General features: G+C 71.6%; 103 protein-coding genes. 55 read left to right on the top strand and 48 right to left on the bottom strand.

What is annotated here, in order from left to right; all coding sequences use genetic code 11:
- Window positions 1-87 precede the first annotated feature (87 nt).
- Window positions 88-717, top strand: coding sequence for a dephospho-CoA kinase (gene coaE / locus ACZ4Z2_RS05520; protein WP_468072629.1), 630 nt, complete (start codon window positions 88-90; stop codon window positions 715-717).
- 49 nt (window positions 718-766) lie between these two features.
- Window positions 767-1,147 (top strand): tetratricopeptide repeat protein, encoded by a 381-nt coding sequence (locus ACZ4Z2_RS05515; RefSeq protein ID WP_055539514.1) that lies wholly within the window; start codon window positions 767-769, stop codon window positions 1,145-1,147.
- Between the two features lie 19 nt (window positions 1,148-1,166).
- Here ACZ4Z2_RS05515 and ACZ4Z2_RS05510 read toward each other — a convergent pair whose 3' ends face one another.
- Entirely contained in the window at window positions 1,167-1,433 is a 267-nt protein-coding gene (locus ACZ4Z2_RS05510) for a DUF6343 family protein (RefSeq protein WP_468072627.1), read from the bottom strand.
- 214 nt (window positions 1,434-1,647) lie between these two features.
- Between ACZ4Z2_RS05510 and ACZ4Z2_RS05505 the strand changes: the two genes are divergently transcribed.
- The 3 genes from ACZ4Z2_RS05505 to ACZ4Z2_RS05495 all read left to right on the top strand — a co-directional run bounded on the left by ACZ4Z2_RS05505 (window position 1,648) and on the right by ACZ4Z2_RS05495 (window position 4,048).
- On the top strand, window positions 1,648-2,664 hold the full coding sequence (locus tag ACZ4Z2_RS05505) for an acyltransferase domain-containing protein (RefSeq protein ID WP_468072888.1): 1,017 nt from the start codon (window positions 1,648-1,650) through the stop codon (window positions 2,662-2,664).
- Between the two features lie 53 nt (window positions 2,665-2,717).
- Window positions 2,718-3,410, top strand: a complete 693-nt coding sequence (locus tag ACZ4Z2_RS05500; RefSeq protein ID WP_468072625.1) for a class I SAM-dependent methyltransferase — start codon at window positions 2,718-2,720, stop codon at window positions 3,408-3,410.
- A gap of 110 nt (window positions 3,411-3,520) precedes the next feature.
- Window positions 3,521-4,048 (top strand): DoxX family protein, encoded by a 528-nt coding sequence (locus tag ACZ4Z2_RS05495; RefSeq protein ID WP_468072623.1) that lies wholly within the window; start codon window positions 3,521-3,523, stop codon window positions 4,046-4,048.
- 53 nt (window positions 4,049-4,101) lie between these two features.
- Here ACZ4Z2_RS05495 and ACZ4Z2_RS05490 read toward each other — a convergent pair whose 3' ends face one another.
- Window positions 4,102-4,608, bottom strand: a complete 507-nt coding sequence (locus tag ACZ4Z2_RS05490) for an RNA-binding S4 domain-containing protein (protein WP_468072621.1) — start codon at window positions 4,606-4,608, stop codon at window positions 4,102-4,104.
- Window positions 4,609-4,668: 60 nt separating this feature from the next.
- Here ACZ4Z2_RS05490 and ACZ4Z2_RS05485 point away from each other — a divergent pair, with 60 nt between their 5' ends.
- Together ACZ4Z2_RS05485 and pip are read left to right on the top strand one after the other, a co-directional pair.
- On the top strand, window positions 4,669-5,457 hold the full coding sequence (locus ACZ4Z2_RS05485; protein ID WP_468072619.1) for a uracil-DNA glycosylase: 789 nt from the start codon (window positions 4,669-4,671) through the stop codon (window positions 5,455-5,457).
- Window positions 5,458-5,551: 94 nt separating this feature from the next.
- Window positions 5,552-6,517, top strand: coding sequence for a prolyl aminopeptidase (gene pip / locus ACZ4Z2_RS05480; RefSeq protein WP_468072617.1), 966 nt, complete (start codon window positions 5,552-5,554; stop codon window positions 6,515-6,517).
- Window positions 6,518-6,566: 49 nt separating this feature from the next.
- Here the strand turns inward: pip and ACZ4Z2_RS05475 are convergent, their stop codons facing one another.
- Complete coding sequence (locus ACZ4Z2_RS05475) at window positions 6,567-7,331, bottom strand: GntR family transcriptional regulator (RefSeq protein WP_468072615.1); 765 nt, start codon at window positions 7,329-7,331, stop codon at window positions 6,567-6,569.
- A gap of 162 nt (window positions 7,332-7,493) precedes the next feature.
- On the opposite strand from ACZ4Z2_RS05475, the gene ACZ4Z2_RS05470 reads away from it, so the two are divergent.
- On the top strand, window positions 7,494-8,978 hold the full coding sequence (locus ACZ4Z2_RS05470) for an NCS1 family nucleobase:cation symporter-1 (protein WP_468072613.1): 1,485 nt from the start codon (window positions 7,494-7,496) through the stop codon (window positions 8,976-8,978).
- A 5-nt stretch (window positions 8,979-8,983) separates the two neighbouring features.
- Window positions 8,984-9,712 carry an aspartate/glutamate racemase family protein gene (locus ACZ4Z2_RS05465; RefSeq protein ID WP_468072611.1) on the top strand — a complete coding sequence of 243 codons (729 nt, stop codon included), beginning with the start codon at window positions 8,984-8,986 and terminating at the stop codon, window positions 9,710-9,712.
- 41 nt (window positions 9,713-9,753) lie between these two features.
- On the opposite strand, the gene ACZ4Z2_RS05460 is transcribed toward ACZ4Z2_RS05465, so the two are convergent.
- Window positions 9,754-10,158: a RidA family protein gene (locus ACZ4Z2_RS05460; RefSeq protein ID WP_468072609.1), complete on the bottom strand. Its 405-nt coding sequence runs from the start codon at window positions 10,156-10,158 to the stop codon at window positions 9,754-9,756.
- A 288-nt stretch (window positions 10,159-10,446) separates the two neighbouring features.
- Here ACZ4Z2_RS05460 and ACZ4Z2_RS05455 point away from each other — a divergent pair, with 288 nt between their 5' ends.
- From ACZ4Z2_RS05455 to ACZ4Z2_RS05440, 4 genes are all read left to right on the top strand, one after another.
- On the top strand, window positions 10,447-10,830 hold the full coding sequence (locus ACZ4Z2_RS05455; RefSeq protein ID WP_468072607.1) for a hypothetical protein: 384 nt from the start codon (window positions 10,447-10,449) through the stop codon (window positions 10,828-10,830).
- Window positions 10,831-10,903: 73 nt separating this feature from the next.
- The gene (locus ACZ4Z2_RS05450) at window positions 10,904-11,635 is read left to right on the top strand and encodes a DUF7873 family protein (RefSeq protein ID WP_468072605.1); all 732 of its coding nucleotides are present in this window, start codon (window positions 10,904-10,906) and stop codon (window positions 11,633-11,635) included.
- 677 nt (window positions 11,636-12,312) lie between these two features.
- The gene (locus ACZ4Z2_RS05445; RefSeq protein ID WP_468072603.1) at window positions 12,313-14,232 is read left to right on the top strand and encodes an FUSC family protein; all 1,920 of its coding nucleotides are present in this window, start codon (window positions 12,313-12,315) and stop codon (window positions 14,230-14,232) included.
- 329 nt (window positions 14,233-14,561) lie between these two features.
- On the top strand, window positions 14,562-14,747 hold the full coding sequence (locus tag ACZ4Z2_RS05440) for a hypothetical protein (RefSeq protein ID WP_468072601.1): 186 nt from the start codon (window positions 14,562-14,564) through the stop codon (window positions 14,745-14,747).
- Between the two features lie 2 nt (window positions 14,748-14,749).
- Here the strand turns inward: ACZ4Z2_RS05440 and ACZ4Z2_RS05435 are convergent, their stop codons facing one another.
- The 3 genes from ACZ4Z2_RS05435 to ACZ4Z2_RS05425 all read right to left on the bottom strand — a co-directional run bounded on the left by ACZ4Z2_RS05435 (window position 14,750) and on the right by ACZ4Z2_RS05425 (window position 18,197).
- On the bottom strand, window positions 14,750-16,708 hold the full coding sequence (locus ACZ4Z2_RS05435; RefSeq protein WP_468072599.1) for an ABC transporter ATP-binding protein: 1,959 nt from the start codon (window positions 16,706-16,708) through the stop codon (window positions 14,750-14,752).
- A 386-nt stretch (window positions 16,709-17,094) separates the two neighbouring features.
- On the bottom strand, window positions 17,095-17,559 hold the full coding sequence (locus ACZ4Z2_RS05430) for a hypothetical protein (RefSeq protein WP_468072597.1): 465 nt from the start codon (window positions 17,557-17,559) through the stop codon (window positions 17,095-17,097).
- Window positions 17,550-18,197 carry an ATP-binding protein gene (locus tag ACZ4Z2_RS05425; protein WP_468072595.1) on the bottom strand — a complete coding sequence of 216 codons (648 nt, stop codon included), beginning with the start codon at window positions 18,195-18,197 and terminating at the stop codon, window positions 17,550-17,552. The genes ACZ4Z2_RS05430 and ACZ4Z2_RS05425 overlap by 10 nt, the downstream gene beginning before the upstream one ends.
- A gap of 271 nt (window positions 18,198-18,468) precedes the next feature.
- Between ACZ4Z2_RS05425 and ACZ4Z2_RS05420 the strand changes: the two genes are divergently transcribed.
- Together ACZ4Z2_RS05420 and ACZ4Z2_RS05415 are read left to right on the top strand one after the other, a co-directional pair.
- On the top strand, window positions 18,469-19,329 hold the full coding sequence (locus ACZ4Z2_RS05420; protein ID WP_468072593.1) for a helix-turn-helix domain-containing protein: 861 nt from the start codon (window positions 18,469-18,471) through the stop codon (window positions 19,327-19,329).
- A gap of 9 nt (window positions 19,330-19,338) precedes the next feature.
- Window positions 19,339-19,617, top strand: a complete 279-nt coding sequence (locus tag ACZ4Z2_RS05415) for a DUF397 domain-containing protein (protein ID WP_468072591.1) — start codon at window positions 19,339-19,341, stop codon at window positions 19,615-19,617.
- A gap of 170 nt (window positions 19,618-19,787) precedes the next feature.
- Here ACZ4Z2_RS05415 and ACZ4Z2_RS05410 read toward each other — a convergent pair whose 3' ends face one another.
- The 4 genes from ACZ4Z2_RS05410 to ACZ4Z2_RS05395 form a co-directional block, all read right to left on the bottom strand.
- Window positions 19,788-20,528: a protein-tyrosine phosphatase family protein gene (locus ACZ4Z2_RS05410; RefSeq protein WP_468072589.1), complete on the bottom strand. Its 741-nt coding sequence runs from the start codon at window positions 20,526-20,528 to the stop codon at window positions 19,788-19,790.
- Between the two features lie 150 nt (window positions 20,529-20,678).
- Window positions 20,679-21,578, bottom strand: a complete 900-nt coding sequence (locus ACZ4Z2_RS05405; protein WP_468072587.1) for a hypothetical protein — start codon at window positions 21,576-21,578, stop codon at window positions 20,679-20,681.
- The gene (locus ACZ4Z2_RS05400) at window positions 21,575-23,980 is read right to left on the bottom strand and encodes a PEP/pyruvate-binding domain-containing protein (protein WP_468072586.1); all 2,406 of its coding nucleotides are present in this window, start codon (window positions 23,978-23,980) and stop codon (window positions 21,575-21,577) included. Before ACZ4Z2_RS05400 ends, ACZ4Z2_RS05405 begins: the two co-directional genes overlap by 4 nt.
- Before the next feature lie 234 nt (window positions 23,981-24,214).
- Window positions 24,215-25,702 (bottom strand): aminotransferase-like domain-containing protein, encoded by a 1,488-nt coding sequence (locus tag ACZ4Z2_RS05395; RefSeq protein WP_468072584.1) that lies wholly within the window; start codon window positions 25,700-25,702, stop codon window positions 24,215-24,217.
- Between the two features lie 41 nt (window positions 25,703-25,743).
- Between ACZ4Z2_RS05395 and ACZ4Z2_RS05390 the strand changes: the two genes are divergently transcribed.
- Window positions 25,744-26,259, top strand: a complete 516-nt coding sequence (locus tag ACZ4Z2_RS05390; RefSeq protein WP_468072582.1) for a carboxymuconolactone decarboxylase family protein — start codon at window positions 25,744-25,746, stop codon at window positions 26,257-26,259.
- A 54-nt stretch (window positions 26,260-26,313) separates the two neighbouring features.
- Here the strand turns inward: ACZ4Z2_RS05390 and ACZ4Z2_RS05385 are convergent, their stop codons facing one another.
- From ACZ4Z2_RS05385 to ACZ4Z2_RS05375, 3 genes are all read right to left on the bottom strand, one after another.
- The gene (locus ACZ4Z2_RS05385; RefSeq protein WP_468072580.1) at window positions 26,314-27,801 is read right to left on the bottom strand and encodes a glutamate synthase subunit beta; all 1,488 of its coding nucleotides are present in this window, start codon (window positions 27,799-27,801) and stop codon (window positions 26,314-26,316) included.
- A gap of 138 nt (window positions 27,802-27,939) precedes the next feature.
- Window positions 27,940-28,419 carry an anthrone oxygenase family protein gene (locus ACZ4Z2_RS05380; RefSeq protein WP_468072578.1) on the bottom strand — a complete coding sequence of 160 codons (480 nt, stop codon included), beginning with the start codon at window positions 28,417-28,419 and terminating at the stop codon, window positions 27,940-27,942.
- 178 nt (window positions 28,420-28,597) lie between these two features.
- A complete protein-coding gene (locus tag ACZ4Z2_RS05375; RefSeq protein ID WP_468072576.1) occupies window positions 28,598-29,281 on the bottom strand; it encodes a DUF2293 domain-containing protein in 684 nt (227 codons plus the stop codon).
- 89 nt (window positions 29,282-29,370) lie between these two features.
- Here ACZ4Z2_RS05375 and ACZ4Z2_RS05370 point away from each other — a divergent pair, with 89 nt between their 5' ends.
- Together ACZ4Z2_RS05370 and ACZ4Z2_RS05365 are read left to right on the top strand one after the other, a co-directional pair.
- Complete coding sequence (locus ACZ4Z2_RS05370; protein ID WP_468072574.1) at window positions 29,371-30,012, top strand: nucleoside/nucleotide kinase family protein; 642 nt, start codon at window positions 29,371-29,373, stop codon at window positions 30,010-30,012.
- A 145-nt stretch (window positions 30,013-30,157) separates the two neighbouring features.
- Window positions 30,158-30,586, top strand: coding sequence for a CBS domain-containing protein (locus ACZ4Z2_RS05365; RefSeq protein ID WP_468072573.1), 429 nt, complete (start codon window positions 30,158-30,160; stop codon window positions 30,584-30,586).
- 45 nt (window positions 30,587-30,631) lie between these two features.
- Here the strand turns inward: ACZ4Z2_RS05365 and ACZ4Z2_RS05360 are convergent, their stop codons facing one another.
- Window positions 30,632-31,759: a magnesium and cobalt transport protein CorA gene (locus ACZ4Z2_RS05360; protein ID WP_468072571.1), complete on the bottom strand. Its 1,128-nt coding sequence runs from the start codon at window positions 31,757-31,759 to the stop codon at window positions 30,632-30,634.
- 251 nt (window positions 31,760-32,010) lie between these two features.
- On the opposite strand from ACZ4Z2_RS05360, the gene ACZ4Z2_RS05355 reads away from it, so the two are divergent.
- Window positions 32,011-32,808 (top strand): methyltransferase domain-containing protein, encoded by a 798-nt coding sequence (locus ACZ4Z2_RS05355; protein WP_468072569.1) that lies wholly within the window; start codon window positions 32,011-32,013, stop codon window positions 32,806-32,808.
- Window positions 32,809-32,922: 114 nt separating this feature from the next.
- Here ACZ4Z2_RS05355 and ACZ4Z2_RS05350 read toward each other — a convergent pair whose 3' ends face one another.
- Together ACZ4Z2_RS05350 and ACZ4Z2_RS05345 are read right to left on the bottom strand one after the other, a co-directional pair.
- Window positions 32,923-33,864, bottom strand: coding sequence for a carbohydrate kinase family protein (locus ACZ4Z2_RS05350; RefSeq protein WP_468072886.1), 942 nt, complete (start codon window positions 33,862-33,864; stop codon window positions 32,923-32,925).
- Window positions 33,865-33,901: 37 nt separating this feature from the next.
- Window positions 33,902-34,807, bottom strand: a complete 906-nt coding sequence (locus ACZ4Z2_RS05345) for a pseudouridine-5'-phosphate glycosidase (RefSeq protein ID WP_468072567.1) — start codon at window positions 34,805-34,807, stop codon at window positions 33,902-33,904.
- A 98-nt stretch (window positions 34,808-34,905) separates the two neighbouring features.
- Between ACZ4Z2_RS05345 and ACZ4Z2_RS05340 the strand changes: the two genes are divergently transcribed.
- Window positions 34,906-35,334 carry a VOC family protein gene (locus ACZ4Z2_RS05340; RefSeq protein ID WP_468072566.1) on the top strand — a complete coding sequence of 143 codons (429 nt, stop codon included), beginning with the start codon at window positions 34,906-34,908 and terminating at the stop codon, window positions 35,332-35,334.
- Between the two features lie 29 nt (window positions 35,335-35,363).
- Here the strand turns inward: ACZ4Z2_RS05340 and ACZ4Z2_RS05335 are convergent, their stop codons facing one another.
- Both ACZ4Z2_RS05335 and ACZ4Z2_RS05330 read right to left on the bottom strand, forming a co-directional pair.
- Window positions 35,364-35,918 (bottom strand): methylated-DNA--[protein]-cysteine S-methyltransferase, encoded by a 555-nt coding sequence (locus ACZ4Z2_RS05335; protein WP_468072564.1) that lies wholly within the window; start codon window positions 35,916-35,918, stop codon window positions 35,364-35,366.
- Window positions 35,919-36,043: 125 nt separating this feature from the next.
- A complete protein-coding gene (locus ACZ4Z2_RS05330; protein WP_468072562.1) occupies window positions 36,044-36,919 on the bottom strand; it encodes a glycerophosphodiester phosphodiesterase in 876 nt (291 codons plus the stop codon).
- Window positions 36,920-37,200: 281 nt separating this feature from the next.
- Between ACZ4Z2_RS05330 and ACZ4Z2_RS05325 the strand changes: the two genes are divergently transcribed.
- The 6 genes from ACZ4Z2_RS05325 to ACZ4Z2_RS05300 all read left to right on the top strand — a co-directional run bounded on the left by ACZ4Z2_RS05325 (window position 37,201) and on the right by ACZ4Z2_RS05300 (window position 45,544).
- A complete protein-coding gene (locus ACZ4Z2_RS05325) occupies window positions 37,201-38,091 on the top strand; it encodes an MHYT domain-containing protein (RefSeq protein WP_468072561.1) in 891 nt (296 codons plus the stop codon).
- Between the two features lie 39 nt (window positions 38,092-38,130).
- Window positions 38,131-40,263, top strand: a complete 2,133-nt coding sequence (gene uvrB / locus ACZ4Z2_RS05320; RefSeq protein ID WP_468072559.1) for an excinuclease ABC subunit UvrB — start codon at window positions 38,131-38,133, stop codon at window positions 40,261-40,263.
- Between the two features lie 170 nt (window positions 40,264-40,433).
- The gene (locus ACZ4Z2_RS05315) at window positions 40,434-41,012 is read left to right on the top strand and encodes a TerD family protein (RefSeq protein WP_468072557.1); all 579 of its coding nucleotides are present in this window, start codon (window positions 40,434-40,436) and stop codon (window positions 41,010-41,012) included.
- A gap of 46 nt (window positions 41,013-41,058) precedes the next feature.
- Window positions 41,059-43,038, top strand: coding sequence for a TerD family protein (locus ACZ4Z2_RS05310; protein ID WP_468072555.1), 1,980 nt, complete (start codon window positions 41,059-41,061; stop codon window positions 43,036-43,038).
- Window positions 43,039-43,329: 291 nt separating this feature from the next.
- Entirely contained in the window at window positions 43,330-44,331 is a 1,002-nt protein-coding gene (locus ACZ4Z2_RS05305) for a TerC family protein (RefSeq protein ID WP_468072553.1), read from the top strand.
- A gap of 112 nt (window positions 44,332-44,443) precedes the next feature.
- Window positions 44,444-45,544 carry a calcium:cation antiporter gene (locus ACZ4Z2_RS05300; RefSeq protein ID WP_468072551.1) on the top strand — a complete coding sequence of 367 codons (1,101 nt, stop codon included), beginning with the start codon at window positions 44,444-44,446 and terminating at the stop codon, window positions 45,542-45,544.
- A gap of 14 nt (window positions 45,545-45,558) precedes the next feature.
- Here ACZ4Z2_RS05300 and ACZ4Z2_RS05295 read toward each other — a convergent pair whose 3' ends face one another.
- Both ACZ4Z2_RS05295 and ACZ4Z2_RS05290 read right to left on the bottom strand, forming a co-directional pair.
- Window positions 45,559-46,836 carry an MFS transporter gene (locus tag ACZ4Z2_RS05295; protein ID WP_468072549.1) on the bottom strand — a complete coding sequence of 426 codons (1,278 nt, stop codon included), beginning with the start codon at window positions 46,834-46,836 and terminating at the stop codon, window positions 45,559-45,561.
- 123 nt (window positions 46,837-46,959) lie between these two features.
- Window positions 46,960-48,027, bottom strand: a complete 1,068-nt coding sequence (locus ACZ4Z2_RS05290; RefSeq protein ID WP_468072884.1) for a S66 family peptidase — start codon at window positions 48,025-48,027, stop codon at window positions 46,960-46,962.
- 106 nt (window positions 48,028-48,133) lie between these two features.
- Between ACZ4Z2_RS05290 and aroQ the strand changes: the two genes are divergently transcribed.
- A complete protein-coding gene (gene aroQ / locus ACZ4Z2_RS05285; RefSeq protein ID WP_468072547.1) occupies window positions 48,134-48,607 on the top strand; it encodes a type II 3-dehydroquinate dehydratase in 474 nt (157 codons plus the stop codon).
- A 68-nt stretch (window positions 48,608-48,675) separates the two neighbouring features.
- Here aroQ and ACZ4Z2_RS05280 read toward each other — a convergent pair whose 3' ends face one another.
- From ACZ4Z2_RS05280 to ACZ4Z2_RS05260, 5 genes are all read right to left on the bottom strand, one after another.
- Window positions 48,676-49,464 (bottom strand): amino acid ABC transporter ATP-binding protein, encoded by a 789-nt coding sequence (locus tag ACZ4Z2_RS05280; protein ID WP_468072545.1) that lies wholly within the window; start codon window positions 49,462-49,464, stop codon window positions 48,676-48,678.
- Window positions 49,461-50,438, bottom strand: a complete 978-nt coding sequence (locus tag ACZ4Z2_RS05275; protein WP_468072543.1) for an amino acid ABC transporter permease — start codon at window positions 50,436-50,438, stop codon at window positions 49,461-49,463. The genes ACZ4Z2_RS05280 and ACZ4Z2_RS05275 overlap by 4 nt, the downstream gene beginning before the upstream one ends.
- Window positions 50,435-51,334: an ABC transporter substrate-binding protein gene (locus tag ACZ4Z2_RS05270; protein WP_468072541.1), complete on the bottom strand. Its 900-nt coding sequence runs from the start codon at window positions 51,332-51,334 to the stop codon at window positions 50,435-50,437. Before ACZ4Z2_RS05270 ends, ACZ4Z2_RS05275 begins: the two co-directional genes overlap by 4 nt.
- A gap of 350 nt (window positions 51,335-51,684) precedes the next feature.
- Window positions 51,685-52,341: an MBL fold metallo-hydrolase gene (locus ACZ4Z2_RS05265; RefSeq protein ID WP_468072539.1), complete on the bottom strand. Its 657-nt coding sequence runs from the start codon at window positions 52,339-52,341 to the stop codon at window positions 51,685-51,687.
- 114 nt (window positions 52,342-52,455) lie between these two features.
- Entirely contained in the window at window positions 52,456-53,172 is a 717-nt protein-coding gene (locus tag ACZ4Z2_RS05260) for a maleylpyruvate isomerase family mycothiol-dependent enzyme (RefSeq protein ID WP_468072537.1), read from the bottom strand.
- 223 nt (window positions 53,173-53,395) lie between these two features.
- Between ACZ4Z2_RS05260 and uvrA the strand changes: the two genes are divergently transcribed.
- On the top strand, window positions 53,396-56,434 hold the full coding sequence (gene uvrA, locus ACZ4Z2_RS05255; protein WP_468072535.1) for an excinuclease ABC subunit UvrA: 3,039 nt from the start codon (window positions 53,396-53,398) through the stop codon (window positions 56,432-56,434).
- A 342-nt stretch (window positions 56,435-56,776) separates the two neighbouring features.
- Here the strand turns inward: uvrA and ACZ4Z2_RS05250 are convergent, their stop codons facing one another.
- Window positions 56,777-57,688: a carbohydrate kinase family protein gene (locus ACZ4Z2_RS05250; protein WP_468072533.1), complete on the bottom strand. Its 912-nt coding sequence runs from the start codon at window positions 57,686-57,688 to the stop codon at window positions 56,777-56,779.
- Window positions 57,689-57,771: 83 nt separating this feature from the next.
- Window positions 57,772-58,740, bottom strand: coding sequence for a hypothetical protein (locus tag ACZ4Z2_RS05245; RefSeq protein WP_468072531.1), 969 nt, complete (start codon window positions 58,738-58,740; stop codon window positions 57,772-57,774).
- A gap of 467 nt (window positions 58,741-59,207) precedes the next feature.
- Here ACZ4Z2_RS05245 and ACZ4Z2_RS05240 point away from each other — a divergent pair, with 467 nt between their 5' ends.
- The 14 genes from ACZ4Z2_RS05240 to pgi all read left to right on the top strand — a co-directional run bounded on the left by ACZ4Z2_RS05240 (window position 59,208) and on the right by pgi (window position 79,717).
- Window positions 59,208-60,596 (top strand): ABC transporter substrate-binding protein, encoded by a 1,389-nt coding sequence (locus ACZ4Z2_RS05240; RefSeq protein ID WP_468072529.1) that lies wholly within the window; start codon window positions 59,208-59,210, stop codon window positions 60,594-60,596.
- A gap of 862 nt (window positions 60,597-61,458) precedes the next feature.
- Complete coding sequence (locus ACZ4Z2_RS05235; RefSeq protein WP_468072882.1) at window positions 61,459-64,146, top strand: PAS domain S-box protein; 2,688 nt, start codon at window positions 61,459-61,461, stop codon at window positions 64,144-64,146.
- Between the two features lie 303 nt (window positions 64,147-64,449).
- A complete protein-coding gene (locus ACZ4Z2_RS05230) occupies window positions 64,450-65,121 on the top strand; it encodes a response regulator transcription factor (protein WP_468072527.1) in 672 nt (223 codons plus the stop codon).
- Between the two features lie 77 nt (window positions 65,122-65,198).
- Window positions 65,199-67,271 carry an excinuclease ABC subunit UvrC gene (uvrC, locus tag ACZ4Z2_RS05225; RefSeq protein WP_468072526.1) on the top strand — a complete coding sequence of 691 codons (2,073 nt, stop codon included), beginning with the start codon at window positions 65,199-65,201 and terminating at the stop codon, window positions 67,269-67,271.
- Entirely contained in the window at window positions 67,268-68,320 is a 1,053-nt protein-coding gene (gene rapZ, locus ACZ4Z2_RS05220) for an RNase adapter RapZ (protein WP_468072524.1), read from the top strand. The genes uvrC and rapZ overlap by 4 nt, the downstream gene beginning before the upstream one ends.
- Complete coding sequence (locus ACZ4Z2_RS05215; protein WP_468072522.1) at window positions 68,317-69,387, top strand: gluconeogenesis factor YvcK family protein; 1,071 nt, start codon at window positions 68,317-68,319, stop codon at window positions 69,385-69,387. Before rapZ ends, ACZ4Z2_RS05215 begins: the two co-directional genes overlap by 4 nt.
- Complete coding sequence (whiA, locus tag ACZ4Z2_RS05210) at window positions 69,378-70,367, top strand: DNA-binding protein WhiA (RefSeq protein WP_055710847.1); 990 nt, start codon at window positions 69,378-69,380, stop codon at window positions 70,365-70,367. Before ACZ4Z2_RS05215 ends, whiA begins: the two co-directional genes overlap by 10 nt.
- A gap of 188 nt (window positions 70,368-70,555) precedes the next feature.
- A complete protein-coding gene (locus ACZ4Z2_RS05205) occupies window positions 70,556-73,513 on the top strand; it encodes a M14 family metallopeptidase (protein WP_468072520.1) in 2,958 nt (985 codons plus the stop codon).
- 269 nt (window positions 73,514-73,782) lie between these two features.
- On the top strand, window positions 73,783-74,787 hold the full coding sequence (gap, locus tag ACZ4Z2_RS05200) for a type I glyceraldehyde-3-phosphate dehydrogenase (protein WP_468072518.1): 1,005 nt from the start codon (window positions 73,783-73,785) through the stop codon (window positions 74,785-74,787).
- Between the two features lie 134 nt (window positions 74,788-74,921).
- Complete coding sequence (locus tag ACZ4Z2_RS05195) at window positions 74,922-76,133, top strand: phosphoglycerate kinase (protein ID WP_468072516.1); 1,212 nt, start codon at window positions 74,922-74,924, stop codon at window positions 76,131-76,133.
- A gap of 39 nt (window positions 76,134-76,172) precedes the next feature.
- The gene (tpiA, locus tag ACZ4Z2_RS05190) at window positions 76,173-76,928 is read left to right on the top strand and encodes a triose-phosphate isomerase (RefSeq protein ID WP_468072880.1); all 756 of its coding nucleotides are present in this window, start codon (window positions 76,173-76,175) and stop codon (window positions 76,926-76,928) included.
- A 102-nt stretch (window positions 76,929-77,030) separates the two neighbouring features.
- Complete coding sequence (gene secG, locus ACZ4Z2_RS05185) at window positions 77,031-77,261, top strand: preprotein translocase subunit SecG (RefSeq protein ID WP_468072878.1); 231 nt, start codon at window positions 77,031-77,033, stop codon at window positions 77,259-77,261.
- A gap of 224 nt (window positions 77,262-77,485) precedes the next feature.
- Window positions 77,486-77,821, top strand: coding sequence for an RNA polymerase-binding protein RbpA (locus ACZ4Z2_RS05180; protein WP_003957010.1), 336 nt, complete (start codon window positions 77,486-77,488; stop codon window positions 77,819-77,821).
- Window positions 77,822-78,061: 240 nt separating this feature from the next.
- The gene (gene pgi / locus ACZ4Z2_RS05175) at window positions 78,062-79,717 is read left to right on the top strand and encodes a glucose-6-phosphate isomerase (RefSeq protein WP_468072514.1); all 1,656 of its coding nucleotides are present in this window, start codon (window positions 78,062-78,064) and stop codon (window positions 79,715-79,717) included.
- A gap of 65 nt (window positions 79,718-79,782) precedes the next feature.
- Here the strand turns inward: pgi and fabG are convergent, their stop codons facing one another.
- The 12 genes from fabG to ACZ4Z2_RS05115 all read right to left on the bottom strand — a co-directional run bounded on the left by fabG (window position 79,783) and on the right by ACZ4Z2_RS05115 (window position 90,465).
- Complete coding sequence (gene fabG / locus ACZ4Z2_RS05170) at window positions 79,783-80,499, bottom strand: 3-oxoacyl-ACP reductase FabG (RefSeq protein WP_468072512.1); 717 nt, start codon at window positions 80,497-80,499, stop codon at window positions 79,783-79,785.
- Complete coding sequence (locus ACZ4Z2_RS05165; protein ID WP_468072510.1) at window positions 80,496-80,984, bottom strand: hypothetical protein; 489 nt, start codon at window positions 80,982-80,984, stop codon at window positions 80,496-80,498. Before ACZ4Z2_RS05165 ends, fabG begins: the two co-directional genes overlap by 4 nt.
- Window positions 80,985-81,070: 86 nt before the next feature.
- On the bottom strand, window positions 81,071-81,991 hold the full coding sequence (locus ACZ4Z2_RS05160) for an NAD-dependent epimerase/dehydratase family protein (protein ID WP_468072508.1): 921 nt from the start codon (window positions 81,989-81,991) through the stop codon (window positions 81,071-81,073).
- A gap of 3 nt (window positions 81,992-81,994) precedes the next feature.
- The gene (locus ACZ4Z2_RS05155; protein ID WP_468072506.1) at window positions 81,995-82,549 is read right to left on the bottom strand and encodes a hypothetical protein; all 555 of its coding nucleotides are present in this window, start codon (window positions 82,547-82,549) and stop codon (window positions 81,995-81,997) included.
- On the bottom strand, window positions 82,546-84,279 hold the full coding sequence (locus tag ACZ4Z2_RS05150; RefSeq protein WP_468072504.1) for a class I adenylate-forming enzyme family protein: 1,734 nt from the start codon (window positions 84,277-84,279) through the stop codon (window positions 82,546-82,548). The genes ACZ4Z2_RS05155 and ACZ4Z2_RS05150 overlap by 4 nt, the downstream gene beginning before the upstream one ends.
- Window positions 84,266-85,090: a hypothetical protein gene (locus ACZ4Z2_RS05145; protein WP_468072502.1), complete on the bottom strand. Its 825-nt coding sequence runs from the start codon at window positions 85,088-85,090 to the stop codon at window positions 84,266-84,268. Before ACZ4Z2_RS05145 ends, ACZ4Z2_RS05150 begins: the two co-directional genes overlap by 14 nt.
- A gap of 22 nt (window positions 85,091-85,112) precedes the next feature.
- Window positions 85,113-86,327 carry a beta-ketoacyl-[acyl-carrier-protein] synthase family protein gene (locus tag ACZ4Z2_RS05140; RefSeq protein ID WP_468072500.1) on the bottom strand — a complete coding sequence of 405 codons (1,215 nt, stop codon included), beginning with the start codon at window positions 86,325-86,327 and terminating at the stop codon, window positions 85,113-85,115.
- Window positions 86,317-86,610 (bottom strand): acyl carrier protein, encoded by a 294-nt coding sequence (locus tag ACZ4Z2_RS05135; RefSeq protein WP_468072498.1) that lies wholly within the window; start codon window positions 86,608-86,610, stop codon window positions 86,317-86,319. The genes ACZ4Z2_RS05140 and ACZ4Z2_RS05135 overlap by 11 nt, the downstream gene beginning before the upstream one ends.
- Window positions 86,607-86,882: an acyl carrier protein gene (locus ACZ4Z2_RS05130; RefSeq protein ID WP_468072496.1), complete on the bottom strand. Its 276-nt coding sequence runs from the start codon at window positions 86,880-86,882 to the stop codon at window positions 86,607-86,609. Before ACZ4Z2_RS05130 ends, ACZ4Z2_RS05135 begins: the two co-directional genes overlap by 4 nt.
- 68 nt (window positions 86,883-86,950) lie before the next feature.
- Entirely contained in the window at window positions 86,951-88,345 is a 1,395-nt protein-coding gene (locus tag ACZ4Z2_RS05125; protein ID WP_468072494.1) for a class I adenylate-forming enzyme family protein, read from the bottom strand.
- A 6-nt stretch (window positions 88,346-88,351) separates the two neighbouring features.
- On the bottom strand, window positions 88,352-89,635 hold the full coding sequence (locus tag ACZ4Z2_RS05120; protein ID WP_468072492.1) for a 3-dehydroquinate synthase II family protein: 1,284 nt from the start codon (window positions 89,633-89,635) through the stop codon (window positions 88,352-88,354).
- The gene (locus tag ACZ4Z2_RS05115; RefSeq protein ID WP_468072876.1) at window positions 89,632-90,465 is read right to left on the bottom strand and encodes a 2-amino-3,7-dideoxy-D-threo-hept-6-ulosonate synthase; all 834 of its coding nucleotides are present in this window, start codon (window positions 90,463-90,465) and stop codon (window positions 89,632-89,634) included. Before ACZ4Z2_RS05115 ends, ACZ4Z2_RS05120 begins: the two co-directional genes overlap by 4 nt.
- 387 nt (window positions 90,466-90,852) lie before the next feature.
- Between ACZ4Z2_RS05115 and ACZ4Z2_RS05110 the strand changes: the two genes are divergently transcribed.
- Window positions 90,853-92,247, top strand: coding sequence for an MFS transporter (locus ACZ4Z2_RS05110; RefSeq protein WP_468072490.1), 1,395 nt, complete (start codon window positions 90,853-90,855; stop codon window positions 92,245-92,247).
- Between the two features lie 98 nt (window positions 92,248-92,345).
- Here ACZ4Z2_RS05110 and pgl read toward each other — a convergent pair whose 3' ends face one another.
- The 5 genes from pgl to tkt are packed head-to-tail and all read right to left on the bottom strand — an operon-like array spanning window position 92,346 to window position 99,047.
- Window positions 92,346-93,128 (bottom strand): 6-phosphogluconolactonase, encoded by a 783-nt coding sequence (gene pgl / locus ACZ4Z2_RS05105; protein WP_468072488.1) that lies wholly within the window; start codon window positions 93,126-93,128, stop codon window positions 92,346-92,348.
- Entirely contained in the window at window positions 93,125-94,282 is a 1,158-nt protein-coding gene (opcA, locus tag ACZ4Z2_RS05100) for a glucose-6-phosphate dehydrogenase assembly protein OpcA (protein WP_468072486.1), read from the bottom strand. Before opcA ends, pgl begins: the two co-directional genes overlap by 4 nt.
- Entirely contained in the window at window positions 94,279-95,811 is a 1,533-nt protein-coding gene (zwf, locus tag ACZ4Z2_RS05095) for a glucose-6-phosphate dehydrogenase (RefSeq protein WP_468072875.1), read from the bottom strand. Before zwf ends, opcA begins: the two co-directional genes overlap by 4 nt.
- Entirely contained in the window at window positions 95,808-96,926 is a 1,119-nt protein-coding gene (gene tal, locus ACZ4Z2_RS05090) for a transaldolase (RefSeq protein WP_468072484.1), read from the bottom strand. The genes zwf and tal overlap by 4 nt, the downstream gene beginning before the upstream one ends.
- 33 nt (window positions 96,927-96,959) lie before the next feature.
- Window positions 96,960-99,047, bottom strand: a complete 2,088-nt coding sequence (gene tkt / locus ACZ4Z2_RS05085) for a transketolase (RefSeq protein WP_468072482.1) — start codon at window positions 99,045-99,047, stop codon at window positions 96,960-96,962.
- A 372-nt stretch (window positions 99,048-99,419) separates the two neighbouring features.
- Here tkt and ACZ4Z2_RS05080 point away from each other — a divergent pair, with 372 nt between their 5' ends.
- The 4 genes from ACZ4Z2_RS05080 (at window position 99,420) to ACZ4Z2_RS05065 (ending at window position 102,811) form a co-directional block, all read left to right on the top strand.
- Window positions 99,420-100,376: a heme o synthase gene (locus ACZ4Z2_RS05080; RefSeq protein WP_468072480.1), complete on the top strand. Its 957-nt coding sequence runs from the start codon at window positions 99,420-99,422 to the stop codon at window positions 100,374-100,376.
- Between the two features lie 76 nt (window positions 100,377-100,452).
- Window positions 100,453-100,815, top strand: a complete 363-nt coding sequence (locus ACZ4Z2_RS05075) for a hypothetical protein (protein WP_468072478.1) — start codon at window positions 100,453-100,455, stop codon at window positions 100,813-100,815.
- 58 nt (window positions 100,816-100,873) lie between these two features.
- Entirely contained in the window at window positions 100,874-101,980 is a 1,107-nt protein-coding gene (locus tag ACZ4Z2_RS05070; protein ID WP_468072476.1) for an amidohydrolase family protein, read from the top strand.
- Window positions 101,981-102,019: 39 nt separating this feature from the next.
- A complete protein-coding gene (locus tag ACZ4Z2_RS05065; RefSeq protein ID WP_468072874.1) occupies window positions 102,020-102,811 on the top strand; it encodes a nucleotidyltransferase in 792 nt (263 codons plus the stop codon).
- Between the two features lies 1 nt (window position 102,812).
- Here the strand turns inward: ACZ4Z2_RS05065 and ACZ4Z2_RS05060 are convergent, their stop codons facing one another.
- The 3 genes from ACZ4Z2_RS05060 to ACZ4Z2_RS05050 form a co-directional block, all read right to left on the bottom strand.
- A complete protein-coding gene (locus ACZ4Z2_RS05060) occupies window positions 102,813-103,826 on the bottom strand; it encodes a COX15/CtaA family protein (protein ID WP_468072474.1) in 1,014 nt (337 codons plus the stop codon).
- Between the two features lie 70 nt (window positions 103,827-103,896).
- Window positions 103,897-104,613, bottom strand: a complete 717-nt coding sequence (locus tag ACZ4Z2_RS05055; RefSeq protein ID WP_468072872.1) for an ABC transporter permease — start codon at window positions 104,611-104,613, stop codon at window positions 103,897-103,899.
- 50 nt (window positions 104,614-104,663) lie between these two features.
- Window positions 104,664-105,587 (bottom strand): ABC transporter ATP-binding protein, encoded by a 924-nt coding sequence (locus tag ACZ4Z2_RS05050; protein WP_468072472.1) that lies wholly within the window; start codon window positions 105,585-105,587, stop codon window positions 104,664-104,666.
- A gap of 287 nt (window positions 105,588-105,874) precedes the next feature.
- Here ACZ4Z2_RS05050 and ACZ4Z2_RS05045 point away from each other — a divergent pair, with 287 nt between their 5' ends.
- The 8 genes from ACZ4Z2_RS05045 (at window position 105,875) to ACZ4Z2_RS05010 (ending at window position 112,458) form a co-directional block, all read left to right on the top strand.
- Window positions 105,875-106,606: a helix-turn-helix transcriptional regulator gene (locus ACZ4Z2_RS05045; protein ID WP_468072470.1), complete on the top strand. Its 732-nt coding sequence runs from the start codon at window positions 105,875-105,877 to the stop codon at window positions 106,604-106,606.
- Entirely contained in the window at window positions 106,603-108,027 is a 1,425-nt protein-coding gene (gene sufB / locus ACZ4Z2_RS05040; RefSeq protein WP_468072468.1) for a Fe-S cluster assembly protein SufB, read from the top strand. Before ACZ4Z2_RS05045 ends, sufB begins: the two co-directional genes overlap by 4 nt.
- 85 nt (window positions 108,028-108,112) lie before the next feature.
- Window positions 108,113-109,306, top strand: a complete 1,194-nt coding sequence (gene sufD / locus ACZ4Z2_RS05035) for a Fe-S cluster assembly protein SufD (RefSeq protein ID WP_468072466.1) — start codon at window positions 108,113-108,115, stop codon at window positions 109,304-109,306.
- The gene (locus tag ACZ4Z2_RS05030) at window positions 109,303-109,623 is read left to right on the top strand and encodes a non-heme iron oxygenase ferredoxin subunit (RefSeq protein ID WP_055514965.1); all 321 of its coding nucleotides are present in this window, start codon (window positions 109,303-109,305) and stop codon (window positions 109,621-109,623) included. The genes sufD and ACZ4Z2_RS05030 overlap by 4 nt, the downstream gene beginning before the upstream one ends.
- Window positions 109,624-109,630: 7 nt before the next feature.
- A complete protein-coding gene (sufC, locus tag ACZ4Z2_RS05025) occupies window positions 109,631-110,395 on the top strand; it encodes a Fe-S cluster assembly ATPase SufC (RefSeq protein ID WP_055537497.1) in 765 nt (254 codons plus the stop codon).
- Window positions 110,392-111,648 carry a cysteine desulfurase gene (locus tag ACZ4Z2_RS05020; protein ID WP_468072463.1) on the top strand — a complete coding sequence of 419 codons (1,257 nt, stop codon included), beginning with the start codon at window positions 110,392-110,394 and terminating at the stop codon, window positions 111,646-111,648. Before sufC ends, ACZ4Z2_RS05020 begins: the two co-directional genes overlap by 4 nt.
- Window positions 111,649-111,664: 16 nt before the next feature.
- Entirely contained in the window at window positions 111,665-112,129 is a 465-nt protein-coding gene (gene sufU / locus ACZ4Z2_RS05015) for a Fe-S cluster assembly sulfur transfer protein SufU (protein WP_468072462.1), read from the top strand.
- Window positions 112,126-112,458 (top strand): metal-sulfur cluster assembly factor, encoded by a 333-nt coding sequence (locus ACZ4Z2_RS05010; RefSeq protein ID WP_055514975.1) that lies wholly within the window; start codon window positions 112,126-112,128, stop codon window positions 112,456-112,458. The genes sufU and ACZ4Z2_RS05010 overlap by 4 nt, the downstream gene beginning before the upstream one ends.
- The last annotated feature ends 120 nt before the right edge of the window (window positions 112,459-112,578 follow it).

The raw sequence follows: 112,578 nt of genomic DNA, 5'->3' as shown, positions 1-112,578 counted from the left end.
CCTCTCCACCAGCGGTGGGAGGCCCGCGCGGACCGGGCCTCCCACCGCCCCGTGCGGGGCTTTCGCCCACCCCCTAAGCTGCCGGGCATGCTGAAAGTGGGCCTGACCGGCGGTATCGGCGCCGGCAAGAGCGAGGTGTCCCGGCTGCTCGTGGAGCACGGGGCCGTGCTGATCGACGCGGACCGCATCGCCCGAGAGGTCGTCGCGCCCGGCACACCCGGGCTCGCGGCGGTCGTGGACGCCTTCGGGGAGGACGTGCTCGCGCCGGACGGCAGTCTGGACCGCCCCAAGCTGGGCTCCCTGGTGTTCACCGACCCGGACAGGCTCGCCACGCTCAACGCGATCGTGCACCCCCTCGTCGGCGCCCGCTCCCGGGAACTGGAGAACGCCGCCGCACCGGACGCGGTCGTCGTCCACGACGTCCCTCTCCTCACCGAGAACGGCCTCGCCCCGCTGTACGACCTGGTGATCGTCGTGGACGCGCCCCCCGGGACCCAGCTCGACCGCCTCGTCCGGCTGCGCGGCATGACCGAGGAGGACGCCCGCGCGCGGATGGCCGCGCAGGCCACACGGGAGCAGCGGCTGGAGATCGCCGACATCGTCATCGACAACGACGTCCCCCTGGAGGACCTGCGGCGACGCGTCCGGGACGTCTGGGCCGACCTGGAGCGCAGGGCACACCAGCCCCGGGCGGGGTCCGAACACGCACAGGAATAGCGCGCCCCCGGGGGGCGTTGAACCGTCCCAGCAAGGGAAGGACTCAGCCGTGCCCGAGACCAGCGGTTCCACCGGACGTACCCCGGAGACGCACGTCATCGACTTCCGCGCGGCCGAGCGGCTCCTCACCGCGAACGACCCGCAGGGCGCGGTCAAGCTGCTCGACCGGGTCATCGCCGAACACCCCGAGAACACGGCGGCCCGTCTGCTGCGCGCCCGTGCCTTCTTCGCCGCCGCGCAACTACGGCCGGCCGAACTGGAGTTCACGATCGTCCTGGAGCGCGAGCCGGACAACGCCTACGCGCACTACGCGCTCGCCCGCACCTACCAGCGGCAGGCCCGCCCCGACCAGGCCAAACGCCACTTCCGGCTGGCCGCGGCGCTCGACCCGAACCCGCAGTACCTGGAAGCGGCGCGGTTCGACTCCTGACGGCCGCCGACACCCCGACCTAGGGGTGGCGCGGGTCCGGCGGCTGGTACGGCGGGATGTCACGGCCCGGCTGGTAATGCGCGCCCTGGCGCATATGGCGCACGATCACCGCGACGTCGACGGCGGCGATCAGGAGCACCGCGCCGCACAGGGCCGCCCAGCCGGGGCGGCCGACGAGTGCGAAGGCCACGGTCCCGATGACCGCCCAGATCACACCCCACACGCTCAGCCAGAGCCGCATCCTCAGCGGGCTGCGCGCCGTCCTCGGTTCACTGCCGGTACGCATCGGGACCACCGTTCCTCACCGCGCCGGGCCACTGCTCCTCACCGCGCCGGGCCACCGTTCCTCACCGCGCCGGGCCACTGCTCCTCACCGCGTCGGGCCACCGCTCCCGCTCGCTTCCAGCGCGTCCCTTTGTCTGGTTCGTCCTACTCGGAAACGTACTCTTCGGCCCGTGCGTTCTCCAGAAGACGGTGTGGAGTGACGGGGGAGGCCGATGGTGCTGTGGGACGCGTTGCGGGCGGACGAGAGGCTCGCCGAGTGGCTGAAGGAGCTGGAGGAGGACGACGAGGAGGAGGCGCCGGCCGCGCCTCAGGTCCGGCTGCCGGACGCCGAGGAGCTCCCCGATGTCCTGCTGGACCTGGCCGTGCCGTACGAGGACGTCAACGACCTGGTCGCGCTGCGCCGGACGCTGGCGGAGGACGAGCAGGCGACCGCCCTTCTCGGACGGTGCGTACGGGGCCTCGTACGGGACATGGGCAGGATCGGCAAAGGGCTGAGACTGCGGCCGTTCCCCCTGGAGTCCGGTCCGCTGGGCCGCTACTTCCCCGTGTACGTCCTCGTCGCCGCCCTGCCGTACGTGCGCGCGTACCACCGTGAGCGCGGCATCCCCGAGGACATCTCCCGGCGCACCCTCGCCGACCTGGGCCGCGGTCTCGTGCTGCACCGCCGGAGGTACGGGGTGGGCGGGCTCGTGGCGCCCGGCTGGTTCGCGCTGCACTTCCACGGGGAGCTGTTCCAGCTCGGGCGGCTGCAGTTCCAGCGGGCACGGCTGGGTGGCCGGGAGGGTGTCGCGCTCGCGGCGGCCGGCCTGCCGCTGCGGCCGGGGGAACACTGTCTCGACCTGCACATACCCGACTACGCGGGTCCGCTGACGCCGGAGGCGTGCGACCGGTCGCTCGCGCTCGCCGCGGAGTTCTTCCCGAGGCACTTCCCGACGGAGCCGTACACGGCGGCCTGCTGCCACTCGTGGCTGCTCGATCCCCAGCTGAAGCGGTATCTTCCGGCGGACTCCAACATCGTCCGCTTCCAGGAACGGTTCCACATCACCTGCGGGAACAGCGAACCGGAGGACGAACTGCCCCTGCGCTTCGTGTTCGGCGACCCGGACCTGCCGGTGGAGACCCTGCCGCGCCGCACACGTCTCGAACGGGCGGTCGGTGACCACCTGCGGGCCGGGGGCCACTGGTACAGCGGGCACGGCTGGTTCGGGTTCACTCCATCGAGTGGTGAATGAATCGAGTGGTGGAGGAGGGGAACGGCCCGTGCCCGCCCGGCCGTTGGACGGGTATGGGCATGCGGAGGCGTGAGGGATTTCAGGGGACGGGACCGGGTGCGATCACCCCGGACGGCTGCGCGGTCGAGGTGTACTCGCGCCTGCCGGTGGGGGACGAGCCGGAGGTGATCGCCGCCGCGGCACCTGAGGGCGCCCGCATTCTCGAACTGGGCAGCGGTGTGGGGCGGATGACCCACCCGCTGATCGAACGGGGTTTCACGGTCACGGCGGTGGACGAGTCGGCGGAGATGCTGGAGCGGGTGCGCGGGGCGCGGACGATATGCAGCCCCATCGAGGAACTGGATCTGGGCGAGAAGTTCGACGTGGTGCTGCTCGCGTCGTTCCTCGTCCACACCGGGGACCCCGAGCAGCGGCGCGGGCTGCTCGCCACCTGTCTGCGGCACGTCGCGGACGACGGCATCGTGCTGATCCAGCGCGAGGGGGAGGACTACCACACGAATGTGCCCCGGGAGCGCGTCGACCCCCGTGGCTTCACGGTCCGTATCGCGTCGAACGAGCCGATCGGGGAGGGGGTCCGCTCGGTGCACGCGGAGTACCACTTCCCGGACGGCGAGTGGACCCAGACGTTCCGGGTGCGGCCGATGACGAAGGACCAGTTCGAGGAGGCACTGCGGGAGTCGGGGCTGAAGGTGGACGCGTATCTGACCGAGGACCGGACATGGGTGCGGGCGGTGCCGGTGGGGTGAGGGCGGGCGACGGTTGGGCGCGGAAGTCCGGCGGGGACCGATGAGTTCCGGGGAGTGGGCCGGTCTGTCTCTGTGACAAGCACGTCGCACCGCTTCCCACAGGAGACCTCATGTCCGACACCACCGCTCCCGCCGCCCGAGCCGCCACCGTCACCACGCTCCCGGCCTCCGCTTCCCGGGACGGCGCCGAGGCCACGGCCTCCGCTCACGGTTCCGGTTCCGGCTCCGTTTCCCCTGCGAAAGGCAGGGCGCGCAGCCGACGTGCGCGGATCTCGCTGGGCGCGCTGCAGATCGTGCTCGCGCTGTTCTTCGCCGGCGCGAGCGCGCTGCCCAAGCTGATCGCGCACCCGTCGGCCGCCGAGTCCTTCGAGACGCTCGGCTGGGGCAGCCCGGGGATGTACACCATCGGCGCGCTCGAACTGGCGGGTGCCATCGGGCTGGTCATCCCCGCCCTGGCCTCGGTCGCGGGGGTGTCGCTGAGCGCGCTGATGGTGGGGGCGTTCATCACGCAGCTCGCCGTCTTCGACGGGGAGTACGCGGCGACCCCGCTGATCCTGATGGTTCCGCTGCTCGTCATCGCCTGGACGCGACGGGAGGACACCGCCGGGCTGACGCGGCTGCTGCGGCGGACGGCGTGATCGCCGAGGCAGGTCACGGCGAGGCGAGGCCCGGCGGGTCGCCCGGTCGGTCGTTACTCTTCGCGGCGGGCGCGGGCGGCGTTCGCGGAGTCGGTGAGGCCGCGGAGACGTTCGAGTTCCCGGCGGTCGCGCTTGGTGGGGCGACCGGCTCCCCGGTCGCGGATCCCGGCGGGGGCGATCGCCTCACGAGGCGGGGGCGGCGGAGAGTTGTCGACGTAGCACTCGGCGGCGACGGGCGCGCCGACCCGCTTACGGATCAGACGCTTGACCACGACGATCCGCTCATGTCCGCCGGCCTGGCGGAGCCGCACCTCGTCGCCGACGCGCACGGCGTACGCCGGCTTGACCCGTTCGCCGTTGACGCGGACGTGTCCGCCACGGCAGGCCGTCGCCCCCATGGAGCGGGTCTTGACCAGGCGGACGGACCAGATCCAGCTGTCGATGCGGACGGTCTCGCCGTTCGTGGGCCGCGCGGCCTCGGCGGCGGCCGCCGCGGCACCGGGTTCCCGGCGCGTGGTGACCGGGCCGTCCGTCCGCTCGCCCGTACCTTCAGAAGCCATGCGTCGACCTTAGCTCCCGGTGCGGGCGGGGGACGAGATCACCGGCCGTACCGTGGAGACATGCGCAGCGGCGACAGCGATGGCGAGGGCTACGGCGACGATCTGCACGAGGACTGCCGGCACGGGGACGGCACGGGCGCCGGGGTCGGTGGTGGGAGTGGTCTGGACGCGCTCGACGCCCGCATCACCGGGTGCCGCGCCTGTCCTCGGCTGGTCGCGTGGCGGGAGGAGGTCGCGCGGACCAAGCGGGCGGCCTTCGCCGACCAGGAGTACTGGGGCCGGCCGGTGCCCGGTTTCGGGCCGCCCGACGCGGCGCTGCTGATCGTCGGGCTCGCCCCCGCCGCGCACGGGGCGAACCGCACCGGGCGGATGTTCACCGGCGACCGCTCGGGCGACGTGCTGTACGCGGCGCTGCACGACGTGGGCCTCGCCTCACACGGCACCGCGGTCGGCGTCGACGACGGCCTGGAACTCCACGGTGTACGGATCACCTCACCGGTGCACTGCGCGCCGCCCGCCAACAAGCCGACCCCCGAGGAACGCGACACCTGCCGCCCATGGCTGGTCAGTGAGCTGGAGCTGCTGCGGCCGTCGCTGCGGGCGGTGCTCGTTCTCGGTGCCTTCGGCTGGCAGGCCGCGCTGCCCGCGCTCGCGGAGGCCGGCTGGCGGATACCCCGGCCGCGACCGGTCTTCGGCCATGGCACCCGTGTGCCGCTCGACGGGCTGGACCTCTTCGGCTGCTTCCATGTCAGCCAGCGCAACACGTTCACCGGCCGGCTGACCCCGGACATGCTCCGGGACGTCCTGCGCACGGCGGCCGGAGCGGCCGGGCTGAGCGTCACCTCGTAGGGGCGTGAGCGGCCCACGGGGTTTGACCGGGCCCCGCTCCGGGGCGCCGGAAAAGCGGCTGCCAATGCTGTCGTACGCCGTCTAGGGTCGCGCAATGCCTCTCTATCCCGAGATCGAACCGTACGACCACGGCATGCTCGACGTCGGTGACGGCAACCGCCTCTACTGGGAGGTCTGCGGGAACCCGCGGGGCAAACCCGCGCTGGTGCTGCACGGCGGGCCCGGATCCCATGCCGGCCCCTGGTTCCGGCGACTGTTCGACCCCGTCGCATACCGGATCGTGCTGCTGGACCAGCGCGGCTGTGGGCGGTCCACACCGCCGGCGAGCGCGTACGAGACGGACATGAGGGTCAACACGACGTCTCATCTCCTCGCCGATCTGGAGCGGTTGCGGCAGCACCTCGGGATCGGGCGCTGGTTGGTGTGGGGTGTGTCGTGGGGGTCGGTGCTCGGGCTGCGCTATGCGCAGACGCATTCGGGTGTGGTGTCGGAGCTGGTGCTGACGGGGGTCGCCTCGGGTTCCGACGCCGAGGTCGCCCTGCTGACCCGGGGGCTCGGACGGTTCTTCCCGGAGGCGTTCGAGCGGTTCCTGGCGGAGGTGCCCGAGGGTGAGCGGCAGGGCAACCTCGCCGCCGCGTACAACCGGCTGCTGGAGTCGCCCGACGCGGAGGTGCGGGCGCGGGCGGCGCGGGCCTGGACCGACTGGGAGACCGCGATCGCGGCGGAGCCGCCCCGCTCCGTACCGCGCTACGAGGACCCCGTGTTCCGCTACGGCTTCGCCCGCACCGTCACCCACTACTGGGGCAACGGCCACTTCCTCGGCCGGCGCGGCGGAGACGACGGTGTGGTGCTGCGCGATGCCGGGCTGCTCAAGGGCGTCCCCGGCACCCTCGTGCAGGGCAGCCTCGACCCCGGCAACCTCCTCGGCATCGTCTGGCGCCTCCACCATGCCTGGCCGGGCAGCGAGTTGGTTCACGTGGACGACGTGGGCCACGACGCGGGCGCGCCGGACATGACACAGGCGCTGGTGGAGGCGACGGACAAGTACGCCAAGGGGTGAGACGACGACGTCGAAGGGGCGGAGGGGGAGGGGCCCGCGACCCGTTTCCCTAGCCCTGGCCCCTGCGCTCCGCGGCTGCCGAGTCGCCGTCGCCTCCGCCCGTCTGCCCGCGGTCGCCCTCGCCGCCGTCCCCCGTCTCGTCCTCGTCGAAGAGGTGTCGGACGGTGGAGCGGTAGTTGGTCCGGACGTGGGCGAGGGCGTGGGTTCGGGCGCGGTCCGGGTCGCCGGAGGCGATCGCCTCGTACAACTCGCGGTGCTCGGTCAGCAGTTGCGGCCACTCCGTGTTCCGGCGGGTGAGCCAGCGCAGACGGCCGTCGACCGGCTCCATGACGGAGATGAGCAGGCTGTTGCCGGCCATGGCGAGCACACGGTCGTGGAAGCGCGTGTTGATGTCGGTGATCGCCTCGGCGTCACCGGCGCTGGTCGCGGCCGCCGCCCGGTCGAGCAGGGCCGACAGCTCCGCCAGGCTCTCCGGGGTGGCGCGGGTGGCGGCGAGCCCGGCGGCGTACACCTCCAACGCCTCCCGCAGTTCGAAGAGTTCCGCGACGTCCGCCCGGGTGAGACGGCGGACCACCGTGCGGCGCGGGGTCTCGAAGAGGACGAAGCCCTCGGCGACCAGCGCGCGGATCGCCTCGCGGACCGGGACCCGTGAGACCCGGAAACGATCGGCCAGCTCGCGCTCGACCAGCCGGTCGCCCGGGCGGAGCCGGCCCGCGATGATGTCCTGCCGCAGGGTCCCCAGAACGCGCTCGCGGACCGCGCCGAGAGGACCGAGGGGTTCGATCTTCGCTCCTTCAGGAGCCAGGGAGCTCATGGGGCCATCCTCGCCGACGCCGGTGGTCTTTTACGCGTCGTTAACCACAGCGACATCGGTCCGAACGGTTGACGGGAGGACCATGACCGCAGTTTGGTATACCAAAACTCCCACGCGCGGCCCGCTCCCTCCCCGTCTCCTCCTCTCGCTCCCGGAGGCCCCGTGTCCCTCGCCGACCCGGCCGAAGCAACCGGCACCCCCGCGTTCGTGCCCGACCCCCGACTGACCAACGAAGATCTCGCCCCCACCGGCAAGCGCACCTGGAAGGTCTTCGACCTCTTCGCCCTGTGGATGTCCGACGTCCACAACCTCGGCAACTACACCTTCGCCGCCGGACTGTTCGTCCTCGGCATGAACGTCTGGCAGGTCTTCACGTCGCTGCTCGTCGGCTTCGTGATCGTCTACATCGGCATGAACTGGATGGGGAGGATCGGCCAGCGCCACGGTGTGCCGTTCCCCGTCGTCAGCCGCATCAGCTTCGGTGTCTGGGGCGCCAACATCCCGGCCGTCATCCGGGCCGTGATCGCCATCATGTGGTACGGCATCCAGACCTACCTGGCGTCGGTCGCCGTCAACATCATGCTGTTGGCCGCCTGGCCCGGCCTGGAGTCCTGGACCCACAGTTCCTTCCTCGGACTGCACCAGCTCGGCTGGGTCACCTTCGTCGCCCTCTGGCTCATCCAGGCCGTGATCATCAGCCAGGGCATGGAGTCCGTGCGGAAGTTCCAGGACTTCTGCGGCCCCGCGATCTGGCTGGTCATGATCGCGCTCGCGGTGTGGGTCCTCGCCAAGGCCGGCTGGACCATCTCCCTCACCTCGACCCCGCACCCGGTCTCCGTCGGTGAGCAGTGGCGGCAGTGGTTCGGCGCGATCGGACTGGTCCTCGCCACCTACGGCACCCTGATGCTCAACTTCTGCGACTTCTCGCGCTTCGCCCCCGACTACCGGACCGTCAAACGCGGCAACTTCTGGGGACTGCCGATCAACTCCACCGCCTTCGTGGTGGTGTCGGTCATCGTCACCGCCGGCTCCATCGAGGTGTTCGGCAAGGCGATCACCGACCCCGCGTACCTCGTCGCGGAGATCGGCAACACCTGGATCCTGGTGCTGGGCGCCCTGACCTTCGCCGTCGCCACCATGGGCGTCAACATCGTCGCGAACTTCGTCTCCCCGGCGTACGACCTCGCCAACGTCTGGCCGCAGAAGATCAGCTTCAAGGTCGGCGGCATGATCAGCACGGTCGCGGCCCTGGTCGTGACCCCGTGGAACCTGTTCTCCAACCCGACCGTCGTCAACTACTTCCTCGGCGGCCTCGGTGCGTTCCTCGGCCCGCTGTTCGGTGTGATCATGCTCGACTACTTCTGGATCAAGCGGGGACGCGTCGACGTCGACGAACTGTTCAACGCGCGGCCCGGCTCCCGCTACTACTACCGCAAGGGCGTCAACCCCAAGGCCCTGTGGGCGTTCCTCCCCGCGGCCGCCGTCTCCGCCGTCCTCGCGCTGGTGAAGGACTTCGGCGCGGTCGCCCCGTACTCGTGGTTCATCGGAACGGCGCTGGCCGCCGGGCTGTACGCGGTGCTGTGCCGCGACGAGCGTGCCGCGCAGGGGGCCGCCGAGGCCGGGCCGACCGTCGCCGTGGAGGTCTGAGAAACGTGCGGATCGTCGTCACCAACTGCAACACCACGCAGGAGATGACCGAGGAGATCGTGCGAGGTGCCCGGGCCGCCGCAGGCCCGGGCACCACCGTGACCGGGCTGACCCCGGCGTGGGGGCCCGAGTCCGCGGAGGGCTGGCTCGACAGCTATCTGTCGGCGGCGGCCGTGCTCGACACCCTGCGGACGTACGACGAGCCGTACGACGCCGTGGTCATGGCCGGGTTCGGTGAACACGGGCGGGAAGGGGCGCGGGAACTGCTGGACGTCCCCGTCGTCGACATCACCGAGGCCGCCGCGCACCTCGCGTGTCTGCTGGGGCGGCGCTACGGGGTGGTCACCACGCTGGAACGGTCGTGCGGGCAGATCGAGGACAGCCTGGAGACGGCCGGGGTGGCGCGGAACTGCGCGGGGGTGGTCGGGACCGGGCTGGGCGTCCTCGACCTGGACGACACCGACCGCACGGTACGGGCCTTCGTCAGCGCGGCGCGGCGGGTCCGGGAGGCCGGCGCGGAGGTGCTGGTGCTGGGGTGCGCCGGGATGACCGGGTTGCAGCGGGTGGTGGGGGAGAAGGTGGGGGTTCCCGTGGTGGACGGAGTGGGGGCGGCCGTGAAGCTGGCGGAGGCGTTGGTGGGGCTGGGGCTGGAGACCAGCCGGGCGGGGGCGTATGCGAAGCCGCTGCGGAAGCGGCGGGCGTGGGGGAGGGGGCGGGGAGGCGCGGTGCAATGAGGTGATGGGCGGCCTGCCGTGCCGTCGCCTCCCCGCGCCCGTTACGGCTCCGGTACCACCGCGGTCGCCGTGATCTCCACCAACTGGCCCGGGTAGCCGAGGCAGGCCACGCCGAGGAGGGTCGACGAGTGAGGGCCGGTGCTGAGCCCGGATGCCTCGACGACGTCCCAGACCGAGGAGAGGACCTGGGGCTCGCTGCTCACCACGTAGACGTCGGTCGCGATGACATGGGCGAAGTCGCTGCCCACCGCGCGCAGTTGCTCCCCGAGATTCGCCAGCACCCGCTCGGCCTGCCGTACGGGGTCACCTTCGCCGACCAGCTTCCCGTCGGCATCCAGGGGAACGGAGCCGGCGAGGAACGCGAGCCGCGTCCCGGCCTCGACGACGGAGGCGTGCGAGTAGACCGGCGGCGGGAAGAGGCCGGGGACGGTGACGCGCTTGATCATGAAAGGCTCCGGTGCGTTGGTCGGGAGTGCTGGGGCAACCTGTCGATGATGCGAAGTACGGGACGCGAACGCATCTGGAATTCCCGGCCGTTGACCGTGCCGTGCCCCCTTCCCGGCCTGCCGCCGAGTGCCGGACCCCTGTCGATAATCGCTCGACATCCCGACGTCCGGCACCCCATGCTCCGTCCATGTGTGTACGCATGCGCGCGAAGCCCTTGGGACGCTTCACGGCGGCCGACTCGTAGCGGGCCCGAGCCGGAGATTCCGGCGAGCCCCAGGAGGTCAGCCATGTCACGCACCGTGCACCACATCCGCAGCCGGCACCGGAGGATCCCGGCATACTGGGCGGCCGGGCTGCCGGGCCCGTGGACCGCGCACACCCTCACCGGGCTCCGCTACAGCGGGGCCGAACTGAGGCGTGCGCGCCGGGAGGGACGCCGCCCCCGGCCGACCCGCGTCGTTCGTACGTTCACGTCCTACCGGTACGCCCGGGCCGTGAACCAAGACTTCTGGAACCCCTACGAATCCCAGGCCCGGGCCGCCCTGCGCGCCTTCCGCACCACGGCCCGCACACACCTGCGCGCAGCCCCGCCCGGCGGCCTCGTCGCCGCGGCCGAAGCCCTCGACCATCCCCCGACCCGGCACCGCCACCGCAACCTGTGGGAAGCGTGAGGCAGGAGAGACGGTAGCCCCGGGGAGGAATATCCCTTCGAAGAAGCCCGTGCCCGGCTGCTACCTTCCAGGCGTGGCGAAACTCAATCAGATCATCGCAGTCGAGAAGGGCGTCAAGTCCAAGTCCCAGCAGGACCTGACGGCCGCTCATCACGGGCTGCAGAAGCCTGCCCTGCTGGCCGGCATCGCGCGTACGTATCAGCCGAAGGACGAGGAGGGTGAGCAGTTGCCGCCCGAGTCGACCCGGGTGCAGGTGCGGGCGGAGGACGTGCTGCGGGAGACGGCCGCGATCCTCACGCGGCTGTTCGATGTGACCGCCACGAAGGACTGGGCCAACTGCACGGCGAGGGCGGACGTGACGGTCGACGGGCGGGTGCTCGTCGCCGACGTGCCGGTGGCCTATCTGCTCTTCCTGGAGAAGCAACTCGGCGAGATCAACGCGCTCGTGCGGAAGCTGCCCGTGCTCGACGCCTCCGAGGCGTGGGTGCAGGACCCCTCGACCGACGCCTGGAAGACCGAGCCCGTGCGGACGGTGCGGACCAAGAAGGTTCCCCGCAACCATGTGAAGGCCGAGGCGACCGACAAGCACCCCGCGCAGGTCGAGGTGTACTACGAGGACATACCGGTCGGCTACTGGACCACCGTGAAGTTCTCCGGCGCCCTCCCCGCCCGCCGGGTCCGGGAGATCCTCGACCGGGTCGAGAAGGTGCAGCAGGCCGTGAAGTTCGCGAGGGAGGAAGCGAACGGCGTGGACGTCGTCGACCAGCGGGTCGGTGACGCGGTGTTCGGCTACCTGTTCGGGTAGCCTCACAGACTCCCCGCCCGATGTTTCGGGCGGGGTGCGCGAGGAGCGCAAGCTGAAGCTGAGGCTTGTCGTGAAGGAGCGGTCCGTACCCGCCAAAGATCTCAGGGACGGGCCGTGCTCAATCTCAGACTATTGCTCCAGACTCAGTATTCGCCGCCGATCGCCGCAACGACCGGACCCAGGCCCCGGGACGTCGAAATGCCGGTTCAAGTCCGGCCCGCACAGCTCGATGTGCGGTGGTCCAAAGGCAGGACGCGACGACATGACGACTGACCTGGGTTCTCCACCGTCGCGGCGTGCCGTATGGGCGGCATCTCAGGGCCCGGGGGCCGGCTACGCCCTCGGGCCCGCTTCTGTCTCCGGGCCGTGGGAGTACTGCCCCGGGCCATAGGAGTGCTGTTCCGGGTCATGGGAGTGCTGCTCGGGGCCATAGGAGTGCTGTTCCAGGTCATAGGAGTTCTGGTGCGGACCATGTGAGTTCCGGCACAATCCTGTGCGCTCCCGCGGTAATTGCGTTCATAAAGAACGTGGCCTTTCCAAGTATCGTCACATCGCGGTAATACGAGCGTTCCACAAACTCCTGATCCGGGACCTACCGTGGACATCACGGCCCCCACCCGCGCCCCGGCCACCGTCGCCCGAAGGCACACCTCCGCCTCCCCGACGACAGGAGCCCCGTGTCCCGCCCCGCACACCGCACCGCCCTGCCCCCCTGGCTCGCTCATGCTCTGCGTGCGCAAAGGGGGCCGGTGCCCTGGAACGCGGTGGTGCGCGGAGCACTGGCCGCAGGGCCGCTGCTCACCGTCGCCCTGCTCACCGGACACCCCTCCGTCGGGGTGGTCGCCGCGCTCGGCGCCATGCTCGCCGGGATCAACGACCGGCCCGGCAGCCGCCGGGTCTCGGTGCAGCGGCTCGGCGTGCCCGCGCTCGCCGGTGCCGCGGGACTGCTGGTCGGGACGTACGCCGGCCAGTACGCCGGGGCGGTGGTCCTCACGCTCCTGCTCACCGCGCTCGGGTTGCTCGCCGGCGGTATGAGCGCCGTCGGGCCCGTCGCCTCCGGTGCCGGTACCCAACTGCTCGTCGCCGCCGCCATCGGGGCCGGGATGCCCCTGCCGGAGACGGGGTGGCAGCGGGCGCTCGCCTATCTCGCCGGGGCCGGATGGCTGCTCGCCCTGCGCCTCGCCCTGCCCACCCCCGGGGCGCTGACCGGCGGCGACTACCGGTTCGACGGGGAACGCGACGCCGTCGCCGCCGTGTACGACGCGATCGCCGCGCTGCTCGACGCCGTCGGCACACCCGACGCGACCGCCCGCCGGGCCGCGCTCACCGCCGCTCTCGACCACGCCCAGGACGCGCTCGCCGGGCCCCGGCTGCGGCGGTACGCCAGCTCGTCGACCGAACGGCGGCTGCACGCCCAGTACGCGGCCGCCCTGCCGCTCGCCGAGGCGGCCACCGCGCTGGCCTGGGCCGGGGACGACGTCGTCGGCCGCGCCTCGGAAGGACCCCGGCGCCTCGCCGAGGCCGTGCGCGGCAACACCGCCACCGGGCCGCTGCCCGCGCCCTCCCGCTGCGCGCCCGCGCTGCGCGCCCTCGACGACGCGCTGCTGCACGCCGCCGAGACCTTCGACCGGGGCGACGCACGCACCCTCCATGCCCGGCCCCGTACCGTCGGATCGCTCCTCGGCCTGGCGCTCGGGGCCGGTGGCCGCGAGTACGGGCTCCGCGTCGCCCTCTCCTTCGGCGCCGGCGCGGCCGTGGCCCAGGCGCTGCACCACGAGCACTGGTACTGGCTCCCCGCGACCGCCGTGTTCCTGGTCAAGCCCGACCTCGGGCCGCTCGTGTCCCGGGTGCTGTGCCGGGCGGCCGGGACCGTACTGGGCGCCGTGCTCTTCGCCGGCTTCGCCGCCGTACTGCCCCGGCCGGAGGGCCTCGTCGCGCTGGTCGCGGTCAGCGGCGCCCTCATCCCCGTCGCCACCCGGCACTTCGCCGCCCAGACCGCCGTCGTCACCGTGCTCGTCCTCGCCCTCGTCATGGTCGGCGGCGAGCCCCAGGCGTCCTGGAGCCGGATCGGCGAGACCCTGCTGGCGTGCGCCATCGTCCTGATGGTCGGCCATCTGCCGATACCGAAGGGGCAGCGCGGCGGCGCCGTACGCGCCCGGCTCGGCGAAGCGGCCACGGCCGCCCACGCCTACCTCGCCCACGTACTGGAGTCCGACGACCGCGCCGCCCGCTGGACCCTGCGCCGCGAGGCATACCGCACCCTCGCCGGCGCCCGCACCGCGATCGCCCTCGCCGGGGCCGAACACCCCACCCTGGCCCGGCACAGCGAGGGCGCCGACGAGATCGCCGCCGTCCTCGAACAGCTCGTCGACACCACCACCGCCTGCGCGGTCCACCTGGACGACACCGGACGGCTCGGCCGCCACCACACCGAGCAGCTCACCGCCCTCCTCGTCCAGCTCGCCCGCGCTCAGCGACACACCGGTATCAGCCTCCCGGACGCGCCCTACGCGCCCGACGCGACCGACGCGCTGAACGGGCCGGGGTCCGGCGGGCCGGCGGTGCGAAGGGGCGTGGGACCGGGGCTCACGGCGTAAGCAAGGGCTCATCACGCCCAACAGCCCGGCCCGCGCGAGCTTGCGCGCGAATGCTCCCCGTCAGGCCGCATGAGGTGGGCCTTCTCCGGTACCCGACGTACGCCGTTGACCATGGGTGAGCCGCTGTCCACGCACGGTGAGAGGAGCTGCTGTCACGACGCGTACGAGAGGTGGCACGTAATGTCACCGGAACGTGTGGTTTCTGCGAGGTATCTCACGCTCCGGCATTGACCCCGTGTCAACTACGTCTCAGTAGCGTCACTGGAAGAGCCGTTCAGGCCATGGTTGGCGTTTAACTCTACGAGTACAGCGCTACATGGAGGTGCAGGGTGAACGTGCGAACGGTGCTGGGGCGCTTTCCCGCCGGTGGGCCGCGCGGCTCGTGGCCGGCCGAGGAGTTGGCGCACGCCGCCCGCCTGGAGGGGCAGCAGGCGGAAGTCGTGATGGACATAGCGACGGACATGTTCCTGGTCATCGTGCGCGGCGCCGACACCGCCGCGGCCGCCCCCGCCTGAGTTCACCCCGCCTTCGGGGCGGGCACCTTCCCCACCGGTACCTCGACCGCGAACTGCTCCGCCTGGAGCGCGTACAGCTCCGCGTACACCCCGCCCTTGGCCAGCAGCTCCTGCGGGGTGCCGGACTCCACGAGACGGCCCTGGTCGAGGACGTGCACCAGGTCGGCGTGGCGTACGGACGCCAGCCGGTGCGTGATGAGCACGACGGTCTGCCCGGTCCCGGCCAGGGCGCGGATCTTCTCGAAGACCTCCAGCTCGGCGCGCGCGTCCAGGGCGGCGGTCGGCTCGTCCACGATGAGGATGCGCCCCCGCCGGTACGCGGCCCGCGCGATCCCGAGGCGCTGCCACTGGCCGCCGGACAGCTCGTGCCCGCCACTGAATCCGCGCGCCAGCAGGGTGTCGAGGCCGCGCGGCAGGTCGTCCACCACGTCCTGCGCCCCGGCCTCGGCGACCGACGAGGCGAGCCGTTCCTCGGTGAGCGGCGCGGACGGGCGGCCGATCGCCATGTTGACGCGGGCGGTGAAGGGCCACCGCTTGAAGTCCTGCGCGACCATCGCGATGCGCTCGGCGAGCTGGTGCCGGTCGGCTGCCGCCGCGTCCACGTCGTCCCACATGATCGTGCCCCGGTCGGGGGTGTACAGCCCCGCCAGCAGCTTGACCAGCGTCGTCTTGCCCGAGCCGTTCTCCCCGACGAGCGCCACGATCTTGCCCAGCGGCACGTTCAGCGTCACATCGTCCAGCGCGGGCCGGGTGGCCTTCCCCGGGTAGGTGAAGGTCACGTTCCGCACGCGGATCTCGCGCGGGTCCTCTGGCAGCGGGACACCGCCCACCGGGATCGCGCGCTTGGCGGCCTCGACGTACAGGCGCTCCATGTCACCGACGAAGAGCGCCTCCTCGTGCAGGGAGTTCACCTCCAGGACGAGCGTGTCGAGGCTGGCGGAGCCCGTGCGGATCGCGATGACCGCCGTACCGGCCACGGACAGCGCCATGGCCCCGGCGAGGAGCAGCCCGCCCAGCGTCGCGTACGTCGCCACGGTGGCGAGGCCGGTCCAGACGGCCGCGTACAGCCCCGTGCGGGCCGCGAGCCGGGCCAGGCGGGCCTGCTCGGCCTCCGCGGTCTCCGACATGGAGCGGAAGTGACGCAGCAGGAACGGGCCCACTCCGTGCACCCGGATCTCCGGGGCGGCCTCCGGCTCGATCAGCAGGGAGCCGATCAGATAACCCGCGCGCGCGTGCTGCACCCAGGCGTGGAACGACGCGTAGCGGCGGCGGGCGATCGTCAGCGCGCTCCACGCGCTCGGCAGCGTCATCGTGACGAGCAGCGGCAGCAGGGCCGGGTGCAGCACCGTCAGCACACCGGCCGCGGCGATCAGGGAGATCAGCGCGTTCACCACGTGCGCGGAGTAACTGATCATGCGGCGGGCCGACTGGGCGCCGTACTTGGCGGTGTCGAGGAGTTTGTGGAAGCCGTCGTCCTCGATCGCGGACAGCTCCACGGCAGCCGCCCGCTCCAGGTACAGCTCGGTCGCGACCCGCTCCACCTTGGGTTCCAGACGGCCCGTGGCGTACGTCGAGGCGGCCCGCAGCAGGGTGGCCACCAGGGTCACGGCGGCGATGGTGATCAGTGCGGGAACGGCTCCCCGCAACCGCTCCTCGACCGTGCCGTCGGTCATCAGCCGGGCGAGGACGGCGTTCATCGCGAGCAGGCTCACCGCCTGGGCGAGGCCGCGGCCCGTCTCGGCGGCCAGCACGGTCCGGGCGGCCCGCCGGTCCGCCTGCCAGGCCAGCCGGAAACTGGACGCCAGCAGGGACGGCAGCCGGCGCACCATCCCCCGGAAGTTCAGCTCCAGGAAGGCGTCCGCGTGCTGCGACCAGCCCATGTCGTAGCGCAGCGGCCCTCCGAACAGCAGCTGCTCCGACTCCGACGTCTCCGGCTTCGCCCTGTCCCGCGCCTTCCGCACCCGCGCCCTCCCCCGAGTCGTCGCCGAGGGCCACTATGGCCCCCCGCCCCGCCCCGGACCAGGGCGCACGGGAGCGACACCTCACCCTGCCGGAGCACACCGGGCGCTCGGGCGCGGAAGGACGCGCGCCGCGACACACCCCGGAGCCGCCCCCGGGAGGGCCGCGGGGCCTTCAAGGGGCGCGGGGAACGGCGCGATCAGCCACTCGGTCACCCGCACCCGACCATGAGACAGCACGTCCCCACCCGGAAGGCGGACTCAGCGCACAACACGCGCGGCCCGGCAGAAGGCGAACCGTCGGCCTTCAAGCCGTCATCGTCCGCCGCGGCCTTCAAACCGTCATCGTCCGCCGCGGCCTTCACGCCGTCATCGCCGCGCCGTGGTCCTCAGGCGGTCATCGTCCGCGACCACGCCGGCGTCGTCCCCGTCACCCGGCACACCGCCAGGTACAGCGGTATCGGCGGCGTATAGGGAATCGTCCCCTCCGGCCGGTGGATGAGCGCGGCCGAACCGTCGGAGACCAACGCTCCGGTGGTGTACCGCGCCGGCTCCGGCCACTCCAGCGCGTAGTCGGAGTCGGCCGGAACGAGCCACCACCAGTGGTCCCGGTCGGCGTAGACACAGCCCACACGGGGCAACCGGGGCAGGACCAGCGGGCCGATGCCCGCCGGGACCGCGACCGCGTCGCAGCCCATGGGGGTGGTCATGCCCTCGGGCAGAGGGATGGGACGAGGCGTCGCGGCGGGCCGCTGGGCGCGGCGCAGGCGGGTCAGGGTGTCGAGGCTCACCACGCGGGCCACTCTGCCCCCACCGATGCCACCGGTGGGGCCGATCGACGCGCTCACACCCATTCGGCCCCCGTCCTGCCCCGTTCGGGCATCGCACGGGGCTCGATCCGTGCCCCGCCGCGGTGGAAGGCGTCCGCCTCGCCGCCGCGATCGTCGTTCGGTGGTTTCTTCGCGCCCCAGCCCAGGTCGGACCGGGCGGCGCCGCCCCCGTCCAGTACGCCACGGGGCACGTCGGCCCAGACCAGGAGCCCCATGCCGGCGGGCTGGGCGCCCCAGGAGCGGCAGAGGGACTCTATGAGCAGCAGCCCCCGGCCGTGTTCCTCCTCCGGCCGCTGCGGTGAGGGATGCGGCTCACCGGGGGCGCAGCCCTCGTCGCGTACCGCTATCCGCACCAGGTCGTCGCCGTCCTGGAGCTCGCAGACGATCTGGGCGCTCGCGGTGTGCACGATCGCGTTGGTCACCAGCTCGGACACGACGAGGGCCGCCGTGTCGCAGGTGTCCTCGCAGAGGGACCAGCCGTTGAGCTGGGTACGCGTCACGCGCCGGGCTTGTGCCACGGCACCCGGGTGCGCTGCCAGCTCGAATCGAAACCGGCGGTCGGCGGTGGTCTCGGGGCGCGCCCCGGCGGCCGGACCGGGACCGAGGCGGTCACCGGCGGCGTCTGTTCCTAACGGCGCAGGGGGCGGAATCACGCTTGCCACTATCGCCGCGCCATGAACACTTGGCAAGTGTCACTCTGAAAATTGCAGAGTGCCGTATGACTCTCTGAACGGTCATGGCACACTGCACGCAACAGCACGTGTAGCGGCGCCAGTTGGAAATCCCTCGCACAACGTTCACATGTACGCACAGTGTCCGTATGTATGCGGAAACGCATGTGAGCCGCGGACTTCCGTATGGCGCCGCCGGGCTGTGGGGACCAGGTGTACGGGGTTCGTGTCGGGGCTTTTCACGGTCGGATGGAGTTGCGAGATGAGCGAGCCGCGGTCCGCGCCGACGGTCGGCCAGGTGGTGCTCGGCCGGCGTCTGCTGGATCTGCGGGAGCGCGCGGGCATCCGGCGGGAGGACGCCGCGCGCATCCTGCACGTCGCGCCGGCCACGGTCCGCCGGATGGAGACCGCCGAGGTCGCCCTCAAGATCCCCTACCTCCAGCTCCTGCTGAAGGCGTACGGCGTCGGTGACGAGGAGGCCGAGACCTTCGTCCGGCTCGCGGAGGAGGCCAACAAACCCGGCTGGTGGCAGAGGTTCCACGACATCCTGCCGAACTGGTTCTCCATGTACGTCAGCCTGGAGGGCGCGGCAGCCCTCATCCGCAGCTACGACCCGCACTTCGTCCCCGGGCTGCTGCAGACCGAGGACTACGCCCGCTCGGTGATGGTCTCGGGCGCCATCGGCCAGACCAGACCCGACGACATCGAACGGCATGTCGCGCTGCGCATGCAGAGACAGGAACTGCTCACCCGCGCGGACGCGCCGCGGCTCTGGTTCGTCATGGACGAGACCGCCCTGCGCCGTCCCGTCGGCGGCCCCGACGTCATGCGCGCCCAGTTCGACAGACTGCTGGAGGTCGCGGAGCTGCCCCGGGTGACCGTGCAGGTCACCACCTTCGACACAGGACCGCACCCCGGTACGTACGGGCCGTTCGTCCTGTTCCGTTTCGCCATGCCCGAACTCCCGGACATGGTCTACAGCGAGTACCTGACCGGCGCCGTCTACCTGGACGACCGCTCCGAGGTGGCGACCCACCTCGAGGTCATGGACCGCATGGCGGCCCAGGCCGCCACGGCACAACGCACGAAGGAGATCCTCCGGGATCTCCGCAAGGAGCTCTGAAGACACCGAATGGATCGCATCAAGCCGCAGTCGCGCACCCACGCGCGGTCGCACATCCGCGTCTACAACGGGATGCCCGCCCGGGAGCTGGGCAGCGAAGGCTGGCACAAGCCCTGGAGCGGCGGCAACGGCGGGAACTGCCTGGAGGCGATGAAGCTCGCCGACGGCCGTATCGCCGTACGGCAGTCCACCGACCCCGACGGGCCGGCCCTCATCTACACGCCCGACGAGATGAACGCCTTCATCCAGGGCGCCAAGGCGGGGGTGGCCGACTTCCTGCTCTCCTGACTTGTCGCGCACTGCCTGTTGTTCAGCCGTTCCCCTATGTTGACCCTGAATTGATCATTGTTTGCCGCGGGTCCCTGTGCTCGCCCACGGCCCCCGTGTGCCGGTGATGGCACGCGTCAACCGCGCCTTGACGCAGGGCCGCGGGTGGGGCGCGGCGGCGGGCGCGTGGGCTACAGGTACGACCAGATGCGGCGCGGCGCGTCCACGAGGCGGCTGAGGGTGACCACCGACAGCGGCGGCTTCTCGGTCGCCCGCTCCTCCTCCAGGTTCAGCCCGTAGTAGATCTGCTCGATCGACGGCGGCCCGACCGACAGGTTGCGCCACACGGCGGCCCCCGCGTCCGCCTGGCCGGTGCGCACGAGGTACGCCGCCGCCATCGTCCCCGTACGGCCGACGCCGGCGCCGCAGTGCACGAACACCGGTCCGGAGCTCTGGGTCACGGTGTCGAGCAGCCGCTGCACCTGCTCCGGGCTGGGCGTCTGCCCGTCCCGCATCGGCACTCGCACGACGTCCAGACCGGCCTCGCGCGGCTTGGCGAGCTGTGCGGCGGACAGGTGCTCGGCGCGCAGGTCGACGACCGTGGCGAAGCCGAGGTCGGAGAGCGCCCGGTAGCCGGCGGGGGAGGGGGCCGCCCCTCGCCACAGCTTGCCCGCGGTGCCGACCGGCTGGAAGTTGTGGATGCCCTGCACCGCCCGGGTGCCGGCAGGTGGGGCGGTCGACTCGCGCGCGACGTACGACGCGGCCAGGATCCCGAGCGTGCCGGCGGCCCACAGGGCGAAGTAGCCGAGCAGGATGCCGACGATGATGTGGGCGACCCGGCGGCGCAGCGAGCGGGGGCGGGTGCCGGGGCGAACAGGAGCGGGGGACGGCGAACCGGGACGTACGGAGGACGGCGCGAGGCTGACAGACATGGGCGACCCGAGGGGTGGGGGTGGAGGGCGCGGAAAAAGGGCCTCCGGTGGAGGACCCATTCGAAGCGTAACCCGGCACTATCGGGTGATCTGTCCTGATGTGCGCAAACTCACCAAATTCATGTATTTTGCAACGATCTTGTGTCGCGCTCATCCCTCGTCCGTGTCGCCGATGCCGACCACCGTGAGACTGGCGCGGTCCACCTCGCTGTCCTCCAGGCAGCCGCGCAGCCGCAGACGGTCGTGGTCGGTGAGGGCGGGCCGGACGATGCCCGCGAACAGGCCGTCGCCCAGCTCGCCGAGCGTGGTCCGGCGCAGCGGCACCGAGGTCGAGTTACGGCACCGCTCCCACGCCTGTGTCGCCGCCATGGCCTGCCGCTCGGTGGTCACGGGCACCCCTCGCATGTCGACCCTGACCAGCACCGATGTCGCCTCGGACCCGTTCCGCTCCTGCTTCCTGGTCTGGGTGAGGTCCGCGAGCCCCACGACGAGCGACGCCAAGAGCGCCGCGCCGACGACCCCCACCGTGATCAGCCGGGCCGCCCTGCCCCGGCGGCCCGCACCCAGCGGCGGCTCGTCCTCCAGATCGGTCTCCGGCGCCGGATCGGGCGCGGCCAGTACGGACAGCTGCCCGGCCAGGCGCCGGTCGGCGGCCGGCCGGGCCGTCGCCGACGCGATCCGCTGCACCAGCCAGGCGATCCCGGACAGCACCACTCCGGTCACCATGAGGACCGGCACGAAGACATACGTTCGGTTCGCCGGGTCCTCCAGCCAACGGAACCGGTCCCCCCGCTCGCCCTGCTCCCGCGTCTGCGTCTGCCGGAGCCGCGCCAGCACGTCCTGCTGCCGCCGGTCGCTCTCCCGGATCCGCTCCTCGATCCGCGCCAGCCGCCCCCACAGCACGATCCCCAGCAGCAGCACCCCGACGATCAGCAGCACCACTCCGCAGAGGATGGCCCGCTGCCACTGCCATCGATAGAGGTAGACCACGAAGTACCCGGCCGCCCCGACCGCCGCGGCACCCGCGAAGAGATAGGCCAGCCGCTTCATCGTGGCTCCTCCGGCCGTACGTCGCCGAAGGTGCCGTCGACCGTCAGCCGGGTGCCCGGCGGGAAACGGCGTACCGCGTCGTCGGCACCGACCACCGTCGGCACCCCGACCTCCCGGGCGAGCACGGCCAGATGGGACAGCGGGCTGCCCGTCTGCGCGACCAGCCCCGCGAGGCGCGGCAGCAGTGGCGCGAACGCCGGGTCGAGGGTGCGGACCACGAGCACCGCGTCGTCGGGCCCCGCCCCCTCGCCGTCCCACGCGGTGCCGACGGCCCGCCCCGCGGACACACCCCGGCCGCCGCCCGGCTCTCCGTCCCGGCGGCCCTCGCGCCCGTCGCCCGGATGCCGGACGGTCCGCTCGGCGACGACCACACCGCTGTCCGTCAGCCGGAACGCGTCCGGGAGCGGGGCGGACCCCGGCCGCGGCAGCCGCTCCCCGAGATCGCGGGGCAACGGGCCGCCCTCCAGCGCGGTCATGAACTCCTTCCACCGCAGCAGCCCCACACGCCGTGGCCCGCCCGGCACACCACGCACGCTCAGCCGGTGAGCCGCCTCCCGCACCAGCCGCACCTGCAACTCCTGCACCCACCGGATGCGCAGACGGAGGGCCTCACGGGGCGGGAGCGCGCCGACGGAGGCGGAGGGCGGGGGGATCGCGCGGCTGTCGAGGGCGCGGTCGGGACGGGCGCCCGGGGAGGAGGGGCCCTCGCCGTTCGACGAGGAGTCCTGTCGTGGCCGGGGTGCGCCCTCGGTCCTCGGCAACCGCGGGGGCTCCCACAGGCTGGGCGGAGTCAGGGCCAGCAGAACGGGTTCGGCGGCGATCAGCCGGTCGTCCGGCAGGCCCCGGGCCCACGGCTCGGTGAGGGCGGCGAGTGCGGCGCTCGCGGCCGTGACACGGGGTGCCGGAAGGAGAGCGCCCGCCAACGCCTCCTGGGCGTGCAGGGACACCAGGGCGGCGCGCGTCCAGCGCAGCGACGACACCAACGCCGCGGCCCGCAGCAGCGAGGGCGCCGGGATCTCCGCGAGCCGCCGGTCCACGTCCGCCACCAGGTCCGTCGCCAGTCCCGGCAACGTCGACGCCAGCCGGCCCACCCGCCAGGCCGCACCGAGCCGCCGGGCGCCCGTGGCGGGGTTCAGCAACGCGAGCAGGCGGTGCCTCGGCGGGACGGCGCCCAGCAGCCGCAGATCGGCCGCCGCCCGACCGCCGACCGTCGTCACCACCGGCAGGGTCCGCAGCAGCCGCCGGGACGCGGTGCCGCCGAGGTCCAGCGCGGCGGCCAGCCCGCGCGCCATGGGCGCCAGCCACAGGTCCTCCTCCAGCGGCTCCAGCCGGCCCGGCAGGGTCTCGGCCACCGGCCCCGGGCCGAGCAGCCGGGCCCCACGGGGTGGACGCGCCGCCATCGCCGTGATCGGGCGGCTCTGGAACAGCCACAGCCGTCCGTCGTCGTCGAACCCGAACTCGATGTCCTGCGGCCCCCCGAAAACCCGGGCGGCCCGCCGCGCCAGCCGCGCGAGCCGACGCAGCTCGGAGGGGGTGAGGAGGGGGATGGGGTCGGGGGGCGGGGCCGGACGGGCGGTGGGGGTGGGTGTTCCAGGAGGCGGTGCTGGATGGACGGCCGGGGCAGGTGATCCGGGGGGCGGCGGGGCCTCGGTGCGCGGCGGTGTCCCTGACGGTCGGGCTGTCTCTGGTGGTGGGGGCGGCGGTGGCGGCGCCTCCGTGCGCAGCAGGCGTCCCCTTCGGGTCAGCCAGTAGTTGGTCCCCGGCTGTTCACCGCTGACCAGCGTGTCCGGTCCGCCGCGTACCGCGCTGACCAGTATGCGGTCGGTCCGCCCCGCCACGGGATCCGCTCCGAACAGCACGCCTCCCACCCGGGCCCTGAGCATCGGCTGGACGAGCACCGCCATGGGCACGTCGGTACCGTCCGCCGGCCGCGCCGAGTCCCGCACGGTCCGTACCGCCGCCCGGAACTCCTCCCACCCCCGCACATCGAGCACCGAGTCGAACCGGCCCGCCAAGGACGACTCCTCCGTGTCCTCCTGCGGCGAGGAGGACCGCACGACGAGAGGGCGCGTACCGCGCCGGGACAGCTCGGCCCAGGCGTGCGCGACGCTGCCAGAGGCGCCGGTGTCCTCCTGGGCGGGGTGGGGGCCGTGCCGGTCGGACGGCCCCGGGGGCATGTCGCAGCCGGGCGGGAGCACGAATCCGGGCAGCACCGGGAGCCCCGCGCGAGCCGCTCGTGCGAGGTGGGCCGCCTTGGAACCGGTGAGCGGTCGCAGCGAGGCCGTCGCCTGGGTCAGGGACACGACGCGCGAGCCGGATGCGGATGTGCCGTCACTCCGGACCGGTCGCCCGCCGCGCGCACCTTGTCCGTGTTCTCCGTGACGTTCGTCGAGCGTCGTCATCAACACCCTCCAGGACCTGCCGTCAACAGGGGGGACGCGCGGGAGGGGCCCTACGCCTGACGACGGAACGAAGGATGGGGGCAGGCCACCGCCGTGTTGTCATGCGGTGCGGGCAGCAGTGCCTTGCCTCCTCACGCAATCGTCCCACCGGGGTTGATTTCTTGTCGAACGGGCTATAGGTGCCCTCGTGGTCGAGGCTCGGCGCACGGGCCGCGCAGCAGCCGGTCGGCCCGCTCACCCCGGCGGCAGCACCCCGCACAACGCCTCCACCGCCGCGCCGTACGCATGTTCCGGGGGCGTCGCGTAGCCCACGACCAGCCCGTCCGGGGCGTCCCGGTCCGTCGCCTCCGGATGCCGGAACTCGGCCAGCCCGTCGAGCGCGATGCCCTGCCAGGTCGCCGCCCGCACCACGGACCGCTCGGTGCCGGGCGGCAGTCGCAGCACCGCGTGCAGCCCGGCCGCGATCCCGGTGACCTCGATGTGCGGTGCCTGCGCGGCCAGGGCGGCCACCAGCCGGTCCCGCCGCGCCCGGTACCGCTGCCGCATACGCCGTACGTGACGGTCGTACGACCCCGAGACGATGAAGTCCGCCAACGCCAGCTGGTCAGGGACGCTCGCCCACGCCTCCCGCTCGCCCTTGGCCTCCAGCGCCGCGTCGACATACCGCTCCGGCAGCACCATCCAGCCCAGGCGCAACGCCGGTGACAGGCTCTTGCTGACCGAACCGATGTGCACGACCCGCTCGGGGTCCAGCCCCTGCACGGCGCCGACCGGCTTGCGGTCGTAGCGGAACTCGCCGTCGTAGTCGTCCTCCAGCACCACCGCGCCACGCGCGCGTGCCCAGTCGACGACGGCCGCCCTGCGGGACGGGTGCAGCGGCCCGCCGGTGGGGAACTGGTGCGCCGGCGTGAGCAGCACGGCCCCCTCCCGGTCCAGCCCGTCGATCCGCGCCCCGTCCTCGTCCAGCGGCAGGGGAACGGTCCGTACGGACGCCGCGGCCAGCAGCTCCCGGTGGAAGCCGAGCCCGTACGACTCGACGGCCAGCGGCCCCCGCAGCACCCGGCCGTGACCAGGGCCTTTGCTGTTGTCGCGGTCCTGGTCCTGGTCCTGGACCTGGACCAGGCCGTGGCCCTGGCCGTGGAAGAGCAGCCGCAGGGCGTGGGCGAAGCCGGAGCAGATCACGATCCGCGAGGGCTCGGTCCGCACCCCACGCGCGCGTGCCAGATACTCGGTGAGCGCCTCGCGCAGCTCGATCCGGCCCGCCGGATCACCGGGTCCGAACGCGTCGTTGGGCGCCTGCGCCAACGCCCTCCGGTACGACGCGGCCCAAGCCGCCCGCGGGAACGACGACGCGTCCGGGGTGCCCTGCCGCAGATCGTGCCGGGGCCCACGCGCGTGTGCGGGCACCTTCTTCGGGACGCGGGCGGACCCGTTCAGCGGTTCCGCCCGCTCGGCGACCCGTGTGCCCGAGCCCTGCCGCGCCGTCAGCCACCCCTCGGCCACCAGTTCCGCGTACGCGTCGGCGACCGTGTTCCGGGCGACCCCGAGATCCGCCGCCAGCGAGCGGTACGGAGGCAGCCGGGTGCCGGGCGCCAGCCGACCGCCCCGAATCGCGTCCCGCAGGGCGCGGATGAGCGCGGCGCGCCGTCCTCCGGTGGCGGACAGGTCCAGATGCAGATCGGCGCCGATCCGCTCTGCGGAATTGACCCACGAATCCTCCATGGAAATGCACCCTACGGCAGGTCTTTTCCCCTCATAGATTCATGGTCATGACGACGAACACGACGACGAACACGACCGCCACAGCCACCGCCACCGACACCTCGTCCCGGCCGCGCCGCATCGACTTCGCCAAGTCCGCGCGGCCCGTCTTCCGCGCGCTCATCGGCTTCGACGCGGCGGCCCGCGAGGGCCTCGACCCGGCCCTCGTCGAACTGATCCAGATCCGCGCCTCCCACCTCAACCACTGCGCCTACTGCCTGCACATGCACACCAACGACGCCCGCAAGGCCGGCGAGAGCGAGGACCGCCTCCACATGGTCCCGGTGTGGCGGGAGGCCCGGCACTTCTTCACCCCGCGCGAGCAGGCGGCCCTCGCCCTCACCGAAGCGGTCACCCTCGTCGCCGACCGCGGCGTCCCCGACGACGTCTACGCGGAGGCCGCCGCCCACTTCGACGACACCGAACTGGCCCACGTCCTGTCCCTGATCCTCACGATCAACACGTGGAACCGCATCGCCCTGGCGACGGGCAAGGTGGCGGGCACGGACGAACGCTAGAACCGCCTCCGACTCCGGCGGAGCGCCTGTCGCCGCGCCGGTCGGCGGCGCCGGCTACGCGGTCATAGGCCGGTCGTACGGGCCTATCGGCGTCGGCAGCCGCTCCGCGCCGGTGAGCCCGCGGTCCACCGCGGCGGCGACCGCCCGGCCCTCGGCGATCGCCCAGACGATCAGGGACTGTCCCCGGGCCGCGTCCCCGGCCGCGTACACACCGGGGACGTTGGTCTCGAAGTCCGGTCCGCGAGCGATCGTGCCCCGCGGTTCGACCGCCAGCCCCAGCTGGTCGATCAGCCCGTCATGGCGGTCGGGGCCGGAGAAACCGAGGGCGAGCAGGACGAGATCGGCGGGAAGCGACCGCCCGGTGCCCGGCTTCGGCCGGCGCCGCTCGTCCACCTCGACCAGGTGCAGCGCCCGCACATGACCCGCCTCGTCGCCCGTGAAGCGGAGCGTGGACGCCGCGAACAGCCGCGCGTCCGCATCCGCCGCCGGCGCCGTCCGCAGATCGCGCGCCTCCTCGTGCGCCGCCGAGAGCCGGTAGATCTTCGGATACGTCGGCCACGGCTCGACGTCCTCGTCCCGCTCCGCCTCCGGCAGCGGATAGATGTCCAACTGGGTCACCGACGCGGCGCCCTCACGCACCGCCGTCCCCAGGCAGTCCGCCCCCGTGTCGCCGCCGCCGACGATCACCACGTGCTTGCCCTCCGCCGACAGCGGGGAGACCTCCAGATCCCCCTCGCAGACCCGGTCGGCCAACGGCAGATACTCCATCGCCTGATGAATCCCGGCCAACTCCCGCCCCGGCACGTCCAGTTCACGCCAGGCCGTGGCGCCCGTCGCGATCACCACGGCGTCGTACCTGGCCCGCAACTCGGCCGCCCCGATGTCCTCCCCGACGCTCGTCGAGGTACGGAACTTCGTGCCCTCCTCCCGCATCTGCTCCAGCCGCCGGTCCAGATGCCGCTTCTCCATCTTGAACGCCGGAATCCCGTACCGCAGCAACCCCCCGACCCGGTCCGCCCGTTCGTACACCGCGACCGTGTGCCCCGCCCTGGTCAGCTGCTGCGCGGCCGCCAGGCCCGTGGGCCCGGACCCTATGACGGCCACCGTCTTCCCGGTCAGCCGGTCGGGCGGGCACGGCGTTGTGAAGCCGTCCTCCCACGCCCGGTCGGCGATCGCCACCTCGACGTTCTTGATGGTCACGGCGGGCTGGTTGATCGCCAGCACACATCCCGCCTCACAGGGGGCGGGGCACAACCGCCCGGTGAACTCGGGGAAGTTGTTCGTCGCGTGCAGCCGGTCGCTCGCCGCCCGCCAGTCCTCCCGCGAGACGAGGTCGTTCCACTCGGGGATGAGGTTGCCGAGTGGACACGCGTCGTGGCAGAACGGGATCCCGCAATCCATGCAGCGGTCGGCCTGCTTGCTGATGATCGGCAGCAGCGCCCCCGGAACGTACACCTCGTTCCAGTCCCGCACCCGTTCCTGCACGGGCCGGCGGGGCCACTCCTCGCGCGGGGTGGTCAGGAAACCCTTGGGATCGGCCATCGCCGTCTCCCTCATGTGTCGCATGCGGGTACGGGCAAGGCCGTACGCCGACGGGGGAGGGTCGGATCGGTGTGGGGCGTGCCGCCTGCGGGCGGCACTCGTCTCCCGCCACGATACGACGCGCCCGCCGCCTACGCCTCAGGCGAGCGCCAGCAGATAGCAGAGCGTCGCGCCGGCCGAGGCCACCGCCCGCACGTGGTTCCATATCGTCCACTCGTTCACATAGCGCCGCCAGTAGGCGGCCGCCTCCGGTGTGGCCGGGTCCAGCGCGGCCAGCGCGTCGTTGCGCGGTACGTTCGCCACCATCGTCACGCCGAAGCAGCCGAACAGATACAGCGCGCTGCCCAGCAGCAACGCGACCGTGCCGTCGTCCGGCCACAGCACGAACGTGACCACCGCCAGTACGGCGCACAACACCGCCGTACCCACGAAGACGAGCATGAACGCCGGTGTCACGGCGCTGACGTTGATCGCCTGCATCGCGGCGGCCCCCTGCGCCGGCGGCAGCGAGGCCAATCCCTTCATCACGAAGGTCGAGAACCCACAGAACACGCCCGCCACGACCCCGGTCCCCAGCAGCCCCAGCACCGTCAACACGAAGTACGGCCCGTCGATCATGTGCGCTCCCACCTAGTTCCCCCGAATTCGAAGAGCCTGCCCGCCCGCTGTCGTCACCACAAGTGATCGCTCGCCCGGCCGGCGTGACCATGGCTGAAATGCGCACCCTCCTAAGCGAACGTCCACGCAGCAGTGGGCAGCGGGCAGTGGCGAGTGGGCAGTGGGGAGCGTGGGGCGCTCACCCCGCCGCCCGCCACTCCCGCAGTCTCGTCTCGACCGTCCCCGCGATTCGGCGCCGGGCCTCGTACCGTGCGACACCGCTCATCAGGAACTGGTCGTACGGCGTGTCCACGTGCCGGACGGACGCGATGACCGCCGAGGTCACCGCCACCTCCGACAGCGCCCGGCCCGCCGCGCTGCGCCCGATCCGCCCGCTTCCGCGCACGGAGGCGTGAGCGGCGATCTCCCGGGCGCGACCGGCCGGACACCCGGGGAACAGCCGCCGTATCTCCGCCGCGAACGCGTCCGTGAACCGCACGTCCTCGGCGGCCCGCCGCCGTGCGTCCCGTACCCGCCGGCGCCGTCGTGCCTCGGCGTCCGCCAGGCACCGCTCCTCGGCGCGGGCGAGCGCGGCCTCCTCCACCAGGACGCCCTGCCGCTCGTACCGGCTCCTGCGCCGGTTGAACCGCACGACCACGGCCGACAGCGCGCTCTCCTCCCTGGCCCGCCGGGTGAGAGCGGTGTCGCCGCGCGGAAGGAACACCAGATGCCCCAGGTCCGCGCAGTCGAGGCAACGTGGCGCCCCGTTCTCCAGCATGAGCAGCGCCACCGGACCGCCCCGGCACTCCGCGCAGTGCTTCTTCCTGAGCGCCTGCACGACGACAAGTCCGGTACGGGGCGGGGGAGTAGCGAGCGCTGCCATACGCGGTTCATTCCCCCTGGTGGCCGCGTGGTCACGTGACAGGGGCGCCCCTCTCGCGGCCGGCTCGGGCGGATGCGCGGGGCGGCATCATGGACCGTGTGCGATTCGAAGCGATCACCTGGGAACGGCTCGGCGACCTCCTCGCCGACCGTCTCCTCGACCTGAAACCGGACGACGGCTCCCCCTGGCCGCGTGTCGCCTTCGACGGCGCCCCCGCCGCACGCCCCGGCGACCTCGCCGCTCGGGTGTCGGACGCGCTGCGGGTACGCGGCCGGTCCTCGCTCGTCGTGGGCACCGAGGGTTTCCTCCGGCCGGCGTCGCTCCGCTTCGAGTACGGGCACCAGGACGTGGAGGCGTACTACAACGGCTGGTTCGACACCGCTGCCCTGTGGCGTGAGGTCTTCGGTCCGCTCGAACCCGGTGGCACGGGGCGCGTCCTGCCCGACCTCTGGGACCCGGCCACGGACCGGGCGACCCGCAGCCCCTACGTACAACTCCCGTCCGACGCCCTGTTGTTGATGCACGGTCCCCTCCTCCTGAAGAACTGGTTCCCCTTCGATCTGACCGTCCACGTCCTCCTCTCCCCGGGCGCTCTTCGCCGCCGCACCCCGGAGGGCGAGCACTGGACCCTGCCCGCCTTCGAGCGCTACGAGAGCGAGGCCGACCCGGCCGCTGCGGCCGACGTCCTGGTGCGCGCCGACGACCCACGGCACCCGGCATGGAGCGGCTGACGGCAGGGGTGGCGTCCTCCGGGTGCGACCGCCGCCGGGCACGGTGAGAATGACAGCGCCGGGATCAGCGGCGCCCTCCGTGCCGCGTCGGGACCAGCGGCGCCTCCCGCGCCGCGCCGGCCGCCCGGCCTTCAGGAGGTACCGCATGACCACCGCCGGAGACATCATGCACCGGGGCGCCCAGTGGATCCCCGCCCACGAGACCCTGGACCGCGCCGCCCAGCTGATGCGCCAGCTGAACGTCGGGGCGCTTCCCATCAGCGACGAGAACGAACGCCTCTGCGGCATCCTGACCGACCGCGACATCGTCGTGGGCTGTGTCGCCATGGGACACGACCCGTCCCGTGTCACGGCGGGCGACCTGGCCAAGGGCACCCCGCGCTGGATCGACGCCGACGCCGACATCAGCGAGGTGCTCCAGGAGATGAAGGAGCACCAGATCCGCCGGCTCCCCGTGATCCATAACAAGCGCCTCGTCGGCATGATCAGCGAGGCCGACCTCGCCCGGCATCTGCCGGAGGATCAGATCGCCGACTGGGCCGAGAGCGTCTACGCCCGGACCACCACACGCTGACCACCCGGCTGAGACAGCCCGATCCTCACCTCTTCGGGCCCGGAGTCAGAGCCAGCCGTTGCGCTTGAAGCCCCGGTACAGGGTGACGCAGGCGGCGGCTATGACACCCAGGACCAGCGGGTAGCCGAATTTCCAGGTCAGCTCCGGCATGTACGTGAAGTTCATGCCGTACACACCGCAGACCATGGTGGGCACGGCGATCAGCGCCGCCCACGCGGTGATCTTCCGCATGTCCTCGTTCTGCGCGACGCTGACCTGCGCCAGGTGCGCCTGGAGGATCGAGTTGAGCAGTTCGTCGAACGCGGCGATCTGCTCGGTCGCCCTCAGCAGGTGGTCGGAGACATCACGGAAGTACGCCTGTATCTCCGGCTCCACCACCCGGATGGGCCGTGTGGTCAGCTCCAGCAGCGGCCGGGCGAGCGGGGCCACCGCCCGCTTCAGTTCGAGCAGTTCCCGCTTGAGCTGGTAGATCCGGCCGGGGTCGACGCGCGCGCCGTTCGCCGCGAACACGTCCGTCTCCACCTGGTCGATGTCGGCCTGCACCGAGTCGGTGACCGTCAGGTAGTCGTCCACGACGTGGTCGGCGATCGCGTGCAGGACGGCGGCCGGGCCCTTGGCGAGCTGCTCGGGGTTCGCCTCCAGCTCCTCGCGCAGCGGGCCGAGCGAGCCGTGCCGCCCGTGCCGCACCGTGATCACGAAGTCGGGGCCGACGAAGACCATGATCTCGCCGGTGTTCACCACCTCGCTGGTCGCGGTCAGTTCCGTGTGCTCGACGTAGCAGACGGTCTTGAAGACCGCGAACAGCGTGTCGCCGTACCGCTCCAGCTTCGGGCGCTGATGGGCCTCGACCGCGTCCTCCACGGCCAGCGGGTGCAGGTCGAAGAGCTCGGCGATGCCGGCGAACTCCCGCTCCGTCGGCTCGTGCAGCCCTAGCCAGATGAAGCCGTGGTCCGCCCTGCGCACCTGCCTGAGCGCTTCCGCGACCTCGCGTCCGCCGGGGGCCCGGACGCCCTTGTGGTACGTCACGCAGTTCACCACGGAGGTGCCCAGCGGGGAGCGGGCCGGGTGGCTGAGGTCGACGCGGGCGCGACGCCGTGCCAGCCGTGCCACCTTGCGCAGGCCGCCCACCCTGTCGAGGCCGGTGACCTTCCGCAGATTCCCTGCCATGGACATCTGGATCTCCTTGCGTGGATCCCCTCGCACCGCACTTCGTGCCTTGTCGCGCCAGTTTGCCAGGCGTCCTTGAGCTGCGGGGAAGGCTGTGGGAACGGAACGCTCCGCTTCGCTTGGCGCACCGCTCGGGCCCTCGGTCCTCATGGTCCGGGACGCCGGTTGGCGTCGCCCGGACCTCCGCCGGAGCGGTCCTGAGGGACTGTTGGAGCGTCGCGAAGAGTGAAAAGTCTGCCAAATGGGATGATCGCGACATGATGCGAACCGATGGACATCTCCTCAACAACCGGCAGGGCGCGACGGGGCAGCACTCCGACGCCTTCGCCACCCTCTTCGACCGCACGACGTTCCGGCACATGGAGGGCTTCGGCCTCGGATCCGGCTGGCGCTGCTGGGAGGTGGGCGCCGGCGGGGCCTCGGTCGTCTCCTGGCTGGCCAAGAGGGTCGGACCCACGGGCAAGGTCATCGCCACCGGCATCGACCTCTCCTGGGCGGTCCCCTCGGTCACCCGCCCACCGGTGGAGGTCCTCGTCCACCACGTGGGCGTCGACCAGCCGCCGGGCGACGGATTCGACCTCGTCCACGCCCGGCTGGCCCTCGTCCACGCACCGGACCGCGAGCGGGCCGTGGTGTCGATGATCAAGGCGCTGCGTCCCGGCGGGCGCCTGCTGATCGAGGACGCCGACCCCGCCCTCCAGCCTCTGGCCTGCCTCGAAGAGACCGGCCCCGACCAGCAGTTGGCCAACCGCCTCCGTCAGGCCGTCCGCGCTCTCCTCGACGGGCGCGGGGTGGACCCGGCGCACGGCCGCAGGCTCCCGCGGCTGCTGCGCGGGGCCGGACTGCGCGGTGTGGAGGCCGATGTGTACTTCCCCATCGCCTCGCCCGCCTGCGCCGCACTGGAGATCACCACCATCCAGCGGCTCCGCACGGCCCTCGTCACCGCCTCCCTCGCCACGGACGAGGAGATCGACCGCCACCTGGCCAACCTGTCCTCCGGCAGGATGGACATCGCCGCCACACCGCTCGTCACGGCGTGGGGGAGGAGGCCGTAGGACGTGGCGCCCGACGGTAAGCGCCGACCCGACGTCACGACGAACCGGTACGGGGGCGGCATCCCTACGGCGGCAACGGCAACGGCAACGGCACGACGAGTCCGGGCCGCCCCGTCAGCCCACCGGTGGCCTCCCACCCACCTTCCCCACCGCCAGCGCGCCCGCCGCGCAGCCCTGGGCCGCCGCCTCCTCCGGTCGCGCGCCCGCGAGCAGCGCGGCGAGGAACGCCCCGGTGAACGCGTCGCCGGCGCCGGTTGTGTCCCGGGGTGCGGCGGGGGCCGCGGCAACCTGGGTCCGCACGCTGCCCCCACGGGCGATCAGCGCGCCCTCGGCCCCCTGCTTGGCCACCACCAGCGGGACGAGACGGCTCAACTTGGCCGCCGCGTCGGCCGGATCGGGCAGCCCGGTCAGCAGGCACGCCTCATCCCTGCTGGGCAGCAGCACGTCCACCCCCTCGACGAGCGCGAGGAAACGGTCCACGCCCAGCTCCGTCAGGAACCCCGCCGAAGCCGGGTCCACGCTCACCGGCACCCCACGCGCGCGTGCCGCCTCCAGGGCCACCGCGACCAGCGCCCGGCTCGGCTCCGAGAAGAACAGGTAGCCCGACAGATGCAGCCGGGCCACCCCGTCGAGCAGCCCCGGCGACCAGTCGTCCGGGTCCAGCCGCAGTGAGGCCCCGCTGTCCGTGAGGAACGTGCGTTCGGCCGCGTCGCCCGTGTCCACCAGGCAGATCACCGTCCCCGTCGCCGCTTCCGGATCGACGACGAGGTGGGGGCGTACCCCCGAGGCCCGCAGCTCCCGTTCGTGCCACGCCGCCGCGTCCGTGCCCACGCGGCCGAGCAGCCGCACGTCCGCACAGCCCTGATGCGCCGCCCAGCAGGCCACATTGGCGCCCGCGCCGCCGGGCAGCGTCCGGATCGCGGAGGCCGTGTCGGTGCCCGGCGCGAGCGGCCCACGGTGCCGGGCGACGACATCCGTGACGACGTCACCGACGACGAGCAGCGCCCCGTCCGTCCTCCCGGCGGTCCCGGTCACGCCGGTGCCCGACGGGCTCATTCCGCCGCCGGGCCCGTCACCGCCGCGCCGCGCCACGTCACGCTCCGGTCCAGGCCGCCGCGATCCGGGCGGCGAGCCGTACGTTCCCCCGGACCGCCGCGAGGTTGGCGCTCAGCGAGGCGCCGTCCGTGTGCCGCACGAGGTGGCTCAGCAGGAACGGTGTGACCGCCTGCCCCGTGATTCCCTCCGCCTCGGCCGCCCGCAGCGCCTCGGCGAGCACACGCGCGTGCAGTTCGGGATCGAGCTGCTCCTCCTCGGGCACCGGGTTGGCCACGATCAGCGCCGACTCCGGCCCGTCGAGCGCGTCCTGGGCCCGCATGACCTCGGCGACCTCGCCGGGTGAACGGAGCGTCCACTCCACGGGGTGCCCGGAGTCGGAGAGATAGAAGCCGGGGAAGCGGTCCGTGCCGTACCCGGCGACCGCGACCCCCAGTGTCTCCAGGCGCTGCAGGGTCGCCGGCACATCCAGGATCGACTTCACGCCCGCGCACACCACCGTGATCCGGGTGCGCGCCAGCAGCCCCAGGTCGGCCGACTCGTCCTGCGTCGTCGTCCACTCCCGGTGCACCCCACCGAGACCGCCCGTCGCGAACACCCGGACGCCCGCCAGGGACGCCAGCAGGGCGGTCGCCGACACGGTCGTCGCGCCACTCACTCCCGAAGCCACCGCGAGCGGCAGGTCCCGGTGGCCGAGCTTGCGGATGCCGTCCTCGTTGGCGACCCGCTCCAACTGCTCCTTGTCGAGGCCGATGCGCGGCCGCCCGTCGAGCACGGCGATGGTCGCCGGCACGGCGCCCTCCTGGCGCACGACGTCCTCCAGCTCCAGCGCGACCTGGAGGTTGCGCGGCCGGGGCAGGCCGTGCGCGATGATCGTGGACTCCAGCGCCACCACGGGACGACGGGCGTCAACCGCTTCCCGCACCTCTTCCGACACCACCAGCACGCGCTTGCCTCCTGTCAGTCGTCCTCCCTCATCACTGGCGGCCGACGCGCCCGGTCAAACCCTTGCGACCTGTGGTGCGGGACACCAGCCTGGGGAGCATGACGGACAACACGACACGTCTCGACCACGTCGTCCTCTGGGTCCGGGAGCCCGTCGCCGCGGCCGGCTTCTACGAGACGGCCGTGGGCCTGCAACCCGTACGCCTCAGCGAGTACTCCGAGGGAAAGGTGCCCTTCCCCTCCGTACGCGTCAACGACGAGACCATCCTCGACCTCATGCCGCTGGACTCCGCGGCACGCATGAGGATGCTGCCCGGGGCCGCCGACAGCGCCGGACATCCCGTCAATCACGTGTGCCTGGCCCTGCCCGGCGACCGCTTCGAGGAGCTGCGGTCCCGGCTGGAGGAACAGGAGGTCCCCGTCTCCGACCTCTCGTACGACTCCTTCGGCGCCCGGGGAGCGGCCCGGCGCAGCTTCTACTTCCGGGACCCGGACGGGAACATCGTCGAGGCCCGGCACTACGCCTAGGCCCTGTCCTCCGCTCGGGGCTGTTCCGCTCAGAACAGCGGCTCGGGCAGCACGCCTTCCAGTGCCAGCAGCTTCCGCTTGGCCTCCAGTCCGCCGCCGAAACCGCCGATGCCGCCGTCGCTCTCCACCACCCGGTGGCACGGCACCACCACCGGCAGCGGATTCGCCCCCATCGCCATGCCCACCGCCTGGGCCGCGCCCGGCTGCCCCACCCGGCGGGCGAGGTCGCCGTAGCCCACGACCGAGCCGTAGGGGACACCGGAGGCCAGCTCCCGCAGCACCTGGCGGTTGAAGCCGGAGATCAGCGACCAGTCCAGGGGAAGCTCGAACACCTGCCGCTCTCCCGCGAAGTACGCGTCGACCTGGCGTATCGCCTCGGCCAGCTGCGGGGCACCGGGCGCCTCGACCGGCTGGGCGCCCAGCCGGGACGCGAGCCGGTCGAGCGCCTTGTCGCGCACCGGGTCCGTGGCGTGGAACACGACGTTCACCAGGCCGTCGTCCGTCGCGGCCAGCAGCAGCGGACCGATGTCCGTGCCCACGACGGCCCACACGACCTGATGCTCGTACTGCCCGTGGCTGTTCATGCGACCACCGTACGGCCCACCACTGACAACGCTCGCGGCGTGCGCCGCGCCGGCCGCGGCACCGGGCGGCGCCGGACCACCGGACGCACGCCCCGTGCCAAGGGCGCCCGCCCGTTCGCGAGCGGTCAGTCCCGTGTGGCCTCCTCCACCACGTCCGGCTTGTTCGTGATGATCCCGTCGACGCCGTACCCCGCCACCCTGCGCGCGTTCTCCGCGTCGTTGACGGTCCACGTGAGCATCTGCAACGGCCTGCCGTGCGGACCCTCGAACGCGTGGATCGTGGCCACGTAGGCATGCGAGACGGTCGTATAGGAGGAGTTGATCTGGTCGGCGAAGGTCGCGTACTCCGGCAGGTCGGCGATGTCCGGCGTGCCGAGGAAGCCGGTCTTCACTCCCGGGCTCAGTTCGTGCACCCGCCGCACCGTGTCCGGGCTGAAGCTCTGGATTACCAGCCGGTTCAGCAGATGCTGAGAGGTCAGCCAGCCCTCGTTCGCCAGCACTTTCAGGGTCTGCTGCTCGATGCCGGGGTAGAGCTGGGGGTTCTTGATCTCCAGGACCAGCTTCTGGTGGTTGCGGGACAAGCGCCTCATGTACTGCTCCAGGGTCGGCACGCGCGCGCCCGCGTAGCGGCTGTCGAACCAGCTTCCCGCGTCCAGCCGGGCGATCTCGGCGGCGGTGAAGTCGCGTACGTTCCACGGCGCGCGGTCCGGAAAGACCTGCTCGGCGTCGGTCGTCCGGGCCAGCGTCGCGTCGTGGACGACGACGAGCCTGCCGTCCTTGGTGCGCTGGACGTCGTTCTCGACCCAGCTGAAGCCCATCTCGTCGGCCTTGTCGACGGCGGCCAGGGTGTTCTCGGGCGCGTAGGCGGAAGCCCCGCGATGCGCCACGACCAGCGGAGTGTCGGCGTCCGAGGCCGCCCGGGCGGCCGAAGTGGGGAGCAGGAGGCCGGTGGCTGCCCCCATGAACGCGGCGGCCGCGGCGGCAACTGCGCGCACATGCATGCGTACTCCTCGCGTCGATCTGTCACGGTCAGCTCAAGAGTGACAGCAGCGAGTCAACGGCAGAGGGGGTACAGGATGGCCATGAATTGAATGGAGTTGCCCAAGTCCGCACACGGGCACCGCACAAGTGGGGCAAGGCCGTGTTTCTTTGCCGGAAAGTCGTTCGACCATTCCGGTGGGGGTCATACTCTCTGCCACAACCCTGACCGTCGTGGCGGTCCCGGGGGCGGGGGCAGTACAGGGAATCCAGGGACGCGACAGGGCGGGAAAGGCAGCCGCGGATGCAGGGCACCGTCGACGGCTTCAGCTACGGACTCGTCACACCGGTGGTGGCCTATCTCATGGCCTGCCTCGGAGGCGCGCTCGGTCTGCGCTGCACCACGAGATCGATGCTGGTCGACGGCCGCCTCAGGGTCGGGTGGCTCGCCCTTGGCTCGGCCGCCATCGGCTCCGGCATATGGACCATGCACTTCGTCGCCATGATGGGCTTCAAGGTCCTGCAGACCCCGGTCCACTACGACCCGCTGACCACGTTCGCGAGTCTCGCCGTCGCGATCGTCATGGTCGGCATCGGTATCTTCATGGTCGGCTCCAAAGGAGCGACCGGGGCGGCGCTCTTCACCGGCGGCACGATCACCGGCCTCGGCATCGCCTCCATGCACTACCTCGGCATGGCCGGAATGCGCCTCAACGGCACACTCGAGTACAACACCGTCACCGTGGCCGCCTCCGTCGTCATCGCCGTGGTGGCCGCCATCGCCGCCCTGTGGGCCGCCGGCCAGGTCCGGGGCTTCCTGTGGAGCGTCGGCGCGAGCCTCGTCATGGGCATCGCGGTCAGCGGCATGCACTACACGGGCATGGCCGCCCTCAGCGTCCATCTGCACGGCGCGGCCGGCGCCGCCCCGGCCGACGGCTCGTCGTCCGCGGCCCTCCTCGCCCCGCTGATGATCGGTCCGCTGGTCTTCCTGATCCTGGCGGGCGTCGTGGTGATGTTCGACCCGTTCATGATCATGGGCAAGTTCCACGGCACCCCCGCCGAACGGCGGCCCGGAGTCCCCATCCACGCCTGCGCGCACACCGACCGGCGACCGCTCGCCCGGGCCGGCCGCCCCCCTTCCCGGGCCGAGCGCGAGCACGGCGCACCCCGCTCCCGCACCCCGCAGAACCGCTGACCCGACCCCGTTGTCAGTGCGGGGTCGTACGGTGGATTCATGCGGCCCGTTTCCAAGATCGAACGCACGGTGGCGCCCTTCGAGGTCGTCAGCCCCTACCAGCCGAGCGGCGACCAGCCCGCGGCCATCGCCGAGCTGGCCCGGCGCATCGGAGCAGGCGAGAAGGACGTCGTCCTGCTCGGCGCGACCGGCACCGGCAAGTCCGCCACCACCGCGTGGATGATCGAGAAGCTCCAGCGCCCCACCCTGGTGATGGCGCCGAACAAGACGCTGGCCGCCCAGCTGGCCAACGAGTTCCGCGAGCTCCTGCCGAACAACGCGGTCGAATACTTCGTCTCGTACTACGACTACTACCAGCCCGAGGCATACGTCCCGCAGTCGGACACCTACATCGAGAAGGACTCCTCGATCAACGAGGAGGTCGAGCGGCTGCGCCACTCGGCGACCAACTCCCTGCTCACGCGGCGCGACGTCGTCGTGGTCGCCTCCGTCTCCTGCATCTACGGCCTCGGTACGCCCCAGGAGTACGTGGACCGCATGGTCCCCCTGAAGGTGGGCGAGGAGATCGACCGGGACGAGCTGCTGCGCCGCTTCGTCGACATCCAGTACACCCGCAACGACCTGGCGTTCACCCGCGGCACCTTCCGTGTCCGGGGCGACACCATCGAGATCTTCCCCGTCTACGAGGAGCTCGCGGTCCGCATCGAGATGTTCGGCGACGAGATCGAGGCCCTCTCCACGCTCCACCCCCTCACCGGCGAGATCATCAGCGACGACCAGCAGCTGTACGTCTTCCCCGCCTCCCACTACGTCGCCGGGCCCGAGCGCATGGAGCGGGCCGTCAACGACATCGAGAAGGAACTGGGCGAGCGCCTCGCGGAGCTGGAGAAGCAGGGCAAGCTCCTGGAGGCCCAGCGCCTGCGCATGCGCACCACGTACGACATCGAGATGCTCCGCCAGATCGGCTCCTGCTCCGGCGTGGAGAACTACTCGATGCACTTCGACGGCCGCGAGCCCGGCTCCCCGCCGAACACCCTGCTCGACTACTTCCCCGACGACTTCCTCCTCGTCATCGACGAGTCCCATGTGACCGTCCCGCAGATCGGCGCGATGTACGAGGGCGACGCCTCCCGCAAGCGCACCCTCGTCGACCACGGCTTCCGGCTGCCGTCCGCCCTGGACAACCGCCCGCTGAAGTGGGAGGAGTTCCAGGAGCGCATCGGCCAGACGGTCTACCTCTCGGCCACCCCCGGCCAGTACGAGCTCTCCCGCTCCGACGGCCATGTCGAGCAGATCATCCGCCCCACCGGCCTCGTCGACCCCGAGGTGGTCGTCAAGCCCACCGAGGGCCAGATCGACGACCTGGTGCACGAGATCCGCAAGCGCACCGAGAAGGACGAGCGGGTCCTCGTGACCACGCTCACCAAGAAGATGGCCGAGGACCTCACCGACTACTTCCTGGAACTCGGCATCCAGGTCCGCTACCTGCACAGCGACGTCGACACCCTGCGCCGGGTCGAGCTGCTGCGCGAGCTGCGCGCCGGCGAGTACGACGTCCTGGTCGGCATCAACCTCCTCCGGGAGGGCCTCGACCTGCCCGAGGTCTCCCTGGTCGCGATCCTCGACGCCGACAAGGAGGGCTTCCTGCGCTCGGGGACGTCGCTCATCCAGACCATCGGCCGCGCCGCGCGCAATGTGTCCGGTCAGGTCCATATGTACGCCGACAAGATCACCCCGGCGATGGAGAAGGCCATCGACGAGACCAACCGCCGCCGGGAGAAGCAGGTCGCGTACAACAAGGCCAACGGCATCGACCCGCAGCCGCTGCGCAAGAAGATCAACGACATCGTCGCGCAGATCGCCCGCGAGGACGTCGACACCGAACAACTGCTCGGCACGGGCTACCGCAAGGGCGGCAAGGACGGCAAGGGCGCCAAGGCCCCGGTGCCGTCCCTCGGCGGCAAGGCGGCCAAGTCCGCCAAGGGCAAGGCCAAGGAGACCGTCCCGACCGACCGCCCGGCGGCCGACCTCGCCCAGCAGATCGAGGACATGACGGAGCGGATGCGCGCGGCCGCCGCCGACCTGCAGTTCGAGATCGCCGCCCGGCTGCGCGACGAGGTCTCCGAGATGAAGAAGGAGCTCCGGCAGATGAAGGAGGCGGGTCTGGCCTGACGGACCCGAGGGGCGCCGGGGGGAGAGCGGTCCCCCGGCGCGGCGCGCTGTGTTGCAAGACCGACACAAAGTGCGACACAGGCTGCGGCGATGTCAGTGCCGCTGCGTAAGGTGCAACACATCCGCGGACTCAGCGGCAACAGGGGACAGTTCGAGAGGGGAATCGGCGCGTGACCGTCAACATGACCAAGGGTCAGGCCATCAGTCTTCAGAAGAACGACGGAGGCAGCCTGACCGCGGTGCGCATGGGTCTCGGCTGGCAGGCTGCCCCCCGGCGCGGCCTGTTCGGGTCCCGTACCCGTGAGATCGACCTCGACGCCTCCGCCGTGCTGTTCGCGGACAAGCAGCCCGTCGACGTCGTCTTCTTCCGCCACCTGGTGAGCGACGACGGCTCCGTCCGGCACACCGGTGACAACCTGGTGGGCGGTGTCGGCGCGGGCGGCGACGACGAGGCGATCCTCGTCGACCTGGCCCGGGTCCCGGTCCACATCGACCAGATCGTCTTCACCGTCAACTCGTTCACCGGCCAGACCTTCCAGGAAGTGCAGAACGCGTTCTGCCGTCTGGTGGACGAGACCAACGGCCAGGAGCTGGCCCGCTACACCCTCGCGGGCGGCGGCCAGTACACGGCCCAGATCATGGCCAAGGTGCACCGCACGGGCGCGGGCTGGACGATGACGGCCATCGGCTCGCCGGCCAACGGCCGTACCTTCCAGGACCTGATGCCGGCGATCCTGCCGGTCCTGTAGGCAGCCCGACGCAGCACGCAGCAAGCGACACAGGGGGACGAAGTCGATGACGGCCGAGCTGGTCCGGGGGCAGAACCATCCACTGCCCGAGGCCCGACTGGAGATCCGCGTCTCGGCCGGCACGCCGATCGTCGCCGGGGCCACCCTCGGCGACGAGCACGGCAAAGTGCCCGGCGTCGAGTGGGTGGCCCACCCGGGCGCGCCCACCCTGCCCGGGCTCGAGGTCTCCCAGCAGGCGGCGGCCGACCACCGCCTCGCCGTGGACCTCGACGCCCTGCCGCCGTCCGTGCACCGGGTGACCGTCCTGCTCGCACTGCCGACCGGGACCGGCGGCCCGGCCCGCTTCGGCGCGGTCGCCGCCCCCTTCGTCGCGGTCACCGGCCTCGACGGCACCGAGGTCGCCACCTACACCGTCATCGGCCTGCAGACGGAGTCCGCCGTCGTCGCCCTGGAGCTCTACCGCAGGCAGGGCGCCTGGAAGGTCCGCGCGGTCGGCCAGGGCTACGCGGGCGGCCTCGCGGAACTGCTCACCGACCAGGACCTGCCCGAAGCCCGGCAGCTCGCGGAGGGCATCCACGAGGCGGTCGCCCGGGGCCTCGCCCGCTCGGTGGCCGCGCCCCCGCCCCGGGTGCCGGACGCCGACCGTCCGCGGCAGACCACCGCGCCCGCACCGGGCCCGGACCAGACCCACGCCGCGGGCACCGCCCCCCAGGGAGCGCCGCCCCAGCCCGTCGGACAGCACGGCGGCACCGCGCCGCACGACCCGTCCACCGACCCCCACCCCACCACCGCGCCCATGGCCGGCGGGCCCGTCAACTACACCCACCCCGGTCGGCAGACCACCGCACCGCCGCCGCCTGCGCCCACCGCGCCCCCGGCAGAGCCCGGCCGGCCCGCGCAGCCCGTCGCCGGGGACGCCACCGGCTGGTCCATGGACGAGCGGCTCTACAACCAGGTCTGGGGCATGTTCGAGGACCTGGCCCGCACCGCCGCCGCATACCGCAGCGCCGTCGACTTCGCCGAGTCGCGCATGGAGCAGGAGCTGGACCGGGTCCTGTCCGACCCGCGCAGCCGTATCAGCGGTCAGGGAGACGCCGCACGCGAGGCCGCCCGCGCCAAGCACGCCCAGCTCGTCGACCAGGCCCGGGCCGCCCTCGACCGGGATCTGGCCCAGCTCCGGGCCGAGTCCGATGTCGTCGAGCCCGCGCTGCCCACGGCGTACGCCCGCTGGGACAACCCGGTGTGGCACGGCTACCGCGTGCCGATGGAGGTCCCGATGGCCCTGCGCCTGGGCGATCTGCATCTGCCGGAGAGCGACGGCCTGCGCATCCCCATGCTGGTCCGGTTGCCGCTGGAGCGGGGTCTGTGGATCGACAGCGGCCGTTCCGGCTCCGCCGACTCCTTCGCCGACTCCGACGAACTGCGCCGCCTCGCCCTGGACACCGCCGTGGCGCTCGCCGCGCGGCTCCTCGCCGTGTACCCGCCGGGGGAGTTCAGCGTCCATGTCATCGACGCGGCCGGCGCCGGAGCGTCCGCGTTGGCACCGCTGACCCAGCCGGGCGTCCTCGCCGGACCACCCGCCACCGGCGCCGCGGGCGTCTCGGACGTGCTGGGGCGGCTCACCCAGCGGGTGGACCTCGTGCAGATGGCGGTGCGCGGCGGAGCCGCCGACGCGCTGCCCCCCGGCTTCGACACGGCCGAGCAACTCCTGATCGTCAACGACTTCCCGCACGGCTTCGACGACCGGGCCGTGACCCAGCTGCGCTACCTCGCCGACGAGGGCCCGGCCGTGGGGGTCCATCTGATGATGGTCGCCGACCGGCAGGACGCCGCCGCGTACGGGCCGTTGCTCGATCCGCTGTGGCGTTCGCTCATGCGACTCACGCCCACCCCGGACGACCACCTCGCCGACCCCTGGGTCGGGCACGCGTGGACGTACGAGCCGTCGCTCGTCCCGCCGGGCAGCCGGATCCTCCACCAGGTGCTCACCCGGGTCGCGGACGCCCGCCGCTCCTGGGACCGCTGAGAACCGGCGCGGTCCGACCTCCATCAAGACCTGGTAAAGCCGCTCTGACCTGCGGTTTTGATACTTCCTTTGCCTAGCCCTTTACCTATTCTTGGTGAATGGGTATGCTCTTATGAGCGGAGGGGAGTACTCCCTACTTGCTGCGGCGTACCCGTCAATACGGATCAGACAGATCCCGGGGCGTCGGCCCGGCCGAACACCAGGCGTTGGGGAGCGTTCTGGAGACCGGGTGGAAGAGACCTCCGGTAGCGATGACGCTGCAATTTGCCGTTACGTACTGCCGGAGGCGCAGTGGATGTTTCCACGACCCTGTGGGTCCTGACAGTGGTGGGCCTTGCCGCCCTCATCGCGGTCGACTTCTTCATCGGCCGCAAGCCCCATGACGTGTCCATCAAGGAAGCCGGAATCTGGACGGTCGTCTGGATCGTCCTGGCCGCCCTGTTCGGACTCGGCCTGTTCGTCTTCGCCGGCGGCCAGCCGGCCGGAGAATTCTTCGCCGGCTTCATCACCGAGAAGTCGCTGAGCGTCGACAACCTCTTCGTCTTCGTCCTGATCATGGCGAAGTTCGCGGTGCCCACGCAGTACCAGCAGCGGGTGCTCCTGATCGGTGTGCTGATCGCCCTGGTGCTCCGCGCGATATTCATCGCCGCGGGCGCGGCGATCCTCGCCAGCTTCGCCTGGGTCTTCTACATCTTCGGCGCGTTCCTGATCTACACCGCCTGGAAGCTGATCCAGGAGGCCAGGGCCGACGAGGAGGACGAGGAGTGGGAGGAGAACAAGCTCCTCAAGGCCGCCGAGAAGCGCTTCGGCGTCGCCGACCGCTACCACGGCACCAAGCTGTGGATCGAGCAGAACGGCAAGCGCGTCATGACGCCGATGCTCGTCGTGATGCTCGCCATCGGTACCACCGACGTGCTCTTCGCCCTGGACTCGATCCCGGCGATCTTCGGCCTGACCCAGGACCCGTACATCGTCTTCACGGCCAACGCGTTCGCGCTGATGGGCCTGAGGCAGCTGTACTTCCTCATCGGCGGACTGCTGAAGAAGCTGGTCCACCTGTCCTACGGTCTGTCGGTCATCCTCGGCTTCATCGGCGTGAAGCTGGTGCTGCACGCGCTGCACGAGTCCGGCGTCCACGTGCCCGAGATCTCCATCCCGGTCTCCCTCGGTGTGATCTGCTCCGTCCTGATCGTCACCACGATCACCAGCCTCCGTGCCTCCAAGAAGCAGGCGGCGGCCGAGGCGCGGCAGCAGCAGGCCGAAGACGCCGAGAAGGACAGCATCGAGGCCTGACGGCGACCGCCGGACAGCACGGCACATGAGCGAAGGGCCCCGCCCACCGACGACGCGGATCCACGGCGTCGACCGGAGTGCGGGGCCCCTTCACGTCTGAAAGGATCACCGCATGCTCGCTCGACTCCGGTCGCTCACGGCGCGATGGACCGCCGCCGTCCCGGTGGCCGCGGTCGTCCTGCTCGTCCTCACCTGGGGGCGCGACCTGCCCGGAGCGGTCGTCGCCCTCGTCACGCTGGTGCTCGCGGGAGCCGTCCTCGCCGCCGTCCACCACGCCGAGGTCGTCGCCCACCGGGTCGGCGAACCGTTCGGATCGCTGGTCCTCGCGATCGCGGTGACGATCATCGAGGTGGCGCTGATCGTCACGCTCATGGCCGACGGCGGCGACAAGAGTTCCACCCTCGCCCGGGACACCGTCTTCGCGGCGGTGATGATCACCTGCAACGGCATCGTCGGCCTGTGTCTGCTGGTCGCCTCACTGCGCCATGGACTCGCCGTCTTCAATCCCGAGGGCACCGGCGCCGCCCTCGCCACGGTCGCCACCCTCGCCACGCTCAGCCTCGTGCTCCCCACCTTCACCACCAGCAAGCCCGGCCCGGAGTTCTCCACGGCCCAACTCACCTTCGCGGCACTGGCGTCCCTGCTGCTCTACGGCCTCTTCGTCGCCACCCAGACCGTGCGACACCGCGACTACTTCCTGCCGATCACCCGCCAGGGCGAGGTGATCACCGCCGACGACCACGCCGAGGCGCCGACCGCCCGCACCGCCGCGGTCAGCCTCGGACTGCTCGGCCTCGCGCTCGTCGGGGTGGTGGGCCTCGCCAAGGGCGTCTCGCCGACCATCGAGTCCGGTGTCGCGGCGGCCGGACTGCCGCACGCCGTCGTCGGTGTGGTCATCGCGCTGCTCGTCCTGCTCCCCGAGACCATCGCCGCCCTGCGTGCCGCCCGCCGCGACCGCGTCCAGACCAGCCTCAACCTCGCCCTCGGTTCGGCGATGGCGAGCATCGGCCTGACCATCCCGGCCGTCGCCCTGGCCTCGCTCTGGCTCTCCGGTCCGCTCGTGCTCGGCCTCGGTTCGACCCATATGGTGCTGCTCGCCCTGACCGTCGTGGTGGCCTCGCTGACCGTGGTGCCGGGGCGCGCGACGCCGCTCCAGGGTGGGGTGCACCTGGTGCTGTTCGCGGCGTACCTGGAGCTCGCGGTGACCCCGTAGCGCGTCCGGACTCCTCACCCCGCGGTGGCCTGAGCCGCCTCCGACGTGGGCCTCGGGACCGGCCGGGTCTCCGGCAGCAGGGCGAAGCAGCCGAGGCTCAGCAGGGCGATCCCCGTCAGATAGGCGCCGACCCCCCAGGGCACCCGCCCGCCCTCGGACACGGCGGTGGCCACGATCGGCGTCAGGGCACCGCCTACCACCCCGCCGAGGTTGTAGCCCACCGCGGCTCCCGTGCAGCGCACCCGGGGCTCGTACAGCTCCGGCAGATACGCGGCGACGACGGCGAACATCGTGACGAACGCGAGCATCGCCACCAGGAAGCCGAGGAACATCAACAGGGGCTCGCCGGTCGACAGCAGCGCGACCAGGGGGAACATCCACAGCACGGTGGCGGCACAGCCGGCCAGGCACATCGGGCGCCGTCCGTACCGGTCGCCGAGCACGGCCGCCAACGGGGTGAGGGCGCCCTTCACCACCACGGCGCCCATGACGCACGTCAGCATGACGGTACGGCTCACCCCGAGCCGCTCCGTCGCGTAGGCGAGGGACCAGGTCGTCACCGTGTAGAAGACCGCGTACCCGATGGCGAGCGCCCCGGCCGTCAGCAGGACGAGCCGCCAGTGGCCGCGCACCACCTCGGCGAGCGGTACGCGCGCGGGGGCGCCGATCTCCAGGAACTCCGGGCTCTCCACGAGCGACGAGCGCAGCCACAGCCCGGCCACGGCCAGCACACCCGCCGCCCAGAACGGCACCCGCCATCCCCAGGAGGCGAACTGGGCGTCCGTCAGTGTCGCCGACAGCGCCAGCATCACCCCGTTGGCGAGCAGGAAGCCCACCGCGGGGCCGATCTGCGGGAAGCTCGACCACAGTCCGCGCCGCTCGGCCGGCGCGTGCTCCGCCGTCAGAAGCACCGCACCGCCCCACTCCCCGCCGAGCCCCAGCCCTTGCAGGAAGCGCAGGACGAGCAGGAGGAACGGGGCGGCGACACCGATCGAGTCGAAGGTGGGCACACAGCCGACGGCGACGGTCGCGCCGCCGGTCAGCAGCAGGGACGCCACGAGGACCGGGCGCCGCCCGCGCCGGTCCCCGATGTGCCCGAAGAGCACCGAGCCCAGCGGCCGGGCCACGAAGCCCACCCCGAAGGTCGCGAAGGCCGCGAGGGTCCCCGCCAGCGGCGAGAACGTGGGGAAGAACAGCGGCCCCAGGACGAGGGCCGCCGCCGTCCCGTAGACGAAGAAGTCGTAGAACTCGATGGCCGTCCCGGCGAGCGAGGCGGCCGCGAGTCGCGGCATGGAGGGCGGTTCCACGGTGCGTGCGCTGTGCATGCAGCGTCAACTACCCAGCGTGACATGTGGTTACGGGGGCGTGCGGAGGCCCGTTCGACGTGCGCCTGTCCCCGTGGGCGTCGACCGTGCTCAGTAGGTCACGGTGATGCGCCGGGCGGGACCGTCCACCCGGATCACACCGCCGTAAGGGGTGACGACCTGCGGATCGGTGTGTCCGAGATCCACGTCGAAGACGATCGTGGTGTCCGGTGCGTACACACGCATGGCGCGCAGCACCGCCTCCCGCTGGCCGGCCGCGTAACGCTCCGCGTCCTCGGGGCTGTGGGGCTTCTCGAAGGACCAGGTCTTCGGGCGGCCCATCAGGAGCGCGGAGAAGCGCCCGAGCAGCCCGCGCTCGCCCATGTTCCGCAGCGTCCGGAAGACCTCCTCGCCGCTCGGCAGTTCCTCCGAGGTCTCCAGGAAGAGCACCCCGCCGTCGAGGACGGACGGATCGCTCGGGATCTCGCGGTCGGCCATCAGCAGCCAGCCCACGATCTCCAGGCAGCCGCCCCAGCCTCGGCCCTCCACCACGCGGTCGGCGTTCACCCAGGTCCAGCCGGCGCCTGGCCGGCTCTCCGGCTCCGCGTCGAAGGTCGCCGGGTCGGCCCAGTCGCGCTCGATGTCGTTGAAGCGCTCGGCGGGCCTCAGTTCGTACGGCCCCGAGGTGAACAGCGCGGCGCGCAGCGACTCGGCGGTCACCGGGTTCAGCGCGCCCGGCCTGCCCAGCGAGGTCATCACGGTCCCGCCGTGGTAGCCGACGATCCCGGAGTTGTACAGGAACGCCAACAGGTTGGTGTTGTCGCTGACCCCGAAGAACGGCTTGGGGTTGGCCCGGATCAACTCGCGGTCCAGCAGCGGCAGGACGGTGATCTGGTCGTCGCCGCCGATGGAGGTGAACACCGCCTTCACGTCGGGGTCCGCGAAGGCCGCGTGGACGTCGTCGGCCCGCTCCCGCGGTGTCGCGCCCATCCTGCGGGTCGTCGGGTACTCGACCGGTTCGAGCCCGAACTCCTTCCGCAGCCGTTCGAGACCGAGTTCGAAGGGCTGGGGGAACAGTCCGGGCAGACCCGCGCCGGGGGAGAGGACGGCCACCCGGTCACCGGGCGACGGCTTGGGGGGATACACGGGACGCAGGGGATACGGGGGATCCGCGGGCATGGTCATGACCGGAGGTTAGAGCCTCTCACCAGGGCGTCGCATCGTGATAAACCGGGTCCGAGCAGCGGCCTCCGCGGGCCGCCCACCCGAACGGACCGGAGGAACCGTGCCCCGCAGCCTCGCCAACGCCCCGATCATGATCCTCAACGGGCCCAACCTCAACCTGCTGGGCCAGCGGCAGCCCGAGATCTACGGTTCCGACACGCTCGCCGACGTGGAGGCCATGTGCGCCGAGGCCGCGGCCGCGCACGGCGGCACGGTCGACCTCCGGCAGTCCAACCACGAGGGCGAACTGGTCGACTGGATCCACGAGGCACGGCTGAACCACTGCGGGATCGTCATCAACCCCGGGGCCTACTCGCACACCTCCGTAGCGATCCTCGACGCCCTCAACACCTGTGACGGCCTGCCCGTGCTGGAGGTCCACATCTCCAACATCCACCAGCGGGAGACGTTCCGGCACCACTCGTACGTCTCACTGCGCGCCGACGGCGTCATCGCCGGCTGCGGGGTGCAGGGCTACGTGTTCGGCGTGGAGCGGGTGGCCGCGCTGGTGGGCGCGGGCAAGGCGGACGCCTGACGACCCGTACGTTCGTCGAGGACGGCGACCGGCGTCTCACAGTCGGCCGGACTCCACGATCCGGCGTCTCACAGACGGCCCGACTCCACGATCCTTCGCAGGAAGCGCCGGGTGCGCTCCTGGCGCGGGTCGCCGAAGATCTCCTCGGCGGTCCCGCGCTCCAGCACCACCCCGCCGTCCAGGAAGCAGACCTGGTCGGCGACATCGCGGGCGAAGCCCATCTCGTGCGTGGCGAGGACCATGGTCATGCCCTCGTCCTTCAGATCCCGGACGACGGTGAGGACCTCGCCCACGAGTTCCGGGTCGAGGGCGGCCGTGATCTCGTCGAGGAGCAGCAGCCGGGGCCGTACGGCCAACGCGCGGACGATCGCGACGCGTTGCTGCTGCCCGCCGCTCAGCCGGTCCGGGTACTCGCCCGCCTTGGTGCCGAGCCCCAGCCGGTCGAGCAGCTCACGGGCCCGCTCCTCCGCCTCCGCCCGGCCCACGCCGTGCACCCGGCGCGGGGCGAGGGTGATGTTCTCCAGGACGGTCATGTGCGGGAACAGGTTGTACGACTGGAAGACGACCCCGATGCGGCGCCGTACCGCGTCCTGGTCCGCCCGCGGATCGGTGATCTCCTCGCCGTCCAGCCAGATCGCCCCGTCGTCGATCTCCTCCAGCAGGTTGGCGCAGCGCAGCAGTGTCGACTTGCCGGACCCGGACGCGCCGATCAGCGCGGTCACGGTGTGCGGGGCGACCTCCAGGTCGACGTCCCGCAGAACGGGCGAACCGCCGAACGTCTTGCGGACGGACTCCATCCGCAGCACGGGGGCGTCGGACCCCTCGGACGCCTCGGACAGCTTCGGGGTGTCGCTCATATCGTGCCTCCCTGGGCCCGCCGCCGGTCCATCCGGGCCGTGACCCAGTCGGTGAAGCGGGTCATGGGAATGGTCAGGGCGACGAAGACCAGTCCCGCGACGATGTACGGCGTGTAGTTGAGGCTGCGGCCCACGATGATGTCGGCCGCGCGCACGGCGTCGACCGCGCCGCCGATCGACACCAGCCCGGTGTCCTTCTGCAGCGACACCAGGTCGTTGAGGAGCGGCGGCACCTGACGGCGTACCGCCTGCGGCAGCACGACGTGCCGCAGGGCCTGCCGGTTGGTGAGCCCCAGTGAGCGCGCCGCCGCCCGCTGCGAGGGGTGCACGGACTCGATGCCGGCGCGGAACACCTCGGCGACGTACGCCGAGTACGTGAGCGTCAGCGCGGTGCCGCCGAGCAGGACCGGGTCGACGGTCACGCCCTGGAGCCGGAGCGCGGGCACCCCCAGGACGACGATCATCAGGTTGATGATCAGCGGGAGACCGCGGAAGAAGTCGGTGTACGCCGCGGCCAGCGCCCGCACCGGGAAGAACACCGGGCCGCGCAGGGTCCGGGCGACGGCGATGAGCATGCCGAGGACGAGCACGGCGACACCGCACACCAGCAGCAGCCGCACGTTGAGCCAGAGCCCTTCGAGCACCTTGGGCAGGGCCTCGCGCGCGTACTCGGCGCTGAAGAACGTCTCCTTGGTGCGGGGCCAGCCGGGCGCGTTGACGACGACCACGTAGAGGACGACGGCGGTGACGAGGGTCGACAGGGCGGCGACGGCCGTCGCGCGGCGGGACCGGGCGCGCTTGTAGCGCTCCCGTTCCAGCCGCCGCTCGGAGGGGACGTAGCCGTCGTCCCCGCCGGGCGTGCCGTCGTCCCCTCCGAGCGTGCCGGCGTCCTCGCGGGGGCTGCCGGCGTCCTCGCCGGGCACGCCGTCGTCGTCCGCGCCGTCCCGGCCCGGCTGGTCCTTCACGACGGTCACTTGAGCACCGGGGCGTCGACGGCGTCGGAGAGCCACTTCTGCTCGATCCCCGCCAGCGTGCCGTCCTCGCGCAGGGCGTCCACGGCCGCCGTCACACACGGCGTCAGGGCGCTGCCCTTGTCGAGGACCAGGCCGAACTGCTCGGGGGTGCCGCCCCGGTTCTCGAACTGGCCGACGATCGTCGCGTCCGTCACCTCGGCGCCGGTGATGTAGAACGCGGTCGGGAGGTCGACGACGACCGCGTCGATCTGGCCGTTCTTGAGGGCGGACTTGGCCTGGTCGTTCTTGGCGTAGGCGGCGGGGTCCTGGCTCGGCTTCACCACGTCGTCGATGTAGTCGAGGCTGGTCGTGCCGACCTGGGCGCCCAGATGGAGGCCCTTGAGGTCGGCGATGCTCTTCGCCTTCGCGGCCTTGGAGCCCTTCAGGGCGATGACGGCCTGGCGCACGTCGTAGTACCCGGACGAGAAGTCCACGGCCTTCTTGCGCTCGTCGCTGACGGACACCTGGTTGATGTCGAAGTCGAAGGTCTTCTCACCCGGCGCGAACGCCTTGTTGAAGGGCACGGACTGCCAGACGACGTCCGCCTTGTCGTAGCCGAGCCGCTCGGCCACGGCGTACGCGACGGCCGACTCGAAGCCCTCGCCGTTCTTCGGGTCGTCGTCCTTGAACCACGGCTCGTAGGCGGGGGAGTCGGTGGCGACGGTCAGCTTCCCGGACTCCTCGGTGCGCAACTCGCCCTTGGCGCACGACGTCCCGGACGCCGAGGCGGAGGCTGCGCCGGACGCGTTCTCCTCCGGCTGCGGGGCGCACCCGACCGCGACCGCGGCGAACAGGACGACGGTGGCGGCGGAGGCGGCGCGACGGGACGGGCGCGGGGCTTTGAGGGCAGGACGCATGGCGGGAGACTGACAGCGCGACATCCCGTTTGTCGAGGTCATGTCGGCGATTGTCCGCATAGTGGGAACGGGTGTTGCCATTCTGTGAACCGGTGCGGGAAGCGGCGGAGAGCGCTTGCGCGGGACACGGGCGGGGCCGCCGGCCGAGGGCGGGGATAGGGAGGCCGGCGGCCCGTCCGCGCGGGAGCCGTCATCCCGTGCGGACCTGTCCTCCAGTGGACTACGCCAGGGCGTACGCCGGGAGCGCGCGCGGGGCACCGGCGTGTGTGTTCGATTCACACGGGGCGCGTGAGGGTGTGTCTCGCGCCCCAGGCGGACGGCTGGGCAACCGCCCTACGGCACAAGGGGGTTCACCAACCCCGTGCGCGCCACTCCGGCAGGTGCGGGCGCTCCGCGCCGAGCGTCGTGTCGTTGCCGTGGCCCGGGTAGACCCAGGTCTCGTCGGGCAGCGTGCCGAAGATCTTCGTCTCCACGTCGTGGATCAGGCTGGCGAACGCCTCCGGGTCCTTGCGGGTGTTGCCCACGCCGCCCGGGAAGAGGCAGTCACCGGTGAACACATGGGGATGCCCGTGCGGGTCGTCGTAGACCAGGGCGATCGAACCCGGCGTGTGGCCCACCAGGTGGCGCGCGGTCAGCTCCACGCGCCCCACGCGGATCGTGTCGCCGTCGTCGACGAGCACGTCGGTCGGCACGGGGATGCCCTCGGCGTCGTCCCGGCCCGCGTACGTACGGGCGCCGGTGGCGGCCACCACCTCGGCGAGCGCCTGCCAGTGGTCGCCGTGCTGATGCGTGGTGACGACGGACGCGATGCCGTCGTCACCGATCAGCGTGAGCAGGGTGCCGGCGTCGTTCGCGGCGTCGATCAGCAACTGCTCGTCGGTGGCCCGGCAGCGCAACAGATAGGCGTTGTTGTCCATCGGGCCCACCGCGACCTTGGAGATCATCAGGTCCGGCAGCTCGTGCACATCCGCAGGGCCGCCGACCTTCACCGCTCCGCTGTACGTCATGGCCGTCAGTCTAGGCCGCGGGCGCACCCTCGGCCGCTCCCCGGCTTCCCGGCCGCTCCCCGGCTCCCGGGCCGCTCCCCGGCTCCCGGGCCGCTCCCCGTGCTCCCGCGCCCGCTACAGCGCGGGCAGCGAGGGCAGGGCACCGCCCTCGACGCGCAGGGCGGTGCCGTCGCGCCGTCCGGCGAGCCAGCCGAGGAGGTCGGCCCGGCGGCCGGTGACCACGCGCGTGTGGCTGCCGCTCTCCAGCTGCTCCGCGGTGAGCCCTTGCACGGCTCCGGTGAAGAGGAGCCGCCCGTCGTCCTGTCTGATCGTCACCGCGGGGACGCCGGGGTGGTCGCGGAACCGCTCGGTCAGGAAGGTGATCTCGCGCTGGGTGAACTCCTCCGGCAGGTCCTCCAGCTCGTACCCGATGCCGAGGTCCACGTGGTGCAGCTCCACCTCGATCCAGCGCCGGAACGGCAGCCGTGACGCCGAGTCCGTGACCCCGTTGCGCAGCTCGACCGTGCGCGACCAGTCCGCGGGGACGGCGGAGGCGTCCTGGAAGCGCTGCGCGCTCTCCCGCAGGTCCGCGAGCTGCGCCTCCAGGGGGCGGGGCGCGTCCCGCTCGATGTCGGCGTCCCGTGCCTCGCCGGAGACGTACATCGGGCGTCCTTCGAGGACGTTCACGAGGGCGTCCGCGTTGCGGGCGAGGTGGGCGAGGACATGACCCCGGGTCCAGCCGGGCAGCCGTGACGGCTCCGTCACAGCCGCGTTGTCCATCTTGGCGACTGCGGTGAGGAGCCGCTCGGTCGCTTCTCGTGCAGAGTCCAGGTCAGACGCGTGAGACTTCATGACGCCGACCCTAGCCGCGCCACTCCTTCGGGTGAAGGTGATGGGCCTCGGGCCGAAATCGAATGCACGTGCTATATGGTCGAGTCCTGCGTCGGGCATGCTGGAAGGCCCGGGATTGTTGTGGAACGGGGAAACAGGACCGGCGCTGTCAGTGGCTCCCCCTAGTCTGTGAAGGACGGGGGCTCCGCTCCTGTCACTTCACTCAAGAAAGGTGCGGACCGGCGTGGCCGACCGTCTCATCGTCCGTGGCGCGCGCGAGCACAACCTGAAGAACGTCTCGCTCGACCTCCCACGCGACTCGCTCATCGTCTTCACGGGCCTGTCGGGGTCGGGCAAGTCCTCGCTGGCCTTCGACACGATCTTCGCGGAGGGCCAGCGCCGCTACGTGGAGTCGCTGTCCTCCTACGCCCGGCAGTTCCTCGGGCAGATGGACAAGCCGGACGTCGACTTCATCGAGGGTCTGTCCCCGGCGGTCTCCATCGACCAGAAGTCCACCTCGCGCAACCCGCGCTCGACGGTCGGCACGATCACCGAGGTCTACGACTACCTCCGGCTGCTCTTCGCGCGCATCGGCAAGCCGCACTGCCCCCAGTGCCGCCGCCCGATCTCCCGACAGTCGCCGCAGGCCATCGTCGACCGCGTCCTGGAACTGCCCGAGGGCAGCCGCTTCCAGGTGCTGTCGCCGCTGGTGCGGGAGCGCAAGGGCGAGTTCGTCGACCTCTTCGCGGACCTCCAGACCAAGGGCTACAGCCGCGCGCGGGTGGACGGCGAGACCGTCCAGCTCTCCAGCCCGCCCACCCTGAAGAAGCAGGAGAAGCACACCATCGAGGTGGTCGTCGACCGCCTCACGGTGAAGGACTCCGCCAAGCGTCGGCTCACCGACTCCGTGGAGACCGCGCTCGGGCTGTCCGGCGGCATGGTCGTGCTCGACTTCGTCGACCTCCCCGAGGACGACCCCGAGCGCGAGCGCATGTTCTCGGAGCACCTGTACTGCCCGTACGACGACCTGTCCTTCGAGGAGCTGGAGCCCCGCTCCTTCTCCTTCAACTCGCCCTTCGGCGCCTGCCCCGACTGCACCGGCATCGGCACGCGCATGGAGGTCGACCCGGAGCTGATCGTCCCGGACGAGGACAAGTCGCTCGACGAGGGCGCCATCCACCCCTGGTCGCACGGCCACACCAAGGACTACTTCGGCCGCCTCGTCGGGGCCCTGGCCGACGCGCTGGGATTCCGGACCGACATCCCCTTCGCCGGTCTCCCGCAGCGCGCGAAGAAGGCCCTGCTGTACGGCCACAAGACGCAGATCGAGGTCCGCTACCGCAACCGGTACGGCCGCGAGCGGGTCTACACCACGGCCTTCGAGGGTGCCGTGCCCTTCGTGAAGCGGCGGCACAGCGAGGCCGAGAGCGACGCCAGCCGGGAGCGCTTCGAGGGCTATATGCGGGAGGTGCCCTGCCCCACCTGTGAGGGCACCCGACTGAAGCCGATCGTCCTCGCGGTCACGATCATGGACAGGTCGATCGCCGAGGTCTCCGCGATGTCCATCAGCGACTGCGCGGACTTCCTGGGCGAGCTGAAGCTCACCGCCCGCGACAAGAAGATCGCCGAGCGCGTCCTGAAGGAGGTCAACGAACGGCTGCGGTTCCTGGTCGACGTCGGCCTGGACTACCTCTCGCTGAACCGCGCGGCCGGCACCCTCTCCGGCGGTGAGGCCCAGCGCATCCGCCTCGCCACCCAGATCGGCTCGGGCCTCGTCGGCGTGCTCTACGTCCTCGACGAGCCCTCCATCGGTCTGCACCAGCGGGACAACCACCGGCTCATCGAGACCCTGGTCCGGCTGCGCGACATGGGCAACACGCTCATCGTCGTCGAGCACGACGAGGACACCATCAAGACCGCCGACTGGGTCGTCGACATCGGCCCCGGCGCCGGTGAGCACGGCGGCAAGGTCGTCCACAGCGGCTCCCTGAAGGAGCTGCTCGCCAACACCGAGTCGCAGACCGGGCAGTACCTCTCGGGCAGGAAGGCCATCCCGCTGCCCGACATCCGCCGCCCGCTCGACCCGACCCGCCGGCTCACCGTGCACGGCGCCCGGGAGAACAACCTCCAGGACATCGACGTGTCCTTCCCGCTCGGCGTCTTCACGGCCGTCACGGGCGTCTCGGGCTCCGGCAAGTCCACGCTGGTCAACGACATCCTGTACACCCACCTCGCCCGCGAGCTGAACGGCGCGAGGAACGTACCGGGGCGGCACACGCGCGTGGACGGCGACGACCTCGTCGACAAGGTCGTGCACGTCGACCAGTCGCCCATCGGCCGCACCCCCCGCTCCAACCCGGCGACCTACACCGGCGTCTTCGACCACATCCGCAAGCTGTTCGCCGAGACCACCGAGGCGAAGGTCCGCGGCTATCTGCCCGGCCGCTTCTCCTTCAACGTCAAGGGCGGCCGCTGCGAGAACTGCGCGGGCGACGGCACCATCAAGATCGAGATGAACTTCCTCCCGGACGTCTACGTCCCGTGCGAGGTCTGCCACGGCGCCCGGTACAACCGGGAGACCCTGGAGGTCCACTACAAGGGCAAGTCCATTGCCGAGGTGCTGAACATGCCGATCGAGGAGGCGACGGACTTCTTCGAGGCCGTCCCCGCGATCGCCCGCCACCTCAACACCCTGAAGGACGTCGGCCTCGGCTACGTCCGCCTCGGCCAGGCGGCGACCACCCTGTCCGGCGGTGAGGCGCAGCGCGTGAAGCTCGCGAGCGAGCTGCAGAAGCGCTCCACCGGCCGCACGGTCTACGTCCTGGACGAGCCGACCACCGGTCTGCACTTCGAGGACATCAGCAAGCTCCTCAAGGTGCTGTCCGGCCTGGTCGACAAGGGCAACACGGTCATCGTCATCGAGCACAACCTCGACGTCATCAAGACCGCCGACTGGATCGTCGACATGGGTCCCGAGGGCGGCGCCGGCGGTGGCCTCGTGGTCGCCGAGGGCACGCCCGAGGAGGTCGCCGGGGTCCCGGCCAGCCACACCGGCAAGTTCCTGCGCGAGATCCTCGGCGCCGACCGGATCAGCGACGCGTCGTCGGTGAAGGCCCCGCGCCGGACCACGGCCAAGAAGGCGGTCGCCGCCGGGGCGACGGCCAGGAAGACCGCCACCACCCGTACGACGAGGGCCGCCGCCGACAGCACGGCGACCAAGAAGGCGGCGGCGACGAAGAAGGCGACTCCCGCGAAGAAGACCACGCGGGCCCGCAAGTCCTGACCCCGCCGGTCCGGGAGAACGATCGACAGCGGTGCCCCGCGGGAACCACCCCGCGGGCCACCGCTCGTTTCCCAGGCCCGCTGCCCGCTGCCCGCTGCCCGCTGCCCGCTGCCCGCTGCCCGCAGCCGCACAGCCCCGCAGCCCGGCTGCTGCCCGCTGGCCCGCTGCCGAGCAGCCCCGCAGTCCGCAGGCCGGCTGTTGCTGCCCGCTGGCCCGCTGCCCGCTGCCCGCTGCCCGCTGCCGGCTGCCGGCTGCCGGCTGCCCGCAGGCCCCGCAGCCCCGCTGCCCGCAGCCCCGCAGCCCCGCTGTCCGCGGCGGACGGATCGGTCCGCGGCAGACGGGTCAGTCCGCGGCCACCTCTGACGCGTACGGCGGTTCCGCGCCCGCTCGGGAGCAGGTGACGGCGGCCGCGCGGGCGGCGAAGCGGAGCAGGTCGGTCCAGTCCTCGCCGGTGAGGGCCGCGAGCGAGCCGGCGGAGAGGGCGTCACGCGCGGCCAGACCGTGCAGGAGGGCCGCGTTCACCGTGTCACCGGCGCCGATGGTGTCGACGACATCGACCTTCTCGCCCGGCACGACATGCTCGGCGCCGTCGCGGGTGTAGGCGGTCAGTCCCTCCCCGCCACGGGTGACCACGACGGCCGAGGGGCCCGAGGCCAGCCACTGGCCGGGGGTGCCGCCCAGCCACTCGGCGTCCTCCTCGGACAGCTTCAGCAGCGTCACCGAGGGCAGCCAGCTCTCGAAGCGGGCGCGGTGGGCGGCCGCGTCGGGGATGAGCCCCGGCCGGATGTTCGGGTCGAGGGCGGTGAAGACACCCCGGGCGGCCGCGCCGTGCAGCAGCTCCTCGTACGCGCTCGCACCCGGCTCCAGGACCAGCGAGCAGGTGCCGAAGGAGACGGCGCGGGTGCCCGCCGGGAGGCGCTCGGGCGCCTCGAACAGGCGGTCGGCGCTGCCCTCCACATAGAAGGAGTACCGGGCGGAGCCGTCCTCGCCGACCGAGGCCAGCGCCAGCGTCGTCGGCTCGGGGCCGCGCTGCACGGAGGCCACGTCCACACCGGCCTCCCGCAACCCCGCCAGCAGGGCCTCGCCGTACACGTCGTACGAGACACGGGAGCAGAACGCCGTGGGGGAGCCGAGACGGCCGAGCGCGACGGCCGTGTTGTACGGCCCGCCACCGCGCGCCGGCCGCAGGTCCACGAGCGGACCCGAACCCCTGGGGACCAGGTCGATCAGGGCTTCACCGGCGACGACGATCACGAAGGGGTCCTTTCTGGGAAGTCTCCGCCGGAAGGTACCTCAGACGTTCCCGCCCCACGACGGGCAGCCCCCGCCGCTTCCCCTCACTCCCAGTCCCAGCCGATCCCGACGACACCCGTGCGCACCCGGGACTCCACCAGGTGCACGGAACGGTGCAACGCGCTCAAGGGGAGAGGCTCGCGCCCTCCGCGCGGGGCGGCCGGCGAATGCCGGCTGAAACGGTGGCAGCGCACGGGCAGCGCCCGCTCGTCGAAGCGCACCTGGAGCGCGTACTGCCCGCCCGCCGACCGGAAGCCGCGGACGTACTCGGTGCAGACCCCGGCCGTCCCGTCGTCGACGCCGTAGCGGAACAGGAATGTGTCGCCGCTGCGCAGCCGGGTGTCGAAGAGGAACTCGGCGACGAGGACACCCGTGTCGTCGTCCCAACGCACCCGGCCCCGGCGGCAGTTCTCCAGGGCGCGGACCGCCATCCGTTCCGGGACGCAGCCCGGGTCGCCGTGGTGGACGGCCACATAACGGTCCACGCCGTCCCGGTGGGCCCGCACGATGTGCTGGGACTCACGGCCCAGCAGCTCACGGCGCGCACCGACGCTCACCCGCTCGTGATGGCCGACGGTGTGCACCCCGCCGTCGAGCGGCGACCCCAACTCACCGAGGAGCCGCTCCAGAACACCCGAGGCATCCACGAGAGAGCGGTACGAACGGCTGCCGGCGCCGCGGCCCTGCCCGGCGGGCTCCTCGGACCGGGTCAGCAGCCGGATCAGGGACTCGTCCGGAAGCTGGAGGATCTCCTCCAGGGCCCGCACCGCGCGCAGCGACTCCGGACGCTGGGGGCGCCGGGCGCCCTGCTGCCAGTAACTCAGGCTGGTCACACCGACCTTGACCCCGTGGCGCGACAGATGGTGCTGCACCCGCTGCAACGGCAGCCCGCGCGCGGCGATCGCGGCGCGCAGCGCCACATGGAAGGGGCCACCCCGCAGGGCCGACTCCAACTCCGCGGTGGCGACGTTCGCGATCGCCGCGACGTCGGCGTGCTCTGTGGCGTGCCGCATGGAGGAGCCTTTCTGTGAGGTGCGCGTGGGCTGGTCGGACCGCGCGCGGGCCTGTCGGGGCGCCCCGCGGACGCGCGGGCTCTCGGCGACCGTCCGTCTTCACATCCGTACGACGGCGTTCCCGCTCTGAGTTCCCCCGCATTGAAGCGTGTTGGCAAAGCCCCGACAACACCCGGGGCGGGACATGGCCGGACACCGACGGCAAGATCCTCGGTGCCCCGGGGACCGGAACGGCGGACCGGTTCCCGGGAGCGCGGGGACATGGTGACAGCCTCCGGGGCAGTGGAGGGACGCACATCCCGGCCAGCCGGAAATTGTCGTCCGGCGCGCTCCCCGGCCTGTGAATGTGCTGATGTCCCTTGCCGTTTCCGTCTGTTTCCACTCACCGAGGGAATCGAACAAGCCACGGGGAGTAGCATGTCGCTGCCCTGGGGCCGAGTGGCCCGGTCGAATGGGAGTAAAGCGCGATGAACGCGTCGCACAACGGCGTCGGGAGACGTCAGGTCCGTCGTGCCCTGGTGGCGGGGATGTCGGCGGCGGCACTGCTACTGGCCGGATGCAGCGCCGGTGACGAGGAGGACCGGCCGGGCGCCGGCGACAAGGCCGCGGGCGACACGACCTGCGACGGCAGGATCGACGGCACCGAGCACATCACCCTGTGGTTCCACGCCGGGCAGAGCGGTGAGCAGAGCACCCTGCGCAGCCAGGTCAAGGAGTTCAACAAGGCCCAGCGGCAGGTGCGGGTCGAGCTGGTGACCCTGCCCGAGCAGCGCCCGTACACCGAACTCGTCCTGTCCGCGGCCGCCAGCGGCGATCTGCCGGACCTCCTCGACTTCGACGGCCCGAACCTCTACAGCTACGCCTGGTCCGGCAAGCTCAAGCCGATCGACTCCTGTGTGCCCGCCGGAATCAGGGACGACCTGCTGCCCTCGATCCGGCGGCAGGGCACGTACGACGGCCGGTTGTGGGGTGTCGGAACCTTCGACTCCGGGCTCGGTCTGTACGTACGGCCCTCGGTGCTCCGCACGGCCGGGATCCGGATCCCGAAGGGGCCGGAGGACGCCTGGACCGCCGACGAGATGACGCGGATCCTGCGCACGCTGCGGGCCGAGGGGTACGAGGCGCCGCTCGACCTGAACTTCGTCGACTCGGCGAGCCCCGACGAGTGGAACACGTACGCCTTCGCACCGGCCGTGTGGTCGGCCGGCGGCGATCTCATCGACCCCGAGGAGTTCCGCACGGCGGACGGTTTCCTCAACGGCCCCGAGTCGGTGAAGGCGCTCACCACCCTGCGGAGCTGGGTGGAGGAGGGATACGTCGACCGGGACAGGAACAAGAACGCGTTCGTCAAGGGACGCACCCCTCTTTCCTGGATGGGGCACTGGAAGTACGGCGAGTTCAGCGCGGCGCACCCCGGGGACGTGGCGATCGTGCCGCTGCCCGACTTCGGCGCCGGCACCGCCACCGGGATGGGGTCCTGGCAGTGGGGCATCCCCTCCGGCGGCGCGGACGGCGACGCGGTGTGGCGGTTCCTGGAGTATCTGCTGCGCCCGGAGCAGGTGTTGCGGATGAGCGAGGCCAACGGGGCGATCCCGGGGACGGAACGGGCGGTCGACCTCTCCGGGAAGTTCGACGAGAACGGTCCGGAGCGGCTGTTCATCGAGCAGCTGCGCAGCGGTGTCGCCCGGCCCCGGCCGCAGACCCCCGCGTACCCGGCGATCACCAAGGCGTTCTCCCGCGCGGTCGCCGACAGCGTCTTCGCGGGGGCCCCGGTCGAGAAGACGCTGGACGCGGCGGTCGAGGACATCGACAAGGACCTGGCGGCGCACGACGGTTACCCGAAGAGCGAGCCGTGACCGGCGGGGCGTCGCGGGTGTCTGGACCGCCGCCCGGTTCAGCGGGATGCTGAAGGCACCGCGCACCCCGATGAGGGGTGCGCGGTGGCGGGCGGCGACCTGATCGAACGTTTCCCCGTCGAGCGGCCGACGGGGGCGCGCCGGGTCGCGGGCGGCCCGAGCACGGATACGCCGCCCAGCCGGCAAAGGCGGACCACATGCACGCGACCGACGACTCCGCGCCGGCCCACCCGGACAGCGCCCCCACCCTCCAGCACCCGTGAGCCCCACCATGCGCCGCACCCCGTCCCCGGACCGAGCCCCGGACACCCCCGACCCCGCGTCACCGTCCCCCGGGCCGAGCGCCTCGCCGCCGCCGGGCGACGAAGCCGCCGCGGGCGACGGCCGGTCCGGGACGGGCCGGGCACCGGACGGAACCCGCTCCCCGGCGAACGAGTCACGGGTGCCGGCCCCACGGGCCTCGTCCACCGCGGACCGTGCGAGCGACTCGCGCTCTTCGTCCGTGGACGGCGCTGGTGAACCGGCCCGCTCGTCCCCGGACGGCGCTGGTGAACCGGCCCGCTCGTCCCCGGCCCGCGCGAGCGAGCCGCGCCCGCCCTCCGCCGACCGCCTCGGCGAGCCGCGCCCGACCTCCGTCCACCGCGTCGGCGATCCGAGTCCCTCCTCCCCGGTGGGACGCGTGCCGGGGCCGCGTCGCCCCGTGTCATCGGGCGGGCGCGGGTTCCGTCCGGCCTCGGAGGGCACCGGGCGGGCCGCGACGGTGCGGCCACGGCGTGCCGGGGCGGGCCGGCGGCGGGGCCGGGGTGTGCCGGGGGTACCGGGGGTGCCGTTCTTCGCCCGGTTGCGGGTCGGCGCCAAGCTGATGCTGCTCGTGCTGCTGCCGGTGACCGTGCTGCTGGCGTTCACCGTGTTCGCCGCCCTGTCGCACTGGGAGAAGGCGCGGACCCTGCGCGACTTCGACACGGCGATCGCGGTGTCGTTCGCGACCGGCGAGGTCTCCGACGCCGTCGCCCGGGAGCGGATGGCCGCCGTGAAGGCCCGGCTGCACGTCGAACCGGGCACCGCGCGCGAGCGCGCCGACGCCCAGCGGGCCACCGACGACGCGCTGCGCCGAGCCGTCCGGCACGCCGGCGACCAGCCGGAACCCGATGTCGCCGGTGTCCTCGACGCCGTCCGCCGGCAGTTGCACGCGCTCCGCGTGGAGACGGGCACCGTCTCACTGGACGCGCAGACCGTCGCCCAGCGGTACGACGCCATCGAGGACGTGCTGCTCGACACCGTCGCCACCCTGGAGTCCGGCCGCCCCACCCGGGCCGCGGGCCGCGCCGCCGACGCCCATGTGGCACTGCGCAAGGCCATCGCCGCCGCCGAACGGGAACGGGCCGAGCTCGCCATCCTGTTCGACGTCCCGGCGGCCCAGCGCCCCACCGCCGCCGGTCGCTGGACCGAACTGGAGAAGGCCCAGCTGCGCGCCTTCGAGCAGAACACCTCCGCGGCGCTCCGGTCCGAGCTGCACAGCACCATGTTCCAGGCCCCCGGCCGCGCCGTCCGCAAGGTCCGCGACATGCTCGACGAATCCCACGCGCGGCCCGCCGACTGGCCCTCGTACGACGCCTGGATGACCGACTCCGAGAAGTACGTCGACGACCTGCGGGCCATCCAGGAGCGGGCCATGCGGGAACTCGCCGGCACCGCCGACCACGAACTGCGGGCCACCCGCGCCCGGGCGTACAGCGAACTGGCCCTCATCCTGGCCGTCCTGTGCGCGGTCACCGTCCTCGCGCTGGCCCTGCGCCGCTCCATCACCCGCCCCCTCGGGCAGGTCGCCGCGGGCGCCCGGGCACTGTCGGAGGGCGACCTCTCCCACGACATCCGCTACGCGGGCCGCGACGAACTCGGCGCCGTCGCGGACACCTTCCGGGAGCTGCGGGTGACCACGGAACGGCTGGCCGGCCAGATCCGGGCCATGAACACGGCCATCGACGCCGGCCGCCTCGAACACCGCGCCGACGTCGACGCCTTCCACGGCACCTGGGCCCAGCTGCTGGGCGGCATGAACGGCACCATGGCGTCCTTCGCCGCCGCCCACGGCCGCCGCAGACGCGCCGAACGGGAACTGGAAGGCATCTTCAACCTCTCCCTGGACCTGCTCTGCATCAGCGGCACCGACGGCTTCTTCAAACGCGTCAACCCGGCCTTCGAACGCACCCTCGGCTACTCCGCCGAGACCCTCACCGCCAGGCCGCTCGTCGAGTTCGTCCACGAGGAGGACCGCGACAGCACCCGCGAGGCGATCGCCCTGCTGGCGAGCGGCGCCGACGTCGCCGAGTTCGAGAACCGGTACGTCCGCGCGGACGGCACCGAGTGCTGGCTCCAGTGGAGCGCCCGGCCGGTCCCCGAGGAGGGCCTCATCTACGCCGCCGCCCGCGACGTCACCGAGAGCAGGCTGGCCGCCCGCGAACAGGCCGCGCTGCGCCGGGTCGCCACCGAGGTGGCCCGCGGGGTGCCGCCGTCCGACGTGTTCGCGACGGTGGCGCGGGAGGTGGGCGCCCTGCTGAGCACGGCCGCCGCCGTACTGCGCTACGAGACCGACGGCTACTTCACGGTCCTCGGCATCGCCCGCGAACACGTCGACGGCGACGGCGGCGCCGAAGCGCCCCGCCTGATCCGTCGTGAGGCGGCGCGCGTGGTGATGGAGGAGGTGGCCCGCACCAGCGGCGCCGCCCGGTCGGGCACCGCCGCGGGCGCCCCCATCGTCGTCGAGGGCCGGCTGTGGGGCGTCGTCGTCGCGGCCTCGCTCCTCGACCTGCTGCCCGAGGGCACCGAGTCCCGGCTCGCCGACTTCACCGAACTGATCGCCACCGCGATCGCCAACGCCGACAGCCGCGCCCAGCTGACCGCCTCACGCGCGCGTGTCGTCGCCGCCGGCGACGCCTCCCGGCGCCGTATCGAACGCGACCTGCACGACGGCGTCCAGCAGCGCCTGGTCTCGCTCCAGCTGGAGCTGCGGATGGCGCAGACCCTCGTCGAGGACCGCGGCTCGCCGCTCGGCAGACACCTCGCCCACCTCGGCAAGGGCCTCGACGACACCTTCCAGGACCTGATCCAGGTGGCCCGCGGCATCCACCCGGCCATCCTCTCCAGGGGCGGCCTGGGCCCCGCCCTGCGCTCCCTCGCCCGGCGCTCCGCGATCCCCGTCGAACTCGACCTCCGGCTCTCCACGCCCCGCTTCCCGGAGCCGGTCGAGGTGGCCGCGTACTACGTGACGTCGGAATGCCTGACCAACGCCGTGAAGCACGCGCGCGCGAGTGTGGTGACGGTCACGGCCGGGGACACCGGCGGCGTTCTGGAGGTGGTCATCCACGACGACGGCGCCGGGGGAGCGGATCCGGGCAGGGGCTCGGGACTGATCGGGCTCATCGACCGCGTGGAGGCCATCGGCGGCCGGCTGACCGTGGCCAGCCCGCCGGGCAGCGGGACGACGCTGGGCGTCCGCCTGCCGCTGGCGCCGCCGCCGGGGGCCGGGCACGCCGTCGTGCCACGTTCATGACCGCCCGAAGCGTACGCGGCGAGCCCCTTCAAGGGGGGAGTACGGGACTCGGCAGGGCGTACGTCCGGGCGGCCGTGCCGGACGGTGAAGACGGCCGTCCGGCCCAGCACGCGGGTGGCAGGCCGGTCCGTCTCCGCCGAGGCAACCGGCCACCCGCGACTGCACTCTTTCGAGCATGACGTGCCGTCCCCGCGGTGTCGCCCCGGCTCTCCCCCAACTAGGCTTCCAGCTAGCCGTAAGACCTTGTCCAGGCAGGCTGTCGGAACAGAAGAGAACAGGTCGGGCAGGGGGAGGCCGAGACCCATGGACGCCGATCAGCATCCGGCGCTCGGACGGGTGGTGCTCGCGGACGACGACGTACTCCTGCGCGAGGGACTGGCCAGTCTGTGCGAGCGCGTCGGCTACGAGGTGGTGGGCCAGGCCGGCGACGGCAGCGGGCTCATGGACCTCGTCGAGGCGCGGGTGCCGGACATCGCGATCATCGACATCAGGATGCCGCCGACCCAGTCCACCGAGGGCCTGAAGGCGGCCCGTGCCATCCGCGAGCGGTACCCCTCGGTCGGGATCCTCGTCCTGTCGGCGTTCGTCGAGGTCGAGGACGCGCTGGAGCTGCTGGCCGGCGGCCGCAGCATCGGCTATCTGCTCAAGAGCCGCGTCACCGCCGTGGACGAGTTCCTGGAGACGCTCGACCGCATCCGCCGCGGCGGCTGTGTGGTGGATCCCTCACTCGTGCAGGAACTGGTCGCCGCGCAGCGCCGCGACGATCCGCTGGCCATGCTCAGCAACCGTGAGCGCGAGGTGCTCGGACTCATGGCGGAGGGCCGCTCCAACGCGGGCATCGGCAAGCGGCTGTGGGTGACCGAGGGCACGGTCGAGAAACATGTGCGGAGCATCCTGGGCAAACTGCGACTCCCGGAGGAACCGGACGACCACCGCCGGGTCCTGGCCGTGCTGACGTTCCTGGAGACGCGCTAGCCGTCGGTCCGGGGAGCCGCCCGAGCAGGCTCCCCGGGCGCCCCTGGGTGTCACTCCCCGCCAGTAGGGTGTGGAGCATGGCCGATCCCTCCAGCTACCGCCCCAGTCCGGGACAGATCCCGGACTCTCCCGGGGTGTACAAATTCCGTGACGAGCACCGCCGGGTGATCTACGTCGGGAAGGCGAAGAGCCTGCGCCAGCGCCTGGCCAACTACTTCCAGGACCTGGCCGGCCTCCACCCGCGCACCCGCTCCATGGTCACCACGGCCGCCTCCGTGGAGTGGACGGTGGTGTCCACCGAGGTGGAGGCGCTCCAGCTGGAGTACTCCTGGATCAAGGAGTTCGACCCCCGGTTCAACGTCAAGTACCGCGACGACAAGAGCTACCCGTACCTCGCGGTCACGATGAACGAGCAGTACCCACGCGTGCAGGTGATGCGCGGTCACAAGAAGAAGGGCGTCCGCTACTTCGGCCCGTACGCGCACGCGTGGGCCATCCGCGACACCGTCGACCTGCTGCTGCGCGTCTTCCCCGTCCGTACCTGCTCGGCCGGCGTCTTCAAGAACGCGACCCGCACCGGCCGCCCCTGTCTGCTCGGCTACATCGGCAAGTGCTCCGCCCCCTGCGTCGAGCGGATCTCCGCCGAGGAGCACCGGGAACTGGCGGAGGAGTTCAGCGACTTCATGGCCGGCCGCACCGGCACCTACCTCCGCCGCCTGGAACGCCAGATGATGGACGCGGCCGAGGAGATGGAGTACGAGCGGGCCGCCCGGCTGCGCGACGACATCGAGGCCCTGAAGAAGGCCATGGAGAAGAACGCGGTCGTGCTCGCCGACGCGACCGACGCCGACCTGATCGCGGTCGCCGAGGACGAACTGGAGGCCGCCGTCCAGATCTTCCACGTACGCGGGGGACGCGTGCGCGGCCAGCGCGGCTGGGTCACCGACAAGGTCGAGGCCGTCACCACCGGTGACCTCGTCGAGCACGCCCTGCAACAGCTCTACGGCGAGGAGACCGGCGACTCGGTGCCCAAGGAAGTCCTCGTCCCGGCGCTGCCCGACCCCGTCGAGCCCGTCCAGGAGTGGCTCACCGGGCGCCGCGGCTCGAACGTCTCCCTGCGCATCCCGCAGCGGGGCGACAAGAAGGCCCTCATGGAGACCGTGCAGCGCAACGCCCAGCAGTCGCTCGCCCTGCACAAGACCAAGCGCGCCTCCGACCTCACCACCCGCTCCCGGGCCCTGGAGGAGATCGCCGAGGCCCTCGACCTCGACAGCGCCCCGCTCAGGATCGAGTGCTACGACATCTCCCACCTCCAGGGCGACGACGTCGTGGCGTCCATGGTCGTCTTCGAGGACGGGCTGGCCCGCAAGAGCGAGTACCGCCGCTTCCAGATCAAGGGCCGGGTCGGGGACACCCAGGTCTGGCACGGCGAGGGCCAGGACGACGTCCGGTCCATGCACGAGGTCATCGCCCGCCGCTTCAAGCGGTACCTCGCCGAGAAGGAGAAGACCGGCGAGTGGACCGACGGCGAGGCCGCCCTCACCGAGGAGGACGGCCGTCCCAAGCGCTTCGCCTACCCGCCGCAGCTCGTCGTCGTCGACGGCGGACAGCCGCAGGTCGCCGCCGCCCGCCGGGCCCTGGACGAACTGGGCATCGACGACATCGCCGTGTGCGGTCTCGCCAAGCGCCTGGAGGAGGTCTGGCTGCCCGGCGAGGACGACCCGGTGGTCCTGCCGCGCACCAGCGAGGGCCTGTACATGCTCCAGCGCGTCCGAGACGAGGCCCACCGCTTCGCCCTCACCTATCAGCGCACCAAGCGGGCCAAGCGGTTCCGGGCGAGCCCCCTGGACGACGTCCCCGGCCTCGGCGACACCCGCAAGCAGGCCCTGCTGAAGCACTTCGGCTCGCTGAAGAAGCTGCGCGCCGCGACGATCGACCAGATCTGCGAGGTCCCCGGCATAGGCCGCAAGACGGCCGAGACGATCGCCGTGGCCCTCGCACAGGCGGCACCGGCGGCACCCGCCGTGAACACCGCCACTGGAGAGATCATGGAGGAAGAGGAGCCCGGCACGACGGCGGACACCTCCGTGGAACCCGTGGCGGCGCACATCGCGGGCCCCCCGGACCGGCGACGAGGGCAGGAGACATGACCGAGCACGAAGAGCGCCCAGAACTCCATGAGCGCCCCGAGCGTCCAGAAGAACAGCACCACGAGCACACAGGGGAGCGCGGGCAGACCCCCAGCGCGGTGGGCGACCATGCCTCCCAGCACCCAGCGCCACAGGAAGACGGAGCACACGTGAGTACGGGCATCGAAACAGCCGGGGTCCCCGAGGCGGCCATCCCCGAGCTGGTCATCATCTCCGGCATGTCCGGCGCCGGCCGGTCCACGGCCGCCAAGTGTCTGGAGGACCTCGGCTGGTTCGTCGTGGACAACCTGCCGCCCGCGCTGATCCCCACCATGGTGGAGCTCGGTGCCCGCTCCCAGGGCAACGTGGCGCGGATCGCGGTCGTCGTCGACGTCCGCGGCCGCCGGTTCTTCGACAACCTCCGCGACTCCCTCGCCGACCTCGAGACGAAGAACGTCACCCGCCGGATCGTCTTCCTGGAGTCCTCCGACGACGCCCTGGTGCGCCGCTTCGAGTCGGTGCGCCGCCCCCACCCCCTCCAGGGCGACGGCCGCATCGTCGACGGCATCGCCGCCGAGCGGGAGCTGCTGCGCGAACTGCGTGGCGACGCCGACCTGGTGATCGACACCTCCAGCCTGAACGTGCACGAGCTGCGCGCCAAGATGGACGCCCAGTTCGCCGGCGAGGAGGAGCCGGAGCTGCGGGCCACCGTCATGTCCTTCGGCTTCAAGTACGGCCTGCCCGTCGACGCCGACCTGGTCGTGGACATGCGCTTCCTGCCCAACCCGCACTGGGTCCCGGAGCTGCGCCCCTTCACCGGCCTCAACGAGGAGGTCTCCGCGTACGTCTTCAACCAGCCCGGCGCCAAGGAGTTCCTCGACCGCTACGCGGAGCTGCTCCAGCTGATCGCCGCCGGGTACCGCCGCGAGGGCAAGCGGTACGTGACCATCGCGGTCGGCTGCACCGGCGGCAAGCACCGCTCGGTCGCCACCTCGGAGAAGCTCGCCGCCCGCCTCGCCTCCCAGGGCGTCGAGACCGTGGTCGTGCACCGCGACATGGGCCGCGAATGACCGGACGTGCTGCTCTGCGGCTGAGCAGACTGCGCCGGGTCACCCCGGAAGGACGGACGGTCAGGCCCGCCGAGGCGCGCGGCGGCCGGCCGCGCCGTCGCGGCGCCCAGCCGAAGGTCGTCGCGCTCGGCGGCGGCATGGGCCTGTCCGCCTCGCTCGCCGCCCTGCGCCGGATCACCGGCGACCTCACCGCCGTCGTCACCGTGGCCGACGACGGCGGCTCCAGCGGACGCCTGCGCGACGAACTGGGTGTGCTCCCGCCCGGCGACCTGCGCAAGGCGCTGGCCGCGCTGTGCGGCGACGACGACTGGGGCCAGACCTGGGCCCGCGTCATCCAGCACCGCTTCACCTCCAAGGGCGACCTGCACGACCACGCCGTCGGCAACGTCCTGATCGTCGCCCTGTGGGAACAGCTCGGCGACCACGTCCAGGCGCTGGACCTCGTCGGCAAGCTGCTCGGCGCCCAGGGCCGTGTGCTGCCCATGTCCGCCGTGCCCCTGGAGCTCCAGGCCCTGGTCAAGGGGCACGATCCGGCGCGCCCCGACGACGTCGACACCGTCCGGGGCCAGGCGACCGTCGCGCTCACCCCGGGCGAGGTGCAGTCCGTGCACCTCGTGCCGCACGACCCGCCCGCCGTGCCCGAGGCGGTGGAGGCCGTCCTCGACGCCGACTGGGTGGTGCTCGGCCCCGGCTCCTGGTTCTCGTCGGTCATCCCGCACCTGCTCGTGCCGGAGCTACTCGACGCGCTTACCGAGACCAAGGCCCGGCTCGTGCTGTCGCTGAACCTCGCCCCGCAGCCGGGAGAAACCGATGGGTTCTCCCCGCAGCGTCATTTGGAGGTTTTGGCACGACACGCCCCTAAACTCGCCCTGGACGTGGTGCTGGCCGACGAGGCCGCCGTGCCCGACCGGGATTTGCTCACCGAGGCCGCCAAGCGGTTCGGCGCCGCGGTCGAGCTGGCTCCGGTGGCCCGGCCCGATGGATCTCCGCGGCATGATCCGGAGCTGCTGGCCGCCGCGTACGACCGTATTTTTCGGATGCATGGAAGGATCGGCCCATGGCGATGACGGCAGCGGTGAAGGACGAGATCTCCCGGCTACCCGTCACCCGGACCTGCTGCAGAAAGGCGGAGGTCTCGGCGATCCTGCGGTTCGCGGGCGGGCTGCACCTGGTGAGCGGCCGCATCGTGATCGAGGCGGAGCTGGACACCGCGATGGCGGCGCGCCGCCTGAAGCGGGACATCCTGGAGATCTTCGGCCACAGCTCCGAACTGATCGTGATGGCGCCCGGCGGACTGCGCCGGGGCTCGCGCTATGTGGTGCGGGTCGTCGCGGGCGGCGATCAGCTGGCCCGTCAGACGGGACTGGTCGACGGCCGCGGCCGGCCCATCCGCGGACTGCCCCCGCAGGTGGTCTCGGGGGCCACCTGTGATGCCGAGGCCGCCTGGCGCGGGGCGTTCCTGGCGCACGGCTCGCTCACCGAGCCCGGCCGTTCGTCCTCCCTGGAGGTGACCTGCCCGGGCCCGGAGGCCGCTCTCGCGCTGGTCGGCGCCGCCCGTCGGCTGTCGATCGCCGCCAAGGCCCGTGAGGTGCGCAGCGTCGACCGGGTCGTCGTACGGGACGGTGACGCGATCGGCGCGCTGTTGACCCGGCTCGGCGCCCATGAGTCGGTGCTGGCCTGGGAGGAGCGGCGGATGCGCCGCGAGGTGCGGGCCACGGCCAACCGGCTCGCCAACTTCGACGACGCCAACCTGCGCCGCTCGGCCCGTGCCGCCGTCGCCGCCGGTGCCCGGGTGGGCCGTGCCCTGGAGATCCTCGGGGACGACGTGCCCGAGCACCTCGCCGCCGCCGGACGACTGCGGATGGAGCACAAGCAGGCATCGCTGGAGGAGCTGGGCGCGCTCGCCGACCCGCCGCTCACCAAGGACGCCGTCGCGGGCCGGATCCGCCGGCTGCTGGCCATGGCGGACAAGCGCGCACAGGACCTGGGCATCCCGGGGACCGAGTCGAGCCTCACCGAGGAGATGGCCGAAAACCTCGCCGGGTGACCGCCCGTCAGCCGAACAGCGTATCGACGAACTCGCCGGTGCCGGCGCCCTGTTGGGCTGTCGGCGCCGGCTTTTCGGCGAAGGCGTGAAATCCTGGTGTGGCCTGTGCGGCACCCTTGACGTGACCCCGATCTGACATGAGCCTGGCGTCTGTTCGCCACTGTGGCGAACCCACGCAAGGGGGGCTCATGAGACGAAGAGCGAGATCGATCCTCGCTGCCGGCGTGCTCCTGCTGGGCGGTGGCGCGGGGCTCGCGCCGTTCGCCCAGGCGGCCGAGAACGAGGGCTCCGGAGACACGGAAGAGGTCAAGGTCTTCCGTGCCGAGGTCACGAAGAAGCAGGTACCCCTGCTGCTCGCGGCCGGGCAGGACGGCCATGAACTCAGCGAGCAGGCACCGGAGAAGGGCACGGCGTCGGTCGAGGTCTACCTCACCGACAAGCAGGCCAAGGCCCTGGAGGGCCAGGGCGTCGAGCTCACGGAGCACAAGCTCACCCGCAAGGCGCAGGCCCGGGTGGACGCCGCCGGCGACGGGGTCTACCGCCCCTACAGCGGCGCGGGCAACATCAAGGAGGAGATCCTCCGCACCGGTCAGGAGCACCCCTCCCTGACCAAGGTGGTCTCCATCGGCAAGTCCCTCCAGGGGCAGGACATCCTCGCGCTCAAGCTGACCAGGAACGCGAAGAAGACCAAGGACGGCGCGAAGCCCTCCGTGCTGTACATGTCCAACCAGCACGCGCGTGAGTGGATCACCCCGGAGATGACCCGGCGGCTGATGCACCACTACCTGGACAACTACAAGACGGACAAGCGGATCAAGAAGATCGTCGACACCACCGAGCTGTGGTTCCTGATCTCCGCCAACCCCGACGGCTACGACTTCACGCACCAGGCCGCCGCCAACCGCCAGTGGCGCAAGAACGTGCGCGACATCAACGGCGACAAGGCCATCACCGTCGGCGACGGCGTCGACCTCAACCGCAACTTCGCCTACAAGTGGGGCTACGACAACGAGGGTTCGTCCCCGTTCCCCACCAGCGAGACCTACCGCGGCGCGAGCCCGGGCTCCGAGCCCGAGACCAAGGCCCTGGACTCCTTCGAGAAGCGCATCGGCTTCGAGTACGGCATCAACTACCACTCCGCCGCCGAACTGATCCTCTACGGCGTGGGCTGGCAGGTGGCCACCCCCACCCCGGACGACGTGCTCTACAAGGCGCTGGCCGGTACCCCGGAGAACCCCGCCGTCCCCGGGTACCACCCCCAGCTCTCCTCGGAGCTGTACACCACCAACGGCGAGGCGGACGGCCACGCGGCCAACGTCAACGGCACGGCGATGTTCACCCCCGAGATGTCGACGTGCCAGACCGCGTCGAACATCGACCCGGCCGACGCCTGGAAGCCGGAGGACTGCGCCTCCGTCTTCACGTTCCCGGACGACGAGAAGCTGATCAAGCAGGAGTTCGAGAAGAACATCCCGTTCGCGCTCTCCGTCGCCGAGTCCGCCGCGAAGCCCGACCGGCCGAAGTCCTCGGTCGGCCTCGACGCCCCCGACTTCACCCCGGCGCCCTTCACCACGTCGTACTCGCGCGGCGCCGACCAGGAGATCTCCGTCGTCGTCCGCAGGTCCGTGCGCGACAAGGAGCTGAAGTACCGGATCAACGGCCGCGGCCGTACCTACGACCAGACGCTCAGGCCCTGGAAGGGCGGCGAGACGTTCGGCGGTGAGGACAACCTCTGGTTCGACGAGTACCGGGCCAAGGTCCAGGACGGCGAACCCGGCGACAAGGTCGAGGTCTGGTTCACCGGCGAGACGAAGAGCGGCAAGCCCACCCGCAGCGAGCGCTTCACGTACACGATCGCCAAGCGGCCCAAGGCCGACACCCTCGTCGTCGCCGAGGAGGGCGCGACCGCGACCCAGACCCGGACCTATGTCGACGCGCTGAAGGCCAACGGCAAGAAGGCGCTCGTCTGGGACGTCGCAACCCAGGGCGCTCCCGACGCGCTCGGCGTACTGAAGCACTTCAAGCAGGTCGTGCACTACACGGGCGCCGTGCGCCCCGGTGTGGCCACCCAGCTCGAACTGCGGGCCTACCTCAACGAGGGCGGCAAGCTGATCGAGGCGGGCGAGAGCGCCGGCGGCTCCGTCGACCTCGGCGGCGGCACCCTGTCCAACGACTTCAGCCAGTACTACCTGGGCGCCTACAGTCGTACGTCCCTGCCCGACGCCAAGGCGTTCGCCGGCAGCGGCAGGCTCGCGGGCTTCACCGGAACCCTCGGCGACGCGCCCGGCAACCCGCTCAACACGGCCGGGTCCTTCGGCCTCACCTCCGACGCCCTGCCCGCGGAAACCTTCCCGCAGTTCGCGAGCGCCGGCGCCGGCCAGTACCCCGGCACCGTCAACCCGTACGGCCCGTACGAGGGCGCGTCCATGGCGGCTGTCACCCACTCCGACTACGCCTGGAACCGGCTCACCCGCACCATCGACCTCACCTCGGTGACCGCGGCCGACAAGCCCACGCTGCGCACCCGGATCCTCTGGAACACCGAGGAGGGCTACGACCACGCGGTCCTGGAGGCGCACACCGCCGGGGCGGACGACTGGACGACGCTGCCCGAGGCGGGCGGCGCCACCTCCACCGCCGTGCCCGTCGAGTGCGAGGCCGGCTACTTCATCCAGGCCCACCCGGCGCTGAAGCGGTACCTGACCCCGGGCTCCGGCGGCTGCGCGCCGACCGGCACCAGCGGTGCCTGGAACAGTTTCACCGGGGCCTCCGACGGCTGGAAGCAGGTCGAGTTCGATCTGTCCGCCTACGCCGGCAAGTCGGTCGAGGTGTCGTTCAGCTACATCACCGACCCCGGTTCCGGCGGCCGTGGCGTACTGCTCGACAACACCACGGTGGTCACCGGCGGCACCGCCGGCGCGACCGAGGGCTTCGAGACGTCGCTCGGCGCGTGGAAGACCCCCGGCCCGCCCGCGGGCAGCCCGGCGGTCGTCCGGGACTGGGGCCTGTCGGGCGAACTGTTCAAGACGTTCGGCGCGGTCACCACGAACGACACCGTGCTCCTCGGCTTCGGCCTGGAGCAGGTGCCCGCGGCGGCCGACCGCACCGCACTGCTGGGCAAGGCGCTGGCGGCGCTGAGGAAGTGAGCGCCGACCGCGCCGAAGGGCTGATGACAGGTCCTGGAGAGGCCACCTCGAACGTCTGAAATCAGATGATCGGAGGGCCGCTCAAAAGGTAATCAGCTTGCAAAACCCGGGCGGTCCGTACCCCTACTGGCGGGTACGGACCGCACCGGCATGTATAGGGCATCTCGATGTCACTCGACGGGTGTCGGGGAGGTAGGGTCGTAGGCGGTCGGGGACATCCCATACAGCTCGCCGGCACTGAGCCGGCGTACCAACGAGGAGATCGGTTCGTGACGATCCGCGTAGGCATCAACGGCTTTGGCCGCATCGGTCGTAACTACTTCCGCGCGCTGCTGGAGCAGGGTGCGGACATCGAGATCGTGGCTGTCAACGACCTGGGTGACACCGCGACCACCGCTCACCTGCTGAAGTACGACACCATCCTGGGCCGTCTCAAGGCCGAGGTGTCGCACACCGCCGACACGATCACCGTGGACGGCCACACCATCAAGGTCCTCTCCGAGCGCAACCCTGCCGACATCCCGTGGGGCGAGCTGGGTGTCGACATCGTCATCGAGTCCACCGGCATCTTCACGAAGAAGGCCGACGCCGAGAAGCACCTCGCCGGCGGCGCCAAGAAGGTCCTCATCTCGGCTCCGGCCTCCGACGAGGACATCACCATCGTGATGGGCGTCAACCAGGACAAGTACGACGCGGCCAACCACCACGTCATCTCCAACGCCTCCTGCACCACCAACTGCGTGGCGCCGATGGCCAAGGTCCTCGACGAGGAGTTCGGCATCGTCAAGGGCCTGATGACGACGGTCCACGCGTACACCAACGACCAGCGCATCCTGGACTTCCCGCACAAGGACCTCCGCCGCGCCCGGGCCGCCGCGGAGAACATCATCCCGACCTCGACGGGCGCCGCGAAGGCCACCGCCCTGGTCCTCCCGCAGCTGAAGGGCAAGCTGGACGGCATCGCCATGCGCGTCCCGGTCCCCACCGGCTCGGTCACCGACCTCGTCCTGGAGCTCGACCGCGAGGTCACCAAGGACGAGATCAACAACGCCTTCCAGAAGGCCGCCGAGGGCCAGCTGAAGGGCATCCTGGAGTACACCGCCGACCCGATCGTGTCCTCGGACATCGTCAACTGGCCGGCCTCCTGCACCTTCGACTCCTCCCTGACGATGGCCCAGGGCAAGCAGGTCAAGGTCGTGGGCTGGTACGACAACGAGTGGGGCTACTCCAACCGCCTCGTCGACCTGACGGTCTTCGTCGGCAACCAGCTCTGATCGACGGAAACAGGCACTTGATGTGACGGCAGGGCTCGGGCGGCGCAGCGACGCGCCGCCCGGGCCCTGACTCACGTGCGAAACGGCCCTCTTACGATCACGAGCACCACAAGTCCTCTCCGGGAGTCCCCTCAATGAAGACGATCGACGAACTCCTCGCCGACGGAGTCGCCGGAAAGCGGGTCTTCGTCCGCGCCGACCTGAACGTGCCGCTGTCCGGCACGACCATCACCGACGACGGCCGGATCCGCGCCGTCCTGCCCACCGTGAAGGCCCTCGCCGACGCGGGCGCCCGTGTGGTCGTCGCCTCTCACCTGGGTCGCCCCAAGGGCGCCCCGGACCCGGCCTTCTCGCTCGCGCCGGCCGCCGCCCGCCTCGGTGAACTCCTCGGCGCCGACGTGGCGTTCGCGACGGACACGGTCGGCGAGTCCGCCGAGGCCACCGTCACGGGCCTCGCCGACGGCCGGGTCGCCGTGCTGGAGAACCTGCGCTTCAACGCCGGCGAGACGTCGAAGGACGACGCCGAGCGCGCCGCCTTCGCCGACCGGCTCGCCGGTCTCGCCGACGTCTACGTGGGCGACGGCTTCGGCGCGGTGCACCGGCGGCACGCGTCCGTCTTCGACCTCCCGGCCCGGCTGCCGCACTACGCCGGCCACCTCATCGCGGCCGAGGTCGGCGTCCTCAAGAAGCTCACCGAGGACGTCAAGCGCCCCTACGTGGTCGCGCTCGGCGGCGCCAAGGTCTCCGACAAGCTCGCCGTCATCGACCAGCTGCTCGGCAAGGCCGACCGCATCCTCATCGGCGGCGGCATGGCGTACACCTTCCTCAAGGCCAAGGGGTACGAGATCGGCAGCTCCCTCCTCCAGGAGGACCAGCTCCCGGCCGTCACGGAGTACCTGGAGCGCGCCGAGAAGACCGGTGTCGAACTGGTCCTGCCCGTCGACACCGTCGTCTCGTCCGCGTTCCCGGACCTGAAGACCAAGGCGCCGGCCGACCCCGCCTCCGTCGCCGCGGACGCCATCCCGGCCGACCAGATGGGCCTGGACATCGGTCCGGAGACCCGCAAGCTGTACGCCTCGAAGATCGCCGACGCGGCCACCGTCTTCTGGAACGGGCCGATGGGCGTCTTCGAGCACCCCGATTTCGCCGAGGGCACCAAGGCGGTCGCCCAGGCTCTCCTCGACTCCGAGGCGTTCACGGTCGTCGGCGGCGGAGACTCCGCCGCGGCCGTGCGCATCCTGGGCTTCGACGAGAACGCATTCGGCCACATCTCGACCGGTGGCGGCGCCTCCCTCGAATACCTCGAGGGCAAGACGCTCCCCGGCCTCGCCGCACTGGAGGACTGACCCTCGATGACTGCTGTTGAAAACGGCCGCCTGCCGCTGATGGCCGGCAACTGGAAGATGAACCTCAACCACCTCGAGGCCATCGCCCACGTCCAGAAGCTCGCCTTCGCCCTCGCCGACAAGGACTACGAGGCGTGCGAGGTCGCGGTCCTGCCGCCCTTCACCGACCTCCGGTCCGTGCAGACCCTGGTCGACGGCGACAAGCTCAAGATCAAGTACGGTGCCCAGGACCTGTCGGCCCATGACTCCGGCGCCTACACCGGCGAGATCTCCGGCCCGATGCTGGCCAAGCTCAAGTGCACCTTCGTGGCGGTCGGCCACTCCGAGCGCCGCCAGTACCACGACGAGACCGACGAGATCGTCAACGCCAAGGTCAAGGCCGCCTTCAAGCACGGCCTCACCCCGATCCTGTGCGTCGGCGAGGAGCTGGAGGTCCGCGAGGCGGGCAACCACGTCTCCCACACCCTCGCCCAGGTCGAGGGCGGCCTGAAGGACGTCCCCGCCGAGCACGCCGAGACCGTCGTCATCGCCTACGAGCCCGTCTGGGCCATCGGCACCGGCAAGGTCTGCGGCGCCGAGGACGCCCAGGAGGTCTGCGCCGCCATCCGCGCCAAGCTGGCCGAGCAGTACAGCCAGGAACTGGCCGACCGGGTCCGCATCCAGTACGGCGGTTCCGTCAAGGCGGGCAACGTCGCCGAGATCATGGCCCAGGCCGACATCGACGGGGCCCTCGTCGGCGGCGCCAGCCTCGACGCGGACGAGTTCGTCAAGATCGTGCGCTTCCGCGACCAGTGAGTAGGCGCTAGCGGCGTAACGTCGTAGTCTTGCGGGGACCGGCCGAGACGGCCGGTCCCCGTCGTCCGTCAGAATTCCGAGGAAGTTGGTCCAGCCGTGGTTATGGGGTTCTCGATCGCCCTGATCGTCTTCAGCGCGTTGCTGATGCTGCTGGTGCTGATGCACAAGGGGAAGGGCGGCGGCCTCTCCGACATGTTCGGTGGCGGTATGCAGTCGTCCGTCGGAGGCTCCTCGGTCGCCGAGCGCAACCTCGACCGGATCACCGTCGTGGTCGGTCTGCTGTGGTTCGCGTGCATTGTCGTGCTCGGCATCCTGATGAAGGTCAACAACTGACTTCCGGGTCCGCTTGAGGCAACACGTCACGGACGCACCGATCCGCACGTAAAGCCCCATGCCGGGTACGCGACTTCGAGCGCGGCCTATCATGGGGCTTGCGTCTGGGGTGGGATGTAACTCCAATCACTGGACGCGCGTTGGGCCTTACGTAGACTGAGGCGCTCGCAGCGAAGCGAAACGCCGACTCGCTTCGCCGCACCATCACGCAGGGAGTTACGACCGTGGCAAGTGGCAACGCGATCCGAGGTAGCCGGGTCGGGGCGGGGCCGATGGGCGAAGCCGAGCGCGGCGAGTCCGCACCCCGGCTGCGCATCTCCTTCTGGTGCTCCAACGGACACGAGACCCAGCCGAGCTTCGCAAGCGACGCGCAGGTCCCCGACACCTGGGACTGCCCGCGCTGCGGCTTCCCGGCCGGACAGGACCGGGACAACCCGCCGGACCCACCGCGCACCGAGCCCTACAAGACGCACCTCGCCTATGTGCGGGAGCGGCGCAGCGACGCGGACGGCGAGGCGATCCTCGCCGAGGCGCTCGCCAAACTGCGGGGCGAGATCTAGGAATTGCGGCCGGCCGGGCACCTCGGGGTGTCCGGCCGTAGTCGTTCGCCGGGCACCGCTTTCCCTCCTGTTCGCCTCCTGTCCCTCGACGCGCTGACACCGGTGCGCACGGCCGACGTATCTGTTGTCGAGCCGGACCACGGCGGGACGACCGCTCGTGTCGCCCCGTGATCAATTAAGTTGGGACCGGCAGCGGGGCAAGGTACGCAGGACCAGTAGGAAAGAAGGCTGAAGTCCGAGATGAACGCAGAAAGCCGTACCAGGCTCAACCAGACGCCCGAGTGGACGGCGCTGGCCGAGCACCGGGACCAGCTGGGCGACGTACAGCTGCGGGAGCTGTTCGCGGCCGACCCCGGGCGTGGCACCGGGTACACCCTGGAGGTCGGCGATCTGCACGTCGACTACTCCAAGCACCTGGTCAACGACGAGACCCTGCGGCTGCTGCGGGAGCTGGCCGCCGCGACCGACGTGTTCGGACTGCGGGACGCCATGTTCCGCGGCGAGAAGATCAACACCACCGAGGACCGCGCCGTTCTGCACACCGCGCTGCGCGCCCCGCGTGACGCGGTGATCGAGGTCGACGGCGAGAACGTGGTGCCGGCCGTGCACGCCGTCCTCGACAAGATGGCCGGCTTCGCCGAGCGGATCCGCTCCGGCGAGTGGACCGGGCACACCGGCAGGCGCATCAAGAACATCGTCAACGTCGGCATCGGCGGCTCCGACCTGGGCCCGGCCATGGCGTACGAGGTGCTGCGCTCCTACACCGACCGCGACCTGGTCGTCCGCTTCGTGTCGAACGTCGACGGGGCCGACCTGCACGAGGCGGTGCGGGACCTGGACGCGGCGGAGACGCTGTTCGTCATCGCCTCCAAGACGTTCACCACGATCGAGACGATCACCAACGCGACCTCGGCCCGTGACTGGCTGCTGACCGAGCTGAAGGCCGGCCCCGAGGCCGTCGCCAAGCACTTCGTCGCGCTGTCGACGAACGCCGGGAAGGTGGCGGACTTCGGTATCGACACCGCCCACATGTTCGAGTTCTGGGACTGGGTCGGCGGACGCTACTCGTACGACTCGGCGATCGGTCTGTCGCTGATGATCGCGATCGGCCCGGACCGCTTCCGGGAGATGCTCGACGGTTTCCGGATCGTCGACGAGCACTTCCGCACCGCGCCCGCCGAGTCCAATGTGCCGCTGCTGCTGGGCCTGCTCGGCATCTGGTACGGCAACTTCCACGACGCCCAGTCCCACGCGGTCCTGCCGTACAGCCACTACCTGTCCAAGTTCACGGCGTACCTCCAGCAGCTGGACATGGAGTCCAACGGCAAGTACGTGGGCCGCGACGGCCGCGAGGTCGAGTGGCAGACCGGGCCGGTGGTGTGGGGCACGCCGGGGACCAACGGGCAGCACGCCTACTACCAGCTGATCCACCAGGGCACCAAGCTGATCCCGGCGGACTTCATCGGCTTCGCCGAGCCGGTCGCCGACCTCGGTGACCGGTTCAAGGCGCAGCACGACCTGCTGATGGCGAACTTCTTCGCCCAGACCCAGGCCCTGGCCTTCGGCAAGACGCCGGACGAGGTGCGGGCCGAGGGCGTGGCGGAGGAGCTGGTGCCCCACAAGACGTTCAAGGGCAACCACCCGACGACCACGATCCTGGCGAAGGAGCTCACCCCGTCGGTCCTCGGCCAGCTGATCGCGCTGTACGAGCACAAGGTGTTCGTCCAGGGCGCCGTGTGGAACATCGACTCCTTCGACCAGTGGGGCGTCGAGCTGGGCAAGGTCCTCGCCAAGCGGGTGGAGCCCGCGCTGACCGACGGCGCCGAGGTGCCGGGTCTGGACGCGTCCACGCAGGCCCTGGTCGCCAAGTACCGGGAACTGCGCGGCCGTCAGTAGGCGAACGGATGGGGAGGGGGAGGCACCCGCAGCCCCTCCCCACCCCGCTCCCGGGCCCCGCGGGCTCAGTGCCCCAGGCCCGCGCCTCCGTCGAGGGGGATCACCGCGCCGCGGACATAACCGGCGCCGACCACGAACGCCACCGCGTCCGCGACCTCCTCGGGGCGGCCCAGCCGGCCGGCCGGGGTGCCGCGCAGCAGCTCACGGCGCTGTTCCGGGGTGAGGGCGCGGCTCATGTCGGTCTCGGTGAGACCGGGGGCGACCACGTTGCACGTGATGTCACGGGGGCCCAGCTCCTGGGTGAGGGCGCGGGCGAAGCCGACGAGGCCCGCCTTGGCCGCCGCGTAGTTGGTCTGGCCGGGGGCGCCGTGCAGGGCGGCCGTGGAGGAGATCAGGACGATACGGCCGTGGCCCGCCCGGAGCATTCCGCGCATCGCCCGCCGGGCGACCCGGAAGGCCCCGGTGAGGTTGGTGTCGACGACGGAGGTGAAGTCCGCCTCCGTCATCCGCGCCAGCAGCCGGTCCTGCGTGACGCCCGCGTTGGCGACCAGCACGGACACCGGGCCGTGGGCGGTCTCGGCCTCCTTGAACGCCAGGTCCACCTGTTCGTCGTCGGTGACGTCGCACCGTACGGCGAGGACGTTCTCCCCGGCGGGGGGTTCCTCTCCCCGGTAGGTGACCGTGACCCGGTCGCCGGCCCCGGCGAACCGCCGGGCGATGGCCAGACCGATGCCCCGGTTCCCGCCGGTGACGAGAACCGAACGGGCCGTCGTCTTCGTCATCGTGCGTTCCCTCTCCTCGCTGCTTCCAACGGCCGTGTCCGCTCCGGGTCGGCCGCCGGGGCCGCCCGGGGGCGCAGGCCCACGGCCGACACGGCGAACCCGACGAGGGCGAGGGCGGCGATCGAGAGCGTGGCGGCGGCCATCGCGTCGAGGAAGGCGCGGTCGGCGGCCGTCGCCAACTCGGGCAGACGCAGGGAGCCGGCGAGGGAGCGGGCGGCCCCGGCGGACGTGCGGGCCTGCTGCTCGGCGGCGGGGGAGAGCACCTGTCCGGCGCCCGGCAGTTCGGTGTCGGCCATGCGCTCCCGGTACACGCCGGAGAGGACCGAGCCCGCCAGGGCGACCCCGAGGGTGCCGCCGGCGCGCCGGGCGGCGGACCCGGCGCCCGCGAGCCGTGGCGGCACCCCGCTCATCATCACAGCGGTGACCGGGCTGCCGACCAGCCCCATCCCGAAGCCCTGGATCCACAGCAGCGCCGCGATGACCATGCCTCCGGCGTCCTCGTGGGCGCGTGCACCCGGTGCTGTCCCGCTGAGGTCGAGCCCGGCGGGGTTGGTTCCCGGCCCGGCCCGTCTCATTCCCGGCCCAGCCCGTCGCGCCAGCTCGGTCGCGCCGGCTTCCAGCCGAGCAGCGCCCGCGCCCGGTCGTTGGACGCGCCGTGGGCGGAGGTGAGCTGGTGCGCCATGAACCAGCCGAGCAGCCGGGGCGCGAGGGCCGACGGAACCGTACGGGGGGAGGGCGCGGCGAGCGCCCGGGCGAAGTGGGGCAGCCACTGCGCGGCCGGGGCAGGGTCGTCGTCCGTCACATGGAACACACCGGTCGTATCGGACTCGACGGCCGCCACGGCCGCCCCCACGGCGTCCTCCATGTGCAGGAACGACATGATCCCCGAGCCACTGCCGGGCAACGGGAGCCGCCCGGCCCGCACGGCCTGCGCGGTGCCTCCGGTGCGGGCGTACGCCGTGCGGGGGCCGTACAGGGTGCCGTACCGCAGCACCACGCCCTCCAGGCCGCTGCCGAGCACCTGCCGTTCGAGATCGGCGACCGCCCGGACCGTCGCCGCCCAGCCCGGATCGGGGGCGTCCACGTACAGGGGGGCGTCCTCGTCGAGGACCGGCTCCCCCGCGGGCGCGGCGGCGAAGGCGATGGACTGGGCGACCAGCCGGCGGGCACCGGCCGCGCGGGCCGCCGCGATCAGGTGCGCGGTGCCCTCGGTGCGCAGCCGTGCCGTCTGCGCGAAGGCCGCCGGAGGGTCGTCGCTCAGCAGCCGCAGGGCCGACATCTGATGGACGATCACCTCTGGCCGGGCGTCCGACACGGCCGACAGCAGCGCCTCACGGTCGAGGGCGTCGGCGACGACCACCTCGTCCGCGCCGGGAGCCCGGCCGACGGCCCCCTTCCGTACGAGGGCGCTCACCTGGTGGCCGCGTTCCCGCAGCGCGCCCACCAGCGGGTGCCCGACCACGCCGGTGGCCCCGGCGACAAGGATCCGCATGGCTCAGCCCTCCGTTCCGGCCGGGGCGGGCGCGGCCACCCGCATCAGCAGACGGCACGCCTTGTCGCCCTCGCGCAGACAGCTCTCGGCGCGGTTCTCCGACAGGGTCACGCCGAGCCCTTCGGACCAGCCCGCGTGGACAGCGGTGCACGGACAGCGGTAACCCTCCAGGGAACCGGCCATCCGGACCATGGTGATCGCGAAGTTCCGCCTGAGCGTGAGGACGATCAGATCGTCGTCCTCGACCTCCGTGGAGGCGTTGCGCAGTTCGGGCGGGAACATCCGGTCACCGCAGTCGTCGTAGCGGCGGCGCAGCTCCTCCAGGTCCTTGCGGACGTCCCCGGTGTCCGGGAGCGGGCCGGCGAGCCGGGCGACGCGCTGCCCGACGTGCAGGGCGACCTTGCGCAGCGCCTCGGCGTTGATCTCGTTCGCCGCCTCCTGCCCGAACCTGGCGGCCACCCCCTGGTACCAGTGCGCGTCGTGCTGCCACCACAGCCGGTACGCCTCCACGGTCGCGGCCCGGTGGTTGACGGTGTCACCGCCCGTACTCGTGCTCATGCGTGCTCCTCGGCGGCGTCGGTTCCCGCGTCGGTCGGTGCGGTGGCCACGGCGGCCGGACCGGCGGCGAACCTGTCGCGCATCACTCGTTTCAGAACCTTGCCGGTGGCGCCCTTGGCCACGTCGTCCGGCCTCATCCGCAGGGCCCGCGTCACCGGCGGGAAACCGGCCGCCGTCAGCACGGAGTTGACGCGCGCGGTCCACACCTCGTCGCCCGCGTCGCCCTCACCGCCGTCCTCGGCCGCGCCCTCGTCGGCGAGCTGGAGCAGCGCGTACGCCTCGGCCTCCCCGTCGCCGTCCCAGTCCGCCCGTACGCCGTCCGGAGCCACCCCGACCACCGTGCAGTCGGCGAGCCCGGGGACCTCCGCCAGCAGCAGCTCCTCGGTGCGGGTGCTGAGGACGAGGCCGGCCCGGGTGCGGATGGCGTCCGGGGCCCGGTCCAGGTGGTAGAAGTTGCCCTCCTCGTCCTGGTGGGCGAGGTCCCCGGTGAGCCAGTAGCCGCCGAGCCGCATCCGGTTCCAGGTCAGCGAGTCGTTCCAGTAACCCGGCGTCAGCGTCGGCGACTTGAGGCCGAGGCGGCCGATCTGCCCGGGCGGCAGCGGAGTGCCGTCCTCGGCGAGCACGGCGGCCTCGGCGAAGCTGATCGGCTTGCCCACACAGCGCGAGTACGCCGAGGTGTCCTTGGTGTGCCGGTTGTGGAAGACCGAGTAGCCGGCCTCCGACGAACCGAGCCCGTCCACGAACACCGACCCGTCGACCCGCGTACGGCTCAGGTCCCGGCGGATCTCGACATGGCTCCCGTGCCGGACGAGCGCCCTGATGTGCGCCTCGTGCGCCGCGTCCCCCGTGTTGAACCACACCTGCACGCTCGACAGATCACGCGCCGCCAGATCCTGGGCCGCCATCTCGCCGAACGTCCCGGCGAACGCCAGCACCGTCGTCGGCCGGAACTCCTCGATGGCGTCCAGCACATCCGTGCCGCGCTGGCTGGACAGCAGCTTGATGTCCGCCCGCAGCAGCAGGCAGTACATCAGCGTCGCCACCATCGCGTTGTGCGCGCCCGGCAGCCCGACCAGCGTGCGCTCCATGTCGGTGCCGGTGGAGTAGCGCAGCCGGTGCACCTGCGCGTACATCAGCGTCCGGTGCGTGTGCGGCACCCCCTTGGGCAGGCCCGTGGTGCCCGACGAGTGGGAGATCAGCACCGGGTCACCGGCGTCGTGCCGGTACGGGTACGACGCCGGCAGCGACTCCCGGTCCTCCGGCCGGATCCCGGCGGCCGTCCCGCAGAAGCCGATGCCGGGCGCCCCGGCCAGCACCGCGTGGTGCGCCTCGTCCGTGAAGGCGCCGACCACGCCCTGCCGGTGCACGTACGCGCGCGCGGTCTCCGGCGACAGATTGCCGTTGACGAACGACGGGATCGCGCCGAGCGCCGTGAGCGCCAGGAAGTTCACCGCGAACTCGGCCGCCGCGTAGGAGTGGATCGCCACCGGATCACGGGGCCGGACCCCCCGGGCCGCGTACCAGCCCGCGTACGCCTCCACCACCTCGTACAGCTGCCCCAGCGTCAGCACCTCCGGGTGGCTGCCGTCGGGGGCCCGCCAGCTGCCGTCGAGGCGCAGGACGGGCTCGTCGAGGGCGCGGCCGTACGCCTTCAGCCGGTACAGGACGTTGCCGGCGCCGAGTTCGCTGTCGGAGCAGATCCGCGCCCGCTCCTGCCTACTGATGAGCATGGGTGACCGTCTCGTTTCTCTCCGGGGGCCGTTCGGAACTGAGGAGGAACGCCGCTGCCGCCGGACCGGCCGCCGCCAGGACCCGGCTGCCGCCGTCCCGCAGCAGTCGGCGGTGCGCGGCGGCCAGGTCGAACAGGCCCTGGACGCTGCCGTGGTGCGGGGCCGCCGGGGGAGGCCCGCCGTGCTCCGCCTCCGTCGCGCGGACCGTCACCGGCGCCTCGGGACCGGGCCGGGTCAGCAGCAGCGCCGCCGCCAGACCGGCCGACTCGGGCAGGTCCGGGACCGGGCGGCCGTCCGCCGCGCTCAGTTCGCGGTGCACGGCGGCCACCCGCTCACCGCCGCCCAGCTCCACGCCCAGCACCAGGACCCGGTCCAGCCCCGGGTCCTCCAGCAGCAGGTCCGCCATGGCCAGCAGCTCGGTGACCGGGTCGTCCGGGGTGGAGAGGCTGAGCGTCTGCCCGGTGATCCGGAACTCCCGGCTCAGGTGCCCCAGCACGGAGTTGGGTGTGGCCTGCATGAACAGCAGCGGGTTGTGGACCCGCCCGGACACCATCCGGGTACTGGCCAGGTCCGCGGTGGTGGTGTCGCCCATCAGACTCGCCAGCGCCACCGCCGTACGGGAACCGTCGCCCGGGCAGTCGGTCAGGCACCGCGCGGCCACCTCGTACGCCAGCGGACTGAACGCCGACTCCACGAAGCCGGGCAGTCGCGGCAGCGCGATGTCACCGTCACGGCCGGTGCCGTGGGTCGCGGTGGCGCAGGTGAGCACGGCGAGGGGCGAGCGGAGCGCGGCCTTTTCCGTGGTCGTCACGGCAGCTCCAGTTCCGCGGTCGTCACGGCCGCTCCAGCACGAGTGCGGTGTTGGCGCCGCCGAACGCGGCGTTGACGGTGAGGGCGCGGCGCAGATCGGCGGGCCGGGGCTCGTTCGGCACGTAGTCGAGGTCGCACTCCGGGTCCGGCGCGGTGAACCCCGCGGTCGGCGGGAGGACCCCGTCGGCGAGAGCGAGCATCGTGATGACGAACTCCACGACCCCGGCGGCCTCCAGCAGATGCCCGGTGGTGCTCTTGGTGGAGCTGACCGGCACCGACTCGGCCCGCTTCGGCAGGGCGGCCCGCAGGCCCCGGGTCTCGGCGCCGTCGTTGTACTTGGTGCCGGTGCCGTGCGCGTTGACGTAACCGAGGTCCGCTCCGTCCGGGTCCCCGGCCAGCCGCAGCGCCTGACGTGCGGCGAGGGCGAGGCCGAGGCCCTCCGGGTGGGGCTGCGCGATGTGGTGGGCGTCGGTGGCCGCCCCCCAGCCGACCACGCTCGCCAGCGGCCGGGCCCCGCGCCGCCGGGCGTGCTCGGCCGACTCCAGCACGACGGCCGCGACCCCGTCGCCGAGCAGCAGGCCCGTACGGTCGGCGCTGAACGGGCGCACCATGCCGTCACGCGACAGCGCCCGGCCCGAGTCGAACTTCCCGAACGTCTCCTCCTCCACCAGATAGCCGCCCGCGCACACCGCCGCGTCGACCCGGCCGGAGGAGATCAGCCGGCAGGCGTGGATGATCGCGGCCGCCGACGCCACACAGGCGTTGGTGAACGTCAGCCGGGGTCCGGTCAGCCGCAGTTCGCCCGCCAGCGACTCCGCGAGCCGGGCGGGAACGGCGTCGGCGAGCGGCGCGAGCAGGGGGTCCCCCACGCCCACGGAGCCGTCGGGCCCGTCGGAGCCGGCCCCCGGGCGCGCCGCGTTCCGCCAGTGGCGGGTGATGCTCGTGCAGTCACCGGCGATGCCCAGCAGGACCGCCGCCTCGACGCCCTCGGGCAGTCCCGCCATGTCGAGGGCCTCCGTCCCGCAGCGGGCGAGGGCGTGGCGCAGGGCCCAGCCCTCGACGGCGTCGGGCCCGTCCGGGGCGGCACCGGCCATCGGCGTGCGGTACGGGCCGGTGTCGAACCGGGTGGTCGGCGCGAACGAGGGGACGCCCGCGAACACCCCGCGCCGCAGCGCGTCCGCGCCCGTGCCGAACGCCGTACGGACGCCGAACCCGGTCACCGTCACCTCAGCGGTCAACGGACTCACCCCCGTCCGCCGCGTCCCGCCCGGCGGTCCGCAGGAATTCGGTGAGCCCGCGCAGCGAGGTCAGCTGGGAGAGGTCGTCGTCGCCGGGCTCCACGACCAGGCCGTACCGCTCCTCCACCACATGCAGCAGCCACACCAGTCCCAGCGAGTCCAGGACGAGTTCGGCGTCCTCGTCGAGGTCCTCGGGCACACCGGGGAAGATCTTGCGGTCCGCCAGCAGTTCCCGGACGGTGTCGGTGGTGAGGGCGGCCGGCGCGGAGGCTTCCGCGCTCATGCCGTGGCACCGCGTCGGACGACCTCGGCGACGAGTCCGCCGAGGGTGAGCGAGGCCAGCGACTCGATGTCGGTGTCGGGGATCTCCACGCCGAACCGTGACTCCAGCCGCAGCGTGAGCTCGATCAGACTCAGCGAGTCCACCTCCAGCCCGCCGACCGTCACCGGGCTGTCGTCCGTGATGCCGTCGCGGCTGGTCAGGATGTTCATCTCGTCGATGACCGAGGTCAGGACGAATTCGCGGATCTCGTCTTCCAAAGTGGACGTACTCATGATCAGGATCTCCAGTGACTGATTCCAGTGACCGATTGAGGTGGGGACGGACAACCGCGCGACCCGGCTCACCCCGCGGAGCGCAGCGTGGCGGCCTGGCGGACGAGCTTGCCGTTGGAGGTGCGGGGCAGGTCGTCCAGCAGCCGGATCACGCGGGGCAGCTTGTAGTCGGCCAGCCGCTCGCGGCACCAGCGCAGCAGCTCCTCCGGCGACGGGCTGTCCGCGCCGTCGGCCACCGCCACGTACGCCTCGGTGACGTCCTCGTGGACGAGGACCGCCTGCTCGACCGCCGGATGCTCGCGCAGGACGTGTTCGACCTCGGTGAGGTCGACCTTGAGGCCGCCGATCACGACCAGGGAGTCGGCACGGCCGCGCACGGTGACGGCCCCGTCGGCGCCGACGGTGGCCCGGTCCCGGGTGTGCAGCCAGCCGTCCGTGTACTGGGTGCCGCCCGAGTCGTACAGGTACGGGGACTCGTCGAGCGCCACGTCGAGTTCGCCCTGGTGCACGCGGACCACCACGCCGGGCGCGGGCCGGCCGACCGACGGCCGCAGCCGGCCGCCGACGTCGAGGGCGACGATGCCGGTCTCGGTGGTGCCGTACGCCTCGCCGACCTCCACGCCGTACCGCTCGGTGAACCGGGCGGCGACCTCGGGCGGCATCAGCTCGCCGCCGGACACGGCGGTCCGCAGCTCGGGCAGGGCGGGGGCGTCGAGGGCGGCGGCGAGCAGCTCGTAGTGCATCGGCACCCCGAACAGGGCGGTGATCCGGTGCTCGACGGCGGTCCGCAGGATGTCACGGGCCGAGACGCGCGGGGTGAACACCACCGAGACGCCGGTGGCCAGGGAGTGCAGCAGTCCGCCGATCAGTCCGAAGCTGTGCGCGGTCGAGCTGAGCAGCAGCAGCCGGTCGCCCTCGCCGGGCATCCCCGGTACCGCGCCGAACGCGGCGACCTCGGCGGCCAGCGAAGCCGCGGTCCGGCCGATCACCTTGGGCCGCCCGGTGGAGCCCGAGCTGAACTGGACCAGCCGGTGCCCGGTGGTGGCGGGCCGCCCGCCCCTGCGGGTCTCGGTGGTGACCTCGTACTCGGGCCGGAACCCGAAGGCCGCCCGGACGTTCGACCCCGCGCCGACCATGAACTGGGGGCGGCAGACCTCGCCGAGCGCGCTCACCTCGGCGGGTTTCAGCCGGAAGTCGAACAGCAGCACCTGCGCGCCCAGGCGCCACAGCGCGAGCAGCACCTCGACCTGGGTGAAGCTGGGCGGGGTCCGCAGCCCGACGGTGCTGCCCGGCCCGATGCCGTACCCGGCGAACACGGCGGCCTGCCGGGCCACCCGCTCCCGCAACTCGCTCCGGGTGACGGTCTGCTGCTGGTGCGTCAGGTAGGGAAGGGTGTCGTCCCGCGCGTCGAGCAGCCGCTGGACCAGGGCGCCCATCCCCTCGTCGTCGACGAGCTGACCCATGGGGGCTCAGACCTCCTTGCAGAACTCGCCGATGGGCAGGCCCACATGGCGCTTGTCCTGCGCGAGATAGCCGAGCAGTTCGTCGCCGGCCCGGAGTTCGGTGACGTTGAGGACCTTGCCGCCGGGGCCGAGCACCCGCACGTGCCAGTCGTCCTGCACGGTCAGGCTGACCAGCCGCCCGTCCTCGGCGTGGGTGCGGATCTCCAGCAGGGGGCGTGACTCCAGCTTGGCGCGGCCCACCACGACCCGCCGGGTGCGGCCGTCGGCGCCCACCGCCAGCAGGGTGCTGCCGGAGCCGACCTCGCTGAGGTAGTGGGTGCGGTTGTCCGGGCCCAGCGTGTAGGAGTGCAGGGCGCCGGCGTTGACGCGGAACGGCCGGGTCGGCATGTACGGCAGCGGATGGGTCTCGCTGCAGCAGAGCACGAACCCGGAGGAGTAGGAGCCGACGAGGATGCCCTCGTCCTCCTCGAAGTGCGAGCACGTGTCCACGCAGACCCGGTCGCCGAGCCCGACGTGCCGGATGCTCTCCACGGTGAGCGTCGACAGCTCCAACCGCGGGGTGGACGCCTGGAGCAGCCGGGCCAGCGCGAAGACCTCGTCGGCGGAGCGCGGCGCGTAGAGGATGCCGTCGGAGCCGCGTTCGAGGACGTCGAAGACGATGGCGGCCTCCTCCAGGTCGCCGACCACGGTCACCAGCTTGCCCTCGGCCGACTCGGCCGCCGCGAGCACGATCTCCAGCGGGATCTTCGTCGGATCGGAGAAGTGGATCACGGTGTAGGGCAGAGCCGTCGCGCCCGCGCAGGACAGCCGCAGGGTGCGGTCGTCGCGTACGTTCACGAACCCGGCGACGGGAGCGCCGGACGCGCGGGTCGTGCCGGAAGCCGCCGCGGTGCCGCGGTTCGCCGCGGCGAGGGCGTCCAGCTCCTCCTGGGCGGCGAATTCACGCAGCATTACGTCGATCCCGGTGCCGGAGTCGGTGCCGGGGTCGGTGCCGGTCGGGGACGCGGTGGCCGCGGACGACTTGCTCCCGGAGGCGGGCTTCGCGTCCTTGCCCCCCTTGCCGGCGCTCTTGTCGGCGGCGCTGCCGGTGGCCTTGTCGTCCGGCTGCCTGACGGTCGCCGGGACGCCTTCCCCGGCGGCGAGGACCCGGGTGACGGTCGGCGGCAGTGTCGTGAGCAGCTCGGGGTCCGCGGAGACCACTCCGGCCATCCGGGCGTGGACGGCCGCGTCCACCACCGCTTGGAGCTGCGGACGGGGGACTCCACGGAGATCGATCCACGCGAACCTCATGCGACACCTGCCACGATCGTCGAGTAATGGGTGGGGCGAGAATCAGCCATGCTCATGTCATCCGGGGATCCGGTCCCCGCGTGTACGACGGCGGCCAGCCGGGACACCAGGGATGCGGGGGAGGGGGAGGAGAAAACCCGCCGGCCGACGGCGAGCCCACGGCAGCCGGCGGCCATCACGGCGGTGCCGTAGGCGATCAGATCCGAGCCGTCCGGCGGGCCCCCGGCCGCGAGGACGGGGATGGGGCTGTGGGCCACCACCTCGGCCATCCGGTCGAGTGGCAGGGCGACGGACGTCTTCACCAGGTCGGCGCCCAGGTCGGCGGCCACATTGACGATGTGCGCGAGGAGGGCGGGGTCGTGCGGGTTGTCGATCCGGGGGCCGCGCGGATAGACCATGGCGATCAGCGGCATGCCCCACATGTCGCAGGAGCGCGCCACCGCTCCGAGGTCGGCCAGCTGCCGCCCCTCGGTGTCCGAGCCGACGTTCACATGGACGCTGACCGCGTCCGCGCCGAGGGTCACCGCCTCCTCGACGGCGCCCACCAGCACCTTCGCGTCGACATCGGCGGAACACGCCGTACTGGCGCTCAGGTGCACCACCAGCGCACAGCTCTTGAGGAGGTCCGGCGAAAGATTTCGAGCCCGCCCTTTATGGACGATGATTCCATCGGCCCCGCCGGCCACGAGTGCGCGCAAGAGCTCTTCCCATTGACCCGGAGGGGCGACCGGTCCGTCCGAAACACTGTGGTCGAGCGGTATGAGCAAGTGTCGGTCGTCACCGGCGAGGGAAAGTCTTCTCAGGCGTAATGCCTTGCCAGTTTTCAGCATGGGTAAAAAGCCTTTCTCCATGGCCGAAAAACGATGGTCGTAGAAGTTTCAAATTCCGCCCGGGCCAGCATTCCGTGCGTGATCGGCCGTTGGCAAGGCGTCACCATCGGCAAATTTTTATGCGGTGATCGGTATGAATATTGACAGCGGATTGACAGTAACCCCTGGCTTGACGCCCACACCGAGTGCTGTTCCTGCGTCGTTATGCGGCAAGTGGCGATTCTTCCGGTGTATTCCGGTGTGGATTCCACCGGACCCCTGGTTGCTTGTGGAAAGAGAATTTCGCGGCTTAGGGTGACAGTCGCACTCCGGTTCGTGTTACATGCGTGGCCGTCCCCATCTGGGCCCGGACCATTCGTGTCCGGGCATACCGGAAGTGAGCCCCCCATGCCCGAGTTCTCCTCGACTACGGCAACCGAGGCCGTGGGCGCCGGACAGGTCTCGTTATCGGCCGCGCCGGAGCGGTCGACGGCGCCGAAGGTCGCCGTCGCGAGCCTGATCGGCACCACGATCGAGTACTACGACTTCGCCGTGTACGGCACCGCGTCCGCGCTCGTCCTCGGCCCCGCCTTCTTCCCCTCGGGCAACGCGACCGTCTCCTCCCTCGCCGCGTTCCTCACCTTCGCCGCGGCCTTCCTCTCCCGCCCCCTCGGCGTCGTCCTCTTCGGCACCATCGGCGACCGGCTCGGCCGGCGGAACGCCCTGGTCGCCTCCCTGCTGCTGATGGGTGTGGCGACCGTGGGCGTGGGACTGCTCCCCACCTACGAGACCGCCGGCCTCCTCGCCCCCGTCCTCCTCGTGGCCCTCCGCCTGCTGCAGGGCGTGAGCATGGGCGGTGAGTGGGGCGGAGCGGTCCTGCTCGCCGCCGAGCACGCCCCGCCCGGACGCCGCGCGCTGTACGCGGCCGTCCCCAACGTCGGCCCTTCGCTCGGCTTCCTGCTCTCCGGCGCCGTCATCGTCCCCACGCTCGACATCGTCGGCAGGGACGGCTTCACCGAGTGGGCCTGGCGGGTTCCGTTCCTGCTCAGCGCCGTGCTCGTGGGGGTGGGACTGTGGGTGCGGACGACGGTCGCGGAGTCGCCGGTGTTCCGGGCGGACACCCCCGGCGGTACGCGCGCCCCGGCATGGGCCGAGGCCCCGGCCGCCCAGCCGGCACCGTCCCCGGTGTCCCGCTTCCCGCTCGGCACGCTCGTCGCACGGCACCCCGGACGGCTGCTGCTCGGCACCGGGGCGGCGATCGGCGGCTCGGCCGTCTACTACCTCACGATCGTCTACAGCCTGTCCTACGGGCCGAGGGTGCTCGGCATCCCGCAGAACACGATGCTGACGGCGGCGACCATCGGGGCGGCGGCCGGGATCGCGGTCACCCTTCCCGCAGCCCGGCTCGCCGACCGGGTCGGACGGCGGCCGGTCCTGCTCACGGGCGCGGCCGGGTGCGTGCTGTGGGCGGTGCCGATGTACGCCTCGCTCGGCTCACGGGACGCGCTGCTCATCACCGGGGCGTACACGGTGGGGCTGATGCTGCTCGCGCTGATGTTCTCGCCGATGGCCGCGTTCCTCGCCGAGTTGTTCCCGGCGCGGCTGCGCTACACGGGGGCGTCGGCGGCGTTCATCCTCGCCAACACGCTCGGGGGAGGGTTCGCGCCGCTCGTGGCGACGTGGCTGAACAGCCAGTGGTCGTCGCCGCTGGTGCTCGGCTTCTACACGGGCGGGCTGTGCCTGGTCAGCCTGGCGTGCGTGGTGGCTCTGCCGGAGACGCGGGAGGGGGACTTCTCCGTCTGACGGTGGTTCGTGGTTGCTCGCGCGGGCCCCGCGCCCTCGCGAGAAAGCAAGGGCGCGGGGAACCGCGCGACAAGCCCCTGCGCGGCCGTGCGTACCACTCAGGGAGACGCCGGCGGGTACAGCGAGCGGGGCAGTTGCGACGCCGCCGCCGCGTCGAGGAGCCACAGGGTGCGGGACCTGCCCCGCGCGCCCGCGACCGGCGCCTGGATCTCACCCGCGCCGGACAGGCCGATCGCCGCGGCCCGCGCCTTGTCCTCGCCGGCCGCCAGCAGCCACACCTCCCGTGCCGCCCGGATCGCCGGCAGCGTCAGGGTGACGCGCGTGGGCGGCGGCTTCGGCGCCCCCCGCACCCCGACCACGGTCCGCTCGGTCTCCCGTACGGCCGGCAGCTCCGGGAACAGGGACGCCACATGCGTGTCCGGGCCGACGCCCAGCATCAGCACGTCGAACGTCGGCACCGAGCCGTGGTTCTCCGGACCGGCCGCCCGCGCCAGCTCCTCCGCGTACGCGGCGGCCGCCGAGTCCACATCGGCACCCCAGGGGCCGTCCGAGGCGGGCATCGCGTGCACCCGCTTGGGATCCAGCGGCACCGAGTCCAGCAGCGCCTCCCTGGCCTGGGTGACGTTCCGCTCCGGGTCGCCCTCGGGCAGGAACCGCTCGTCACCCCACCACAGGTCCAGCCGGCCCCAGTCGACGGCGTCCCGCGCGGGCGCCGCCGCCAGCGCGGCCAGCAGGCCGTTGCCGTTGCGGCCGCCGGTGAGGACCACCGAGGCGTAACCGCGCGAGGTCTGCGCGTCCACGACCTTGGTGATCAGCCGGGCGGCCGCCGCCTGTGCCATCAGCTCCTTGTCGCGGTGCACGACCAGCTGCGGAGTGCTCACTGCGCGGCCGCCTTCTTCACCGGCGGCATCTGCGCGGGCGTGGGCCGCTCCCCCTCGCCGTCACCGGCATCCGGCGAAGCGGGCACCGCCGACGAAGCCGTAGCGGAAGCGGAGGTCGATGCCGAAGCCGAATCCGACGTCGAGCCGGAAGCCTCCGGCGCCGCCGTCGACACCGAGGCACCCTCGGAGGACGAGGACGAGGACGAGGCCGGCGCGGGGGCTCCGGCCGCACCGCCCAGCCGGTCCACCCCGAACCGCAGCGCCGAGGCGTACGTGTCGTCAGGATCCAGTCGGCGCAGTTCCTCCGCCAGCAGCTCGGACGTCTCACGGCGCTTGAGCGCCACCGCCCGGTCCGGCTGGTCCTCCAGCGTCAGCAGGGCGAGACCGCCGGAGGGCCGGTACAGGCGGATGGGGCCGGTGCTGGTGAGCATCCGCACCTCGTTCAGGCCGGGGCCCGCCGACACCCCGCGCCGCACATGGACGTGCAGCCGGTCCGCGAGCCACATCGCCAGCAGCTCCACGCTCGGGTTGTACTGCTCGCCGTGCACCTCCGCGGAGATGACCTCGCAGTCCACCTGGTCGAGCGCGGCGGCCAGCATGGAGCGCCACGGGGTGATCCGCGTCCAGGCGAGATCGGTGTCACCGGGCTCGTAGTTGTCGGCGCGGGCCCGCAGCTCGTCGATCGGCTTCTCGGCGGAGTAGCTGTCGGTGACCCGCCGCTGGGCGAGCGCGCCCAGCGGATCACGGGCCGGGTCGAGCGGCGCGTTGACCGGCCACCACACCACGACCGGCGCGTCCGGGAGCAGCAACGGCAGCACCACCGACTGGGCGTGGTCCGCGACCTCGCCGTACAGCCGGAGGACGACCGTCTCGCCGGCGCCCGCGTCCGCGCCCACCCGCACCTCGGCGTCGAGGCGGGACTTCGTCCGGTCCCGGGGACCGCGCGAGACCCGCTTGATGACCACGAGCGTGCGCGAGGGGTGCTCGCGGGACGCGTCGTTCGCGGCCTTCAACGCGTCGTAGGCGTTCTCCTCGTCCGTGACGATGACCAGCGTGAGCACCATGCCGACGGCCGGGGTGCCGATCGCGCGGCGGGCCTTGACGAGCGCCTTGTTGACCTTGCTGGCCGTGGTGTCCGTGAGGTCTGTCTTCATGGCCGGCGCCAGCTCCGTCCGTCTCGTTCGAGCATCTCGTCCGCCTCGACGGGGCCCCAGGTACCGGCCTGGTACTGGGCGGGCCTGCCGTGCTTGTCCCAGTACTCCTCGATCGGGTCGAGGATCTTCCAGGACAGCTCGACCTCCTCCGTGCGCGGGAAGAGGTTCGAGTCACCGAGCAGGACGTCGAGGATCAGCCGCTCGTACGCCTCGGGGCTGGACTCCGTGAAGGACTCGCCGTACGCGAAGTCCATCGACACGTCCCGGATCTCCATCGAGGTGCCCGGCACCTTGGAGCCGAAGCGGACGGTGACGCCCTCGTCGGGCTGGACGCGGATGACGATCGCGTTCTGGCCCAGTTCCTCGGTGGCGGTGGAGTCGAAGGGGGAGTGGGGCGCCCGCTGGAAGACGACCGCGATCTCGGTGACCCGGCGGCCGAGGCGCTTGCCGGTCCGCAGATAGAACGGCACGCCCGCCCAGCGGCGGTTGTCGATCCCCACCTTGATCGCGGCGTAGGTGTCGGTCTTCGACTTGCGGTCGATGCCGTCCTCTTCGAGGTAGCCGATGACCTTTTCGCCGCCCTGCCAGCCGGCCGCGTACTGCGCGAACACGGTGTCCCGGCTCAGGTCCTTCGGCAGCTTCACCGCGCCGAGGACCTTGGTCTTCTCGGCGGCGAGCGCGTCCGCGTCGAAGGAGGCGGGCTCCTCCATCGCGGTCAGCGCCAGCAGCTGGAGCAGGTGGTTCTGGATGACGTCACGGGCGGCGCCGATGCCGTCGTAGTAGCCGGCGCGGCCACCGATGCCGATGTCCTCGGCCATGGTGATCTGCACATGGTCCACGAAGGACCGGTTCCAGATCGGCTCGAACATCGTGTTGGCGAAGCGGAGCGCCAGGATGTTCTGGACGGTCTCCTTGCCCAGGTAGTGGTCGATGCGGAAGACCTGGTCCGGGGCGAAGACCTCGTGGACGATCGCGTTGAGCTCCTCGGCCGACTTCAGGTCGTGGCCGAACGGCTTCTCGATGACCGCTCGCCGCCAGGAACCGCTCGACTGGTCGGCCAGCCCGTGCTTCTTCAGCTGCTGGATCACGACCGGGAACGCGGACGGCGGTACGGAGAGGTAGAAGGCGAAGTTGCCACCGGTGCCCTGCGCCTTGTCCAGCTCCTGGATGGTGTCGCGCAGCCGCTCGAACGACACGTCGTCGTCGAAGGTGCCCTGCACGAACCGCATGCCCTGGATGAGCTGCTGCCAGACCTCCTCGCGGAAGGGGGTGCGGGCGTGCTCCTTGACCGCGTCGTGGACCTCCTGCGCGAAGTCCTCGTGCGCCCACTCGCGGCGCGCGAAACCGACGAGCGAGAAGCCCGGCGGCAGCAGTCCGCGGTTGGCGAGGTCGTACACGGCAGGCATCAGCTTCTTGCGTGACAAGTCGCCTGTGACACCGAAGATGACCAGGCCCGACGGCCCCGCGATACGCGGGAGCCGTCGGTCCGCGGCGTCACGCAGCGGATTGCTGCTCGACAAGGTTTTCAGCCCTCCGAGGGTGCGAGGCGCTTCAGCTCCGCCTCGGTCGACTTGAGCAGGTCGTTCCAGGACGCCTCGAACTTCTCGACGCCCTCGTCCTCCAGCAGCTGGACGACCTCGTCGTACGAGATGCCGAGCTTCTCGACCGCGTCCAGCTCGGCACGGGCCTGCTCGTACGTCCCGGCGACCGCGTCACCGCGGATCTCACCGCTCTCGGCGGTGGCCTCGAGGGTGGCCTCCGGCATGGTGTTCACCGTGTTCGGCGCCACCAGCTCGTCGACGTACAGGGTGGGCTTGTACGCCGGGTCCTTGACACCGGTCGAGGCCCACAGCGGACGCTGCTTGTTGGCGCCCGCGCTCTCCAGCGCGGCCCAGCGCTCGCCGCTGAAGACCTCCTCGTACGCCTGGTAGGCGAGGCGCGCGTTGGCGACGCCGGCCTTGCCGCGCGCGGCCTTCGCCTCGGGCGTGCCCAGCGCGTCCAGGCGCTTGTCGATCTCGGTGTCCACACGGGAGACGAAGAACGACGCCACCGAGTGGATCTTCGACAGGTCGAGGCCGCGCTCCTTGGCCTTCTCCAGACCGGCCAGGTAGGCGTCCATCACCTGGCGGTAGCGCTCCAGCGAGAAGATCAGCGTGACGTTGACGCTGATGCCGAGGCCGATGACCTCGGTGATGGCCGGCAGGCCGCCCATCGTCGCCGGGATCTTGATCAGCGTGTTGGGGCGGTCCACCAGCCAGGCGAGCTGCTTGGCCTCGGCGACCGTCGCCTTGGTGTTGTGCGCCAGCCGCGGGTCGACCTCGATGGAGACCCGGCCGTCCTGGCCGTCGGTCGCGTCGAAGACCGGACGCAGGATGTCGGCGGCGTCACGGACGTCCGCCGTCGTGATCATGCGGATGGCCTCCTCGACGGTCACCTCGCGGGCCGCGAGGTCCGACAGCTGCTGGTCGTAGCCGTCACCCTGCGAGATCGCCTTCTGGAAGATCGAAGGGTTGGTGGTGACGCCCACGACGTGCTGCTGGTCGATCAGCTCGGCGAGGTTGCCGGACGTGATGCGCTTGCGCGACAGGTCGTCCAGCCAGATCGCCACGCCTTCCTCGGAGAGGCGCTTCAGTGCGTCTGTCATGGAATTACATCTCCTACGTGTCGTATGTGAGCGTCAGCGCTGGGCGGCCGCGAGCGATTCCCGCGCGGCGGCGGCCACGTTGTCCGCGGTGAAGCCGAACTCCTTGAAGAGCACCTTGCCGTCGGCCGAAGCGCCGAAGTGCTCCAGCGAAACGATGCGCCCGGCGTCCCCGACGTACTTGTGCCAGGTCAGACCGATACCGGCCTCGACCGCGACACGCGCCTTGACGGACGGCGGCAGAACGCTGTCCCGGTACCCCTGGTCCTGCTCCTCGAACCACTCGACGGAGGGCATCGACACCACACGGGTCGGCACGCCCTGCGCCTGGAGCTGCTCGCGGGCCTCCACGGCGACGTGCACCTCGGAGCCGGTCGCGATCAGAATGACCTGGGCGTCGCCGCCGTCGGCCTCGAAGAGCACGTAACCGCCCTTGGCCGCGCCCTCGTTGGGCTCGTACGTCGGCACGCCCTGGCGGGTCAGCGCGAGGCCGTGCGGAGCGCCCTTGCCCCACTCCTTCGTCCAGCGCTTGAGGATCTCGCGCCAGGCGATCGCCGTCTCGTTGGCGTCGGCCGGCCGGACGACGTTCAGGCCGGGGATGGCGCGCAGCGAGGCGAGGTGCTCGACCGGCTGGTGCGTCGGACCGTCCTCGCCGAGACCGATGGAGTCGTGCGTCCACACGTACGTCACCGGCAGGTGCATCAGGGCCGACAGCCGGACCGCGTTGCGCATGTAGTCGGAGAACACGAGGAACGTGCCGCCGAAGATGCGCGTGTTGCCGTGCAGCGCGATGCCGTTCATCTCGGCGGCCATCGAGTGCTCGCGGATGCCGAAGTGGATGGTGCGGCCGTACGGGTTCGCCTCGGGCAGCGGGTTGTCCGCCGGGAGGAACGACGACGTCTTGTCGATCGTCGTGTTGTTCGAACCGGCGAGGTCGGCGGAGCCGCCCCACAGCTCGGGGATGACAGCCCCGAGCGCCTGGAGGACCTTGCCGGACGCGGCACGGGTGGCGACACCCTTGCCCGCCTCGAACAGCGGAAGGTGCGACTCCCAGCCCTCGGGCAGCTCGCCCGCCGCGACGCGCTCGTACTCGGCGGCGCGCTCGGGGTTGTTGTCCCGCCACTGCTGGAACGACTTCTCCCACACGGCACGGGCCGCCTGGCCCCGGTCGCCCAGGGAACGCGTGTGCGCGATGACCTCGTCGGAGACCTCGAAGTGCTTCTCCGGGTCGAAGCCCAGGACCCGCTTGGTGGCCGCGACCTCGTCCTCGCCGAGCGCCGAGCCGTGCGCGGCCTCGGTGTTCTGCGCGTTCGGGGCGGGCCAGGCGATGATGGAGCGCATCGCGATGAACGACGGCTTGTCGGTGACGGCCTTCGCGGCCTCGATCGCCTCGAACAGCGCGGCCGGGTCGAGGTCGCCGTTCTCCTTCGGCTCCACCCGCTGCACGTGCCAGCCGTACGCCTCGTACCGCTTGACGGTGTCCTCGGACACGGCCGTCTCGGTGTCGCCCTCGATCGAGATGTGGTTGTCGTCCCACAGCATGATCAGGTTGCCGAGCTTCTGGTGCCCGGCCAGCGACGACGCCTCGGCGGAGATGCCCTCCTGGAGGCACCCGTCACCGGCGATCACGAAGATGTGGTGGTCGAACGGCGACTCGCCGGCGGCGGCCTCCGGGTCGAACAGACCGCGCTCGTAGCGGGCGGCCATGGCCATGCCGACGGCGTTGGCGACACCCTGGCCGAGCGGCCCGGTGGTCGTCTCCACACCCTTGGTGTGGCCGTACTCCGGGTGGCCCGGCGTCTTCGAGCCCCAGGTGCGGAAGGACTCCAGGTCCTCCAGCTCCAGACCGAAGCCGCCCAGGTACAGCTGGATGTAGAGGGTCAGGGACGAGTGACCGGCGGACAGGACGAACCGGTCACGGCCCACCCAGTCGGGGTCGGCGGGGTCGTGGCGCATCACCTTCTGGAAGAGGGTGTACGCGGCGGGCGCGAGGCTCATGGCCGTACCCGGATGGCCGTTGCCGACCTTCTGTACGGCGTCGGCGGCCAGGACGCGGGCGGTGTCGACGGCCCGCTGGTCCAACTCGGTCCACGCGAGGTCTGTAGTGGTCGGCTTGATGCTCACCCTGAGTCAGGGCTCCTCTCACATGTCCGGTGCCGGCGTTCTCGGGCGCCGGCCGCAGTCGAGCCTACCCCCGTAACAACGCGCATTTTTTCGAGTCATTCCAGACTGCCGGGACCGTCCCGGATCCGCCTCCCGACCGGCGTTCCGCATGGTGAGACCAGCGGGTTCGGTCGCTCGACATCTGAATACGCAGCCGCTCATCCGACTGCTCAACCGAAGCGTGTCCGGCTCGTCCGGGCGTCCCGTCCGAACACGACCCGACCCCGTTGAAAGGCTGGCTCTGGGCAACGTCTACAGTGGCGTGGTACGCGCGAGCCGTTACGGGGAGTTCACATCCGTGGTGCTCGCTGGGAGTCTCTGTCAGGGGTGTGCGTGACGGCCGTCGAATCCCGTCCACCGGGAGTGCTTGGCGCGAGCAGCGCGAGCAGCAGCCGGGGCCAGCGGCCGATCGGGGCCCGCGTCAAAGCGTTCGTGGCCCTCACCAAGCCGAGGATCATCGAACTGCTGCTGATCACCACCGTTCCGGTGATGTTCCTCGCGGAGCAGGGTGTGCCGGACCTGTGGCTGGTGCTCGCCACCTGCATCGGCGGCTACCTCTCGGCGGGCGGCGCCAACGCGCTGAACATGTACATCGACCGCGACATCGACGCCCTGATGGAGCGCACGTCGCAGCGGCCCCTCGTCACCGGCATGGTCACCCCGCGTGAGGGCCTCGTCTTCGGCATCACCCTCGCCGTCGTCTCCACCGCCTGGTTCGGCGTCCTCGTCAACTGGCTGTCCGCGTGGCTGTCGCTCGGGGCGCTCCTGTTCTACGTCGTCGTCTACACGATGATCCTCAAACGGCGTACGGCGCAGAACATCGTGTGGGGCGGCATCGCCGGCTGCATGCCGGTCCTCATCGGGTGGTCCGCCGTGACGAACTCGATGTCCTGGGCCGCGGTGATCCTCTTCCTGGTCATCTTCTTCTGGACCCCGCCGCACTACTGGCCGCTGTCCATGAAGGTGAAGGACGACTACGCCCGCGTCGGCGTGCCCATGCTCCCGGTGATCGCCTCCAACAAGGTCGTCGCCCGCCAGATCGTCCTCTACAGCTGGGTGATGGTCGCCGTCTCCCTGCTGCTGACCCCGCTCGGCTACACCGGCTGGTTCTACACGACGGTCGCCCTGGTGACCGGCGGCTGGTGGCTCTGGGAGGCGCACGCCCTCCAGAACCGCGCGAAGAGCGGCGTCACCGGCGCCAAGCTGAAGGAAATGCGCCTGTTCCACTGGTCGATCACCTACGTCTCCCTGCTCTTCGTGGCAGTGGCCGTGGACCCCTTCCTCCGCTGAGGGTCACGACGGTGAGTGGCCAACCCCACTGCCCCCGCCGTCGCAGCACCGCACTACTGATCGGTAGCATCCAGCCATGGCAGACACGAAGCAGCCCGACGAGGCCAAGGACACCAAGGCCGCAGCCAAGGCGGAGCGCCAGGCGGCCAAGCTCGCCCAGCAGATCGGCGCCTTCGCGAAGGCGCACGGTGGCGCCGAGGCCCAGGTCGCCTACATCGGCGAGCGCGGCTCCCGCATCGTCCTCGTGGGTGAGGACGGCGGCTGGGGCGACCTCGTCGCCCCCACCCACGCCATCGCCGAGGAAGCCGTGCGCAAGGCCGGCGTCACCGTGCACGAGGACTTCGACGGCGAGTTCGCCGCCAAGGTGCGCACCGGCCCGTACGAGTGGTCGAGGATGGCCGGAATCCAGGTCGGGGGACCGGCCAACAGCAACACCTGAGCCCGTCTCACCCGTTAGGACCTGTGGGAGCACACCGGTCCAGCGACGGGGAGTCCGGATGATCGAAACGCCGTCCCTCGTGGATCAGTACTGCCACGGCGTACTGAGAACGGAGCTGGGCCTCGGCACGTTCGAGGCCCACCTCGCCCACGGCGAGGGACCACCGGCGCCCGGCACCACCTTCTTCGACACCCAGACCGGCTTCGCCGTGCGCCGCTGGTGTCCGCCCCTGCTGGGGCTGGAGCCGCACTGCCCGCCGGCCCGCTATCTCGCCCGCCGCCGTGAACTGGGCGTCCTGGAGGCGGGCCGCCGACTGCTGCGGGGCAGCGGCATCACCACCTACCTCGTCGACACGGGGCTGCCCGGCGATCTCACCGGGCCCGGCGAGATGGCCTCCACGGGTGACGCGGACGCCCACGAGATCGTCCGGCTGGAACTCCTCGCCGAACAGGTCGCCGACACCTCCGGCACCGTGGAGTCGTTCCTCGCCAATCTCGCCGAGTCCGTGCACGCGGCCGCCGCGCACGTCGTGGCCTTCGCGTCGGTGGCGGGCGTACGGCACGGTCTGGCGCTGGCACCCGAACCGCCCGGTCCGGGAGAGGTGCGGGGCGCCGCCGGCCGCTGGCTCGCGCACCGGCCGGTCGGCGGGATGCTCACCGACCCGGTCCTCCTGCGCCATCTGCTGTGGATCGCCATCGCCTCCGGGCGGCCCCTCCAGCTCCACGCCGGCCTGGGAGAGCCCGGCCTGCGCATCGACCGCACCGATCCCGTCCTGCTCACCGACTTCGCCCGCGCCACGGCCGGCCTCGGCACCGACCTGGTCCTGCTGCACGGCTATCCGTACCACCGCCACGCCGCCCACCTCGCCGGTGTCTTCCCGCACGTCTACGCCGACCTGGGCGCCGAACTGGTCCGCACCGGGGCACGGGCCACCGCCGTGCTCGCCGAGGTCCTCGAACTCGCCCCCTTCGGCAAGCTCCTGTTCTCCAGCGGCGCCCACGGCCTGCCCGAGCTGCACGTCGTGGGCGCCCGCCTCTTCCGCGAGGCGCTGGCCCGGGTGCTGGGCACCTGGGTGGCGGAGGGCGCCTGGTCCCTGACGGACGCGCAGCGGGTGGCGTCACTGATCGCGGCGGGCAACGCACGACGTGTGTACGGCCTGGAGTGAGCCGGACAGACTGCCCCCATGCCCCGACAGACCGTCCGCCTGACGCACAGCGACCCGACCGCCACCCCCACCGCCGCCTTGTCCGCGCCGCCCGGCACCGCCGCTGAGACCGCCGCCCTCGTCCGCCGTTTCGTCGAAGGGCTGAGGGACGGCCCGGAACCGCTCGCCGTCTGGGCCCACGGCTCCCTCGGTGGGGGCGACTACCAGGAGGGCCGCAGCGACCTCGACCTGATCGCGGTCCTGGACGGCCCGATCACGGCCGCGACCGTATGGCGAGTGGCCCGGCTGCACGCCCGGCTGCGCCACGAGCCGCTCGCCGCCCTGCTGCACTGCACCTATCTGACGCCCGACACGGTCGACGACGCCGAGCGCGGACACCTCACCTGGGCGCACCAGCGGCTGTTCCGCCGGACGGTCACCCCGGTCACCCGCCGTGAACTGCACACCTTCGGCGTGGTCCTGTTCGGCGAGTCACCCGGGAGCCTGCTGCCGCCGGTCCCGGACGTCCAGCTGGACGCCTTCGTCGTACGCGACCAGCGCGACTTCTGGCGCCCGGCGGTCGACCGGGCCCACCTGTGGCACCGGGACGTCTGGGTCGATCTCGGTCTGCTCACCCACGCCCGGGCCACCGCCACCCTCCGCGACGGCCGGCTGATCTCCAAGCGGGAGGCGCTGGACCTGCTGCCGGAGCTGGGCGCGCCCGCCGAGGTGGTCGAGGACGTCCGGCGGCGCCGCTACGGGGAGCCGGCCGTCGAGGTGCCGCGGCGGGGGGAGCTGACCAGGGCGTTCCTCGGCCGCGCCATCGACGATCTGGTACGGGCGTACGGGTGACTCAGCCGTGGGCCGGGACAGGCTGCTCCGTCTCCGCCGGGCGGGGTACGGCCGCGGTGTCCGCCGGGCGCTCCCGCAGGGACAGCAGGACCCGCAGGGTGGCGATCCACACCAGGCAGGAGCCGAGCATGTGGGCGCCGACGAGGATCTCGGGGAGGTCGGTGAAGTACTGCACGTAGCCGATGACGCCCTGCGCGAGGAGGACCAGGAACAGGTCCCGGGTACGGCGCAGCGGGTCGCGGGGCGCGTCGACCGCCTTGAGGACGAACCACAGGGCGAAGGTCAGCGTCACCACGATCCACGCGAGCACGGCGTGCAGCTTGGTGACCGTCTCCCAGTTCAGCGGGATGCGCTCGACCTCGCTGGAGTCACCGGCGTGCGGACCCGCCCCGGTGACGACCGTGCCGACCGCGATCAGCAGTACGGTGACGCCCACCAGGACCCACACCAGCTGCCGCACCGCCGTGCCGGCCAGCGGACGCGGGGCGCCGTCGCCCTCCCCGGTGCGGTGCCACATCACGGCGGCGACGGCGATGAGCGCGGTCGACAGCAGGAAGTGCGCGGCCACCGTGTACGGGTTCAGGCCCACCAGCACCACGATGCCGCCGAGGACCGCGTTGCCCATGACCACCCAGAACTGCGCCCAGCCCAGCCGGGTCAGATCGCGCCGGTACGGCTTCCGGGAGCGCGCGGCGACGATCGCCCAGCCGACCGCCGCGCACAGCACGTACGTCAGCATGCGGTTGCCGAACTCGATGACACCGTGGACGCCCATCTCGCGCGTCGCGGTGAGCGAGTCGTCGGTGCACTTGGGCCAGGTCGGGCAGCCGAGGCCCGACCCGGTCAGGCGCACGGCGCCGCCGGTCACCACGATGACCACCGCCATCACGAGGGCGGCCAGGGCCGCGCGCCGGACCGTCCGGGGATGGGGGGTCCAGCGTTCGGCGATGAAGGCGAGCGGGTTGCGCGCTGCGGAGACGAGGTCGTCGCGGGTCACGTTCGGCACGCGCACCATGGTAGGCCGCCGCTTGTGCACGCGTTCACGAGGGGGCGCACCGCTCCCGGACCACCGCTGTGACCTGCCGTTACTCCCAGCGGAAGAACCGGGCGGCCGCGCCGAGCCCGAGCACCGCCCACACCGTGAGGATCCCGAGGTCCGCCCACGGCATCCCGGCGCCGTGCTGGAGGACGTCGCGCAGTCCGTCGGAGAGCGCCGCGATCGGCAGCAGACCGAGCACGCTCTGCGCCGCGTCCGGGAACTTGTCGAGCGGCACCACGACGCCGCCGCCCACGAGCAGCAGCAGGAAGACCAGGTTCGCCGCGGCGAGCGTCGCCTCCGCCTTCAGCGTGCCCGCCATCAGCAGGCCGAGGCCCGAGAAGGCCGCCGTGCCGAGGACGAGGAGCAGCAGGACGGCGAACGGGTTGCCGTGCGGGGACCAGCCCATCGCGAAGGCGATCACCGTGAGCAGGGCGACCTGGAGGACCTCGGTGACCAGCACGGAGAGCGTCTTCGCGGTCATCAGGCCCCAGCGGGGGAGTGGGGAGACGGCCAGCCGCTTCAGGACGCCGTAGCGGCGTTCGAAGCCGGTGGCGATGGCCTGCCCGGTGAACGCCGTCGACATCACGGCGAGCGCGAGGACACCGGGTGCCAGGAAGTCGACCGCCCTGCCCTCGCCGGTGTCGACGATGTCGACCGACCCGAACAGGACCAGCAGCAGGGTGGGGATCACGACCGTCAGCAGCAACTGCTCGCCGTTGCGCAGCAGCATCTTCGTCTCCAGGGCCGCCTGCGCCGCGATCATGCGGGGGAGCGGGGCGGCGCCGGGCCGGGGCGCGTAGGTACCGGTGGTGGTCACGAACGCAGCTCCTTGCCGGTCAGTTCCAGGAAGACGTCTTCGAGCGTGTGCCGCTCCACCGAGATCCGGTCCGGCATCACGCCGTGCTGGGCGCACCAGGAGGTGACCGTCGCGAGGAGCTGCGGGTCGACCTTGCCGGTCACCCGGTAGACGCCCGGGGTCAGCTCGACGGCGGTGGAGTCGGCGGGCAGCGCCTTCAGCAGGGAGCCGACGTCGAGGGCGGGGCGGCCGGTGAAGCGGAGGGTGTTCTCGGCGCCGCCGCGGCACAGCTCCTCGGGTGTGCCCTGGGCTATGACCCGGCCGGCGTCGATGATCGCGACGTCGTCGGCGAGCTGCTCGGCCTCGTCCATGTAGTGCGTGGTCAGGATGACGGAGACCCCGTCGGCGCGCACGTCCCGGACGAGGTCCCAGGTGGCCCGGCGGGCCTGGGGGTCGAGGCCCGCGGTCGGCTCGTCGAGGAACACCAGCTCGGGGCGGCCGACGACGGCCATCGCGAGGGCGAGCCGCTGCTGCTGTCCGCCGGACAGCCGGCGGTACGTCGTCCGGCCGCAGCCGCCGAGGCCCAGGCGCTCGATGAGGGCGTCCACGTCGAGCGGGTGGGCGTGCAGTTTCGCCACGTGGCGCAGCATCTCGTCGGCGCGGGCGCCCGAGTAGACGCCGCCGGACTGGAGCATCACCCCGATGCGGGGACGCAGCGCGGCGGCCTCGCGGACCGGGTCGAGGCCGAGGACGCGCACGGTGCCGGAGTCCGGCTTCCGGTAGCCCTCGCACGCCTCGACGGTGGTGGTCTTGCCGGCGCCGTTCGGGCCGAGCACGGCGGTGACACCGGGCGACGCCTCCAGGTCGAGGCCGTCCACCGCGGTCTTCTCGCCGTACCTCTTCACCAGGTCCCGGACCTGGACCACGGGGTCGCTTCGCATGGCCCCGAGTCTAGGGACGAGGGGTGGGCCCGGGAGAGCTCGGGGGGTGGCGTCGGATGGCGACCGCGGGTCGCTCGCGGTCGCTCGCGCGGGGACCCGCGCCCCCGGAAAGCTCCCGGTCACGCCCCGTGCGCGAGCCTCTCACCGCCCCTCCGGACTGCCGCTCCCTTGATCGATCAAAGATCGTTTCCGCAGGTCAGATGAGGCTTACCTAAGTGACGTACGGCACCGCCGGGTCGTCCGGGCGCGGCTTGCCCCCCTCCGCGGAATTACGCAACAATGGCGTTGTGAAAAACGTTGGCGCGGCTCCCCAGGAGGAACTCGCGACCGGTGAGCGATCGACTCGCAACCGGGTCGCGCGGTCCATCCTGGACCACGGGCCGTCCACCGTGGCCGACTTGGCGGGCCGTCTCGGCCTCACCCAGGCCGCCGTCCGCCGACACCTCGACGCCCTGGTCGCCGACGACGTCGTGCAGCCCCGGGAACAGCGCGTCTACGGCACGCGCACGCGCGGGCGCCCGGCCAAGGTGTTCGCCCTGACGGACTGCGGCCGGGACGCCTTCGACCAGTCCTACGACAAGCTCGCCGCGGACGCGCTCCGCTGGATCGCGGACCAGGAGGGCGGGGAGCAGGCGGTCGCCGCCTTCGCCCGCGCCCGGGTCACCGCGCAGGCGGGCGAATACCGCAAGGCGGTCGAGGCCGCCGCCCCTGGCGAGAAGACCGAAGCCCTGGCCAGGGCCTTGAGCGCGGACGGGTACGCTGCTACGGCACGCAGTGCCCCCCACCCCCACCAGGGGGAGCAGCTCTGCCAGCACCACTGCCCGGTAGCCCATGTGGCCGAGCAGTTCCCGCAGCTCTGCGAGGCCGAGACCGAGCTCTTCGCCGAACTGCTCGGTACGCACGTCCAGCGGCTGGCCACCATCGCCCACGGCGACGGCGTCTGCACGACGTTCATCCCCAGAGTTTCCAAGTCAGCCACCAACGCATCCGCTAGCACGGCCGGGAGGAACCCCGCATGACTCTCCCCATCGAGGAGACCGCCCACCCTGAGCTCGAGGGCCTGGGTAAGTACGAATACGGCTGGGCGGACTCCGACGCGGCCGGCGCCGCAGCGAAGCGCGGTCTGAGCGAGGAGGTCGTCCTCGACATCTCCGGCAAGAAGTCCGAGCCGGAGTGGATGACGAAGCTGCGTCTCAAGGGCCTGAAGCTCTTCGAGAAGAAGCCCATGCCCAACTGGGGCTCGGACCTGTCGGGCATCGACTTCGACAACATCAAGTACTTCGTGCGCTCCACGGAGAAGCAGGCGGCGTCCTGGGAGGACCTGCCCGAGGACATCAAGAACACCTACGACAAGCTGGGCATCCCCGAGGCGGAGAAGCAGCGCCTCGTCGCCGGTGTCGCCGCCCAGTACGAGTCGGAGGTCGTCTACCACCAGATCCGCGAGGACCTGGAGGAGCAGGGCGTCATCTTCCTCGACACCGACACCGCGCTGAAGGAGCACCCGGAGCTCTTCAAGGAGTACTTCGGCACCGTCATCCCCGCCGGTGACAACAAGTTCGCCGCGCTGAACACCGCCGTGTGGTCCGGCGGCTCCTTCATCTACGTGCCGAAGGGCGTGCACGTCGAGATCCCGCTCCAGGCCTACTTCCGCATCAACACGGAGAACATGGGCCAGTTCGAGCGGACCCTGATCATCGTCGACGAGGGCGCCTACGTGCACTACGTCGAGGGTTGTACGGCCCCGATCTACAAGTCGGACTCGCTGCACTCCGCGGTCGTCGAGATCATCGTCAAGAAGAACGCCCGCTGCCGCTACACGACCATCCAGAACTGGTCGAACAACGTCTACAACCTGGTCACCAAGCGCGCCGTCGCCTACGAGGGCGCCACCATGGAGTGGATCGACGGCAACATCGGCTCCAAGGTGACGATGAAGTACCCGGCCGTCTACCTGATGGGCGAGCACGCCAAGGGCGAGACCCTGTCCATCGCCTTCGCGGGCGAGGGGCAGCACCAGGACGCCGGCGCCAAGATGGTCCACATGGCCCCCAACACGTCCTCGAACATCGTCTCGAAGTCCGTGGCGCGCGGCGGTGGCCGCACCTCTTACCGCGGTCTGATCGAGATCGGCGAGGGCGCCCCGGGCTCCAAGTCGAACGTGCTGTGCGACGCGCTGCTCGTCGACACCATCTCCCGCTCGGACACGTACCCGTACGTCGACGTCCGCGAGGACGACGTGTCCATGGGCCACGAGGCGACCGTCTCCAAGGTCTCCGAGGACCAGCTCTTCTACCTGATGAGCCGCGGCCTGTCGGAGGACGAGGCCATGGCGATGATCGTGCGCGGCTTCGTCGAGCCGATCGCCAAGGAGCTGCCCATGGAGTACGCGCTGGAGCTCAACCGGCTGATCGAGCTGCAGATGGAAGGCGCGGTCGGCTAAGGCCCCCTTCGGTTAGGCAGCAGGCGGCCCGCCTCTCCGGGGCGGGCCGAGATCGTACACGTAGGAAGAGAGCAGACCGACAGCCATGGCTGAGGCTCAGAACATCCCGGTGGGCTCCACCACCGCCGGCTCGATCGCGGTGGCCGCCGAGTCGACCGTCGTCTCGCGCATGAGCGCGCCCCCGTCCTTCGACGTGGCGGACTTCCCCGTGCCGCATGGCCGCGAGGAGGAGTGGCGGTTCACCCCGCTGGAGCGGCTGCGCGGGCTGCACGACGGCACCGCCGTCGCCACCGGCGACGGCCTGAAGGTCGACGTCCAGGCCCCCGAGGGCGTCACCGTCGAGGCCGTCGGCCGTGACGACGCCCGCCTCGGCAAGGCCGGCACCCCGGTCGACCGCATCGCCGCCCAGGCGTACTCGGCGTTCGAGAAGGCCGGTGTGATCACCGTCCCCAAGGAGACGGTCCTCACCGAGCCGATCCGGATCGCCGTGCACGGCGAGGGCGGCACCGCCTTCGCCCACCAGGTCATCGAACTGGGTGCCTTCGCCGAGGCCGTCGTCGTCATCGACCACACCGGTGACGCCGTGCTCGCCGCCAACGTCGACTACGTCCTCGGTGACGGCGCCAAGCTGACCGTCGTCTCCGTGCAGGACTGGGACGACAAGGCCGTGCACATCGCCCAGCACAACGCCCTCGTCGGCCGGGACGCCTCCTTCAAGTCCGTGGTCGTCACCTTCGGCGGCGACGTCGTCCGCCTCCACCCGCGCGTCACCTACGCCGGCCCCGGCGGCGAGGCCGAGCTGTTCGGTCTGTACTTCACCGACGCCGGCCAGCACCAGGAGCACCGCCTGCTGGTCACGCACAACGTGCCGCACTGCAAGTCCAACGTGGTCTACAAGGGCGCCCTCCAGGGCGACAACGCCCACGCGGTGTGGATCGGCGACGTCCTCATCGAGGCCGCGGCCGAGGGCACCGACACCTACGAGATGAACCGGAACCTCGTCCTCACGGACGGCGCCCGCGTCGACTCGGTGCCGAACCTCGAGATCGAGACCGGCGAGATCGTCGGCGCCGGCCACGCCTCGGCGACCGGCCGCTTCGACGACGAGCAGCTCTTCTACCTGATGGCCCGCGGCATCCCCGCCGAGGAGGCCCGCCGCCTCGTCGTGCGCGGCTTCTTCGCCGAACTGGTCCAGCAGATCGGCGTCGACGACATCGAGCAGCGCCTGCTCGAGAAGATCGACGCGGAGCTGGAGACCGTGTCTGGACCGGGCCGATGACCACCTTCGTACGCGCCTGCGGGCTGAGCGAGCTGGAGGAGGACACCCCCAAGCGGGTGGAACTCGACGGCACGCCGGTCTCGGTCGTGCGGACCGAGGGAGAGGTGTTCGCCATCCACGACATCTGCTCCCACGCGAACGTCTCGCTCTCCGAGGGCGAGGTGGAGGACTGCCAGATCGAGTGCTGGCTGCACGGCTCCGCGTTCGACCTCCGCACCGGCAAGCCGTCCGGCCTGCCCGCGACGCGCCCCGTCCCCGTATACCCCGTAAAGATCGAAGGGGACGACGTGCTCGTCTCCCTCACCCAGGAGTCCTGAGGCACCCATGGCAACGCTTGAAATCCGAGACCTGCACGTCACCGTCGAGGCCGACAACGCCACGAAGGAGATCCTCAAGGGCGTCGACCTCACCGTGAAGCAGGGCGAGACGCACGCCATCATGGGCCCCAACGGCTCCGGCAAGTCGACCCTCGCCTACTCGCTCGCGGGTCACCCGAAGTACACGATCACCGGCGGCACCGTGCTGCTCGACGGCGAGGACGTCCTGGAGATGTCCGTCGACGAGCGCGCCCGCGCGGGCCTGTTCCTGGCGATGCAGTACCCGGTCGAGGTCCCCGGCGTCTCGGTCTCCAACTTCCTGCGGACCTCCGCCACCGCCATCCGCGGCGAGGCCCCCAAGCTGCGCACCTGGGTCAAGGAGGTCAAGGAGGCCATGCAGCGCCTCAACATGGACCCCTCCTTCGCCGAGCGCAACGTCAACGAGGGCTTCTCCGGCGGTGAGAAGAAGCGCCACGAGATCCTCCAGCTCGAACTGCTCAAGCCGAAGATCGCGATCCTCGACGAGACGGACTCCGGTCTGGACGTCGACGCGCTCCGGGTCGTCTCCGAGGGCGTCAACCGCGTCCGCGAGACCGGCGAGGTCGGCACCCTGCTGATCACGCACTACACGCGCATCCTGCGCTACATCAAGCCCGACCACGTCCACGTCTTCGCGGGCGGCCGGATCGTCGAGTCGGGTGGCCCCGAGCTCGCCGACAAGCTGGAGAACGAGGGCTACGAGGCATACACGAAGGGTGGCGCATCCGCGTGACACAGTTGCCGGGCCTCCTCGACACAGAGGCGCTCCGCAAGGACTTCCCCATCCTGGACCGTCAGGTCCACGACGGGCGGAAGCTGGTGTACCTGGACAACGCGGCGACCTCGCAGAAGCCGCGCCAGGTGCTGGACGCCCTGAGCGAGTACTACGAGCGCTACAACGCCAACGTCCACCGCGGTGTGCATGTGCTCGCCGAGGAGGCCACGGCGCTGTACGAGGGCGCGCGCGACAAGGTCGCCGCGTTCATCAACGCCCCCAGCCGCGACGAGGTGATCTTCACCAAGAACGCCTCCGAGTCGCTGAACCTCGTGGCGAACATGCTCGGCTGGGCGGACGAGCCCTACCGGGTGGACTCCGAGACCGAGATCGTCATCACCGAGATGGAGCACCACTCCAACATCGTGCCGTGGCAGCTGCTCGCGCAGCGCACCGGCGCGAAGCTGAAGTGGTTCGGCCTCACCGACGACGGCCGGCTCGACCTGTCGAACATCGAGGAGATCATCACGGAGAAGACGAAGATCGTCTCCTTCGTGCTGGTGTCGAACATCCTGGGCACGGTCAACCCGGTCGAGGCGATAGTGCGCCGGGCGCAGGAGGTCGGCGCCCTGGTCTGCGTCGACGCCTCGCAGGCCGCGCCGCACATGCCGCTGGACGTCCAGGCCCTCCAGGCCGACTTCGTGGCCTTCACCGGCCACAAGATGTGCGGTCCGACCGGCATCGGCGTGCTCTGGGGCCGCCAGGAGCTGCTGGAGGACCTGCCCCCGTTCCTCGGCGGCGGCGAGATGATCGAGACGGTGTCGATGCACTCGTCGACGTACGCCCCCGCCCCGCACAAGTTCGAGGCGGGCACCCCGCCGATCGCGCAGGCGGTCGGTCTGGGCGCGGCGATCGACTACCTCGACTCGATCGGCATGGACAAGATCCTCGCCCATGAGCACGCCCTCACCGAGTACGCGGTGAAGCGGCTCGCGGAGGTCCCCGACCTGCGCATCATCGGCCCCACCACGGCCGAGGACCGGGGCGCGGCGATCTCCTTCACGCTCGGCGACATCCACCCGCACGACGTGGGCCAGGTCCTCGACGAGCAGGGCATCGCGGTCCGGGTCGGCCACCACTGCGCCCGCCCCGTCTGCCTGCGGTACGGAATTCCCGCGACCACGCGAGCGTCGTTCTATCTGTACTCCACGCCGGCGGAGATCGACGCGCTGGTCGACGGCCTGGAGCACGTACGGAACTTCTTCGGCTGATGGGACGAGCGATCGCATGAAGCTGGACTCGATGTACCAGGAAGTCATCCTGGACCACTACAAGCACCCGCACGGGCGGGGCTTGCGGGACGGTGACGCCGAGGTGCACCACGTGAACCCCACGTGCGGCGACGAGATCACCCTGCGCGTGAAGTACGACGGTACGACCATCGAGGACGTCTCGTACGAGGGCCAGGGCTGCTCGATCAGCCAGGCCAGCGCCTCCGTGCTGAACGAGCTGCTCGTCGGCAAGGAGCTGACGGACGCGCGGCGGATCCAGGAGACCTTCCTGGAGCTGATGCAGTCCAAGGGGAAGATCGAGCCCGACGACGCGATGGAGGAGGTCCTGGAGGACGCGGTCGCGTTCGCCGGGGTCTCCAAGTACCCGGCCCGGGTCAAGTGCGCCCTCCTGAGCTGGATGGCGTGGAAGGACGCGACGGCCCAGGCGCTGGGCGCCGACGCCGAAAGGAAGACGGCATGAGCGACACCGTGGAGATGAAGCCGGCCTCCGAGGAGGAGATCCGCGAGGCCCTGTACGACGTCGTCGACCCCGAGCTGGGCATCGACGTCGTCAACCTGGGCCTGATCTACGGCATCCACATCGACGACGCGAACATCGCGACGATCGACATGACCCTGACCTCGGCGGCCTGCCCGCTGACCGATGTCATCGAGGACCAGGCCAAGTCCGCCACGGACGGCCTCGTCAACGAGCTGCGCATCAACTGGGTCTGGATGCCCCCGTGGGGCCCGGACAAGATCACGGATGATGGCCGCGAGCAGCTTCGGGCGCTCGGGTTCAACGTCTGAGACCGACGGAACATGGGTGTGGCCCCCGGCGATTCGCCGGGGGCCACACCCAGGCCGGGAGACAGCCGGCCAGACAAAACCCTCCCCCAGGAGAAGAGGGGTGCTGAGGAGAAACGGGAG

The organism is Streptomyces sp. NPDC030183, assembly GCF_055573455.1.
This window is presented reverse-complemented; position numbering and strand designations above follow the sequence as displayed.

Bases quoted from the DNA above. Each gene is read 5' to 3' on its own strand.
- ACZ4Z2_RS05375 (WP_468072576.1), bottom strand. From the start codon at position 29,281: ATGGCAGCGCTCGCTACTCCCCCGCCCCGTACCGGACTTGTCGTCGTG.
- secG (WP_468072878.1), top strand. From the start codon at position 77,031: ATGGGGTTCTCGATCGCCCTGATCGTCTTCAGCGCGTTGCTGATGCTG.
- ACZ4Z2_RS05325 (WP_468072561.1), top strand. From the start codon at position 37,201: ATGCAGGGCACCGTCGACGGCTTCAGCTACGGACTCGTCACACCGGTG.
- ACZ4Z2_RS05400 (WP_468072586.1), bottom strand. From the start codon at position 23,980: ATGACGACGCTCGACGAACGTCACGGAGAACACGGACAAGGTGCGCGC.
- ACZ4Z2_RS05205 (WP_468072520.1), top strand. From the start codon at position 70,556: ATGAGACGAAGAGCGAGATCGATCCTCGCTGCCGGCGTGCTCCTGCTG.
- ACZ4Z2_RS05115 (WP_468072876.1), bottom strand. From the start codon at position 90,465: ATGCTGAAAACTGGCAAGGCATTACGCCTGAGAAGACTTTCCCTCGCC.
- ACZ4Z2_RS05110 (WP_468072490.1), top strand. From the start codon at position 90,853: ATGCCCGAGTTCTCCTCGACTACGGCAACCGAGGCCGTGGGCGCCGGA.
- ACZ4Z2_RS05380 (WP_468072578.1), bottom strand. From the start codon at position 28,419: ATGATCGACGGGCCGTACTTCGTGTTGACGGTGCTGGGGCTGCTGGGG.
- ACZ4Z2_RS05130 (WP_468072496.1), bottom strand. From the start codon at position 86,882: ATGAGTACGTCCACTTTGGAAGACGAGATCCGCGAATTCGTCCTGACC.
- sufD (WP_468072466.1), top strand. From the start codon at position 108,113: ATGGCTGAGGCTCAGAACATCCCGGTGGGCTCCACCACCGCCGGCTCG.
- ACZ4Z2_RS05215 (WP_468072522.1), top strand. From the start codon at position 68,317: ATGACCGGACGTGCTGCTCTGCGGCTGAGCAGACTGCGCCGGGTCACC.
- sufB (WP_468072468.1), top strand. From the start codon at position 106,603: ATGACTCTCCCCATCGAGGAGACCGCCCACCCTGAGCTCGAGGGCCTG.
- ACZ4Z2_RS05010 (WP_055514975.1), top strand. From the start codon at position 112,126: ATGAGCGACACCGTGGAGATGAAGCCGGCCTCCGAGGAGGAGATCCGC.
- ACZ4Z2_RS05050 (WP_468072472.1), bottom strand. From the start codon at position 105,587: ATGCGAAGCGACCCCGTGGTCCAGGTCCGGGACCTGGTGAAGAGGTAC.
- ACZ4Z2_RS05335 (WP_468072564.1), bottom strand. From the start codon at position 35,918: ATGAACAGCCACGGGCAGTACGAGCATCAGGTCGTGTGGGCCGTCGTG.
- uvrB (WP_468072559.1), top strand. From the start codon at position 38,131: ATGCGGCCCGTTTCCAAGATCGAACGCACGGTGGCGCCCTTCGAGGTC.
- ACZ4Z2_RS05245 (WP_468072531.1), bottom strand. From the start codon at position 58,740: ATGCGGCACGCCACAGAGCACGCCGACGTCGCGGCGATCGCGAACGTC.
- ACZ4Z2_RS05310 (WP_468072555.1), top strand. From the start codon at position 41,059: ATGACGGCCGAGCTGGTCCGGGGGCAGAACCATCCACTGCCCGAGGCC.
- ACZ4Z2_RS05270 (WP_468072541.1), bottom strand. From the start codon at position 51,334: ATGCGTCCTGCCCTCAAAGCCCCGCGCCCGTCCCGTCGCGCCGCCTCC.
- ACZ4Z2_RS05330 (WP_468072562.1), bottom strand. From the start codon at position 36,919: ATGCATGTGCGCGCAGTTGCCGCCGCGGCCGCCGCGTTCATGGGGGCA.
- ACZ4Z2_RS05355 (WP_468072569.1), top strand. From the start codon at position 32,011: ATGATGCGAACCGATGGACATCTCCTCAACAACCGGCAGGGCGCGACG.
- uvrC (WP_468072526.1), top strand. From the start codon at position 65,199: ATGGCCGATCCCTCCAGCTACCGCCCCAGTCCGGGACAGATCCCGGAC.
- ACZ4Z2_RS05495 (WP_468072623.1), top strand. From the start codon at position 3,521: ATGTCCGACACCACCGCTCCCGCCGCCCGAGCCGCCACCGTCACCACG.
- pgi (WP_468072514.1), top strand. From the start codon at position 78,062: ATGAACGCAGAAAGCCGTACCAGGCTCAACCAGACGCCCGAGTGGACG.
- opcA (WP_468072486.1), bottom strand. From the start codon at position 94,282: ATGAAGACAGACCTCACGGACACCACGGCCAGCAAGGTCAACAAGGCG.
- ACZ4Z2_RS05240 (WP_468072529.1), top strand. From the start codon at position 59,208: ATGAACGCGTCGCACAACGGCGTCGGGAGACGTCAGGTCCGTCGTGCC.
- ACZ4Z2_RS05155 (WP_468072506.1), bottom strand. From the start codon at position 82,549: ATGAGCACGAGTACGGGCGGTGACACCGTCAACCACCGGGCCGCGACC.
- ACZ4Z2_RS05430 (WP_468072597.1), bottom strand. From the start codon at position 17,559: ATGGGTGTGAGCGCGTCGATCGGCCCCACCGGTGGCATCGGTGGGGGC.
- ACZ4Z2_RS05475 (WP_468072615.1), bottom strand. From the start codon at position 7,331: ATGAGCTCCCTGGCTCCTGAAGGAGCGAAGATCGAACCCCTCGGTCCT.
- ACZ4Z2_RS05135 (WP_468072498.1), bottom strand. From the start codon at position 86,610: ATGAGCGCGGAAGCCTCCGCGCCGGCCGCCCTCACCACCGACACCGTC.
- ACZ4Z2_RS05350 (WP_468072886.1), bottom strand. From the start codon at position 33,864: ATGAGCCCGTCGGGCACCGGCGTGACCGGGACCGCCGGGAGGACGGAC.
- ACZ4Z2_RS05160 (WP_468072508.1), bottom strand. From the start codon at position 81,991: ATGCGGATCCTTGTCGCCGGGGCCACCGGCGTGGTCGGGCACCCGCTG.
- ACZ4Z2_RS05030 (WP_055514965.1), top strand. From the start codon at position 109,303: ATGACCACCTTCGTACGCGCCTGCGGGCTGAGCGAGCTGGAGGAGGAC.
- ACZ4Z2_RS05395 (WP_468072584.1), bottom strand. From the start codon at position 25,702: ATGGAGGATTCGTGGGTCAATTCCGCAGAGCGGATCGGCGCCGATCTG.
- ACZ4Z2_RS05410 (WP_468072589.1), bottom strand. From the start codon at position 20,528: ATGTCTGTCAGCCTCGCGCCGTCCTCCGTACGTCCCGGTTCGCCGTCC.
- ACZ4Z2_RS05365 (WP_468072573.1), top strand. From the start codon at position 30,158: ATGACCACCGCCGGAGACATCATGCACCGGGGCGCCCAGTGGATCCCC.
- ACZ4Z2_RS05280 (WP_468072545.1), bottom strand. From the start codon at position 49,464: ATGAGCGACACCCCGAAGCTGTCCGAGGCGTCCGAGGGGTCCGACGCC.
- ACZ4Z2_RS05125 (WP_468072494.1), bottom strand. From the start codon at position 88,345: ATGGGTCAGCTCGTCGACGACGAGGGGATGGGCGCCCTGGTCCAGCGG.
- ACZ4Z2_RS05360 (WP_468072571.1), bottom strand. From the start codon at position 31,759: ATGTCCATGGCAGGGAATCTGCGGAAGGTCACCGGCCTCGACAGGGTG.
- ACZ4Z2_RS05235 (WP_468072882.1), top strand. From the start codon at position 61,459: ATGCTGCTCGTGCTGCTGCCGGTGACCGTGCTGCTGGCGTTCACCGTG.
- ACZ4Z2_RS05420 (WP_468072593.1), top strand. From the start codon at position 18,469: ATGAGCGAGCCGCGGTCCGCGCCGACGGTCGGCCAGGTGGTGCTCGGC.
- ACZ4Z2_RS05195 (WP_468072516.1), top strand. From the start codon at position 74,922: ATGAAGACGATCGACGAACTCCTCGCCGACGGAGTCGCCGGAAAGCGG.
- ACZ4Z2_RS05460 (WP_468072609.1), bottom strand. From the start codon at position 10,158: ATGATCAAGCGCGTCACCGTCCCCGGCCTCTTCCCGCCGCCGGTCTAC.
- ACZ4Z2_RS05415 (WP_468072591.1), top strand. From the start codon at position 19,339: ATGGATCGCATCAAGCCGCAGTCGCGCACCCACGCGCGGTCGCACATC.
- sufU (WP_468072462.1), top strand. From the start codon at position 111,665: ATGAAGCTGGACTCGATGTACCAGGAAGTCATCCTGGACCACTACAAG.
- ACZ4Z2_RS05485 (WP_468072619.1), top strand. From the start codon at position 4,669: ATGCGCAGCGGCGACAGCGATGGCGAGGGCTACGGCGACGATCTGCAC.
- ACZ4Z2_RS05390 (WP_468072582.1), top strand. From the start codon at position 25,744: ATGGTCATGACGACGAACACGACGACGAACACGACCGCCACAGCCACC.
- sufC (WP_055537497.1), top strand. From the start codon at position 109,631: ATGGCAACGCTTGAAATCCGAGACCTGCACGTCACCGTCGAGGCCGAC.
- ACZ4Z2_RS05120 (WP_468072492.1), bottom strand. From the start codon at position 89,635: ATGAGGTTCGCGTGGATCGATCTCCGTGGAGTCCCCCGTCCGCAGCTC.
- rapZ (WP_468072524.1), top strand. From the start codon at position 67,268: ATGACCGAGCACGAAGAGCGCCCAGAACTCCATGAGCGCCCCGAGCGT.
- ACZ4Z2_RS05295 (WP_468072549.1), bottom strand. From the start codon at position 46,836: ATGCCGCGACTCGCGGCCGCCTCGCTCGCCGGGACGGCCATCGAGTTC.
- whiA (WP_055710847.1), top strand. From the start codon at position 69,378: ATGGCGATGACGGCAGCGGTGAAGGACGAGATCTCCCGGCTACCCGTC.
- ACZ4Z2_RS05265 (WP_468072539.1), bottom strand. From the start codon at position 52,341: ATGACGTACAGCGGAGCGGTGAAGGTCGGCGGCCCTGCGGATGTGCAC.
- ACZ4Z2_RS05510 (WP_468072627.1), bottom strand. From the start codon at position 1,433: ATGCGTACCGGCAGTGAACCGAGGACGGCGCGCAGCCCGCTGAGGATG.
- pip (WP_468072617.1), top strand. From the start codon at position 5,552: ATGCCTCTCTATCCCGAGATCGAACCGTACGACCACGGCATGCTCGAC.
- ACZ4Z2_RS05230 (WP_468072527.1), top strand. From the start codon at position 64,450: ATGGACGCCGATCAGCATCCGGCGCTCGGACGGGTGGTGCTCGCGGAC.
- ACZ4Z2_RS05300 (WP_468072551.1), top strand. From the start codon at position 44,444: ATGCTCGCTCGACTCCGGTCGCTCACGGCGCGATGGACCGCCGCCGTC.
- ACZ4Z2_RS05500 (WP_468072625.1), top strand. From the start codon at position 2,718: ATGGGCATGCGGAGGCGTGAGGGATTTCAGGGGACGGGACCGGGTGCG.
- ACZ4Z2_RS05150 (WP_468072504.1), bottom strand. From the start codon at position 84,279: ATGCTCATCAGTAGGCAGGAGCGGGCGCGGATCTGCTCCGACAGCGAA.
- coaE (WP_468072629.1), top strand. From the start codon at position 88: ATGCTGAAAGTGGGCCTGACCGGCGGTATCGGCGCCGGCAAGAGCGAG.
- tal (WP_468072484.1), bottom strand. From the start codon at position 96,926: ATGACAGACGCACTGAAGCGCCTCTCCGAGGAAGGCGTGGCGATCTGG.
- ACZ4Z2_RS05490 (WP_468072621.1), bottom strand. From the start codon at position 4,608: ATGGCTTCTGAAGGTACGGGCGAGCGGACGGACGGCCCGGTCACCACG.
- tpiA (WP_468072880.1), top strand. From the start codon at position 76,173: ATGGCCGGCAACTGGAAGATGAACCTCAACCACCTCGAGGCCATCGCC.
- ACZ4Z2_RS05455 (WP_468072607.1), top strand. From the start codon at position 10,447: ATGTCACGCACCGTGCACCACATCCGCAGCCGGCACCGGAGGATCCCG.
- ACZ4Z2_RS05370 (WP_468072574.1), top strand. From the start codon at position 29,371: ATGGACCGTGTGCGATTCGAAGCGATCACCTGGGAACGGCTCGGCGAC.
- ACZ4Z2_RS05290 (WP_468072884.1), bottom strand. From the start codon at position 48,027: ATGCCCGCGGATCCCCCGTATCCCCTGCGTCCCGTGTATCCCCCCAAG.
- ACZ4Z2_RS05060 (WP_468072474.1), bottom strand. From the start codon at position 103,826: ATGGTGCGCGTGCCGAACGTGACCCGCGACGACCTCGTCTCCGCAGCG.
- ACZ4Z2_RS05070 (WP_468072476.1), top strand. From the start codon at position 100,874: ATGATCGAAACGCCGTCCCTCGTGGATCAGTACTGCCACGGCGTACTG.
- ACZ4Z2_RS05405 (WP_468072587.1), bottom strand. From the start codon at position 21,578: ATGAAGCGGCTGGCCTATCTCTTCGCGGGTGCCGCGGCGGTCGGGGCG.
- ACZ4Z2_RS05385 (WP_468072580.1), bottom strand. From the start codon at position 27,801: ATGGCCGATCCCAAGGGTTTCCTGACCACCCCGCGCGAGGAGTGGCCC.
- fabG (WP_468072512.1), bottom strand. From the start codon at position 80,499: ATGACGAAGACGACGGCCCGTTCGGTTCTCGTCACCGGCGGGAACCGG.
- ACZ4Z2_RS05260 (WP_468072537.1), bottom strand. From the start codon at position 53,172: ATGAAGTCTCACGCGTCTGACCTGGACTCTGCACGAGAAGCGACCGAG.
- ACZ4Z2_RS05165 (WP_468072510.1), bottom strand. From the start codon at position 80,984: ATGGTCATCGCGGCGCTGCTGTGGATCCAGGGCTTCGGGATGGGGCTG.
- ACZ4Z2_RS05340 (WP_468072566.1), top strand. From the start codon at position 34,906: ATGACGGACAACACGACACGTCTCGACCACGTCGTCCTCTGGGTCCGG.
- ACZ4Z2_RS05075 (WP_468072478.1), top strand. From the start codon at position 100,453: ATGGCAGACACGAAGCAGCCCGACGAGGCCAAGGACACCAAGGCCGCA.
- ACZ4Z2_RS05055 (WP_468072872.1), bottom strand. From the start codon at position 104,613: ATGATCGCGGCGCAGGCGGCCCTGGAGACGAAGATGCTGCTGCGCAAC.